Raw genomic sequence first — 108,446 nt, forward strand, 5'->3', positions numbered from 1 at the left:
GGTGTAGCTGGCGTGGGTCGACAACTGCGCCGCTGAAGGCGTGTTGGGATTGGTGTTGTACTCGATCGACAGCTTCGTGGCCGCCGGGTCGAACTTCTTCCACCAGTTCGACGTCGTCTCGGACGTGCCGTCGGACTGCCGGGTCGACAGCGCGAGGGTGTAATTGCTGTCGCCCCGGTAGGCGCTGACGTCGTTCTTGAGATTCGTGCTGACGAATTCCATCGGCAGGTCGGGCTGAGGGTCATTGCTGCATCCCGCGCCACCCGACGGCTTGTGGGCGTGACCGGACCGCTCCTCCAACCACAGGGACAGGTTCGGGCCGTCCCAGGTCTGCTTCCCCGACGTGGCCAGATCCGCCGTGCGGTACAGGTTGACCGGGGTGTTGTTGCAGTCCCACGAGTGGGTCATCTCGGTGAGGAACTTCGCCGACCGGATCGTCTTGCCCGCCAGGCTCGACAGGTTGAACGCGAAGAACGACCGGAAGGTGCCGCCACCGCTCGGATCCGCCCCGACCCGGGCGACCCCGTCATCGCGGGTGGCGTTCAGCGATCCCGCGTAACCCCACCGGAGCTTGTTGATCGTCGTCCACGGGTCGATCACCACCGGGTACGTGGTCCCCGCCCCCCGCAGCAGCGCGAGATCGGGACGGATCACCAGGTCCGAGCCCTGCACGCCGGTGGAGAGTTCGGCCTTGCGCGCCAGATCCGGTGCCGCCCGGACGACGTCGCGCTTCTCCTGCACGGCGAACGCGGAGACGCCCCGGCTCCCGGCCGCCTGCTCCGGCGAGATGGTCCCCGACGAGTCCCACATCAGGGCGCTGCCCGCGGAGAGCACCGGCCGACCGGAGGCGTCCACCACCTCGAAGCCGCCACCGGAACGGGCCCGCTTCGACAACCCGGACGTCTCCAGCTTGAACCGCAACTCACCCAACGCCGGGTTCGCCGCCGCCCGAGCGGACCTCACCACCAACACCCAGGTAAAACCGTCAGTCAACGCCCGCAACCGCAGATCCACCTCCGGCAGCACCGACTCGTAGACCGCCGTGTCACCCTCCACCCGCGGCACCGGCAACACACCCGGCCACGACAGCGACACCTGACCACCACCGACCGGCAACCGCACCGCCGCACCCGAACCACCCGCCGAGAACGACACATCCGCCAACGTCGCCACCGGCGCCACGGACCCGTCGGCGCTGCGGCGCAGGGCGGTGTCGATCTGCCGCCAGGATCCGTCGTGGCCCTTCGTCCACTGCGGCGCGGCGTAGGACTCCAGCACCAGGGAGCCCTGTGGGGTGGCCATCACCCGGGACGACTCCGACCTGAGCCGGGAGACTTCCACCGACCGTCCCGACCGCCGTGCCGCGGCGACCGCCTCCGGCTCCGACAACCCGGCAGTGGGCGTGCCGGCCGAGCCGGTGGTGGTCTGTCGCGCGGCCGCGACCTGTGGGACGGAGGTGACGCCGGCCGCGACGAGGATCGTCGCCGCCAGTGCTCCGCCCAGCCCGCGCCACGGGCGGGCCGGGGTACGTGAAGGTGCCATCGGACTCCTGTCTGATGCTCGGTCAGGGGTGTGTCGTCTCCGGACGCCGGCGCCCGGGAAGTGGTTCGGTTCGTCCGGTCAGCCCGCGCGGAAGGTGTCGGCGCAGCCGGCCTCGTCCGACCCGCCGAGCGGCGGGCAGGAACGATGCGGACGGGTGAAGAGGTCACCGGGTCGCGGTGGCCGGTGAGCTGGGAACGGGGTCAGTCCCCGCCGAGCGTCACCGGCCGCCCGGGATCGGGCCGGGACCAGGTTCAGGCGGTGTGATCAGTGGCGCGGGCCGACGATCGACGTCGGCACCGTCGTACCGGGCGAGGCGTGGCCCGGCAGCACTGCTCGGGAGGACAGCCTCCGAGCGGTGGAAGAACGCGCCCATCTTCGGGCACAACTCATCAGACTACGACGTCGCACGTCGCCCTCCCCCGTGATTGAAAGTGGCATGAAAGTAGGGAAGAAACACGCTCAGTGTCAACGCATCGACCGAGAGTTGCGTTGCGTGACGAGCCGGGAGGGCACCGATCAGCCATAACGCAGTCGTTGACTACTCAACGTCACGACAGGCTTGTCTGTCCACTAGAGAGAGACACGGAACGCGTTTCGATCATGACCAAAGGTGACGAGCGGGCGCACGAGGAATTGTGCCGGCGCGGTGGAGGACGCCTGAGCGCAAACGGTTGGGACATTGCGCCGGAAACCCAAGCGTGGGGACCGGAAACCACAGCCGCATATTGATGTTTACGAATGGCGTACTCGTCCACGGCCGCCCTATCGGCCTTCGAATTCGGCCCTCGACAACACTGTGTGGCGCACAGTAACGTGTGACACATGGTCAGCGAGGAGCTTCTCCGAACCCACCTCCAGGAACTGCGCCGCGGCACCGTGGTCGTGGCCAGCCTGGTGGCCCTCCGCCGGCCCGACTACGGCTACGCGCTGCTGCAGCGCCTCACCGCGCACGGCTTCCCGGTCGACGCGAACACCCTCTATCCGCTGCTGCGCCGACTGGCGGAGCAGGGGCTGCTGACCAGCGAGTGGAACACCGAGGAGAGCCGGCCGCGCAAGTTCTACCGGACCAGTGCCGACGGCGAGCAGGTGCTGCGCCACCTCCTCGACGACCTCGCCGCCGTGCAGACCTCCGTGACCGGACTGATCGAAGGAGCGGACCGATGACCTCGCTGACCGACCGCTATCTCGCCGCGACCCTGCGCACCGTGCCGCCACAGCGGCGCGACGACATCGCCGGCGAGCTGCGCGCCTCCATCCGGGACATGGTCGACGACCGGGTCGGCACCGGGCAGGACCCGGCGACAGCCGAGCGGGCGGTGCTCACCGAGCTGGGGCCGCCCGACCTGCTCGCCGCCCGCTACACCGACCGGGTGCTGCACCTGATCGGTCCCACCTACTACCTGATCTGGTGGAACCTGCTGCGCCGGCTGCTCACCTGGATCCCGGCGACGGTGGGCGTGGTGGCCGGGACGGTCCACGCGGTGACCTCCGACGCGCCCGGAGGCGCGGTCGGCACCGGGATCAGCGCCGCCATCCAGACCGCGGCGCAGATCGGCTTCTGGACGACGCTGGTCTTCGCCGTGCTGGAGCGCACCCACACGCCGCTGGCGCTGCCCGCCTGGACCCCGGACCGGCTCGGTGAGGTGCCGGTCGAGCGGGACGCGCGGCTCCCCGAGACCTGCGCCGCGGTGGTGATGCTCGTGCTGCTCGGCGGGTTCCTGGTGGCGCAGCACTTCCGCTCCTGGGTCGTCGGGCCGGACGGACGGGACACCCCACTGCTCGACCCGGCACTGTGGAGCGCCTGGCTGCCCGCGCTGATCGGTGTGGTGCTGCTCGGTGCCGCCTTCGAGATCGTCAAGTACCGGGTCGGGCGCTGGAGCTGGCCGCTGTTCGGCGCGCGGGTCGCCCTCGACGTGGCCTTCTGGCTGCCGGTGCTGTGGCTGCTGCGCACCGACCGGCTGCTCAACCCGGCACTGATGCGGCAGGTCGAGTGGTTCCGCGACGCCGGCAACGTCGACACCCTGGTCGACATCGTCACCGCCGGGGCGGTCCTGGTGCTGATCTGGGGCATCGCCGCGGCCGGGATCAGGACGTACCTCGCCGACCGCTGATCCGCGACCGGACCGGCGCACCCGGGGGGTGCCGGGCCGCTCAGCCGAGCTGCGCCGCGATGCCGTCGAGGACGATCTCCAGGCCGGCGTCGAACGCCTCGATCGCGTCCAGCTGGCAGCCCGAGGTGAAGAGCCGCTCCAGGGTCGGGTGTCGACCGTCGCCGACCGCCCGGGCCAGGTACCGCAGCCGCTCCGGCGACGGCACGTGCGCCGCCGCGCCGACCGGCACCTGGAGCAGCTCCAGGTGCACCTGCCCGACCAGATAGCCGAGGAAGGTGTTGGCGGCGTGCATCAGCGTCGCCGGCGGCAGGCCGGGCCGGTCCAGGGCGGTGAAGAGCCATTCCGAGTACGCCAGGCCGTGCGGGCCGTCCTGGGCGCGGCTGCCGAGCAGCGGGACGTACCAGGGATGACGGCGGGCCACGGCGACCGTGGCGGCGGCCAGGGCGCGCAGCCGCGCCCGCCAGTCCCCCAGGGCCGGCTCGGGCAGCACGATCTCGCCGCAGACCGCGTCGGCCATCAGGTCGAGCAGGTCGTCCCGGGAGTCGAGGTGCCGGTAGAGCCGCATCGGGAGTACGCCCAGCCGGGTCGCCACGCCGCGCAGGGTGACCGCGTCCAGGCCTCCCGCGTCGGCGAGGGCGCACGCCGCGGCGACGATCGTCGGGCGGTCCAGCGGGGGCTGGTGGCGCCGGATCGGCTCGGGGCGTTCCCAGATGACGCTCATGGGGATACAGTGTATCTCCACCGATACGGCGTATCGATAGCGTCGGCGGGGCTTTTCCAGCAGGGGAACGGGGAGCGGGGATGCGGATCCGGGGCGTCGTCTACGACACCGGCGTCGAGGTGCTGCGGGGCCGACCCTCCCGACCCGACTTCGACCCTGAGGAGGTGCGCACCGACCTCCGGGAGATCGCCACCGGGCTGCACGCCACCGCCGTACGCCTGGTCGGTCAGGACCTCGACCGGCTCGGCCTGGCCGCCCGGGCGGCCGCCGAGGCCGGCCTCGCGGTCTGGCTCTCCCCCGCGCTCGGCGACCCCGGACCGGCCGCCGCGCTGGGCCACCTGGCGGCCTGCGCGGCCGAGGGCGAGCGGCTGCGGGCGGAGGGCGCCGACGTGGTGCTGGTGGCCGGCTGGGAGGCGACGCTGTTCCAGCGCGGCATCGTACGCGGCGCGACCGCCGCCGAGCGGATGGCCACCATGGGCAGCCCGGCCCGGCTGCTGCGCAGCACGCTGCGGCACGGGCCCTTCACCTGGGCGCTCAACCGCCACCTCCGCCGGGCCGCCCGCACCGTCCGGGAGCACTTCCGCGGCCCGGTGACCTATGCGTCGGCCGACTTCGAGGCCGTCGACTGGAGACCGTTCGACCGGGTGGGCGTCGACCACTACCGCAGCGGGGAGCCGCTGGACGAGTGGGCCCGGGCGATCAGCGAACGGCACCGGCACGGGCGCCCGGTGGTGCTGACCGAGCTGGGCTGCGCCACCTACGCCGGGGCCGCACGACGCGGCGCCACGGCGTGGACCGTGGTCGACCGGGGCGTCGACCCGCCCCGGCTGCGCGAGCCGGTGACCCGGGACGAGGCCGCCCAGGCCGGCGAGGTGGGCGCGCTGCTCGACGCGGCGGACGCCGCGGGCGTCGAGGGGGCCTTCGTCTTCACGTACGCGGCGTTCAGCTATCCGCACCACGCGGAGCCGGCGTACGACCTGGACGCCGCCGGCTACGGCCTGGTGGCGGTGCTGCCCGACGGCGGCCGACGCCGCAAGGCGGCCTTCGACGCGGTCGCGCGCCGCTACGCCGCCGGGTGACCGGAACCGATCCGTCGGGGGCCGTCCCGGCACGGGGCAGGGCGGCCCCCGACGGATCGGGACCGGGGAACGACACCGGCCCCCGTACGCCGCGTGCGCGACGTGCGGGGGCCGATGTCGTCGCCGTCGGCCGGATCAGGCGTCGACGGCCGCCATCACCTCGTCGGAGACGTCGAAGTTCGCGTAGACGTTCTGCACGTCGTCGCAGTCCTCCAGGACGTCGATCAGCTTGAAGACCTTGCGGGCGCCGTCGGCGTCCAGCGGCACGTTCATGCTGGGGATGAGGGAGGACTCGGCCGACTCGTACTCGATGCCGGCGTCCTGGAGGGCGGTGCGCACACCGATCAGGTCGGTCGGCTCGGAGACCACCTCGTACGCCTCACCGAGGTCGTTGACCTCCTCGGCACCGGCGTCGAGGACCGCCATCATCACGTCGTCCTCGCTGGTGCCCGCCTTGGGGACGATCACCACGCCCTTGCGGGAGAACATGTACGACACCGAGCCCGCGTCGGCGAGCGAGCCGCCGTTACGGGTCAGCGCGGTACGCACCTCGGTCGCCGCCCGGTTGCGGTTGTCGGTGAGGCACTCGATGAGCATGGCGACGCCGTTCGGGCCGTAACCCTCGTACATGATGGTCTGCCAGTCGGCGCCGCCGGCCTCCAGGCCGGAGCCGCGCTTGACCGCCCGGTCGATGTTGTCGTTCGGGACGGAGTTCTTCTTGGCCTTCTGGATGGCGTCGTAGAGCGTCGGGTTGCCCGCCGGGTCACCACCGCCGGTCCGGGCCGCGACCTCGACGTTCTTGATCAGCTTGGCGAACATCTTGCCGCGCTTGGCGTCGATCACGGCCTTCTTGTGCTTGGTGGTCGCCCACTTTGAGTGGCCGGACATCTCATACCTCCGTCTGTTGACCCACGCCTGCGTCGACTGCCCGCGCCAACTCCACGCCAGGACCGGCGGCCGGTCGGATGGAGGGCTGCGGCGGGCGGTGAGCCCAGCCGAACCGGGGGCAATCCTACCGAGGCGGGATGCAGCGGTGTCACACCCGTCCGCGGTGGGGTGTCGGCGCGGGCGGCGCCGAAGCGTCCCCGCGGGTCAGGACGCGGCCCGCACCAGGTCCACGAAGAGTCGGTGCAGCCGCAGGTCACCGGTGAGTTCCGGGTGGAACGAGGTGGCCAGCAGGTTGCCCTGCCGGACCGCGACGATCCGGTCGGTGGCGGGACCGTCGGTGACCCGGCCCAGCACCTCGACGCCCGGCCCCACCCGCTCGACCCAGGGCGCGCGGATGAAGACGGCGTGGAACGGCTCCCCCTCGACCCCGGTGATCTCCACCGCGGCCTCGAACGAGTCGACCTGCCGGCCGAACGCGTTGCGCCGGACGGTCATCCCGATGCCGGCGAAGCCGCGCTGGTCGGGGCGGCCGTCGAGCACCTCGTCGGCCAGCATGATCATGCCGGCGCAGGAGCCGTAGACCGGCATGCCGCCGGCGATCCGCTTGTCGATCGGCTCCCGCATCTCGAAGATGTCGGCGAGCTTGCTGATCGTGGTGGACTCGCCGCCGGGGATGACCAGGCCGTCGACGGCGTCCAGCTCGACCGGGCGGCGGACCGGGCGGGCGTCCGCGCCGGCGCCGGCCAGGGCGGCCAGGTGCTCCCGGACGTCGCCCTGCAGGGCGAGCACGCCGATGACGGGTGCCGTCACTCTTCGCTCCTTCTCCGGATGTGGTGGGCAGGGGCCGCCGGGCGGCGGCCCCCGCCCCCTGACGTCACCAGCCGCGCTCGGCCAACCGGTGGGGCTGCGGGATCTCGTCGACGTTGATGCCGACCATCGCCTCGCCCAGCCCACGGGAGACCTTGGCCAGCACGTCCGGGTCGTCGTGGAAGGTGGTGGCCTTGACGATCGCGGCGGCCCGCTGGGCCGGATTGCCGGACTTGAAGATGCCGGAGCCGACGAAGACGCCCTCGGCGCCGAGCTGCATCATCATCGCGGCGTCGGCCGGGGTGGCGATGCCACCGGCGGTGAAGAGCACCACGGGCAGCTTGCCGGTCTCGGCGACCTCCTTGACCAGCTCGTACGGCGCCTGGAGTTCCTTCGCGGCGACGAAGAGCTCGTCGGCCGGCAGCGCGGACAGCCGGGCGATCTCCTGCCGGATCCTCCGCATGTGCATCGTGGCGTTGGAGACGTCACCGGTGCCGGCCTCGCCCTTGGAGCGGATCATGGCCGCGCCCTCGGTGATCCGACGCAGCGCCTCGCCCAGGTTGGTCGCGCCGCAGACGAAGGGGACGGTGAACTTCCACTTGTCGATGTGGTTGGCGTAGTCGGCCGGGGTCAACACCTCGGACTCGTCGACGTAGTCCACCCCGAGCGACTGGAGGACCTGCGCCTCGACGAAGTGGCCGATCCGCGCCTTGGCCATCACCGGGATCGAGACGGCCTCGATGATCCCGTCGATCATGTCGGGGTCGCTCATCCGGGACACCCCGCCCTGGGCGCGGATGTCGGCGGGCACCCGCTCCAGCGCCATGACGGCCACGGCGCCGGCGTCCTCGGCGATCTTCGCCTGCTCGGGGGTGACCACGTCCATGATCACGCCGCCCTTGAGCATCTCGGCCATGCCCCGCTTGACGCGGGCGGTGCCGATCACGGGCGTGGCGTCGGAGTTCGGGGAGGTGGATTCGGGCACGGGTCATCGCTCCTTGGACGTGCGCGGGGGGTGGCTGCGAAAAATGCTACGACCTCGGCAACGCCGCTCCGACAGCCAATCAGACCCCGGGTGGCCTGCTCTGTGGCCGGGGTCACGGCAGGTCGGGAGGGTCCCCGCTCAGCCGGTGGTGACGTCGGCCGGCACGACCAGGATCGGGTCGTCGATGTCGAAGTAGCGCGGCCACTCCCGGCCGCGTCCCATCCGCAACACCCGCACCAGCGGTCGGCTGCGCGCCGACCGCGCGTCCCGGACCAGGTCGGTGTGCACCTGTCGGGCCAGGGCGAGCCGCCGACTGGCCGCGATCACCGCCTCGCAGACCGGGTCGGCCGGGTCCAGCGCCACCACCCGCAACTGCCGGGTCAGGTCGTTCTCGGCCGTCTCCCGCTCCTGCGGCCCGGCGTCCAGCGCCATCCGCGCGGCCGCGTACAGCTCGACGCCGAACCGCTGCTCGGCCAGGACCGCGGCGGCCGCCGCGCGGCGCAGCAGGTGCGCGTCGAGCGCCCGCGCCGCCGACTCCGCCCGGTCCTGCAGCCGCCGGACCCGCCCGGCCGTCCAGTTCAGGTACGCCGAGAGCAGCCCCACGACCACGACCGCGCCCACCGTCCACCACATGCCCGGCATCGTAGTGCTGCTCCGTTCCCGCCCGGTCTCCCGCGCGGCAGGTCGCCGACGCGTTCGTCACACCGGCCCCACCGGCCACCCGGCTCAGCCCAGCCCCACCCATTCCTGGTCGATGACCCGGCCGTCGGTGGCCTCGATCGCCGCCGCGTACACCTCCAGGACCCGGCGGGCGACCACGGGCCAGTCGAAATTCGCCACCACCTGGTCCCCGCAGGCGGTCAGCGCCGCCCGCTGGTCGGTGTCGTCGAGCAGCTCCGCCAGGACGGTACCCAGCGCGCCCGCGTCCCCGGTCGGGAAGAGCCGACCGGCCCGACCACCGTCGAGCACCCGGCGGAACGCGTCCAGGTCACTCGCCACCACGGTGGTGCCGGCGGCGAGCGCCTCGGTGAGGATCATCCCGAACGACTCCCCGCCGGTGTTCGGCGCCACGTACAGGTGCACGCTGCGCAGCATGCGCGCCTTGTCCGCCTCGGAGACCAGGCCGAGGAAGGTGACCCGGTCCCGCAGCGGCGCCGGGAACCGGTCGAACAGGTCGTCCCGGTCACCGGGCCCCGCCACCAGCAGCCGCAGCCCCGGCCGGTGCGGGGCGAGCGCGACGAAGGCGTCCCGCAGGATCGGGAAGCCCTTGCGCGGCTCGGTGAACCGGCCCAGGAAGCCGAGCGTGCCGCCGCTGCCCGGGCCGCACTCCCCCGGCCAGCCGGGCAACGGCTCGACCCCGGCGAACTTCGCCACGGTCACCCCGTTCGGGATCTCCACCGCCCCGCCGTCCATGTGCTCGACCTGCACCTTGCGGGCGAGCGCGCTCACCGCGATCCGGGCGGTGATCCGCTCCAGCAGGATCTGCAACAGCCCCTGCGCCGCCGACAGCACCCGGGACCGGGTCATCGCGGTGTGGAAGGTCGCCACCACCGGGCCCCGCGAGCAGAGCACGGCGAGCATCGACAGGCTGGGCGTCAGCGGCTCGTGCACGTGCAGCACGTCGAAGTCGCCCCGGGTGATCCACCGCCGCACCCGGGCCGTGGAGACCGGCCCGAACGCGATCCGGGCCACCGACCCGTTGTACGGCAGCGGCACCGCCCGCCCCGCCGACACCACGTACGGCGGGAGCGTCGACTCCTCGTCGGCGGGGGCGAGGACGCTGACCTCGTGCCCCAGTCCGAGCAGCGCCTCGGCCAGGTCCATGACGTGGTTCTGCACCCCGCCCGGGACGTCGAAGGAGTACGGGCACACGATGCCGATCCGCACGTCAGTACCCCTCGTCCGTGACCGCGGGGCTCCGCTGTGCTGCGCTCCTCGCGCTCACGACGCCCTTCCTCAGATCGTCCCGGTGGTGGCCGGCGGTGTCGCCGGGACACCGCCGTCGGTGGCCGCCCGCTGGTCCAGCCACATCCGCTGCAACATGTGCCAGTCTTCCGGATGCCGGGCGATGCCCGCCGCCAGACCGTCGGCAATCCGCTGGGTCAGCACCCGGACCCGCTGGTCCAGCGGCCCGCTGGCCGGGTCGGGCAGCTCCAGCGGCCCCTCGATGGCGGCGCGGGCGGTCTCCGGCTCGTACCAGAGGGAGGCGACGTAGAGCGGGGCGCCGGTGCGGATCGCCAGCAGGGCCGGCCCGGCCGGCATCCGGGTACGGCCACCGAAGAAGTCCACCTCGATGCCCCGGGCGGAGAGGTCCCGGTCGGCCAGCAGCGGCACCACCGCGCCCGAGCGCAGCCGGTCCACCAGCACGTCGAAGGCCGGCCGGTCACCACCGTGGGTGGGCAGGATCTCCATGCCGAGACCCTGCCGGAAGGCGAGGAACCGCTCGTAGAGGCCCTCCGGCCTGAGCCGCTCGGCGACCGTGGTGATCGGCCAGCCGGTGGCCGCCACCCAGGCGCCCGCGGCGTCCCAGTTGCCGGCGTGCGGCAGCGCCACCACCGCGCCCCGACCCGCCGCCACGTCGGCGGCGAGCAGCTCCGCCCCGTCGAGGCGGAACCCGTCGAGGATCTGCCGGCGGCTCAGCGCGGGCAGCCGGAACGCCTCCAGCCAGTAGCGGGCGTACGAGCGCAGGCCTCGCCTGACCAGCGCGTCCAGCTCGGCCTCGGGCAGCTCCGGGCCGACCACCCGACGCAGGTTGGCGCGCAGGCGGGCCGTACCCCCGCCGGGGCGCCGGGCGGCGCGGTCGGCGCCCGCCCGGAAGGCCGCGGCCACCACGGGCCGGGGCAGCGCGCGGACCAGGCGCCAACCGGCGACGTAGCCGAGCTCGGTGAGGTTCACTCCCGGCCGACCAGCTGGGCCTGCCGGTACACGTGGGCCATCCGCTGCCCGACCGTGAAGATCGAGACGGCGGCCAGCAGCCAGAGCGCGATCTCCAGGGCCAGCGGCACACCGAAGCCGGTGAGCAGACCGCCCACCCCGACGATGAGCAGCCGCTCGGTGCGCTCGGCGATGCCCACGTTGCAGGTCATGCCGAGTCCTTCGGCGCGGGCCTTGACGTAGGAGACCAGCCCGCCGGCGGCCAGGCAGATCAGCGCGGCGGCCGTCCCGGCGTGGTCACCCTGGGTGGCCAGCCAGTACGCGACCGCGCCGAAGACGGCGCTGTCGGCGATCCGGTCCATGCTCGAGTCGAGGAACGCGCCGAACCGCGTCGACCCGCCGCTCATCCGGGCCATCGTCCCGTCGAGCAGGTCGGTCAGCGCGAAGAACGTGACGATCAGCGCTCCGGCGACCAGGTGGCCGCGGGCGCCGAAGCCGAGGGCGCCGACGAGCACGCCGACGGTGCCGGTCACGGTGACCGCGTTGGGGGACACACCCGCGCGGAGCAGTCCGCGCGCGACCGGCTCCACGACGCGGGTCATCCCCGCGCGGGCCGTCACTTGGAAGATCTTCGCCATGGCGGTCCCACGATATCGGCCGGCAGTCCAGGGCGATACGGCCGGTGGTGCCGAGCCGTCCGGCAGGCTTGTGCGTGGTGGGCGACGGGTGTGAGATCGACCGTGGGAGGTGAGCCAGTTCACCGGACCACCCGTCCGCATGCCCGTCGTCCAGGAGAGCACCGGAGGATATCGCCGCGGCACCCCGCCCGGGCCCGCTTCCCCGTCGCGCGCGGCGGTTCCACCACCACCGGCTGAGGGAGGTGCGCCGCCATGGCGCAGAAAAATCAGGAGAAGGGTGTCACCGGCGGAGCGCCGGTGGTGACCGAGCCCGGCAGGGTCCGCAACGTGGTGCTCGTGGGGCACTCCGGCGCCGGCAAGACCACGCTGGTCGAGGCGCTGCTCGCGGCGAGCGGCACGATCGGCCGGGCGGGCACCGTCACCGACGGCACCACGGTCTGCGACCACGATCCGGCGGCGGTCCGCCAGCAGCGCTCGGTGAGCCTGGCCTGCGCCCCGCTGGTGCACGCCGACGTCAAGGTCAACCTCCTGGACACCCCCGGCTACGGCGACTTCGTCGGCGAGCTGCGCGCCGGCCTGCGGGCCGCCGACGCCGCGCTCTTCGTGGTCTCCGCGGTCGACGGGATGGACGCCGCCACCGCCGCCCTCTGGGAGGAGTGCGCCGCCGTCGACATGCCCCGTGCCGTCGCGGTGACCCGGCTCGACCACCCGCGCGCCGACTTCGACGAGTCGGTGGCGCTCTGCCAGCGGGTCTTCGGCGACAACGTGCTGCCGCTGCACCTGCCGATGCTCGGCGACGACGGGGAGTCGGTCGCCGGCCTGCTGGGCCTGATCACCCGGCGGGTCTTCGACTACACCGGCGGGCTGCCGGCCGAGATCCGGGAACCCGACCCGGAGCACCTGCCGGCCATCCAGGAGGCCCGCGACGAGCTGATCGAGGGGATCATCGCCGAGAGCGAGGACGAGACCCTGATGGACCGCTACCTCGGCGGCGAGGAGATCGACACCGAGGTGCTGGTCACCGACCTGGAGAAGGCGGTCGCCCGGGGGCACTTCTATCCGGTGGTGCCGGTCTGCGCGGCGACCGGCGTGGGCCTGGACGTGCTGCTGGACGGCCTGGTGTCGGCCTTCCCCTCCCCGCTGGAGCACGAGCTGCCGGAGATCACCGGGGTGGACGGCTCACCCCGCCCGCCGCTGGAGTGCGACCCGGCCGGCCCGCTGGTGGCCGAGGTGGTCAAGACCACCGTCGACCGGCACGTCGGCCGGGTCTCCCTGGTCCGGGTCTTCTCCGGCACGCTCCGTCCCGACCAGGTCGTCCACGTCTCCGGTCACGGGATGGCCGAGCGCGGGCACCCCGACCACGACGCCGACGAGCGGGTCGGGCACATCTACACGCCGCTCGGCGCGACGCTGCGCGAGGTGACCGCCTGCGTGGCCGGCGACCTGTGCGCGATCACCAAGTCGGGCAGCGCGGAGACCGGTGACACCATCTCCGCCAGGGACGAGCCGCTGCTCATCGCCCCCTGGGAGATGCCCGAGCCGCTGCTGCCGGTGGCGATCGTGGCGAAGAGCCGGGCCGACGAGGACGCGCTCGCCCGGAACCTGGGCCGGTTGGTCGCCGGGGACCCGACGTTGCGGCTGGAGCGCAACCCGGAGACCCACCAGCTGGTGCTCTGGTGCATGGGTGAGGCGCACGCCGACGTGGTGCTCGACCGGCTGCGGGCCGGCGGCGTCGAGCTGGACACCGAGCCGGTACGGGTGGCGCTGCGCGAGACCCTGACCGCCGCCGCCACGGGGCACGGCCGGCACGTCAAGCAGTCCGGCGGCCACGGCCAGTACGCCGTCTGCGACATCGAGGTCGAGCCGCTGCCGCGCGGCGCCGGCTTCGAGTTCGTCGACAAGGTCGTCGGCGGTGCGGTGCCGCACAACTACATCCCGTCGGTGGAGAAGGGCGTCCGGGCGCAGATGGAGCGCGGCCTGGTCGCCGGGTTCCCGGTGGTGGACCTGCGGGTGACCCTCGTCGACGGCAAGGCGCACAGCGTGGACTCCTCCGACGCGGCCTTCCAGACCGCCGGGGCCCTCGCGCTGCGCGACGCCGCCGAGAAGGGGCAGCCGGCCCTGCTGGAGCCGGTCGACGAGGTGACCGTCCGGGTGCCCGACCCTTCGGTCGGCGCGGTGATGGGCGACCTCTCCGGCCGGCGGGGCCGCGTGCTCGGCACCGAACCGGACCCGGACGCGGAGGGCCGCACCCTGGTCCGGGCCGAGGTGCCCGCCACCGAGCTGCTCCGCTACGCCGTCGAGCTGCGCTCGATGACCGCCGGCGCCGGCACCTTCCGCCGCGAGTTCGCCCGCTACGACCCGATGCCCACCCACCTCGCCGACCAGGCCCGCAAGGAACACCCCACCCACCCCTGACCCCCGCACCCGCACCCGCACCCGCACCACCGCACCCGCACCGCCGCCGCCCTGCGCGCAAATTCACGGAAAGAGTGGCTTCCCGAGGCGGAATGACCACGCTTTCCGCGAATCTGCGCGGCCGGAGCGGGTGGAGGGGGGTGGGTGGGTGGGTGGGTCAGGGGCGGGCGGTGGGGACGGGGGGCATGGGCCAGTGGGGGCGGTCGGCGTCGCGGAGGGCGGCGGTGCGGAGCGCGGCGAGTTGGCGTTCCACCTCGGCGAAGTGGTCAGGGGCTAGCGGGCCCCGGGCCAGCGCGGCGGCGTTCTCCTCGACCTGGGCGACCGTACGGGCGCCGGGGATCGGGACGGCGCGGTCGCTGCGCGCCCAGATCCACCCCAGCGCGCCCTGGGCGAGGGTCCGACCGTCGGCGGTGAGCGCACCCCGCACGGCGGCCACCCGACGCAGCCACTCCGGCGCGGGCCGGCCGCTGCGGAACCACTCCAGCCAGGTCGGCGCGGTCCCCCGGATGTCGTCGCGGGGCAACGTGGAGTCGGTGCCGTACTTGCCGGTGAGCAGGCCCATCCCGAGCGGGCCCCGGGCCACACTGGCCAGGTCGTGCTTGTCGCAGACCGCCAGCATGGCCGGCGCGTCCCGCAGCACCGACAGGCCGTGCTGCACGACACTGGCACCGGGGGCGAGCTGACCGAACGCGGCCGCCCGGTCGGCCCGGTCGGTGCTCCAGCCGTACGCCCGGACCAGCCCGTCGGCGACCAGCTCCTCCAGCGTGCCGACCAGCGCCTCGACCCGGGGCACCGGCAGGTCCCCCAGGTGCAGCTGATAGAGGTCGATCCGGTCGGTGCCCAGCCGGCGCAGCGAGTCGGTCACCGCCCGGCGCAGGTACGCCGGGGAGGCGTCCTCGCCGGTCGCCTCCCGGGTGACCTCGTCGAAGGTGTAACCCCACTTGGTGGCGATCACCGCCTCGTCGCGGCGGCCGGCGAGCGCCCGGCCGAGGATCCGCTCGCCGTGCCCCGCCCCGTACGTGTCGGCGGTGTCGAAGAAGTTCACCCCGAGCTCCAGCGCCCGGCGTACCGCGCGGACCGACTCCTCGTCGTCGACCGCGCCCCAGCCGAGCGGCCGGCCGGCCTCCGCCCACGGTCCACCGATCGCCCAGCAGCCCATGCCGAGCGCGCTGACCTCGATACCGCTGCGGCCCAACGTCCGCGTGGTGACTGCCATCGCCGCATCCTGTCACCTCGCCGAGGATGCAGGGCGGGAACGTCACCCCTGGTGCATGATCGACCACATGAGACGGCTCGGGGTGGACGTCGGCGGGGTCATCATCGAACGGACCGCCGGCGACGACGACACCTCCTTCTTCGGACCGGACTACCTGCGTACGCCCCCGCTGGCGGGGGTCTTCGAGGCGTTGGCCGCGCTGGTGCCCCGCTTCGACGAGGCGTACGTGGTGTCGAAGTGCACGGAGCCGACCGAGGAGCGCACCCGGCAGTGGCTGGCCCACCACGACTTCCACACCCGGACCGGGATCGGCCCGGACCGGCTGTACTTCTGCCGTACCCGGCCGGAGAAGGGGCCGATCGCGGCGCGGCTGGGGCTGACCCACTTCGTCGACGACCGGCTGGACGTGCTGACCTGCCTCGACACCGTGCCGCACCGCTATCTGCTGGGCGCACGGGAGGGCGAGGTGACGGGGGTGGAGCAGGCCGGCGTACACCGGGTGGAGAGCTGGCCGGAGCTGGCGGCCACCCTCGCGGCGCAGCTCGCGGCGGACCCGACCGGCGGGTGACCGCCGGTCGCCGGTCAGCGCGGGACGGCGTACGCCAGGGGCGTCGGCGTGGCGCGGCCCGGCCAGGCGCCGGTCAGCGCGGCGACGCCGACCCGCTCCTCCTCGTCGTCCAGGCGACGCCGGACGACCAGTTCGACGGTGTCGGTCAGGATCAGCGCGGGGTCGGCGTCCACCACCCGGCGGGGCGCGCCCACCGCGGGGGCCCCGCCCCCACCGGTGCCGGTGACGGTCATGCTCGGCTCGCGGTAGCGGCGCTCGCCGTCGACCTCGAAGAACTCCGCCGACTGGCCGGTGCCGGCGAGGATGGCCTCCGCCAGCGCCGCCACGTAGACCGGGTCGCCGCAGCCGTCGTAGACCCAGCGCTCACCCAGCACCGAGTGGTGGGTGGTGCCGACCAGCCAGCCGTCGGCCCCCGCCAGCGGCGCCCCGCGATAGGTCAGCGGCACCTGGTGCACCGGCCCGTCCCCGGCGCGGACCAGCATCGTCTCGATCCCGACCTCGCCCGCCGGGTCGTCGAAGCGGAAGGCCGCCACCCGGACCACCTCGGCGCCCGCCGGCCCGTGGAACCAGCGCCGGCCCGGCAGCCACGCCGCCAGGAGTTCGAGCTTGGTGGGGCTGATCTCCGCCCGGTGCAGCAACGCCATGCGCGGAATCGTAGAGCCCGGCGCGAGACCTCGCCGCCCGGCGTACGTTTGGTGGCCGGGCCCGGGAGGCATTACCGCTGCCGGAGGGCGCGATGACCAGCACGTCGGAACAGATCATCCGGGCGACCGAGGTACGGCCGGCGCCCCGCTGGGTGGCGCCCGTGTTCGGGCTGCTGGCGCTGCTCACCCTGCCCTGGATCGGCTATCTGGCGTTCACCCTTCCCCGGCACACGGTCACCGTGCACTACCGGGCCGCGTGGGTGGGGTTCGACCTGGGCCTGGTGGCGATGCTCGCGCTGACCGCCTGGTACGCGTACCGGGGCCACCGGCTGGTGGTGCCCGCCGCCGGTGGCACCGCCACCATGCTGCTGGTGGACGCCTGGTTCGACGTCGTCACCACCCCGGGCGGGCCCGACCTGGCGCTGTCGATCGCGCTGGCCGCGCTGGTGGAGCTGCCGCTCGCCGCGCTCTGCGTCTGGATCGCCCGGCACGGCGACCGGATGGTGGAGCGCCGGCTGCGGCAGCTCGCGGCCCGCGCGGAGCTCGCCGCGACGGTGGCCGCGAGCGGCGTCACCGCCCGCCGCCGGCTGGCCCGCCTCCGCGCGCCGCTGCGCTGACGGGACCGGCCGTCCGGCCACCGGCGAAACGGACGGGTCAGGCCGGCCAGGCCTTGGCGAACAGGTCGCGGGTGTCGGCGAGCAGCTGCGGCAGGACCTTGGTCCGGCCGATGACCGGCATGAAGTTGGCGTCGCCGCCCCAGCGGGGCACCACGTGCTGGTGCAGGTGCGCGGCGATGCCCGCGCCGGCCACGCCGCCCTGGTTCATGCCCAGGTTGAAGCCGTGCGCGTTGGAGACCTGCCGGACGACCCGCATGGCGTCCTTGGTGAAGGCGGCCAGCTCGGTGGTCTCCGGCGCGTCCAGCTCGGTGTAGTCGGCGACGTGCCGGTACGGGCAGACCAGCAGGTGCCCCGGGTTGTACGGATAGAGGTTGAGCACGGCGAAGACGTGCTCACCCCGGGCGACGACCAGGCTGGAGTCCGGCGGCAGCCCGGGGGCCAGGCAGAACGGGCAGCCGGTCGGCTTCTCGTAGCCGCCCTCGGGCCGGTCCTCGCCGGAGATGTAGGTCATCCGGTGCGGTGTCCAGAGCCGTTCCAGCCCGTCCGCGAGCCCGTTGTCCGGGCCCCGGTCGGTGCCGTCGCCGGTGTCGCTGTCGAAGTGCCGATCCGCCCCAGTCACACCGCCGATCCTACGGTCCGACCGGTGCCCGCGCCGATCACGGGCACGCGGCCGGCGGGGCCCCTTCCCGGCGGAAGGGGCCCCGGCTCGCGGCTCAGCTCTCGGCGGAGGGGCCGGCGTTGGTGCGGGAGTTCACCACGTCGAGGATGTGCGCGACCGCCTCGGCCGTCAGTACGCCGTTGCGCTGCGAGCCGTCCCGGTAGCGGAAGGAGACCGTGCCGGCGGCCACGTCGTCGTCGCCGGCGATCACCATGAACGGGATCTTCTGCTGCTGGGCGTTGCGGATCTTCTTCTGCATCCGGTCGTCGCCGAAGTCGACCTCGGCCCGGATCCCCTGCCGGGTCAGCGTGCCGACGAACTCCTGGAGGTAGTCGGCGTGGTCGTCGCGGATCGGGATGCCGACCACCTGCACCGGGGCGAGCCAGGCCGGGAAGGCGCCCGCGTAGTGCTCGGTGAGCACGCCGATGAACCGCTCGATCGACCCGAACTTCGCGCAGTGGATCATGACGGGCTGCTGCCGGGTGCCGTCCGCCGCCTGGTACTCCAGGCCGAAGCCCTTCGGCTGGTTGAAGTCGTACTGGATCGTCGACAACTGCCAGGTCCGGCCGATCGCGTCCTTGGCCTGCACGGAGATCTTCGGGCCGTAGAAGGCCGCGCCGCCCGGGTCGGGCACCAGGTCCAGGCCGGTCTCCCGGGCACACTGCTCCAGCACCGCGGTCGCCGTCGCCCAGTCCTCGTCGGAGCCGACGAACTTGTCCAACTTGTTCTCGTCGCGGGTCGACAGCTCCAGGTAGAAGTCGTCGATGCCGAAGTCCTTCAGCAGGCTCAGCACGAACCCGAGCAGGTGCTTGATCTCGCCCGGCGCCTGCTCCTTGGTGCAGTAGGAGTGCGAGTCGTCCTGCGTCAGGCCGCGCACCCGGGTCAGGCCGTGCACGACGCCGGACTTCTCGTACCGGTAGACCGAGCCGAACTCGAACAGCCGCATCGGCAGCTGCCGGTAGGACCGCCCGCGCGACCGGTAGATCAGGTTGTGCATCGGGCAGTTCATCGCCTTGAGGTAGTAGTCCGCGCCCTCGAGCTCCATGGGCGGGTACATGCCGTCGGCGTAGTAGGGCAGGTGGCCCGAGGTGTGGAAGAGCCCCTCCTTCGAGATGTGCGGGGTCCCGACGTACTGGAAGCCCTCCTCGATGTGGCGGGCGCGGACGTAGTCCTCCATCACCCGCTTGATCACCCCGCCCTTGGGGTGGAAGACCGCCAGGCCGGAGCCGATCTCGTCGGGGAAGCTGAACAGGTCCAGGTCCGCACCGAGCTTGCGGTGGTCGCGCCGGGCGGCCTCCTCCAACAGCTTCAGGTACGCCTTCAGCTCGTCCCGGGTCGGCCAGGCGGTGCCGTAGACCCGCTGGAGCTGCGGGTTCTTCTCCGACCCGCGCCAGTACGCGGCGGCCGAGCGCATCAGCTTGAACGCGCCGATCAGCCGGGTGTTCGGCAGGTGCGGGCCCCGGCACAGGTCCGACCAGCAGACCTTGTCCTCGGTCGCGGCGAGGTTGTCGTAGATGGTCAGCTCGCCGCCGCCCACCTCCATCACCTCGGAGGAGTCCAGCCCCTCCCCCTTGACGTCGATCAGCTCCAGCTTGAACGGCTCGGCGGCCAGCTCGGTCCTGGCCTCGTCGAGGCTGCCGAAGCGCCGCCGCCGGAACCGCTGCCCGGACTTGACGATCTCCTGCATCCGCTTCTCGAGCTTGCCGAGGTCGTCCGGCTGGAACGGCTTCTCGACCGCGAAGTCGTAGTAGAAGCCGTTCTCGATCGGCGGGCCGATGCCGAGCTTGGCCTCGGGGAAGACGTCCTGCACGGCCTGGGCGAGCACGTGCGCGGTCGAGTGCCGCAGCACGTTGAGGCCGTCCGGCGAGTCGAGGGCCACCGGCTCGACGCTGACCTCCTGCGCCGGCGTCCAGTCCAGGTCGCGCAGCTGACCCTGCGGGTCGCGGACCACCACGACGGCCTTCGGGCCGGTCATCGGCAGGCCGGCCGCGGCCACCGCGTCGGCCGCCGTCGTCCCGGCGGCGACGACGACGGGGTCGGCCACGACGGGGATACGGGGTGCGGACACGGTGTGACTCCTGTCGTCGATGGGGATCTTCGAGTGCCGGCTGAGCGGCTCCTGCGATGCTATCGGGCGTCCCCCGCGCCCCGTCGGCCGCGCCGCGCTGTCCCGGTCGGTGGCCCGGACGAGTTCGGCCCCGCGTTGAACCTTTCCGCGTCCCGGGCCGAACTACCGGGTGTGGCCGGCGCCGGAACCGGCCGCGTCGAGACGGATGGGGACGACCATGAGGATGACCCGTCGGGGTCGGCGGTGGGCGGGCACGCTGCTGCTGACCGCCGTGCTGGGGCCGGTGAGCTGGCCCGGTGCCGCACACGCCGCCGAGGTGACGATCTCCACCTCCCCGGCCGAGGTGCACCAGGGCGACGCGGTGGAGGTGGCCGTCGTGCTGCCCGAGGAGCGGACCGCCAGCCGGACCACCCGGATCGAGCTGCGGATGCCGGCGGACGCGCCGATCGGCGAGGTCTATCCGCTGTCGGTGCCGGGCTGGGCGCCCCGGATCACCACCCGCACCCTGGACCGGCCGGTCGCCGGGATCCACGCCCCGGAGCTGGACCAGGTGACCGAGGCGGTGACCTGGATCCGGGTGCCGGACGCGGCGAGCGGCCCCGCCCGGCTCTCGCTCGGCATGGGCCCGATGCCGGCCACCGACCGGTTGACCTTCCAGGTGGTCCAGACGTACGCCGACGGCACGGTGGTGCGGTGGGCGGACCCGCCGGGTGGGGCGCACCCGGCCCCGACGGTCACCCTGCTGCCGGCGCTGCCCGGCGCGGGTGGGCACGGCGGCCACGGCCCGGCCGCCGAGGCACCGGCGGACGCGCCGGCCCGGACGGCGGCCGACACGGACGACGGCCCGAGCGCCGACCTGCTGCTGGGCGGCGGGCTGCTCGTCGGGCTGGCCGGCGGCGCGGCGCTGGGCTGGCTGTTCAGTCGTCGGCGCCGCACCGCGCTGACCCTCCCCGACGCGGCGGCCGACGACGCCGACCCCACGGAGGACGAGCCGCCCCACCGCGGCGACGGTGGCGAGCCGGTCCTCTCGGTGCGCGGCGGCACCCGGGCCGCCGCCCACTGACCTCGCCCCGCCCGCTGGCCCGCCCCGGCACCGGCGGGCTGCCCTGGCGGCGTTCCCGCGCGGCCGACACCGCCACGTCGCCGGCCCGGTGTCGGCCCGCCGGGCCCGGTGCGGGCAGGGCAGGCGGCGGCGGGTCAGGCGCGGGCGGGCAGCCAGTCGGGCAGCGGTTCGCGGGCGGCGAGCCAGCCGTCCGGCACGCCGCCCGGCGTGCCGACCCCGGTGTACGCGGCCACCACCGCGCCCACGATGGCGGCGGTGGTGTCGACGTCCCCGCCCGCCTCGACGCAGACCCGGATCGCCGCCGGGTAGTCGTCCAGGTGGGTGGCGGCCACCCAGAGGGTGAAGGGGACGGTGTCCTGGGCGGTCACCCGGGAACCGTTGCCGAGCGCGGCGGCGGCGTCGTCGGCCGGACGGCCGAGCAGGGCGGCGGCCCGGCGTACCCCGGTGTGCACCTCGCCGGCCGGGTCGAGCGCGGCGGTCACCGCGGCGAGCCAGCGGGCCGGCTCGGGCCGGTCGCCGTCGAGGCGGGCCCGGGCGGCGAGCGCGGCGGCGACGGCCACCGCCACCGCCCCGGCGATCCCCTCCGGATGCGCGTGGGTGACCTCGGCCGCGGCGCGGGCCTGCGCGGCGGCCTGCCGGGTGGAGTCGGCGTACCAGGCGCCGAGCGGGCCCACCCGCATCGCCGCCCCGTTGCCGCAGGAGCCCTGCCCGTCGAAGGCCGACGCGGCGGCCACCGGCCAGGGCGTGCCGGTGCGGATCAGCCGGAGGATCGTCACCGCCCCGGGCCCGTAGCCGCGGTACGGCTCGCAGCGCTCGGCGAAGTCCAACGCCAGCCGGTCCCGGTCGATCCGGCCCGTTCCGGCCAGGGCGGCCACCACCGAGCAGGCCATCTCGGTGTCGTCGGTCCACTGCCACGGTGGCGGCGGCAGCCGCCCGGCGGCGAGGTCGGTCGGCCGACGGCCCGGGACGAAGAACTGCGAGCCGAGCGCGTCACCGACGGAGAGGCCGGCGAGACTGTCGCGGGCCAGGGTCTCGCGGGTGTCGGGGAAGAGGGTGAACGTCATCGTCGTCCCAGCTTGCCCGGTTCCGGGGAGTGCCGCAACGCGATCAACTTGCCACGCCAAGTACGGTGCTGACGTGGCCACCGTGCTCCTGGTCGAAGACGATCACGTCGTACGCGGCGCGATGCTGCGGTCCCTCACCGACCGGGGACACGCCGTGCACGCCGTGGGCACGGCGCTGGACGCGTTGCGCCGGGTCGCCGCCGAGACGCCCGACCTGGTCGTGCTCGACCTCGGCCTGCCCGACCTGGACGGCTCGGACGCGCTGCGGATGCTGCGCGGCATCACCGACGTGCCGATCATCATCGCCACCGCCCGCGACGACGAGCAGTCGGTGGTCCGCCTGCTGCGGGCCGGCGCCGACGACTACATGGTGAAGCCGTTCACCGGCGCCCACCTGGACGCCCGGATCACCACGGTGCTGCGCCGGGCCGGCCGGGCCAGCCGGACGGTGCAGCCGGCCGTGCACACGGTGGGCGGGCTGCGGGTGGACGTGGGTGAGCGCAGCGCGCTGCTGGACGGGGAGCCGCTGGCGCTCACCCGCAAGGAATTCGACCTGCTGGCGTATCTCGCCGCACGTCCCGGCCGGGTAGTGTCCCGGCGGGAACTCTTGGAGGAGGTATGGCGGCAGCCATCGGTCGGCGAGGACCAGACCATCGACGTTCACCTGTACTGGCTGCGCCGCAAAATGGGCGAGTCCGCGGCGAAGCCGCGCTACCTGCGCACCGTGCGGGGGGTCGGCTTCCGGCTGGTGGCGCCGGACTGAGGCCGACGCTGGCCTGGCTGACGGCCGGCATCTGCACGCTGCTCGCGCTCGCCTTCCTCATCCCGCTCGGGCTCAGCCTGCGCGACCAGGCCCGCGAGGAGAAGCTCGCCGACGCGGCCCGGCGGGCCGCGCTGGTCACCGGCGCGCTCGCGGTCAGCACCGACCCGGCGGTCGTGCAGCGGGCCGTGGCGGCCGCCGGCGACGACCCCGCCACCCGACCCGTCGTGCACGGGCTCGGCGGCGACGAGTCGGCCGGCCGCGCCGACGCGGCGGCCCTGGCCCGGGCCACCGCCGAGCGACGGTCGGTGGTCACCGACGTCGACGGGGGCGTGCTCCGGCTGGACCCGGTGGTGCTCGGCGACCGGGTGGCGGTGGTCGAGGTCTTCGTGCCCGACGCGGTGCTCGACGAGGGCGGCGGCGGGCGCTGGCTGCTGCTGCTCACCGTGGCGGTCGCGCTGGTCGGCGCGGCGGTGATCGTGGTCGACCGGGTCGCCGCCCGCGCGGTCGACTCGACCGGGGACCTGGTCCGGGCGGCCCTCGCCGTCGGCGACGGCGACTTCGCGGTCCGGGTGGAGCCGAGCGGCCCGCGCGAGCTGGCCGAGGCCGGGCACGCCTTCAACCGGATGGCCGACCGCCTCGTCGCGCTCCGGACCGACGAGCGGGAACTGGTCGCGGACCTGTCGCACCGGCTGCGTACCCCGCTGACCGTGCTGCGGCTGGACGCCGAGGCACTGGAGTCCGACGACACCAGCATCGGGGCGTTCAGCGAGGCGGAGCTGGACCGGCGGCGCGGCATCCGGCGGATCCGGCAGGCGATCGTCACCCTGGAGGGCGAGGTCGACCAGCTGATCAAGACCACCCGCAAGGCGGTCACCCACGAGACCGGCCCGGCGATGTGCGACGTCAGCGAGGTGGTCCGGGACCGGATGGTGTTCTGGGCGGCCCTCGCCGGTGACCAGAACCGTCCGCACCGGGTCAGCGGCGCCCAGCTGCGCATCCCCGCCCCGGTGCCGCGCGCCGAGCTGGCCGCCGCCCTCGACGCGGTGATCGGCAACGTGTTCCGCTACACCCCGCAGGGCACCGCCTTCGAGGTGGCGGTGAGCCGGCGGGACGGCTACGTGGCGATCCGCATCGACGACGCCGGCCCCGGCATCGCCAACCCGGACCGGGCGCTGCGCCGCGGTGCCAGCGACCAGGGCTCGACCGGGCTCGGGCTGGACATCGCGAAGCGGGTGGCGTTGCAGGCCAACGGCTCGGTGAGCATCGACCGGGCCCGGCTCGGCGGGGCCAGCGTGGTGATGCTGCTGGCCGACCCGGAGGCGACGCCCCGGCAGGTCAACCGCTTCGGTCTGGTCGGCCGGATGGCCCGGGACGCGCGGGAGCCGAAGCCCGGCGGGCGGCGCTGGCCCCGGCCGCGCTGAGCGTGGCTGTGCGCGGGCGCAAGTCTTCCTTAGATCCGGGTTAACGACGCCGGTCCCGCCGGTCCCGGCTGACAGGATCGACGACGAACCCATCAGTTCCGTCGGCCGGAACGCCCCGTAAGACCCTCGGCCGACGGAACCGTGCGCGCGGTGGGGGTCGCGGTCCCCCCACACCCGGCCTCCACCGCGCGCCACTCCCCCGTCGAACCACACCCCGGGCGTGAGGTGACCGTGATGACGCCGACCGTCAGCCGGCTGCTCCGCTGGGCCGCCGTGATCGGACTGGGGATCACCCTCACCCTCGCCGCGTGGCAGGACCCGGTCCTGGCGTACGGGGTGGAGCGGCCGGCGCTCGACGCACCGCTGCCGCGGGTGCTGGTGACCATCGCGCTGGGCGCGACCGTCGGGTTCGGACTCGTGGCGCACCGACGGCACCGGCCGCTGCGGGTGTCCCGGCGGCCGGTGCCGTCCCGCCCGGTCAGCGTGTCGCGGCCGCCAGGTAGGCGTCGATCTCGGCGCTGATCCGCGCCTTCTCGACCGGCTCCAGGAACGAGGCGGTCACCGCGTCACGGGCCAGCCCGGCCAGCCCGTCCGGGCCGAGGCCGAGCAGCCGGGCGGCGACGGCGTACTCGTCGTTGAGGGTGGTGCCGAACATCGGCGGGTCGTCGCTGTTGATGGCGACCAGCACCCCGGCCTCGACGAGCCGGGGCAGCGGGTGCTCGTCGATGGTGGCGACCGCCCGGGTCCGGACGTTGGAGGTGGGGCAGACCTCCAGCGCGATCCGCCGCTCGGCCAGGTACGCCAGCAGCTCCGGGTCCTGCGCGGCGGAGATGCCGTGCCCGATCCGCTCGGCGCCGAGGTCGCGCAGGGCGTCCCAGACGGTCTGCGGGCCGGTGGTCTCCCCGGCGTGCGGTACGGAGCGCAGCCCGGCCGCCCGCGCCTGGTCGAAGTACGGCGCGAACTGCGGCCGGGGCACCCCGATCTCCGGGCCACCCAGACCGAAGCTGATCAGCCCGTCGGGGCGCTCGTCCAGCGCGATCCGCAGGGTCTGCTCGGCGGCGGGCAGCCCGGCCTCGCCGGGGATGTCGAAGCACCAGCGCAGCGCGATGCCGAAGTCGGCCTCGGCGCGCTTGCGGGCGTCCTCGATCGCCTCGCAGAACGCCGGCGCGGGGATGCCCCGGTGCACGTGCGAGTACGGGGTGACGGTGAGTTCCGCGTACCGGACCTGCTGGCGGGCCAGCTCCCGGGCCACCTCGTGGGTGAGGATCCAGACGTCCTCCGGGTCGCGGATCAGGTCGACGACGCTGAGGTAGACCTCGATGAAGTGGGCGAAGTCGCGGAACGCGAAGTAGTCGGCGAGCGCGTCCGGGTCGGCGGGGACGGGGCTGCGCCCCTCGTGCCGGGCGGCCAGCTCGGAGACGATCCGGGGCGAGGCGGAGCCGACGTGGTGCACGTGCAGCTCCACCTTGGGCAGGCCGGCGATGAAGGTGGGCAGATCGGTCACGGGTTCTCCTCTGCGCGGGTGCCGGTGCGGGCCACCACGAAGATCCGGCGGAACGGGAAGTACACCTGACCCTGCCGCACCGGGTACGCCCGCGCGAGGCGTACCCCCAGCTCGGCGCGGAAGTCGGCCCAGCCGGCGGCGTCCAGGGCGGCGCGCACGGGGCGCAGCGCCGTCCCCTCCATCCAGCTCAGCACCGGGTGGTCCGCGTCGGCGGCGGCCGGGAGCAGGTGCACGTAGGTAGTCTCCCAGGCGTCGACCGCGCAGCCGGCACCGACCAGCAGCGCCGCGTAGTCGGCCGGGTCGTCGACGGGGTCGGACCGCAGCAGCGGGGTGAGGGTGGCGCGCCACCGGTCCCGCCCGGCGACCTCGCGCAGCGCCCGGTGCGACGCGGCGGCGAAGTTCCCCGGCACCTGGAACGCCAGCCACGCCCCGGGCGGCAGCTCGCGGGCCCAGCGGGTGAGCAGGTCGCGGTGCTCGGGGACCCACTGCAGGACCGCGTTGGTCACGACCACGTCGACGTCCGGCCCGGGGTGCCAGGCGCGGACGTCGCCGACGGCGAACGCCACGTCGCCGGCCAGGGTCGCGGCCTGGTCGATCATCTCCGGGGAGGAGTCGAGCCCGGCGATCCGGGCCGCCGGCCACCGCCGCGCGAGGGTGACGGTGAGGGTGCCGGGGCCGCAGCCGAGGTCGACCACGGCGCGGGGGCGGTCGGCGGGGATCCGGGCGACCAGGTCGTGGAAGGGGCGGGACCGTTCGTCGTCGTAACGCAGATAGGCGGTGGGGTCCCACATGGCAGCCTCCCAAACCGTACGTCCGTCTTGTTGCGACCCTACGGCCCGCCGAGCGGACCGGCAAGGACCTCACTAGGCTCGGTGGGATGGAACAGCGCAGCTTCGACCGGCTCGGCCGGCACGTCGGCATCGTCGGACTCGGCGCCTGGCAACTCGGCGCCGACTGGGGTCAGGTCAGCGAGGACGCGGCGATGGCGGTCCTGGCCGCCGCCGTGGAGGCCGGGGTCACCTTCCTCGACACCGCCGACGTCTACGGCGACGGCCGCAGCGAGCAGCTGATCGGCCGGTTCCTGCGGGAGCACCCCGGGCACGGGCTGACCGTGGCCACCAAGATGGGCCGCCGGGTCGAGCAGCGACCCGAGGAATACCACCTGGACAACTTCCGGGCCTGGACCGATCGGTCCCGGGCCAACCTCGGCGTCGACACCCTCGACCTGGTCCAGCTGCACTGCCCGCCCACCGCGGTCTTCGCCGACGACCGGGTCTTCGACGCCCTGGACACCCTGGTCGCCGAGAAGCGGATCGCCGGGTACGGGGTCAGCGTGGAGACCTGCGACCAGGCGCTCACCGCCATCGCCCGGCCCGGCGTGGCCAGCGTGCAGATCATCCTCAACGCGGTCCGGCACAAGCCGCTGGAGCGGGTGCTGCCCGCCGCCGCGGCCGCCGGGGTGGGCATCATCGCCCGGGTGCCCCTGGCCAGCGGCCTGCTCTCCGGCCGGTACGACGAGCACACCACCTTCCCCGCCGACGACCACCGCACCTTCAACCGGCACGGCGAGTCCTTCGACGTCGGGGAGACCTTCTCCGGAGTGGACTACGACCTCGGGCTGACCGCCGTGCGCCGGCTCGCCCCGCTGGTCGGCGACGACCGGACGATGGCCCAGTTCGCGCTCCGCTGGATCCTCGACCAGCCCGGCGTCACCGTGGTCATCCCCGGCGCCCGGGACGCCGAGCAGGCCCGACGCAACGCCGCCGCGGCCGGTCTGGCGCCGCTGAGCGACACGGAGCTGGCCGCTGTCCGGGCCACCTACGACGAGCTGATCCGCCCGCAGGTGCACGACCGGTGGTGACGCCGGTCCGGTCCGGTGCGGTGCCCCACCCGGCGCGCGCCGACCGGCATGCTGGAGGCAGTCGTCGGAAGGGAAACGGATGAGGGGCTGGCTTCCGCTCACCCTCGGCCTGCTGGCCGTGGTGGTCGGTGCGGTGTGGACGGTGCAGGGGCTCGGCTATGTCGGCGGCAGCGTGATGACCGACCAGCGGATCTGGGCGGTGCTCGGCCCGCTGCTGGTCCTCGCCGGAATCGGCGCGCTCTGGTACGGCATGCGCGCCCGCCGGCCCCGCCCCTGAGCGCGAAGACGCGGAAAGCCCCGCTTCCCGGTACGGGTTGCGGGGCTTCGCTTCGATCCGGGAAACCGGATCGCACCGGCCGGCGCGGCCGACCGGCACTGCTCAGATGGGGCGGACCTGCTCGGCCTGCGGACCCTTCTGACCCTGGGCGATCTCGAACTCCACCCGCTGGTTCTCCTCCAGCGTGCGGTAGCCGCTGGTCTGGATGGCCGAGAAGTGGACGAACACGTCAGCACCCCCGCCGTCGACGGTGATGAAGCCGAAGCCCTTGTCTGCGTTGAACCACTTCACGGTTCCCTGCGCCATGTGTATCTCCTTCTAAAACTGGCGGCCGAGCACGCCGTGCGGCCGATTGGCCGTTTTCGAGCAGCGGTGCCTGAGGCGGCCCCCGGTGAAGGAGACTTCTCTCAACCCACGCTGTCTCGCAACAGCGTGGAACAGCAAACCACGTAGCGAAAACTCTGCACAGAGTACCGGACGAATTTCTCCGACATGTGACCTGACGGATGCGTGAGATCCACTGGGCGGGCCGGGGGAAGCATGCGAAAGGCCCCTTCCCCACGAGGTGGGAAAGGGGCCCGCGCGACCTGGGATCAGTCGGGCCAGTGGCCGGTCATCCGGCGTACGCCAACGGCCCCGCCCCGGTCCACGGCGGCCCGGACGACCGCGAAGATGGCGCCCTGCAACGCCGCGGCGGCGAGGATCTCGCCCCAGCGACGGTCCTCGTCGGTGGCGCTGGGCGCCTCACCGTCGCCGGCCGTGACCTTCCAGACCTGCCGGAAGATCGCCCCGGCGACCGTGCCGGCGGCCAGGCCGAGCAGCACCCCGACGGGCTTGTAGGCGGCCCTGCCGATTCCCTTGCTCACCTGCGCCTCCCCCGGACGATCAGCAGCACCACCACGGTCGCCAGCGCGCCGGCCGCGACCGTCGCCCACGGCACCGGGTTGCGCCGGACCGCCTCACCCGTCTCGTACGCCTGGACCCGGGCGACCCGGGCCTTCTCGGTGGCCTGCCCGCGGACCTCGACCGCCTTCTGCGCGGCCTGACCGCGCATCCGGGCCACGGTCTGGGCGGCCTGCTCGCGCATCCGCTCCTTCGCCTGCTCGGCGGAGTCCTTCAGCCGCGCCTTGACGTCCGCCTTGGCCGCCAACAACTCCACCGTCTCACCCAGCTCCACCCGGGTACGGCGGATCTCCTCGCGGAGCGCCTCCCGGTCGCCGGTTCCGTTGCCCGTCATGCCCGCCTCCCGTCCTTCACCGCGGCGGTGACGGTGTCCACGTCCGCGCGGACGCTGCGGACCGCCGCCTCCGGCACCGGCGGGACCGCACGGCTGACCTGCTTCTTGCCGACCAGGGCCAGGATCCCGGCGATCACGAAGAGCACCACCGCCACGATCAGGGCGGCCAACCAGGCCGGCATGACCAGGGCCAGCAGCAGGATCACCGTGGCGACCAGGGCGCCGGCGCCGTAGAGGGCCATCACCCCACCGCCGCCGAAGAGACCGATTCCGATCCCGGCGTGCTTGCCCTTCTCGGTCAGCTCCGCCCGGGCCAGCGCCAGCTCGTCCCGCACCAGGCGGGAGACCTGCTCGGTGGCCCGCTGCACCAACTCGGCGGTGGACGGCTCGCTCCCGGTCCGGGACGTGCTGCGACTCGCGACGTCAGCCATGCTGTCCTCCTTTCATCATCACCGCGCTGTATGCCCGGAGTCGCCGCCCGTCAATCCTGCGCGGAGCGGCCGGTCCGCCCGGTCGCGCCCGCCCGGCCTCCGGCGCGGGCCGGAGCCGGGGCGTGCGCAGCAGGTCCCCCGGAACGGGCGGAACAAACACGTCCGGGGCAGATCTCACCCAGCACGGGCGGTCCCGCCCGCGCCGGCACCGTCCGGCAGGTGCAACGGGTACGGTGCCGGCCAGGTCACGCCACCACGACCGACGGAACGCGCGGAACCCCCGGCGCCGTGGGGCGGCCGGGGGTTCCGGGACGGCTCGGGTCAGCGGCGGGAGTCCGCGTGGTCCTCCCGCCCGACGAACGCCTCGCTGCGGGCGTCGCCGTCGTCGCTGCCGCCGAAGACCCGGGCGTCGTCCGGCACGTCGGTGTCGGAGAGCCGCCGGACCGGCCGGCGCGGCTGCACCGCCTGCCAGGGCAGGGTGCCGCTGGCGTCGCCGACCTCGGCGCGCACCCGGGGCATGGCGGTCGGCCGGTGGTCGCGTACCCAGGCCACCAGGTGCTCGCGGACCAGGCAGCGCAGGTCCCAGAGGCTGCCCGCGTCCGCCGCGCTGACCAGCGCCCGCACCTGGATCATGCCGCCGGTCGCGTCGACCACCTGGAGTACGCACACCCGCCCGTCCCACAGGTCGCTGGACTCCACCAGCCGGCGCAGCTCCTCCCGCATCGCCTGCACCGGCAGCGCCCAGTCGACGTCGAACACGGCGGTGCCCAGCACCGCCGCCTCGGTCCGGGTCCAGTTCTCGAACGGCCGGCTGGTGAAGTACGAGGTGGGCAGGATCAGCCGGCGGTCGTCCCAGATCTGCACCACCACGTAGCTGAGGGTCAGCTCCTCGATCCGGCCCCACTCCCCCTCGACCACGACCACGTCGTCGAGGCGTACCGCGTCGCTGAAGGCGAGCTGGAGGCCGGCCAGGACGTTGCCGAGCAGGCTCTGCGCGGCCAGGGCGGCCACCACACCGACCACACCGGCGCTGGTCAGCACCCCGGCCCCGATGCCCCGGACGGCGGGGAAGGTCATCAGCGTCACGCCGACGGCGAGCACCACGATCACCGCGATGGTCAGCCGGCGCAGCAGCACCACCTGGGTGCGGACCCGCCGGGCGTGCCGGTTGTTCGGCACGTCCACCCGGAACCTCGCCAGCGCGGTGTCCTCGATCACCACCAGCAGCGAGGCGACCAGCCAGGCGGCGGCGGCGATCAGCGCGATCACCAGGGCGTGCAGGACGGCCTGCCGCCACGGGCTGCCCACCGCGTACAGGGTGGTGAAGCGGACGACGAGCTGCACGGCGAGCACCGTGCCGGCCAACTGGAACGGGCGGTGCGAGTGCTCGGTGAGCTCGGTCATCAGCAGTGAGCGCCGCCCGAGCCGGCGGGTCACCCGGTGCACCACCTCGACCAGCAACAGCGCGATCGCCGCCGCGGCGAGCGCGGCGACGACCGTCACGAGGTAGCTCTGCACAGGTCCTTCTCCCTCCAGCCGGGCACGTGCGGGCAGTGCCCCATGGTGCCCGGCGGTCCCGGAATCGACCAGGTCAGACCCGGCGGTACCGGGACTGGAGGAAGCAGTAGACCCCGAAGGCGGCGATACCGAGCGCCATCAGCGCCAGGATCACCGGGCCCCAGGGCTGGTCCCGCATGGTGCGCAGGGCGGCGTCCAGACCGCGGGCCTTCTCCGGGTCGTACTTCACCGCCGCCACGATGATCAGGATGCCGGCGACGGCGAAGACGGTGCCCCGGGCCGCGTAGCCGGCCATACCCAGGCGGCGGGCCAGGGTGTGCGTCTTCGGGCTCATCTCACCGGTCTTGAGGTTCTTCTCGAACTTCTTCTTCAGCCCGTAGATCACCATGCCGATGCCGACCAGGGCCAGCACCAGCCCGGCCAGGCCGACCAGCCAGCGGCCCCCGGTGGAGGTCATCAGCTTCTCCGACAGCGCCTGCTGCTGGTCGGCGGCGTTCGAGCTGGCCTCCTGGAAGACCTTGATCGCGGTCCAGCCGAGCCAGAGGAAGACCAGGGTGCGGACCACCGAGGCGACCCGCTCGAACAGCCGGTCCTTGTCGCGCAGCCCGCGGTGCCCGATGGCCGCCTCGAACGCCTGCCAGATGGCCATGGCGAAGAGGCCGACCGCGATGGTGACCAGCAGGACCTTGCCCATCGGCTGGGCGCCCAGGGTGCGCAGCGCACCGTTCTGGTTGCCCTCCTCGCCGGACTTGCCGAAGGCGATCTGCAGCGCGAGCCAGCCGAACAGAAGGTGCACGATCCCGTAGCCGATGAATCCGGCCCGGGTCAACAGTTCGAGCCATCTGCTGTTCGCGGCCTGCGAGGCGGTGGCTCCGGCGTTCCGGGTGAGTGACATGGCGGCAGAATCTCCGGTTGCGAAGATTTCCAAACGTCGGCCGCCGCCGGCCCGGGCCGGTCAGCCGTTGCCGTTGCGCGCCACCCGGATCTGCACCTGCTGGTCGGTGACGCTGTCCAGGCTGACCTGGAGGCCGCCCACCTCGGCGGCCTGCTGCCCCATGGTGAGCGAGAGCTGCTCCCCGGCGACCTCGACGGTCACCTGGTCGTCCTGGGCGCCGATCAGCTTGGCCTCGACGCCGAGGATGCTGGCGCTGGCGTTCACGCCCCGGTCGAAGGTGACCGTGCAGGCGTTCAGGTCGCAGTCGGTGGAGGCGCCCTCCGAGCTGCACCCGGCCAGCAGCGCCGCGCCGAGCGTGAGGCCGGCCAGCAGACCGGCGGCGCGGCGGAGGACGGACGGCGAGGGGGAGACACGTCGGTTCGTCACCCGCCCAAGGGTACGAGACGACGGCCACCCCGCCAGCCGGCCGGACGGCGGGGGCGGGCCGGTCACCCGTACCCGGCGCGGACCGGGGTCCCTCCTTACACTCCCGGGATGGCGTTCGACATCGCCCGCACCCGGGCCGCGTACCCCGCCCTGACCGAGGGCTTCGTCCACTTCGACGGTGCCGGTGGCACCCAGACCGCCCAGCCGGTGATCGAGGCGGTCAGCGACGCGATGCGCGCCGCGATCGGCAACCGCAGCAGTGCCTTCCTGCCCGGCCGGCGGTCGCTGGAGCTGGTGGCCGCCGCCCGGTCGGCGGTGGCGGACCTGCTCGGCGCCCGGCCGGAGGGGGTGGTCCTCGGGCCGAGCGCGACCGCGCTGACGTACACCCTGGCCCGGACGCTCGGCGCGGGCTGGCGGCCGGGCGACGAGGTGGTGGTCTCCCGACTCGACCACGACGCCAACGTCCGGCCCTGGGTGCAGGCCGCCGAGGCGGCCGGCGCGACCGTCCGGTGGGCGGAGTTCGACCCGGCCACCGGTGAGCTGCCCGCCGACCAGTACGCCGACCTGGTCGGCGAGCGCACCCGGCTGGTCGCGGTGACCGCCGGCAGCAACGCCATCGGCACCGCGCCGGACGTGGCGGCGATCGCGAAGACCGCGCACGCGGCCGGGGCGCTGGTCTGCGTCGACGGCGTGCACTCGGTGCCGCACGGCCCCACCGACCTCGCCTCGATCGGGGCGGACTTCCTGGTCACCAGCGCCTACAAGTGGTCCGGCCCGCACCTGGCCGCGATGGTCGCCGACCCGGCCCGCTGGGAGGCGCTGCGCCCGGCGAAGCTGCTCCCCTCCTCCGACGCGGTGCCGGACCGGTTCGAGTACGGCACGCCGAGCTTCCCGCTGCTGGCCGGGGTGGCCGCCGCGGTGGACCACCTGGCCACCCTCGACCCGGACGCGACCGGGAGCCGGGCCGACCGGGTCCGGGCCGGGCTGACCGCCGCGCGGGCCCACGAGGAGCGGGTCTTCGACCGGCTGCTCGCCGGCCTGACCGCGCGCCCCGACGTCACCGTCCTCGGCTCCCCCGCGCGACGCTGCCCCACGGTGTCGTTCCGCCTCGCCGGCCGCTCCCCGGCGGAGACGGCGGCGGCGCTGGGCGCGGCGGGCTTCTGCCTCTCCTGCGGCGACTACTACGCCTACGAGTACTTCCAGGCGATGGGGCTGCGGGAGCGCGGCGGCGCGGTCCGGGCCAGCGTCTACCACTACAACACCACCGACGAGGTGGACCGGTTGCTGGCCGAACTGGACCGGGTGGCCCCCGGTGCGGGGAGAATGGGCCGGTGAGCTTCCTGGTCGAGGAGAACCCCGCCAAGCACCGCTTCGAGATCCTGGTCGACGACGCGCTGGCCGGGTTCACCGCCTACCTGCCGCGCGGTGAGGTGCTGGTCTTCACGCACACCGAGGTCGACGAGCGGTTCCAGGGCATGGGCGTCGGCGCGGCGCTGATCCGGGGCACCCTGGACCAGCTCCGCGAGCGGGGCGGCCGGGTGGTGCCGAAGTGCCCCTTCATGGCGGCCTTCATCGACCGCCACCCCGACTACGCCGACCTGGTCGTCCGCGAGCCCTGACCGTTGCCGGGCCGGCGGGCGCGCCGCCGTGCCGGCTCCGGTCCGCCGCTCAGCGGACGCCGGTGAGCAGTTCGGCGGCGGCGCGGGTGGCGGCCCGGGTCGCGCCGTGGGTGGCCACGTGCACCCCACCGGTGACCAGCTCCGGCACGCCCAGCTCCACCACGACCGCGTCGGGTCGGGCGGCCAGCGCGCGGCGCACCGCGGCCCGCATCCAGTCGTGCCGGTGCAGGTCCCGGACCACCAGCACGACGGGACGCCCGGCCGCGTCGGCGAGCGCGTCGGCGGGGGGCTCGTCGGGGGCGTACCGGGTGGTGGTGGTGCCGGGCAGCAGGGCGGCCAGGGGCGCGGCGAGACCCCACGGGGTCTCCTCGCCGATCGCGATGTTGCGGGGCGGGGCGAACTCCACCACGTGCGCCGGCCCGGTCAGCGGCAGGGTGCCGGCGCCGGCCGGGGCGGTGGCCACCCGTACCGCGCGGCGGGCGGCGGCCAGGCCGATCGTCGAGCCGTCGGCGCCCGGGGTCGGGCCGGCCGGCCGGTCGGCCCGGGCGGCGACGGTCCAGGCGGCGAGCTGACCGACCCGCTTGGCCGCCTCGGCCAGCCGCTCCTCGGGCAGCTCCCCGGCGACGACCGCCGCCACGATGGCGTCGCGCAGCAGCCGGGCGTCCTGCTCGCCGGCCCGCTCGCCGCCGACGCAGATCGCGTCCGCGCCCGCGGCGAGGGCCCGGACCGCCGCGCCGGCGAAGCCGTACCGGTCGGCGACGGCCCGCATCTCCACCGCGTCGGTGACCACCACGCCGCCGAAGCCCAGCTCGTCGCGGAGCAGCCCGCCGAGGATGCGCGCGCTGAGGGTGGCCGGCAGCTCCGGGTCCAGCGCCGGCACCAGCAGGTGGCCGGTCATCACCGCCTGCACACCGGCGGCGACGGCGGCCCGGAACGGGGCCAGCTCGACGGCGTCGAGGCGGGCCCGGTCGCCGCCGATGCGGGGCAGGTCGTGGTGGGAGTCGACGTGGGTGTCGCCGTGGCCGGGGAAGTGCTTGGCGCAGGCGGCGACGCCGCCGGCCTGGAGTCCGCGTACCCAGGCGGCGGTGTGCCGGGCGACCAGGGCGGGGTCGGCGCCGAAGGAGCGGACCCCGATCACCGGGTTGTCCGGGTTGCTGTTGACGTCGGCGTCGGGGGCGTAGTTGAGGGTGACGCCCGCGGCGGCCAGTTCCGCGCCGAGGTCGCGGGCCACCTCCTCGGTCAGCGCCGGGTCGTCGACCGCGCCGAGGGCCAGGTTGCCGGGGCGCGAGCTGCCCCGGGCGGACTCGATCCGGGTGACGTCGCCGGCCTCCTCGTCGATGGCGACGATGACGTCGGGGCGTTCGGCGCGCAGCGTCGCGGTGAGCGCGGCGACCTGCGCCGGGTCGACGACGTTGCGGGCGAAGAGCACCACCGCGCCGAGCCCCTCGCCGAGCCACCGGCAGACCCAGGCCGGTGGGACGGTGCCGACGAAACCGGGCTGGAGCACGGCCGCCGCGAGTCGCGCCAGCTCGTCCGATGCAGTGTTCCGCTCGCTCATGTCGCCGTCGTACCCCCGTCTTCCCCACGGTCCGCCGCCCCGGCGGGTGCTGCCATGGTCACACCGCGTCCCTAAATAGTCAATAAACCTTACTGTTACCGCCTGGCATCGACCGGTCCCTCGTGGGAGAGTTCCCGGATGGACCCCGCGCTGCTCGCCGACGCCACGAGCGCCGCCGACATCCCCGGCGTACGCCTGCTCGGCCTGGTGGTCGGCGGCCTCTTCCTGCTGATCGCCATCCGGGCCATGTTCCGGCGCTGAGACCGGTCGTGGCGGGTTGGCCGGCGGCCCGGCGGGTACCGCTGCGACGGAGAAGGCGCGAACGCGGCGAGGGGGAACGATGAGGATCGGCTACTTTCTGTCCAGCGAGGAGTACACCCCGGCGGAGCTGCTGGCCCAGGCACGCGGCGCCGAGGAGGCCGGCTTCGAGGCACTGTGGATCTCCGACCACTACCACCCGTGGGTCGACGCGCAGGGGCAGAGCCCGTTCGTCTGGTCCACCATCGGCGCGCTCAGCCAGGTCTGCCGGCTGCCGGTGACCACTGCGGTCACCTGCCCCACCGTCCGCATCCACCCGGCGGTGCTGGCCCAGGCGGCGGCGACCAGCGCGGTGCTGCACGAGGGTCGCTTCGTGCTCGGCGTGGGCAGCGGCGAGGCGCTCAACGAGCACATCCTCGGCGACGCCTGGCCGCAGACCGACGTCCGGCTGGAGATGCTGGAGGAGGCGGTCGAGGTGCTGCGCGAGCTGTGGCAGGGCGACTTCGTCAACCACCACGGCAAGCACTACACGGTGGAGCACGCCCGGATCTACACCCTCCCCGAGACGCCCCCGCCGGTCTACGTCTCCGGCTTCGGCCCCAAGGCGATCGACCTCGCCGCGCGGATCGGTGACGGCTACGTCAGCACGATGCCCGACGGCGACATGGTCCGCCGGTTCCGGGAGAACGGCGGCGGCGACAAGCCGTGCCAGGCCGGCTTCAAGGCGGCGTACGCCGACAGCGAGGACGAGGGCGTGCGGATCGCGTACGAGAAGTGGCCGAACGCCGGGGTGCCCGGTGAGCTGTCCCAGGTGCTCCCCTCCCCCCGGCACTTCGAGCAGGCCGCGCAGCTGGTGCGACCGGAGATGATGAAGGAGGCGTTCGTCTGCGGCAACAGCGTCGACGCCCACCTGGAGATGATCGACAAGTACGCCAAGGCCGGCTTCGACGAGGTCTACGTGGCCAACACGGGCCCGAACTGGCCGGGCCTGTTCGACCTCTACCGGCGCGAGGTGCTGCCTCGCCTGCGCTGACCGCCGGTCAGCGGTCGGCCGGGAGGATCCCGCGCAGCAGCGTGCGCACGAGGTCGTCGATCGTCCCGGCCGGCACCTCGTCCGGCGCGGCGGGATTGAGCAGCCGCCCGAGCACCAGGTCGTGGCAGACGCCGACCAGCAGCGTGGCGACCGCGTCCGCGGCCGCGTCGGGCGCGATCCGGCCGAGACCCTGCTCGGCCCGGACGTACCCGGCCACCTCGTCACGGGTGCCCGGGCCGGGCCCGGTCGGGCCGGACAGCTCGGCGAGGCGGGCGAGGAGCCGGGGCTGGTGCAGCAGGCCGGCGAAGGCCGGCAGGATCGCCGCGTGCAGCGCGAGCGCCCGGGTCAGGTGCACCCGCAGGTTCGCCTCGACGGTGGCACTGCCCGGCGTCGGGGGCGGCCCGCCCGCCCCGGCCCAGACCGTGCGGACGTGCGCCTGCAACGCGTACGCCAGCAGCTCCTCCTTGTCGGCGAAGTGGTTGTAGAGCACGCCGTCGGCCACCTGCGCCTCGCGGGCGATGTCGCGTACGGTCAGCCCGGCCGCGCCGCGGCCCGCGATCAGCCGCTCCGCGACGGCGATCAGGTGCTCGCGCAGACTCCGGTCGCCGTCGCGCAGGACGGCCGCTCTCCTGGGTGACATCACCGCCATCCTAGGGTCGGCGGCGGGCGGGCCCGGTGCCCGTCGCCGGGTCAGGTGGTCCGGCGGTGCGCGGTGACCAGCCAGGCGGTGCCGCGCAGCCGTACGCCGTCGGGCCGCTCGTGCCGGCGCAACGCCTGCGCCATCGCCGCGCGTACCCGGGGTCCGGCGTCGGGGTCGGCCCGGTCGAGCTGGTGCCGGATCGGGCCCCAGTCGGCGAGGAAGCCGGCAGCGTCCCCGGCGTCGCGCCCCCAGACCTGCGGCGCCTCGACGGGCGCGCAGTCGACCCCGGCGAAACCGGCCTCGCCGAGCACCCGGTGGACCACGGCCGGGTCGGCCAGCGAGAGCGGCTCGGCCACCGCGGTGCCGACGGTGGGCGGGACGGGCAGGTGGGCGAGCGCGGCGGCGAGCACCCGGCCCAGGTCGCCGCGGCGCACGTCGTCGAGGCAGACGAAGGCGAGCCGGCCGCCGGGCCGCAGCGCCCGCCGGACGTTGTCGAAGGCGGCCACCGGGTCGGCGAAGAACATCACGCCGAACCGGCTGAGCGCCACGTCGAAGGTGTCGGCCGGGAAGGGGTGGACCTGGGCGTCGCCCCGGACGAACTCGACGTTCGGCACGCCCTCGGCGGCGGCGCAGCTCCGGGCCCGGTCGAGCATCGGGGCGGAGAGGTCGACGCCGACGGCGTGCCCGCCGGCGGCGCGGCCGGCCGCGAGCCGGGTGAGCTGCCCGTTGCCGCAGCCCACGTCGAGGACCCGGTCGCCGGGTCGGACGGCGGCCAGCAGCGGCTCGTTGAAGCCGACGTTGACCGCGTCGTAGCGGTCGTGGTGGTCGGCCCAGTGCCGACCCTCGTAGCCGTTCCACGCCTCGGACTGGTGCCGGTTGACCACGGTGGACATGCGCGCCTCCCTCGTTGTGAACGCTTGTTCATGAGCGCGCGTTCATAATGAGGGAGGGATCCACGGCAGTCAACGGTTTCGACATTGATCGGCCCGGGTACCTCCGGCCCTCGATGAAACTGTCCACGCACTCGACGACGTTGCGCCGCGCGGCGCGGAGCCTCTTCGGCTGGACCGCGCTGCGGCCCAACCAACTGGCCGCGATGCGCGCGGTGATGAAGCGCCGCGACGCCCTGGTGGTCCTGCCCACCGGCGCCGGCAAGTCGGCGATCTATCAGATCCCGGCCAGCCTGATCCCCGGACCGACGGTGGTCATCTCTCCCCTGCTGGCCCTCCAGCAGGACCAGATCGCGGCGCTCAACGAGCGGCAACGCCCCGAGCTGCGGGCCGTGCGGATCAGCTCCGACGAGAGCGCCGCCCAGCAGGCGGAGGCGATCGAGGAGATCCGCCAGGGGCGGGCGGAGTTCCTCTTCATCACCCCCGAGGCGCTCAGCAACCCGGACCGGATGGCCGAGGTCAAGTCGCTGAAGCCGGCCCTGGTCGCGATCGACGAGGCGCACTGCATCTCGGCCTGGGGGCACGACTTCCGCCCGGACTACCTGGCGCTCGGCCACCTCATCGACGGCATCGGCCGGCCGCCGGTGGTGGCGCTGACGGCCACCGCCTCCCCGCCGGTGCGCGACGACATCGTCGCCCGGCTGCGGCTGCGCGAGCCGGAGATCGTGGTCTCCGGCCTGGACCGGCCCAACCTCTTCCTCGAGGTGGCGCACTGCCCCACCGAGGACTACCGCTGGCGACGGCTGACCGCGCTGCTGCGCGACGACAAGCGCCCCGGCATCATCTACGTGCCGACCCGGCGGGCCGCCGAGGAGCTGGCCGCCCGGCTCACCGACGCCGGTTGGCCGACGAAGTTCTATCACGGTGGGATGCCGACCAACGCCCGCCACGAACTGCACGAGGCCTTCCTCGCCGACCAGGTGCCGATCATGGTGGCGACCTCGGCGTTCGGCATGGGCATCGACAAGCCCAACATCGCCTGGGTGGTGCACACCGCGCTGCCCGACTCGCCGGACAGCTACTTCCAGGAGATCGGCCGCGCCGGGCGGGACGGGGAACCGGCCCGGGTGCTGCTGCTCTGGCGCGCCGAGGACGTCGGCCTCCAGCGCTACTTCAGCGGCGGCCTGCCCGACGAGACCGAGCTGCGGGACCTGGCCGCGCTGCTGCGCAGGCAGGCCCGCACCCGCAAGGAGCTGCGCGAGGTGACCGGCCTCGGCCCGCGCAAGCTCGGCCAGTACCTCTCCCTGCTGGAGCAGGTGGGCGCCGCCGAGCCCCGGGCCAAGCAGAAGATGGGCGCCCCCCGGTACGCCCCGAAGCCCGCCGAGTCGGGCCGGGCCGCCCTCGCCGAGGCGGAACGCCAGCAGACCGTCACCCGGTCGCGTACCGACATGATGCGGGCGTTCGCCGAGACCACCGGGTGCCGGGGGCAGGCGCTGCTGGCGTACTTCGGTGAGCAGATGAGCGAGGTCTGCGGGCACTGCGACAACTGCCACGCGGGCACCAGCGTCGCCGGCGACGGGGCGAGCGGTCCCTTCCCGGTGCACAGCCAGGTCCGGCACCCGGAATGGGGTCCCGGTCTGGTCCTCAGCTACGAGGAGGACCGGATGACGGTGCTCTTCGACGAGGTGGGGTACAAGACCCTGTCGGTCCGCGTGGTGTCCGAACAGGGCCTGTTGACGCTGGACTAGCCTGACCCGGGCACCGCACCGGTGCCGGGCGACAACGACGACCAGGGCGAGAGGGGCTTGATCGTGATCGAGCAGCCGGCGTACACCGGGTTCGGTTTCACCGACGAGGAGTGGGGGCTGCTGGTCGGCCTCCCGCAGTCGGTGCTGACCGCGGCGAGCGCGGCGGAGTCCGACGGCACCAGGCGGACCATGGCCGAGAACGCCGCCGGGCTGGAGACGATCGGCGCCGGCCGCCAGTCGGCCAGCCCGCTGGTGGCCGCGGTCGCCGGGGAGATCGTCTCCCGGGTGGGCGACCCGGAGGCCGGCGAGGAGCTGCCGGTGATCGCGCCGGCCGACCCGCAGGCGATGATCGACGACGTGCTGGTCCGGGCCGGCCAGGCCGCGGCCCTGCTCGCCGCGAAGGTCGACGAGGGCGAGTCGGGGGCCTACCGGCACTGGCTGGTGGAGATCGCCGAGCAGGTGGTCACCGCCGCGTCCAGCGGTGGGATCCTCGGCCTCGGCGGCGACGTGGTCAGCGACTCGGAGCGCCGCTTCCGGGACCGGCTCTCCCACGTGCTCAACGACTGACGCCGCCCGGCCACAGCCGGCGGGGCCGGCACCGGCATGACGGATACTCGACGCCCCACGGATGTCGCCCGACGACACCGTGGGGCGTCCTCGATTCCGGAGGGCGACGGACAAGGGGGTCGCTGATGGACGGCACACTGCACCGGCAGGTCCTCGACACCGGGCTGGTCCCGCCGAAGGACCGGTTCGGCATGTGGCTGGACATGATCGCCGACTCGCCGGCGCCGCTGCGGATCCGCAGCGACCACGCGGACGACTTCGTCGCCCGGGCCGAGTTCATCGACCTCGGCCCGATCCGCCTGATCAACTACCGGTACCCGTCGCTGGAGTGCGTCCGCACCCGCAAGCTGGTGCAGCGCTCCGACCCGGACTACTACCTGCTCGCCCTGACCACCTCCGGCCGGGGGCTGACCGCGCAGGACGGGCAGCGCAGCGCGCTGGGCGCGCACGAGTTCACCTTCTACGACTGCTCCCGGCCGCACGAGGTGAACCACTACGGCGACGACCACGGCCGGGAGGCGGCCAGCTCCGTCGTCGCCTTCATCCCGTACGACGCGCTGCCGTTGCCACCGGGGCGGCTCGCCCCGCTCTTCGCCGGCCGGATGTCCGGCACCGAGGGGATCGGCGCGCTGGCGGCGCAGTACCTGCTGCAGATCACCGCCCGACCCGAGCAGTACCACGCGGCGGACGCCGGTCGGCTGGCCGGCGTCGGGCTCGACCTGATCTCCACGATGCTCGGGCGGCACCTGGTCTCCGAGGAGACCGTGCCCACCGAGGTACGGCGTCGCGCCCTGCTCACCCAGGTCCGCTCCTACATCCACCAGCACCTGGGCGAGACGACGCTGACCCCGCGGCAGGTCGCCGACGCGCACCACGTCTCGGTCCGGTCACTGCACCGGCTCTTCGAGGCGGAGGAGACGACCGTCGCCGCGTACATCCGGGACCAACGGCTGGAACGGTGCCGGCGCGACCTCGCCGACCCGGCCCTGCGGGACCGGCCGGTCCAGCTGATCGCCGCCCGCTGGGGGTTCCGGGACAAGGCGCACTTCAGCCGGGCGTTCCGCGCGGCGCACGAGCTGACCCCGCAGGCGTACCGGGTGCGGGAGCGGGAACAGGCACGGATCGTCAACACCGCGGCATCCCTGGTCAACTCCGAGCCGACATACTGATTGCGGGCCGGTCGCCGGGACACCGGGTCGGCCCACTGGTAACGGGGGGCCGTGGCGAGGCGCCCGCGACAGTCCCGTCGCGGGCGGCCGCCCGGTTGTCAGGCCTCCTCGAGCAGCGTCAGGACCGCCTTCTCCACGGCCTCCCGGGGCATCTGCGGCTCCACCGGCGCCAGCGACCCGTCGTGATAGAGATCCACCACGCGGGGATCCACATACGACGTACGGGCCACCGTCGGGGTGTTCCCGAGCAGCTCGGAGACACTGCGCATCACCGCGGCGACCGCCCGTTTGCGGGCCGTCGCCGACCGCTGCGGGCCGAGCGTGGCCAGTTCGGTCGCCGCCAGCACCGTCGCGTGCCAGGTACGGAAGTCCTTGGCCGTCATCTCCCCGCCACTGGCGTCGCGCAGGTAGTCGTTGACCTCGTCGCTGCGTACGTCCCGCCAGCTCCGGCCGTCCCAGTAGCCGAAGAGCCGCTCGGCGGCGCGCCGACGGCGGCGCAGGTTCGTCAGCACCTGGCACAGCTCCCGGTCCTCGATCCGGCGGACCTGGTCGATGCCGCCCTTGGCCGGGAACTCGAAGACCACGCAGCCGCCGCGGGAGCGCGCGTGCTCGGGACGGAGCGTGGCGACGCCGAAGGTGGGATCCTCCCCCACGGCGTACTGGTCGCTGCCGACCCGGAACATGCCCATGTCGAGCAGCCGGGTCACCGTCGCCAGCACCCGGTCGCGGTTGAGCCCCCGACCGGTCAGGTCGTGGTCCACCCGCTCGCGCAGCGACGGCAGGCGGCGGGCCACCTCCAGGACGTGGTCGAACTTCGCCTCGTCCCGCTTCTCGCGCCACGTCGGGTGGTAGAGGTACTGCTTGCGGCCGGCCGCGTCGACGCCGGTGGCCTGGATGTGCCCGTTCGGGTACGGCGAGATCCAGACGTCCTGCCAGGCCGGTGGGATGACCAGGTCCCGCAACCGCGCCAGCACCTCCGGGTCGCGGACCGGCTCGCCGGCCGGATCCAGGAAGAGCCACCCCTTGCCGCGCCGGCGCCGGCCGTATCCCGGCCGACCCGGATCACTACGCCGTAACCGCATCGGAACCCCGCCCCGATCGCTCGACCTCGCCCACGGCGGCCAGCACCTCGTCCACCGGGACGGCCACCACCGTCGGACGATCTCCTACCCCGCCGTCGCCGGCCCAACCGTCGACTTCGGACCGACCGGACGCGTCCAGCACCCGGTGCCACGGCCGGTCCGGGGGCGGCCCCCAGCGGGCCGGGGAGACCGGACCGAAGAGCACCACCGAGGCGGTGCCGTACCCGGTGGCCAGGTGGGCCACGCCGGTGTCGCCGCTGACCACCACCCGGGCGTCGGCGACCAGCGCGGCCAGCTCCACCAGGTCGGTGCGGCCGGCGCGGACCGACTCCGGCGGCAGTCCGGCCGCGCGGGCGATCCCGGCGGCCAGCCCGCGTTCGTCCGCCGAGCCGGTCAGCACCACCCGGTGACCCCGGTCGGTGAGCGCGCGGGCGAGCGCGGCGAAACGCTCCGCCGGCCAGCGCTTGGCGGGCACCTTGCTGCCGGGATGCAGGACGGTGGCGCCGGCCGGCACCCCGGCCCGGGGCGGACGCCGCAGCGCCAGGTCGGTCGGGTCGGCGGGCAGGCCGTACCAGTGCAGCAGCCGGCACCAGCGACGGACCTCGTGCTCGTCGTCGTCCCAGCGTGGCCCGTCGGTCCAGCCGGCGGCCGGGTTCGCGAAGGCCAGCAGGCGACCGGGGCGGGCCGCGGCGAGCATCCGGTGCGACTGCGGCCCCTGCCCGTGCAGGTTCACCGCCACCTCGGGCGGCGGGCCGGGCCAGGCCGGGCGGTCGGCCAACCCGGCGGTGGGCAGCACCCGGTCGATCCCGCCGACCAGCGCGGCCAGCGGCGCCAGCCACTGCGGTGCGGCCAGCACCAGCTCCCGGCCGGGGAGACCGGCCCGCAGCCCGCGCAGCGCGGGGACGGCCACCGCGAGGTCGCCGACCCCGAGCGCGCGCAGGGCCAGGATCACGGGTACGACGACTCCCGCTCGGCGCAGACGACGAGTTCCCGTACCGCGCACCCGGGCGGCTGGGAGAGGGCGAACATGACCGCGGCGGCGGTGTCGGCGGGCTCGTTGAGCGCGGCGTCCGGTCCCGGCCGGTACTGCGCGTCCCGCTCGTCGAAGAACGCCGTGCGCATGCCGCCCGGGACGAGCAGGGTGACCCCGACCGCGCCGGCCAGCTCGGCGGCCAGCGCCCGGGTGAAGCCGACCACCCCGAACTTGGCCGCGCAGTAGGCGGTGGCGTCGCTGACCGCCTTCACCCCGAGCGTGGAGGCGACGGTGACGATGCTCCCCCGGGACGCCTCCAGGTAGGGCAGCGCCGCGCGGATCACCGCCGCGGTGGCGAGCAGGTCCACCGCGACGATCCGTTCCCAGGTCTCCCCCGGCACGTCGGCGAGCTTGCCGGGCACGTCCATGCCGGCGGCGGTCACCACCGCGTCGAGGCCACCGGAGCGCTCGGCCAGCTCCCGGGTGGCCGACTCGGCGGCCCGGGTGTCGGCCAGGTCGCACTCGACCCACGGCACCCCGTCGGCGGGGCGCTGCCGGTCGAGCACCAGCGGCCGGCCGCCGGCCCGGGCCACCGCGGTGACCACGGCCGCGCCGAGCCCGCTCGACCCACCGGTGACCAGGACGGTCGGCCCGCCCCCCGGTGGTGGTCCGGTGCGTTCGCTCATCGTGCCCCCTCCACGGTCGACGGGGTGACCGTCGACCCGCCCGCCGGCTGCGTCACGGTCGCCGCCGGCCACTCGCCGGAGCCCCGGCCCGCCCGCGCCGCCGCGATCATGTCGGTGGTGGACCGCCCGTCCAGGTACGGCACCACCACGGTGTTGCCGCCCCAGCGGCGCAGGATCTCCGCCTCGGGCAACGATTCGTCGCCGCCGTAGTCACCGCCCTTGACCCAGATGTCCGGCCGAAGCCAGGACAACGCCGCGTGCGGGGTCGGCTCGTCGAAGATCAGCACCGCGTCGACGCAGCTCAGTGCGGCGAGCAGCCGACCCCGGTCGCCCTGCGGCACGACCGGCCGGTCGGCCCCCTTCAGCCCCGCCACACTGGCGTCGGAGTTGAGGCAGACGACCAGGCAGTCGCCGAGCTGGCGGGCGGCCTGGAGGGTCGCCACGTGTCCGGCGTGCAGCAGGTCGAAGCAGCCGCCGGTGGCCACCACCGTGCCGCCCGCCGCGCGCACCTCGGCGACCACCGCACCGGCGGCGGCCGCCCCGATCCGCTCCCCGCCCCCGGTCGCCACCACCGGGGCCACCGTCGGCACCGGGCGCGGCAGGGCCGTCGCCACTCCCCCGCCGGCCACGTACGCGGACGCCTCCGCGACCGCCGCCTGCACGGCCTCGGAGACCAGCGCGCCCCGGGCCAGCGCCACGGCGGCGGTCGCCGCGAACCGGTCCCCCGCCCCGCAGGTGTCCCCCTCGGCGGTGGCCGGGGCGGGCACCATCAGCGGGGTCGACCCGGCGTGGCAGAGCAGCGCCCCCTCACCGCCCAGGGTCACCGCGACCGCGCCGGCCCGCCACCGCCGGCGCAGCCCCTGGGCCCCCCGCGCCGCGCTGACCAACCGGGACGTGCCGGGGGTCGGCTTGACCAGCTCCCGCGCCTCCGACTCGTTCGGGGTGACCAGGTGGGTGCCGGGCACCGCCGAGGGGCCGCGCGGATGCGGGTCCCAGACCACCGGGGCCCGGGTGGCGGCGAGCGCCGCGCGCAGCGCCGGCTGCCGGGCCACGCCCCGGCCGTAGTCGCTGACCAGCACGGCGGAGGCCCGGGCGATCAGGCGCAGCACCGCCTCCGCCGGTTCACCCGGCACACCGGGCGGGCCGCCCCGGTCGTGGCGCAGCAGCACCCGACCCCGGGCCCGCAGCCGGATCTTCTCCGGGGTGGCGCCGGCCAGCGGCAGCGCGTACACCTGCACCCCGGCGGCGGTGAGCAGGGCGGTCAGCCGGGCCCCGCCGGCGTCGTCCGCGAGCGCGGTCACCAGGGCCACCTCGGCGCCCTGGTCGGCGGCGAACACCGCGGCCAGGCCCGCACCGCCGGGGCGGTCGACGTACGTGGTCTCGTCGAGCACCGGCACCGGGCTGTCCGGACAGAGCCGGTTCACCAGCCCCTCGACGTCCCGGTCCAACAGGGTGTCACCGATCACCACGACGGGTCCCGTCACGCTCGACCTCCTCATCGGGTCTCCACCTCCCGGGCCGTGCCGTCGCCGAGCACCACCTCGACGCCGGTACGCACGGGTCCGGTCCCGGAGTGTCCGGTCGGCACCCGGCCGGCGAGCGCCGCCGGCAGGGCCCGGTCGACGTGCTCGCAGAGCACGTGGGTGGCGACCAGGTGCAGCTCCTGCACCACCTGGGTGTCCACCGAGTCGATCGCGAGAGTCTCGTGGCAGGCGTCGGCGAGGGGGTTGGGGGTGGGGCCGGTGAAGGCCCAGCAGCGCAGTCCGGTGTCGTGTCCGGCCTGGGCGGCGGTGAGGAGGTTGGTGCTGGTGCCGCTGGTGGACAGGAGCAGGAGGATGTCGTGGGGTCGGCCGTGGGCGCGGACCTGGCGGGCGAAGACCTCGTCGTAGCCGTAGTCGTTGCCGATGGCGGTCATGGCGGAGGTTTCGGCGTGCAGGGCGATGGCGGAGAGGGGTTCGCGGTCGTCGCGGAGTTTCCCGACGAGTTCGGCGGTGAGGTGTTGGGCTTCGGCGGCGCTGCCGCCGTTGCCGGCCACCAGCAACCGGCCCCCCTCGGCCAGCCGCTGCGCCAGCTCGTCGCCCCAGCGTTCCAGCAGCTGCGCCGAGCGACGGAACGGCAGCAGGGCCGCGGCCAGGTTGGCCAGGTGCACGTCGAGCACGCCGCCGTCGACCCCGCCCGTGCCGACCCCCGCCGTCATCAGGCGACCACCCGGGTCGGCCGGCGCACGGCGGCGACCGCGCCGTACACCTCCGCCAGCCGGTCCGCCGTGGTCGACCAGGAATAGCAGCGGCGGGCGCGTTCCAGGGCCGCCGTGGCGTACGCGAAGCGCCGGATCCGGTCGCCCAGCAGGCGGCGGATCGCGGCCCCGAGCGCCTGCGGGTCCCGGGCCGGCACGAGGTCGCCGGTCCGCCCGTCGACCACGGTGTCGATGAGCCCACCGACGGCGCTGGCGATCACCGGTACGCCGCAGGCCATCGCCTCCAGCGGGGTGAGCCCGAACGGCTCGTACCAGGGGGCGGCGACCAGCACGTCGGCGGAGCGGTACCAGCGGCCCATCTCCTCGCGGGGCACCGCGCCGACCAGCCTGACCCGGTCGGCGATGCCGAGGGACTCGGCGAGGGCCCGCAGCCGCAGCGCGTACGGGTCGGTCTCCAGCAGCCCGGCGGGCGGCCCGCCGACCACCACGCACTCCGCCTCGGGGACCTCGGCCATCGCCCGGATCACATCCTGGAAGCCCTTGCGTTCCACCAGCCGGCCGACGGTGAGGATCCGGGGCCGGTCGCCGTCGCGGTCGGCGGCGGGGCCCAGCGGGGCGAAGGTGCCCAGGTTCACCCCGGAGGGGACCACCGTGATCCGGGTCCGCGGCACCCCCATCCGGACCAGCTCGGCGACCTCGTCCTGGCACTGCGCGACCACCCGGTCGACCGAGCGGCCAAGCTCCCGCTCGCGGTCGAGCCGGCCCGGCGGGCTGGTGTCCAGCGCGCCCTGGTGGCGACGCTTCACGGTGCCGAGCGCGTGGTAGGTCTGCACCACCGGCACCCCGGTGGGCCGGGCGGCGGCGAGCGCGGCCAGTCCGCTCATCCAGAAGTGCGCGTGCACCACCTCGGGCTGCCAGTCGCCGGTGCGCCACCGCTCCGCCAGCCACCCCCCGAACTCCGGCATGTACGGCAGCAGGTCGTCCTTGGCGACCGGCTCGGCCGGGCCGGCGGGCACGTGCACCACGTCGAAGCCGCCGGGCGCGCGGACGGTCACCGGCAGGTCCACCGCGTCCCGGCGGGTGTGGACCCGCACGTCGTGACCGGCGGCGGCGAGCGCGGCGGAGAGCTCCGCGACATGCGTGTTCTGGCCACCGGCGTCCTCGCCGCCGAGGACGGCGAGCGGGCTGGCGTGCTCCGAGATCATCGCGATGCGCATGTTTCCTCCTCCAGCAGCCGGTCCCAGTCGGCGAGGAATCGGTCCAGGCCGTAGCGGTCCCGGGCGGCCGCCCGGGCCGCCGCGCCCGCCCGGCGGGCCGCGTCCTGGTCGTCCAGGAATCCCCGGGCCGCGTCGAGCAGCACGTCGACGCGGGTGGAGAGGGCACCCGCAGCCGGTGGCACCGCCTCCACGGCCTCGGTGGTGGCGAGCGCGACCACCGGCATCCCCATGGTCATCGCCTCGACCAGGCTGAGCCCGAGCGACGTCCACCGGCACAGGTGCAGGTACGCCCGCCGCCGCGCCAGTTCCGCGTGCATCACGTGCTGCGGGACGTCGTCGTGACTGGTGATCCGGTCGGCGGGCAGGCCGAGCCGGTCGGCCAGCCCGGTCACGCCCATGCCGAAGACGTCCAGCGGGGCGAGTTCGGCGAACCGGGGCAGCAGGTCGGTGCCGGTGACCCGCCAGCGGCGGACCGGCTCGTTGATGACGACCGCCAGCCGGTCCAGCTCGCCGGTCCACTCGACCGGCGGGGCCACCACGCCGTGTTCGACGACGGCGGTGCGGGTGCCGCCGTTGTCCCAGAACAGCTCGTTGAAGTGCGTGACGTGGGTGAGCAGCAGGTCGTCCCGGTCGGCCATCGGGTGGCGGGTGTTCGACACGTCGCCCTTGGGGGTGTTGTGCTCGACATAGATCGCCGGCACGTCCCGGCCGACCCGCCGGCCCAGCCAGTCGCAGGCCAGGTCGAACTCCTCGGGGCGCTGGAGCAGGACGAGGTCCACGTCGGCGCGGCGCAGTTCCTGCGGGGTCACCTCGACGGCGCTGTCGGGCCACGGATAGGTCCGGGCCCGACCCAGCCCGTACGCGCCCCGGTCGGGGGTGACCGGCACCAGGTAGCGGTGCTTGCCGTGCACGAAGGAGGTGGTCCACGACCCGTGCACGTGCCAGACGAGGATGTTCATCGTGGGCTCCGGCCGGTGACCGGCAGCGGCGGGCCCGCCGACCGGGCGGCGACCACCGCCTCCGGGCGCGGCGACGCGTCGGGGGGCACGCCGAGCAGGCGCAGCGCCTCCAGGACGCGTCCGGGTTCGACGGCGGAGAGGCAGGGGTGCCCGGGCACCGGGCAGCGGGTGGCGCGGGTGTCCCGGCAGGGGGCCGCGGCGTCGCCGAGGCGGACCGCGGGGACCCGGTAAGGGCCCCACTGTCCGTACGGGACGGTCGGGGCGAAGAGGCTGACCACGGGCACCCCGAGCGCGGCGGCCAGGTGTGCCGGCCCGGTGTTCCCCACCACCAGCGCGCCGGCCCCGGCGATCACGGTGGCCAGCTCGGCGAGCCCGGTACGCCCACCCAGGTCGACCCCGCCGGCCGCGGCCACCCGGGCGGTCAGGTCCCGCTCACCGTCGCCGCCGGTGACCAGCACCCGGTAGCCGGCGGCACTGAGCACCCGGACGATCCGGGTGGCCAGCTCGGGCGGGCAGGCCCGGGTAGACACCGACGAGCCGGGGTGCAGCACGACGTAGCCGGGCTCGACCGGGGCCGGCGGCAGCGCGTCGACGCGCAGCCGGAGTCCCGGTTCGTCCCCGGCGGGCAGCGTGAACCCGGCGGCGGCGGCCAGCGACAGCGCCCGTTCGGGTTCGGGTACGCCGACGGGGACGCGGTGGCGGACGTCGAGGAGGCTGCCGGGGTAGTCGTCGCTGATGGCGCTGATCCGGGGCACTCCGGCCAGGCGCAGGAGCAGGGCCAGGGGTAGTGGGGACTGGTGGTAGCTGGTGAAGACGACGGCTTCGTCGGCGGCGATCTCGGCGAGCCGGTCGGTGAGGTGGCGGATGTCGGTCGGGTCGACGGGTGCGGGGTCGCCGTCGATCCAGGGCAGCGGCCATTCGATGATCTGGTCGATGCCGGGGAGGAGTTCGGCGGCGGCGCGTCCGCGGGGGCCGCAGAGCAGCACGACGCGGTCGGCTCCGGCGGCGACGGCGCGGATGCCGGGGCCGGTGACCAGCACATCCCCGGCCGCGTCGCTGCGGACCACCAGCACCCGGCCCCGCCGACGGGTCGGTGCGGGGCCGGCGACCAGTGCCATCCGGTCGAGGATCTCGGTGACCGCGGCGGGCAGGTCGGCCACCACCCGGGGCGCGGCGGCCACCTCGGCCGGGCGGGTTGCCGGGGTGGGCACCATGACGGCGGCGGCGCCCGCCGCGCCGGCAGCGATCATGTCGGCGCCGATGTCGCCGACCAGCACGCAGCGCCGGGGCGTGGTGCCGAGCGCTGCGGCGGCGGCGTGCACCAGGCCGGGTGCCGGCTTGCGGCAGGCACAGCCGTCCGGCTCGCCGTGCGGGCAGATCTGCCAGCTGTCGAACGGACCGAGCAGCTCCTCCACCCGGGCGTTGACCCGGCGCAGCTGGTCGGCGGTGAAGAAGCCCCGGGCCAGTCCGGACTGGTTGGTCACCACGGCCAGCCGCAGCCCCGCCGCCCGCAACCGGTCCAGGGCCTCCCGGGCGCCGGGCAGCGGGCGGACCTTCTCCGGGTCACCGTTGTAGGGCACGTCCTCGACCAGCGTGCCGTCCCGGTCGAGCAGCACCGCGTCGAAGAGACGGGGACCGGGCGGGAACCGGTCAGCACCCGGGTCAACCCGGGCTGACCTGCACTGATCCCGCTCGTGGTCCCGTCGCACGGCGGGCGGGTTCCCGACGCCCCGAGGAGTAAACATCATCTTCGGCGGCCCGGTCGGTGCCGTCCCCGCCCGGCCGGTGCTGCCGCCGGCCCGGTCCGGCGTTACCCGCCGCCCCGGAGAAGCTAACCCGGCGGGCCCGTTACGGGCCGACCGGGCGAGGGTATGGGATGGCGGTGGCGATCGTGGAGAAAGTGATCGAGGCTCCCCCGCAGCAGGTCTTCGACGTGCTGGCCGACGGGTGGACCTACAGCGACTGGGTCGTCGGCACCGCGCACGTGCGGGACGTGGACGACGCCTGGCCCCGGGTGGGCAGCCAGCTGCACCACCGGGCCGGGCCGTGGCCGTTCTCGTTGCAGGACTCCTCGACCGTGCTGGTCTGTGAGCCGCCGAGCAAGATGGTCATCAAGGCGGGGCTCTGGCCGGCCGGCGAGGCGATCGTGGTCTTCACCCTGGAACCGGTGGGCGACCACGCCACCCGGGTCCGCATCGGCGAGGACTTCGCCGCCGGGCCGCTGCGCTGGGTGCGCAACAAGCTCAACGACCTGGTGCTGCACCAGCGCAACAAGGAGACGTTGAACCGGCTCTCCGACATCGCCACCCGGCAGAAGGCGGACCGCTGACCCTCGGGCGCGGGGGCACTCGTTACCCTCTTCGTGAACCCTGTCGGCAAACCGAGGATGTCCGTGATGATCGAACCCGTTCAGTTGCCCTCTCCCTGGCGGGACGCGCGCCTGACCGTCGTCGTTCCCACCTACAACGAGGCGGGCAACCTCCCGGTGCTGGTCGAGCGGCTCCTCGCGCTCCCGCTGCCGGGGCTCAAGGTGCTCGTCGCGGACGACAACTCCCCCGACGGCACCGGCGAGGTCGCCGACAAGCTGGCCATCGAGCACCCTGAGCGGATCCAGGTGGTGCACCGGGCCGGCAAGGAGGGCCTCGGGCGGGCGTACGTGGACGGCATCAGCCGGGCGCTCGACGGCGGCGCGGACTACGTGGCCCAGATGGACGCGGACCTGTCGCACCCGCCGGAGGCCCTGCCCGGCATGCTCGGCGCGCTCCTGTCGACGCAGGCCGGCGTGGTGATCGGTTCCCGCTACGTGCCGGGTGGACAGCTCGACGAGAACTGGCCGCTCTACCGGCGCGCGCTCAGCGGCTGGGCCAACCTCTACGTGCACACCCTGCTGCGGGTGCGGATCCGCGACCTCACCGCGGGCTTCAAGATCTGGCGGGCCGACGCGCTGCGCGACATCGGGCTGGAGCGGGTGCAGTCCAACGGCTACAGCTTCCAGGTGGAGATGCACTACCTCGCCACGAAGCTCGGGCACACCATCCTGGAGGTGCCGATCCGCTTCGAGGAGCGCCGCGAGGGGGCCTCGAAGATGACCACCGCCACCAAGGTCGAGAGCGCGCTGATGCCGTTCAAGCTCCGCTCCCGGCACCGCAACATCGAGGGCTGACCGGGGCACTGCACCCTCACCCGGCCCGCAGCGCGTCGCCGGAGCCGTACACCGCGAGCCAGCCGGTGACGGTCGGCAACCAGCACGCTCCGTGATGCCGGCCGTTCCATCAGCCCGCCCTCGCGGGCCCCTTTGCTCTGCAGCCATCAACGCAACACCACCCTGACCTGCGGTAGAGCGCCACGCTTCGGTGTGTCGCTGCCCTCGCTTGGTGACGCAGGGTGGCTGCTGCCTGGGTGGCTGCAGAGCAAAGGCGGCAAACCCCGGCCGTCGCACCACCGGAGCCACCACAGCGCGTCACCGACGCAACAGCGCTCAGCGCACGCGCGCCACCGCGCCACGCGGGCCGCAGCGCGGCGCTTCGGAGCCGCGCGCGGTCAGCGGTAGATCGCGCGGTGGGCGGCGCCGATCGCCCCGGCGTACAGGCCGCCGGTGAGCGCGCGGTCGCGGGCCAGGGCCGCCCGGGCGGCGTTCGCCCCCGGCGCGCCGTGCACCCCACCGCCGGGATGCGCCGACGAACTGGCCAGGAAGAGCCGGTCCACCGGGGTGTCCGCGCGGCCCAGGCCGGGAATCGGCCGCAGGAAGAGCTGCTGGTACGCCGCGGCGGTGCCGCCGCCGAGCGCCCCGCCGACCAGGCTCGGGTCGCCCTTCTCCAGGTCGGCCGGACCGGCCACGTGCCGGCCCACGATCAGCGACCGGAACCCGGGTGCGGCCTCCTCCAGCACCTCCTCCATGCGCGTCACGTGCTCCGCGATCTGCTCGGCCCGCCACTCCCGCCGGAACGGCAGGTGGGTGTACGACCAGAGCGACTCCGTGCCGGGCGGCGAGTGGCTCGGGTCCGCCACCGACATCTGTCCGACCAGCAGGAACGGGTCCCGCGGCACCTCGCCCCGGGCCAGCTCGGCGGAGTAGGTGGTCAGCCCGTCGAGGTCCGCGCCGAGGTGCACCGTGCCGGCGGTGGCCAGCGACCGGTTCTTCCACGGCACCGGCGCGGAGAGCGCCCAGTCGACCTTGAGGGTGGAGCCGTCCCACTTGAAGTGGGCCAGGTCCTCCACCATCCGGGGCGGCAGCGCCGCGGCGCCGACGAGATCCAGGAAGAGCGCCGGCGCGGGCACGTCGGCGAGCACCGCCCGGCGGGCCCGCCAGGTCGCCCCACCGACCGTCCGTACGCCCATCGCGCGCCCCCGGGCGGTGAGCACCCGGTCGACGTGCGCGCCGTAGCTGATCCGGCCGCCCCGCTCGGTCAGCCGGGACACCAGCGCGTCGGTGATCTTCTGGGCCCCGCCGACGGGCACCGGCCAGCCGACCTGCTGGCCGAGCATGGCGAGCAGCCAGCCGTACACCCCGGAGCCGGCCTCCTCGGGGGACAGGTCGGTGTGCAGGGCGCAGCCGGCCAGCAGCGCCGGCCCGCCGGCCCCCTGGAAGAGCTCGTCGCCGAGCTTGCGGACCGGCACGACGAGGCGGCGGGCCAGGCGCAGTGACCCGGAGACGCGCAGCCGGCGCAGCAGGCCCAGCCCGCCGCGGACCGGCGGGAAGGGCGTGGTGATGGTGTCGAGCATCGGCCCGGCCACCTCCAGCCAGTCCGTGTACGCGTTGAGCCAGCGGTCCCCGTCGCCGGGCGCGAACGCCTCCAGCGACGTGGCGGTGACGTCGGGGTCCCGGTTGACCACCGCGGCCCGCCCGTCGGGCAGCAGGTGTGCCAGCACGTCGGGGGCGTGCGTCCAGGTCAGTCCGTGCCGGTCCAGGTCGAGGCCGCGCAGCACGGGCGAGGCGTACCCGAGGGGGTAGAAGGAGCTGTAGAGATCGCTGAGGTAGCCGGGGGCGGTGACCTCGGCGGAGCGGACCGCGCCGCCGGGGGCCTGGGTCGCCTCCAGCACGAGGACGTCCCAGCCCGCGTCGGCCAGCAGGTTGGCGGCGACCAGTCCGTTGTGCCCGGCGCCGATGACGACGGCGTCCGCGGTCTCCGGGCCGGTCGACATGCCGTTCGACATCATCCGATCCGCCTACCCGGCCGGTTACCGGGCGAAACGCGTTTGCCTCGACGGGACCGGGGCATCCACTGCCGCATGTACACGGTTGCGCAGCTCATAGGTGGAGTGTGGGGCGCGGGTGGCGCGGGAGGGGAGCTGGTCGTACACGATCCGGCGGACGGCTCCCCGGTGACCACCGTGCCGGTGGCGACGGCGGACGAGGTGGCCAAGGCCGTCGAGGCCGCGCGCGGCGCGGCGGCGGAGTGGGCGGCGACCGCCCCGGCGGAGCGGGCCGCGGCGCTGCACCGCGCCGCGGACGCGGTGGAGGCCGCCGCCGAGGACCTGGCGCGGGCCACCACGGCGGAGATGGGCAAGCCGCTGGACGACGCCCGCGGCGGTGTCGCGGCCGGCGTCGGCACCCTGCGGCAGTACGCGGAGCTGGGTCCCGTCCGCGGCGGCCGGACGCTGCACGGCGGCACTGACGCCATCGACTTCATGGCCCCCGGACCGCGGGGCGTGGTCGCCGCGATCACCCCCTGGAACGACCCGGTGGCGGTCTCCTGCGGGCTGCTCGGCGCCGCGCTGGTCACCGGCAACGTGGTGCTGTACAAGCCGAGCGAGCGGACCCCCGGGACCGGCTGGCTGCTGGCGAAGGCCCTCGACTCGGCGCTGCCGGCCGGGGTGCTCTCGCTGCTCACCGGCGGCCCCGAGGTGGGCGCGGCACTGGCCGGCCAGGAGGTCGACGTGGTGGCCCACGTCGGCTCCACCGCCACCGGCCGCGCCATCGCCGCCGCCGGGGCGCGCACCGGCGCGAAGGTGCTGCTGGAGAACGGCGGCAGCGACCCGCTGGTGGTGGACGCCGACGTCGACCCGGTCTGGGCGGCCGAGCAGGCGGCGCTGGGGTGCTTCGCCAACGCCGGGCAGATCTGCGTGGCGGTGGAACGGATCTATGTGCACCGGGACGTCGCGGAGGACTTCGTGGCCGCGCTGGTGCAGCGGGCCGAGGCGCTCACCCTGGGCGCCGGCCGGGACCCGGAGACGCAGCTCGGGCCGCTGGTGGACCGGCGGCACCGGGACCACGTGCACGGTCAGGTCACCGCCGCGGTGGCCGAGGGGGCGCGGGTGCGGACCGGCGGGACGGTGCCGGACGGCCCCGGGGCCTTCTATCCGGCCACCGTGGTGACCGACTGCCGGCACGAGATGACGCTGGTCCGCGAGGAGACGTTCGGGCCGGTCGCCCCGGTGATCGTGGTCGACTCGTTCAGCGAGGGGCTGCGCTGCGCCGCCGACTCGCCGTACGGGCTGGCGGCCACGGTGCTCACCGGGTCGATGAGTCACGCCCAGCGGGCCTGGCGGGAACTGCCGGTCGGCACCGTCAAGATCAACGCGGTCTTCGGCGGCGCGCCGGGCGGTGCCGCGCAGCCGCGCCAGGGCAGCGGCCAGGGCTTCGGGTACGGCCCCGAGCTGCTGGACGAGTTCAGCACGGTCAAGGCGGTGCACATCGAGGCGCCCGGGGGCGGCCACTGGTGACCCGTCGACCGACGACGGGAGCCCGGGACCGGCTGGTCCCGGGCTCCCGTGTGTCGTACGTCAGCGGCCGCCGCGCGCCTTGCGGGTCGCGTTGGTGTTGGCCTTCTCGATGGCCTTGACCAGTTCCGGCTTGGTCATCCGGGACCGGCCCGGCACGTCCAGCTTCTTCGCCACCTCCATCAGGTGGTCCTTGGTGGCGTTGGCGTCCACGCCGCCGGCGGTGGGTGCCCGCCGGGCCGGTCCGCCGCCCTCGGCCTGCCGGTCGCTCGGGCCCTTGCGGCCCTTCGGCTCCCAGTGGTCGCCGACCTTCTCGAACTCGTGCTTCACGGCGGCGAACGCGGTGCGGTGGGCCCGCTCTCCCTCGCCGTACGTCTCCACCGCCGAGTCGTGCGTCTTCTCCCATGTGCGCTGGGCCTTCTCCGGGGAGCGCCGCAGCGTGCTGGGCAGTACCTCGCGCCCGGGCATCTCGTCCTCCTCCGCGTCAACGGGTCACCTCCTGAGGTTCCCGCCCGGGACCGGGACAAACCGGCACCCCGTTTGTCGATTTTTCGCCCGGGGTACCGGCTCTGGCACGCGGCGGGGGTGCGCCCGGGCGCGGGACACAGGGAGCGGTCATGGCAGCGACGAGTCAGCCGGTGGTCACCGACCGGCAGCAGGCCCGGATCCCCCGCCGGATGCGCCAGCTGAGCTGGGCGACCTGGCGCGGGGTGCTGGTCCGCAGCGGGCGGAACTTCGTCAAGGACAACTGCGCGGACTGGGCCGCCGCGCTCACCTACTACGGGGTGCTGGCGCTCTTCCCCTCCACCATCGTGGTGGTCGCGCTGGTCGGTCTCGTCTCCGACGGGGAACGGACCGTGGACACCCTGATCGGGCTGGCCCGGGACGTGGGCGCCGGCTCGGTGGTCGGCAACGAGGGCTTCGTCGACGTGATCCGCGGCGTGGTCGACCAGCAGAGCTCGGCGCGGGTGCTGCTGAGTTTCGGTCTGCTCGGCGCCCTGTGGTCGGCGTCCGGCTTCATCGGGGCGTTCACCCGCGCCTCCAACGCCATCTACGGCGTCGAGGAGGGGCGGCCCTTCTACCGGCTGCGGCCGTTGCAGATCGGGCTGGCCGGGTTGTCGCTGCTGCTGCTGGCGGTGGTGGCCGTCGCGCTGATCGTCAGTGGTCCGGTGACCGACGCGGTCGGCGACCTGGTGCACGCCGGCGGGTTGGCCCGTACGGTGTGGAGCGTGGCGAAGTGGCCGGTGCTCGCCCTGCTGATGATGACCCTGCTGTCGCTGCTGTTCTGGATCGCCCCGAACGTGCGGCAGCCCCGGTTCCGCTGGCTCACCCCGGGTGGCGGCCTCGCCCTGCTCGCCTGGGTGCTCGCCTCCTTCGGCTTCGGCCTCTACGTGTCGAACTTCGCCTCGTACGACGTGACCTACGGCAGCCTGGGCGCGGTCATCGCCTTCCTGGTCTGGCTCTATCTGTCGAACTGCGCGTTGATGCTCGGTGTCCAGGTCAACGCCGAGCTGCAGCGCGGCCGGGTGCTCCAGTCCGGCGCCGGTGACCCGGGCGAGCCGGTGCTGCCGCCCAAGGCCCCGGCCGATTCGTGACCGGATGACCGGCTTCACGGTCCGGCCCCGGTTTACCGGCCGCCCGCTCGGGCATCCCAGACGGCATGGAACGTGGCAGCAGCAAGCACTCACCCAGGGTCGACGAGCAGATGAGCCAGGAGGTCGCCGGGCTCGTCCAGGGTCCGGGGACCGGCGGCTCCCGGGTGGACGAGTTCCGTCAGCCGGAGCCGGCGGGCGAGGACCAGCCGGAGGCGACCACCGCCCCGGCCGGCGAGCTGCGCACCGGTGCCCCGCAGGGGATGAGCTCGCAGGACGTGGAGGCGCGCAGCCGCCTCGGCCGGTTCATCACCATGACCGCCCTGCCCGGTGACCGGGAGGCGCTGGTCGCCAACGCCCGCGAGAACGAGGCCCCGGCCGACATCGTCGCGGCGTTGGAGCGACTGCCGGAGGGCACCCGTTACCAGACGATTTCCGAGGTGTGGGCCGCCCTCGGGCACAAGAACGAGACGACGCGCTGGTGACCGGATCGGCCCACGATCCGGAGCGTCACCGGCGGCAGAGGAGGAAATCCTGATGAGCGGCGTAATGGAGCACGTGGACGTCTCCGTCCCGATCCGGACCGCGTACGACCAGTGGACCCAGTTCGAGGAGTTCCCCCACTTCATGGAGGGGGTCCAGGAGGTCCGGCAGCTCTCCGACACGATGACCCACTGGACGGTGGAGATCGCCGGGGTCAAGCGCGAGTTCGACGCCGAGATCACCGAGCAGCTGCCCGACGAGCGGGTCGCCTGGAAGTCCACGGGCGGCACCCAGCACGCCGGTGTGGTGACCTTCCACCGGTTGGACGAGAACGACACCCGGGTCACCCTCCAGCTGGAGTTCGAGCCGCACGGTGTGGTCGAGAAGGCGGGCGACAAGCTGGGCGTCGTCGACCGCCGGGCCAAGGGCGACCTGGAGCGGTTCAAGCAGTTCATCGAGCGGCGCGGCCAGGAGACCGGTGCCTGGCGCGGCTCGGTGGACCGACCCACCCCGTGATCTGCTGATCCCCCGCACACGACACGTCCGACGGCGGTGGCCCCCCGGCGGCCGTTTGCGATCACCGGCCCCGGGTACCGCAACGGAATGACCGACAACGACAGCCACGTCTGGCGCGACGAGGACCGCACCCCCCTGCACGAGCTGGACCGGGCGATCGCCCGGTCGACCCTCGACGGGCAGGCCGACGACGTCACCGGCAACGACGCGGGTGAGGAGGCCGCCTTCGGGCACGGGCCGGAGGCGGTGGACCGGGGCGCCGGACCGGAGGCCGAGCGGCGGGAGATGACCGACGCCGACCGCGCCTACCGGCCCTCGACGACGGGACGGACCGGCCCGGACAGCATGTGAGCCGGCCGCCGGGCGCCACCGGGCGCCCGACCCGGCACGCCCGCCTCGGCCCGGCGGCACGCGGGGCCGAGGCGGCGCGGCTCAGCCCGGCGGCGCGGCTCAGCCCGGCGGCGCGGCTCAGCCCGGCGGCGCGGCTCAGCCCGGCGGCGCGGCTCAGCCCGGCGGCGCGGCTCAGCCCGGCGGCGCGGCTCAGCCCGGCGGCGCGGTTCAGCCCGCCGTGGCGGCGGACCCCGCGACCCGCTCCCCCGGCCCGCCGGGGGCGACCGGGGCGACGGGGGCGCCGACCGGGACGCCCGGCGTCATCGCCGGCACGACCCGGGCCGCCGCGACGGGAACCGGGGCCCGACCCCGCCAGGCGCGCACGCTGAGCGCGAACGCGGTCGCGAGGGCGAGCTGGGCCGCCGCGACGATCCCGTGCCCCCGCCGCCAACTCAGGCCGGCCCCGAACGGCCCGGTCATGATCAGCGGGCCGATCGCCGCCGATCCCGCCGTATCAGGTCAGATCGGCGGACGGCTCCGATTGGATCCCCCGAATCGGTAAAAAATGCGGTCCAGACGGTTGAGGAAACGGACAGCCCATCCAGAATCGGCCGAACGGGTGACGGCAGAGCGGGGGCTTCGCGCAAGACTTTCGGGATGCAACAGGGCTCCGGCATTCTCACCCCACGTCAGCGTCGCCTGGCCTGGCTGGGCTTCCTGCTCGCCGCCGTTCAGGCACCCGTCGCCGCGAAATTCGTGGCGGACAGCTCCTGGCTGTTCAGCCTCTGCGTCGCGCTGATGGTGGCGACCGTGATCATCGCGGACGACGCCTCCCGGCGGCAGCCGGCGCAGGCCCGCTCCTCCGACTAGGCGTCCCCGCCGGGGCGCGCCTCGTGCCCCGGCCTCCCGTGGGTGCGGCGGCGCTCCTTCATCTCCGCCTCGTACAGGTGGCGTCGGCCGTCGACCAGCTCGTCACGGGCCTGGCGGTCCAGCTCGCGGAAGAGCGCGTAGTAGCCGTCGTCGAAGTCCTCGACGATCTGGAACGTCCAGCGTCCGGCGATCACGTTGCGCCCCAGCAGGTCCCGGCCGATCCGTTCGGCGATCCCGTCGTGCCCGGCCTTGCGGAAGAGCTCCACCGCGTCGTCGAGCATCAGGTCGGCGTGACCCACGAGCTGGTGCAGCGAATAGAGGTGGCCGCGTACCCGCTCCACGGTCTCCAGGGCCTCGCTCAGCTTGCCGAGCGCCTCGACCGTGTCGTCGCTCACGCCGGCAGGTCGCCGGTGCGCCTCGTCGGGTCCGTCGACGTGTCCCATTCCGGTCCTCCCCGGGTCGGCTGCGCGGGTTCGCGTGGTTTCCCTTCTGCCCCCTCCCGGCCGGGTCAATCCCGTCGGGGGACGCCGGACGACCGGCGGCGGACCCCGCCATCGGCCGGTCGGCCGAGGTCGCGCCGGTCGCGCGACGATTAGCCTCGGTCACCATGCGTGTGCCGTACAACCGGGTCGTGACCCGTTCCGCCGCGGGCTCCGCGCGGTCCGCCCTCGCCGTGCTCACCGCCTCCGTCGGCACGGCGGGCCTCGCCGCGGCCGCCGCCCGCCCCGGCCTGCTGGCCATGGTCGACCAGCACGCGGCCGCCGTCCGGGACAGCCTCGGCGGCGACCGCCGGCCCCTGACGGTGGCCGCGCTCGCCGGGTACGCCGAAGGCGTCCGCTCGGCCGCCCTGGAGCACGGCTGGCAGCCCCCGGCCGACCTGGACTGGTCGGAGCCGGACTGGCTGCGGCTGCGCCTGCTGGCGGTCTGCGCGCTGGCCCGGTCGCTGGACCCGCGGCACCTGGCCTGAACACGGCGGAGGGCGCCCGCGATCACCCCGCGGACACCCTCCCTCGCAACCCCCCGGATCAGCCGTTCGGCCGCCGGAACTGCTGGGTCTGGTCGCCCATCGGACGGGCACCGGTCATCGAGGACTCCGGCATCACCTGGGTCCGCTGACCACCCCGGTCGGCCATGTGGCGCTCGTAGTCGCTGCGCCCGGCGCCCTGCGCCTGACGGTTCTCCCGGATCGCCCGGGACTCCTCGGCGGCCCGGTCGAGCCAGCCGTCCCAGCGGCTCTGCATCGGCTTCACCAGACCACCGCCGACGCCGACGATCAGGATGCCGGCCACCGTGGCGAGCACCGCGATCAGCACCGGCGTGGTGACGGTGGTGGCGATGCCCACCTGGTTGAGCGCGGCGATCACACCGAGCGCCAGGATGAAGACCGCTACCAGGTCACCGAGGATCTTGCCGTAGGAGAGCCCACCCAGCGCGCCGGTGACCAGGTCCCGGACGGCGTTGGCGATGGCGGCGGCGACGACCACGATGACGATCGCCACGAACGCCCGCGGCAGCCAGGAGATCACTCCCCGGATCAGGTCACTGATCGCGTTGGGTCCCCACACCCCGAAGGCGAACTGCAGGGTGAACAGCAGCACCGCGTAGTAGGCCAGTTTGGCCAGGATGTCGCTGGCGTCGTACTTCGTTCTCTCGAGTGCGCGTTTGATGCCACCACGTTCGACCGCGCGGTCGAACCCCACCCGTTCCAGTGCGGCGTCCACGATCTTGAGGACGGCTCGGGCGATGAGCCACCCCACCACGAGGATCACGATGAACGCGATGGCCCTCGGGATGAAGAGCAGCACCGACCTCCAGAAATCGGTCAGGGCGGCACCGATGTCGGCCTGCCCGACCGCGACGGTCCTAGGCATGGGTGTCCCTTCCTGTCGCGTGAATTGCGACGCCCGCATACCCGGTCGTCCCGGTGGCACGCCGCACCGGCCACCAGCAATTTCCCGACAGCGCCGCCGAAACCGGCCCTGACCTGCCGTTCTGCCCATGTTCCGCGACCGGGACGGCCGGTCACCGGGCATGATCGGAACGTCCCCGGGACGCTCCGGTTAGGCTGCGTTCATGCCAGGCACGGTCGGGCGCGTCCCCACACCATCGGCTCCCGCTCCGGGAGCAGCAGCGGACTGGGACGTCACCGGCTCCGCCTCCGCCGCCGTGCTGGCCCACCCGTGGGCCGACACCCCGCTCGGCGCGCCCGAGGGGTGGGACCCGGCCCTGCGGGCGGTGGTCGACCTGATCCTCGCCTCGCCGGTGCCGATGGCCCTGCTCTACGGCGACGACCTCGTGATGCTCTACAACGACGGCTACGCCGAACTGATCGGTGCCCGGCACCCGGAGGCGCTGGGGCATCCCGCGGCCGAGGTCTTCGCGGACCTCTGGGACGATCCCGGCACCGGAGACGTGCTGCGGCGGGCGTACCGGCACGGGGAGTCCTTCCTCGCCCGGGAGGCCGTGCTCCCCATCCACCGGCACCTGCCCGAGGGGACGGGCGAACCGGTCTTCACCCGCGGCCACTCCCCGGTCCGGGACAGCGCCGGGCGGATCGTCGGGGTGCTCACCGTCGCCGCCCAGACCACCCAGCTCACCGACCAGCTGCAGAGCCTGAGCGACTTCGCCGCCGCGCTCTCCGGCACGCTCACCCTGGACGACGTCGCCCGGGTGACCCTGCGCTACTGCCTCGACGCCTTCGACGCGGACCGGGTCTCGCTCGCCGTCGACGAGGGCTCGGCCTGGCGGATGGTCCGGCGGCTGCGGGGGGAGCTGCTGGACGAGGCGGACGAGCGACTGCCGCCGCTGTGGCGCCGGATGACCGCCGAGTCCCCCTTCCCGGTGGTGACCACCGCCCGCAGCGGGGTGCCGTACTTCGCCACCGACGGGCAGCCGCTGCGGGAGCACGCGGCGGACCGGCACGACGAGAAGGTCCGGGCGATCGCCGCGCTGCCGCTGCGCTCCTCGGTGATCCGGGGTGCCCTGACGGTCGGCTACCAGGTGGCGCACACCTGGTCGGCGGCGGAGCGGGCGCTGCTGGCCGCCTCGGCGGAGCTGATCGGCCAGGCCGCCGAGCGGGCCCGCCGGTTCGAGACCCAGCACGGCACCGCCCAGCTCCTGCAACGCAGCATGCTGCCGGACCAGTTGCCGGACCTGCCCCGGCTGCGGATCGCCGCCCGCTACGAGCCGGGCGTGGACGGCAACGCGGCGGGTGGCGACTTCTACGACGCGTTCGTGCTGCCCTCCGGGGCGCTGGCCGTCGTGCTCGGCGACGTGGCCGGCCACGACCTGCGGGCCGCCGCGCGGATGGGCCAGGTCCGCGCCGCGCTGCGGGCGCTCGCCCTGTCCGACCCGCGACCGGACGCGGTCCTCGCCGGCCTGGACCGGCTGGTCGCGAGCCTGGGCGTCGAGTCGGGTACGCACGAACTCTTCGTCACGGTGGTGTTCGGCGTGATCGAGGTGGACCGCCGGACGGTCACGCTGGCCAGCGCCGGGCACCCCGCGCCGCTGATCCGCCGCTGCCCGCCGGAGGGCCCGCCGGTCGCCGAGTACGTCGACGTGCCGCCCGGCGCTCCGCTGGGGCTGGGCAGCCGGCCCCCTACCGTCACGGTGCCCTTCGCGCCGGGCGACACCCTGCTGCTCTACAGCGACGGGGTGGTCGAGCGCCGGTGGCAGGGGCTCGCCGACGGCCTCGGCGGGCTGGCTGCGGCGCTGAGCGGGGCGAACAGCGGTGACCCCCGGGCGCTCTGCGCGGTGGCGACCGCCGCGGTGCCCGGCGCCACCGAGGACGACGTGGCCGTGCTGGCGGTGGAGCACGCGGTCAAGCCGAGCCGCTCGGCGGGCATGGAGGTCCCGGCGGAGCCGACCGCGCCGAGCCGGGTGCGGCACTGGCTGACCGCCCAGCTCACCGAGTGGCGGGTGCCGGAGAGCGTGATCGGCGCGGCGGTGCTCTGCACCAGCGAGCTGACCACCAACGCCCTCCTGCACGCGGGCACCGCCGCCCGGGTGGAGATCGACCTGAGCGCCGAACGGCTGCTGGTCTCGGTGGCCGACTCGGGCACCCGGGGCACGGTGACCCGGGCCCAGACGGACACGCTGAGCAGCCGGGGACGCGGCCTCGGGTTGATCGAGGAGCTCAGCGACGCGTGGGGCACCGACCCGACGGTGCGCGGTTCGACCGTCTGGTTCGAGATCCTCATCCCCGCCTCGTGAGTCGACGCGTCGGCACGGAGCCGGCGGGGTAGGAGAACGGGCATGCCTTCCGACAACCGCAGCGGCGTCCTCCTCGACGTGGACGGAACCCTGGTCGACACCACGTACCTGCACACGGTGAGCTGGTGGGAGGCGCTTCGGCAGGCCGACCACCTGGTCCCGATGGCGCTCATCCACCGCTCCATCGGGATGGGCTCGGACAAGCTCCTCGACCACCTGCTGGGCCCGGAGCGCGACCGGGACGGCGACGAGAAGCTGCGCGACGCGCACGACAGCCTCTACGCCGAGTACTGGCAGCGGTTGGCGCCGCTGCCCGGCGCGGTGGAGCTGCTGCGGGCCTGCGCGGCGCGGGGGCTGCGGGTGGTGCTGGCGACCTCGGCGGCCGAGCACGAGGCGGCGGCGTTGCGCCGGGTCCTCGACGCCGACGACGTCATCGACACGGTCACCTCCTCGGCCGACGCGCAGGAGAGCAAGCCGGCGCCGGACATCCTGGTGGCGGCGCTGGAGCAGTCGGGACTCCGAGCGGAGCGGGTGGTCTTCGTCGGCGACTCGGTGTGGGACGTCGCGGCGGCCGGCAAGCTGGACATCCCCTGCATCGGGCTGACCTGCGGCGGCACCAGCCGGGCCGAACTGGCCGGCGCGGGCGCCGTGGCCGTCTACGACGACCCGGCCGCCCTGCTGGCCGGCCTCGGCGAGAGCGCCGTCGCGGACCTCCCCTGACCCACGGCGGCGTCCCGGGGGCGTGACCGGACGCACCCGGGACAAGCCGGACACCCAGGCATAGCCGACTGCGGCACGGGGCACTGGTGACCACCTGCCCGCGCCGCGGGCGGCGGGAAGGGTGGTGCCGTGGAACCGGTGGATGTCGCGTTCGCGCTGGTGGGTGTCGGTGCCCTGCTGGCAGGAATCCTGCCGCGGCTGCTGGAGCGCCGCCCGCTGTCCATGCCGATCGCCTTCCTCGGCCTGGGAATGCTGGTCTTCCTGCTCCCCACCGGCCTGCCCACGCCCGACCCGCTGCGCTGGCCGGAGATCACCACCCACCTCACCGAGGTCGGCGTGATCGTCGCCCTGATGGGTGCCGGCCTCAAGATCGACCGTCCGTTGAGCTGGTCGCGCTGGTCGTCGACGTGGCGGCTGCTGGCCATCGCCATGCCGCTCTGCATCGCGGCGGTGGCCCTGCTGGGCTGGTGGTGGGCCGGGCTGGTGCCGGCCGCGGCGCTGCTGCTCGGTGCCGCGCTCGCCCCCACCGACCCGGTGCTCGCCGCGGACGTGCAGGTGGGCGAGCCGACCGACGCGGAGGACTCCGAGGACGAGGTGCGGTTCGCACTGACCTCCGAGGCGGGGCTCAACGACGGTCTGGCCTTCCCCTTCGTGTACGCCGCCATCGCGATCGCCACCACCAGCCTGGCTCCCCGCGACTGGATGGCCCACTGGTTCACCGTCGACGTGGTCTGGAAGCTGGCCGTCGGGGTCGGCGGCGGGCTGCTCATCGGCTGGCTGCTCGGCAAGCTCTTCTTCCGGGCACCGAGCGAGTTGCGGCTGGCCCGGCACGCCGAGGGCTTCCTCGCGCTGGCCGCCACCTTCCTGGCGTACGGGCTGGTCGAGGTGGTCGGCGGGTACGGCTTCCTGGCCGTCTTCGTCGCCGCCCGGGCGATCCGGGCCGCCGAGCGGACCCACGAGTTCCACTCGGTGCTGCACGACTTCGCCGAGCAGATCGAACGGCTGCTCACCGTGCTGTTGCTGCTGCTCTTCGGTGGTGCGGTGATCGGCGGCCTGCTCGCCCCGCTGACCTGGCGGGCGGCGCTGATCGGGCTGGCGCTGGTCTTCGTGATCCGGCCGCTGACCGGCTGGCTGGCGCTGCGCGGGGCACCGGGCCGCGCGTCCGAGCAGTGGGTGATCGCCCTGTTCGGCATCCGGGGCGTCGGCTCGTTCTACTACCTCGCGTACGCCACCAGCAAGACGGACTTCCCCCAGGCCGACCTGATCTGGGCGACGGTGGGCCTGGTGGTGATCGTCTCGGTGGTGGTGCACGGCGTCGCGGCCACGCCGGTGATGCAGTTGCTCGACCGGTCGGGCAACCGGACGCAGGACCCGTCAGAGCGCGAGAGCGCACCCGCCCTGGGCGGCGCCCGGAGCTGACGCCGGGGCGGCCGGGGGCAGTTCCAGGTGCAGCCGCACGGTGGTCGTACCGTCCGCCGCGCGGATGTCGACCAGGTCGCAGAGCTGCTGGACCAGGAGCAGGCCGCGCCCCCGTACGCTGTCGGCCGGCGGTGGCACCCGCCCGGCGAGCGGGTCGCGCAGTTCGCCGCGGCTGGTCACCTCGCAGAGCAGTTCCCCCGCCGCCACCCAGCACCGCACGACGGCGGGGGGCGCGGCGTGGGTGAGGGCGTTCGACGCCAGTTCGGTGACTGCGATCCGCAGGTCGTCGAGGCGCTCGCCGGTGAGGCCGGCGGCGGTGGCCACGGCGGCGACCGCGGCGCGCAGCGCACCGAGATCGGCCGACTCGACCGGCCGGGTCACCGCGTACGGCGGGGGTGCCGGGAGCGGGGCGGCGAGCCGGGTCAGCACGTCGTGGGGAGACAGGTGGTCCGGGCTGAGCCGGGCCACTCCCCCGGCGACCAGCCAGCGGTGGGTACGCCGGATGTCGGCGAGCGCGTCGGCCGGCAGTCGGGTGCGGTCGAAGAGGCACCGGGTGGCCAGCTGCTGCCCGGCGAAGACCAGGTCGAGCGCGGCCTCGTGCCCCACGCAGTGCCGGAACGCCGCCGGGCGGCGGTCCGGCCACAGCCATTCCCCGATGATCCGCGTCCGCCGGCCGGGGAAGCGGTGCAGCGTGCCGGGGATGATCGCGGCGGGGTTGCGCCCGAGCACCGCCAGGTCGGCGAACTCGATCCCGTCGAGCCCGGTGAGGGCCGCCCGGACCGATGCGAGCCGGTGGGTGGGGACGGCGACCAGGACGGGCTCGCCGGCGGCCCGCCCCTCCGCCGCGAAGGCGCGGATCGCGTCCAGGTAGTCGCGGTCGTCGGCGTAGAGCAGCGCGTCGTGCCGGAGCCCGTCCGGCGGAGACGCCGACGGGCCGTCGTCGGTCACCACGTCCCCCGCCGACCGCCGACTCCGTTCACGTCCCGCCCACCTCCCCCGCCCGTACGATAACTCGCCGGTGACCCATGATGCCTCGCGCAGCGGGGTCGGTCAGCGACGGTCCGCGATTAACCGGTCCACCAGCGCCCGACCCAGGTCCCGGCCGGAGCGCCAGGCGCTCTGCACCCGGGGCTTGCCGAAGGCGTCCCCGGCGATGCCAATGCCGTCGGCGTCCAGGTGGTACGTGCCGTCCCCGCCCGCCGCCGGCTTCGCGTACGTCCAGCGGTGCACGTGGGTCAGCTCGGCCGGCTCGGGCAGACCGAGCAGGTCGCGGACGGCCTGCTCGACGGCCGGGCCGGCGGCGGAGGGCTGGAGCAGGTGGCCGGCGGCGAACTCGGCCGTGGTGTGCGCGACCAGCACCGGCGCGCCGTCGCCCCGCCGGTCGCCGTCGTCGCAGACCAGGCTCAGCACCGGGTGGTCGTTGACGAACGCGCCGCGGAAGTCCGCCCAGCGCCGGGTCGGGAAGCGCAGCACCCCGGTCAGCGCGGGTGACCACTGCTGACCGGCCACCGCGCGGGTGGCCGCGGCGAGCGCCGGGTCGAGCAGCAGGGCCGCCTGCGGGCCGGGCATGGCGAGCACCACCGCCTCGCACGGCCGGCCGTCCACCGCCGGCCCCGGCTCGACGCCGAGGACCAGCCGGTCCACCAGCACGGGCAGGTCCCGGGCCAGGTGTTCGACGAGCGAGCGCAGGCCTCGCGGGGCGGCCCAGCGGGTCGGCCCGGGCACCTCCCGGCGGCCCTCCGGCCCGTACGCGACGAAGGTGTCGGTCCATTCGCGGGCCAGCCCGGCGGCCCGCCAGTCCTGCGCGACAGCGGCGAAGTCGGGGTCGCTGACGGTGAAGTAGGCCGCGCCGAGGTCGGCCGGGCGGCCGTCGAAGCGTTTGCTTGCCATCCGCCCGCCGGCGACCCGGGCCCGTTCCCGGATCTCCACCGGGATGCCGGCCGCGGCCAGTTCGGCGGCGCACGCCACCCCGGCGATCCCCGCGCCGACCACCACCACACCCGCTCGTCCCGCCGTCACCGGATGATCGTATGCGGCGGTGGCGGTGCGACCGGCATGAAGGGGCGACACCCGGGGTACTGGTACACCTGTTCGAGGAGAGGTGATCATCATGGCTGACCGCAACAGCAGCACGGACGGCGCGAACCCGCAGGCCGCCATCAAGGACCCCGACGAGTGGGTCACCGGCGAGGAGCCGCCGACCGCCGCTCAGGAGTCGTACCTGCACACCCTGGCCCGGGAGGCCGGCACGGAGGTGCCGGACGACCTGACCAAGGCGGAGGCGTCCCGGCGGATCGACGAACTCCAGGAGGAGACCGGGCGCGGGCAGTGACTCAGCGCGGGGGCAGGCGGTGCAGCTCGACCTCGTCGAGCCGCCCCGCCGCCACCCGCGCGGTCAGCCAGGTGAAGCAGGGCTGGGCCCGCCGGTCGGTCGGCGAGCCCGGGTTGAGCAGCCGCAGGCCACCCGGCGCGACGCTGTCCCACGGGATGTGCGAGTGACCGAAGACCAGCAGGTCGCAGTCGGGGAAGCGGGCGGCGCAGCGCTCCTCGCGCCGCTCCTTCGGGCCGGTCTCGTGCACCACCGCCACCCGTAGGCCCGCCAGCTCGACCCGGGCCACCTCGGGCAGCCGGGCACGCAGCGCCGGCCCGTCGTTGTTGCCGTACACGCCGACCAGCCGCCGGGCCCGGGCCTCGACCGCGTCGAGCAGGTGGACGTCGACCCAGTCCCCGGCGTGCAGCACCACGTCGGCGGCGTCGATCGCGGCCCACAGCGGTGTCGGCAGGTCGCGCGCCCGCTTCGGTACGTGCGTGTCGGCCGTGATCACCAGCTGCATCCCTCGATCCTGCCAGGGCAGCCGGCTCGTCGCCTCAGGCGCCCTGACCCTGGTTCTGCATGAGGCCGCCGTCCATGAAGTACGTCGACCCGGTCACGTAGTCGGCGTCGTCGCTGGCCAGGAAGACGGCGAGCTTGGCGATCTCCGCCGGCTCCGCGGCCCGCTTCCAGGGGATGCTCTGCACCTGCTCCTCCAGATAGGCCGGGTCGTCGATGGCCCGCTGGTTGAACGGGGTGAGCACCATGCCGGGCCCGATGTTGTTGACGTTCATGTGCATCGGGGCGACCTCCAGGGCGAGGCTCTTGGCGAATTCGAGCATCGCGCCCTTGCTGGAGTCGTAGTCGGCGCCCCCGGCCCGGGCCACCTCCTGGTGGATCGAGGTGATGTTGATGATCTTTCCGTGTCCGCCCTGGTCACGGCGGTGCCGGACGAACCGGCGCGAGCAGAAGAACGTGCCGTACACGTTGGTGCGGATGGCCCGGTCCCAGGTCTCGGTGTCCAGGTCGACGACCGGGATGCCGGAGGCGTCCACCCCGGCGTCGTTCATCAGGATGTCGAGGGTGCCGAACTCCGCGAGGGCCTCGTCGAACATCGCCTCGACCTGGTGCTCGACGCTGATGTCGCCCTGCACCACGACGGCCCGCCGGCCGGTCTTCTCGATCTCCGCCCTGGTGTGGTTCGCCCCGGCGTGGTCCTCCAGGTAGTGCACCACCACGTCGGCCCCCTCCCGACCGAACTCGATCGCGGTGGCCTGTCCGATGCCCGAGTCGGAACCGGTGATGATGGCGGTCCGGCCGGTGAGTCGTCCGGTCATCTGCGTGCTCCCTCCGTGGCGGGCGCGGTGGTCGCGCCCATTCGCCCGGCGGCCTCGGTGAGCCGTCCGGCGGCGTTGATCAGGCCGATGTGCGAGAAGGCCTGGGGAAAGTTGCCGAGTTGCTCGCCGGTGGCCTGGTCGATCTGCTCGGCATAGAGCCCGAGGTCGTTCACCCGGGCGGCGAGCTGGTCCAACAGCCGCCCGGCCCGGTCCAGCTCGCCGGCCTCGGCGAGGCAGCCGACCAGCCAGAACGAGCAGATGACGAAGCCGGCGGGGTCGCCGTCCCAGCGCCGCAGCAGGCCGTCGTGGGACAGCTCCCGTTCCACCACGTCCACCGTGGCACGCATCCGGGGGTCGTCCGCCGGGAGGAAGCCGACCAGCGGCATGATCAGCACCGAGGCGTCCAGCTCGTCGGAGTCGAAGGCCCCGGTGTACGCGCCCAGCCGGTCGTTCCAGCCCCGGGTCAGCACCGCCGCGCGTACCTCGTCCCGGGCGGCCGCCCAGCGCGCCACGTCGGCCGGCTCGCCGATCCGTGGCCCGAAGCGGACCGCCCGGTCCAGCGCGGTCCAGCACTGCACCTTCGACGACAGGTAGTGCCGTTCGGCGTCCCGCGCCTCCCACATCCCGGCGTCCGGGCGGTGCCAGTCGAGCACCGCCTGGTCGGCCAGGGCGTGCAGCAGGTGGCGCACCTCGGGCGACATCGGGTCCAGGTAGTGCCGCATCAACCAGGCGGCGTCGAGGATGTCGCCGAGCACGTCGGTCTGCCGCTGCCGCCACGCGTCGTTGCCGACGAGGACCGGTCGACTGTGGGCGTAGCCGGCGAGGTGGTCGAGGGAGTGTTCGGTGAGGTCCCGTTCCCCCTCGACGCCGTACATGATGGGCACCGGCGCGTCGTCGATCCGGCCCATCGCGCGGGCCACCCAGGCGAACTGGCGGTTGGCCTCGTCGGGGCAGGCGGCCCGCCAGAGCGCCTGGAGGGTGAGGCTGAAGTCGCGGACCCAGACGTAGCGGTAGTCGTAGTTGCGGTCGCCGCCCAGCTCCTCGGGGAGCGAGGTGGTCGCCGCCGCGACGATCGCGCCGCTGGGCTGGTAGGTCATCCCCTGCACCACCATCGCGCTGCGCCGGACCTGGTCGCGGTGCAGGCCGCGGTAGTCGTGCAGGCCGGCCCAGGACCGCCAGCCGGCGACGGCGTCGGCGACCACCCGGTCGGCGTCGGGCAGGGTGGGTTCCCCGCCGTCGTAGGTCGGGGCGTACCCCAGGGTGAAGCCGTGCACGGAGCCGGCGCGGGCGGTGAACTCCCCGGTGGCGCCGCCCTCGGCGCAGCGCAGCGGGGGGTCGGCGCGCAGGTCGAGCCGGGTCGCGCCGGCGGTCGCCCCGATCACCCCGCCGGTGTCGGTGAGATAGCCACGGACCCGGCCGTACTCGAAGCGGGGTTGGTAGTCGACCCGCATCGGCACCTCACCGGTGAGCCCCTCGACGAGCCGGGCGAGGACCCGGGGCGAGCGCAGACCGATCTCGTGGCCCCGCGCGCCGGGCTCCAGCGCGAGGGCGTCGGTCACCGCGACCGCACCGGTAGCGGTGGTGAAGACCGTCCGCAGCACCAGCGAGTCGTCCAGATAGGACCGGGTGGTGGTGTACGCGTCGACCGGCCGGATGCTCCAGTGCCCGGCCCGGTCGTCGAGCAACCGCCCGAAGACCGACGGCCCGTCGAAGCGGGCGGGGCACCACCAGTTCACCGCGCCGTCCCGGTCCACCAGCACCGCGCTGCGACCGTCGGCGAGAAACCCGTGCGCGCTGATCCATCCCCGATCCACGACGGTGCCTACCCGGCCCGCCGGGGCGGCATGCGCCGCCCGGGGTGGGCAATCCGGCCGCCCGATGGCGCGTTACCGCCCGGCGACGGTGGGAAGGCGGCACGTTGACGAAGGAGGATGCTCATGACCAGACCCTCGACTCCGACCGCGGCCTGGCAACCCGGGATGCCGGGCAGCGACAACCTCCCGTCCGGTCCGGCCGGCCGGCCGGCCGCGCCCAGCGGGGACGGCCACGGACCACAGGCGGGTCAACCGACCGTGACGATCGGGTCGTACCCGGACTATCCGTCCGCGCAGCGGGTGGTGGACTATCTCGCCGACAACCGGTTCCCGGTGGAGCGAACCTCCATCGTCGGCACCAACCTGACCCTGGTGGAGACCGTGATGGGTCGGATGACCAACGGCCGGGCGGCGATGATCGGCGCCGGCACGGGCGCCTGGTTCGGCCTCTTCATCGGGCTGTTGTTCGGCATCTTCACCGCCGGCAACTGGGTGGCGGTGATCCTGGTCGGGCTGGTGATCGGCGCGATCTGGGGCGCGGTGTTCGGCGCGGTGGCGCACGCCATGACCGGGGGTCAGCGCGACTTCACCTCGGCCAGTTCGCTGCGCGCCGGCCAGTACGCGGTGACCGTGGACGCCGGCCTGGCCGACCAGGCGCGGCAGTTGCTGGGTCGGATGCACCTCACCCCGACCGGCGCGACCGCCCGCTGACCGCTCAGCCCCTCCCGACGCCCCGGCGCAGTCCGCGCCGGGGCGTCGGCGCACCTCAGTCGTGGTACGTCAGCTCCCCGGCCCGGATCGGCGTGGCCACCCGGTTCTCCGCGGGGGCGAGCGGGCAGGCCCACCGGTCGTCGTACGCGCAGCTCGGGTTGTAGAGGTAGTTGGCGTCGAGCCGGACCCGCCCGCCGGGCAGCACGGTCAGCCCCCGCCCGAAGGTGCCCTTGACGGTGTCGGTGAGATAACGCCCCCCGCCGTACGTCTCCCGTCCGCTGGTGCCGTCGCGCACCGGCACGAAGAGTCCACCCCCGTACGCCTCGATCCACCACAGGGTCAGCGGCCCCCAGGGGGTGTCGGCGACCGCCACCCGGCGGTAGTGGACCACCCCGTCGGGGCCGCCGGTGTCGATGCGCTCGGCGCCGGAGGCGGGACGCAGCGGCGCCTCGACCACGGCGGCCGGGTCCGGCGGGAACCAGCGCAGGCCGGTGAACCCGGGCCGGTCGGCCGCCGGCACGGGGCTGGCCGGATGGGTACCGAACAGCTCGTCGCGGGCCGCGCGGAAGCCGGTCAGGTCGAGGTCGGACAGGTGCAGCCGGGCCACCCGTTCCCGCCAGTCGAGCACATCGAGATCGTCCACCTCCCGACCCTACCGGTCGGCGCTCGTTCAAATTCTGATATCGCCTTCGTCAACCACCACCGACGCCTTGACCAGCGCCCTCAGGGGGGACTTGTTGAAATTTGAAATAAGAGCTACTGTCTCCCCGTGACCGAGAGCCTGAGCCCCGAGCGGATGGCCGCCTGGCGCGCCTACATCGAGTCGAGCCAGCGGTTGTTCACCCAGCTCGAGGAGGACCTGCGCGCGGCCGGCGAGCTGAGCTTCGCCGACTACCACGTGCTGGTGCTGCTCTCCGAGGCGCCGGGGCAGCGACTGCGGATGGGCGAGCTGGCCGGCCGACTGGTCTTCTCGCCCAGTCGGCTGACGTACCAGATCTCCTCGATGCAGAAGCGCGGCCTGGTCGCCCGGCAGGCCTGCCCGGACGACCGCCGGGGCAGCGAGGCGGTGCTGACCGCCGCCGGGCTGCTCGCCCTCCGGGACGCCGCGCCGCAGCACCTGGCGTCGGTGCGCACCCACCTCATGGACGACCTCGACGACGCCGAGGTCGCCTGCCTCACCCGGGTCTTCGAACGGATCGGCCGGCGCCTGCGCGCCGCCCGCGACGCGTCGTCCACCCCGGCCGACCACCAAGGAGCCCTCTGATGCCCGCCATCACCGTCGACGACGTCCTCGTCCTGCCCCGCCTCCCCCGGCTCGACGAGTCCACCACCTTCCGGCCGGTCCGCCGGCTGACCACCGCGCCCAGCGGTTACGAGGGCGAGGGCTTCCCGGTCCGCCGGGCCTTCGCCGGCGTGCCGCTGACCGAGCTGGACCCGTTCATCCACCTCGACCAGATGGGCGAGGTCGACTACGCGCCGGGCGAGCCGAAGGGCACCCCCTGGCACCCGCACCGCGGCTTCGAGACGGTGACCTACATGATCGACGGGATCATGGACCACCAGGACTCGCTGGGCGGCGGCGGCACCATCACCGACGGCGACACCCAGTGGATGACGGCCGCCAGCGGGCTGCTGCACATCGAGGCGCCGCCGGAGCACCTGGTGGCCAGCGGTGGCCTCTTCCACGGCCTCCAGCTCTGGGTCAACCTGCCCCGGGCCGCCAAGATGAACCCGCCGCGCTACCAGGACATCCGCGGCAGGGAGTCGGCGCTGCTGACCACCCCCGACGGGGGCGCGCTGATCCGGGTGATCGCCGGTGAGGTCGCCGGGCACCGTGGCCCGGGTTCCACCCACACCCCGATCACCATCACGCACGTGACGCTCCAGCCCGGCGCCGAGCTGAGCCTGCCCTGGCGGCCCGACTTCAACGCGCTGGTCTATGTGCTGGCCGGCCGGGGCACCGTCGGCACCGACCGCCGCCCGATCCACCTGGGTCAGCTCGCGGTGCACGGCCCGGGCGACGCCCTGCGGGTGACCGCCGACGCGCAGCAGGACGGCAACACCCCCGCCCTGGAGCTCTACATCATGGGCGGGCTGCCGATCCGGGAGCCGGTGGCGCACTACGGCCCGTTCGTGATGAACACCCGGGACGAGCTGGTCCAGGCGTTCGAGGACTTCAAGGCCGGCAAGCTCGGCGTGGTCCCGGCGCAGCGGCTGCCGCACACCGGCGGCGAGGACGCCCGTCCCTGACCGTCACGGGCGTCCCGGTGGCACCGGGGCGCCCGTCGGCGACTCCGGCACGGCGTCGGACGCGCCGCGCCGGAGCGATCGGTGCTCAGGAGACGGCGAAGATGCCCGCCACCCCGAGGATCACCATCAGCAGCACCGCCAACAGCGCGCCGCGTTCGCCCTCGACCGCCTGGTCGCGGTACTCGGTCACGGCGTTCGTCGTCTCGGCGGGCATGGTGTTTCCTCCTTGAGTTCTCGCGTCTGAGGGGTCCGGTCGGGTGCCACGGCGGCGCACGTCGTGCGGAGCCGTCGCGGTGGCCCTACCGTGAGGACGTTGTCGACCTCGGGAGGGGAGGTACGTGACGATGCAGGACTGGTTCCTCACCGCAGCGGAACGCGCCAACCCGGCATCAGAGTTACCCGTCTGGACGACGGGAAACCTCGCCGAGCCGCTCATTCACGGCGCGGCGTACTTCGACCGCCTGGTCAGCGAGGTCGAGGCGCTGGAGGCCGGCGACCATCTCTTCTTCACCGACTGGCGGGGCGACCCCGACCAGCGGATGCGGCCGGACGGGCCGACGGTGACCCAGCTCTTCGCCCAGGCCGCTCAGCGCGGGGTGGTGGTGAAGGGCCTGATCTGGCGCTCCCACCTCGACGCGCTCTCCTACAGCGAGGCGGAGAACCGCGACCTCAGCGAGGCGATCTGCGCCGCCGGTGGCGAGGTGCTGCTCGACCAGCGGGTCCGGCGCGGCGGCTCGCACCACCAGAAGCTGGTGGTGCTGCGCCACCCCGACGCCCCGGAGCGCGACATCGCCTTCGCCGGCGGGATCGACCTGTGCCACAGCCGGCGCGACGACGCCGACCACGCGGGCGACCGCCAGGCCGTCGCCATGTCGCCACGGTACGGCCCGCACCCGCCCTGGCACGACGTGCAGCTCGCGGTCCGCGGCCCGGTGGTCGGGGCGCTGGACACCACCTTCCGGGAGCGGTGGACCGACCCGATGCCGCTGGACTCGGAGAACCCGCTGGCCTACCTGCGGGACCGGCTGCGCGGCGCGGACCTGACCCCTGACCCGCTGCCCGACCAGCCGGCCGACCCGCCGCCCTGCGGCCCGCACCGGATCCAGGTGCTGCGCACCTACCCGGCGGTCCGCCCCCGGTACTCCTTCGCCCCCGACGGCGAGCGGACCGTGGCGCGGGGCTACACCAAGGCGGTCCGGCGGGCCCGAAAGCTGATCTATCTGGAGGACCAGTACCTCTGGTCCAGCGAGGTGGCCGAACTCTTCGCCCAGGCCCTGCGGGAGCACCCGGAGCTGCACCTGGTGGCCGTGGTGCCGCGCCACCCGGACGTGGACGGCCGACTCGCCCTGCCGCCGAACATGGTGGGTCGGGAGCAGGCGCTCTCGCTCTGCCAGCGGGCCGCCCCGGACCGGGTGCACGTCTTCGACGTGGAGAACCACGAGGGCACCCCGGTCTATGTGCACGCCAAGGTGTGCGTGATCGACGACGTCTGGTCGAGCGTGGGCAGCGACAACCTCAACCGCCGGTCCTGGACGCACGACAGCGAGCTGTCCTGCGCGGTGCTGGACGACACCCGCGACGATCGGGCCCCCGCCGACCCGGCCGGACTGGGCGACGGGGCCCGGGTCTTCGCCCGGGACCTGCGGCTACGGCTGTGGCGCGAGCACCTGGACCGGGACCCGGACGGCGCCGAGGACCACGACCTGCTCGACCCGGAGACCGCCGTCAAGGCGATCACCGGCGCGGCCGAGGCGTTGCAGCGCTGGCACGACGGGGGTCGGGTCGGGCCCCGCCCGCCGGGGCGGCTCCGCCCGCACCACCCGGAACGGCTGTCCTGGCGCACCCGGGTCTGGGCGTTGCCCGCGTACCGGCTGGTCTACGACCCGGACGGCAGGCCACTGCGGGCCCGCCGGGCGGGGACGTGGTGAGCCGGCACCGGCTCGGTCGGCGCCCCGTCGAGCACCCTCTGGGCGGGGTACGCGAAGGACATCCGGGGGGAATAGAAGCCCCTGGCGATGGTGAGCGGATTCCCCGGCCGCAGCGGATAGGCGGAGTGCTCCGGCGCGAGGAACTCCACCGACTCGATCTCGAACGGCGACACCGGCTCCGCCACGTACGGGTAGTCGGCGACGAGCAGCTCGCCGTTCCGGGCGGTGAGATAACGGTGGTGCCCGCTGTGGCTGACGTGGGTGGTCTGTCCCGCCCGCCCCCGTACCCGGATCAACGGCGTGCCGTCGGCGGTCCGGGTCTCCGTGCTCAGCTCGCCCCGGCGGACGTCGACGCCGGTCCACCCGGCGACGGCGGGGGCGCCCCGGGCGGCGGCGTAGTCCCGGACCAGCGGGCTGGAGGCCAGGTAGTGGGTCCACCAGCCGCTCGGCGTGTCCGCGCCGGGCAGGTCCAGGTCGGCCAGGGAGACCCCCAGGTAGGTGAGCGAGTACGCCCCGAAACCGGAGGTCTGGCTCTCGTCGTCCACCTCGTACTGGCAGAGGAAGACCTGCCGGTCGGGGTGCGGTCGCAGGCCGGCGGGGACGAACGCCGCGACCGCGTCGGGGTCCGCCGGCAGCCAGCTCAACAGCAGGACACGGGCGTTGACGACGAGTTGCGGGGCGGCGGGATCCAGCACGGTGCCTCCGTAGACGTGTACCCGCGACGCTACGGGCGGTCCCGCGGACGGGACAACGACGGAAAGCCGACACTCGTGCCCGACTGTCGGATTTCACGTTGACCGGTCGACGCCCGTGGGCGGGCCGGACGGACACGACGAATCGTCGTCCGGATGCGGGATTACCGTCGTCCGTACCGGTAACAGAGATCGCAAACCCTCGTCACCGTGTCCGTTTCTTGCGCTTCCTGCCTGAAAATCACTTAAGTACATCATACTTTCGGCTAGATTTCGTCAGGCCGATCAGGCTAAGGTGGGTCCCGAACGGACTACCTGAAGCTAAACCAGAGCGTCACGTCTTTTTTCCGCGGACGAGGTGCAGGGAGGACCACCCATGACCGCGCAAACCGTCACCGAGCAGGCGGCCACCACGCCGTCCACCACGGAGAAGCTCGACCCCCGGGCCCTCACCGACAGCGCCGCCGACCTGCTCAACGCGATGGCCGCGCTGCCCGCGAACCACCCGTCGCGCGCCGCGATGCGCGACAAGGCGATCGAGGCGTGGCTGCCGCTCGCCAACCACCTCGCCCACCGCTACAGCGGCCGGGGCGAGCCCACCGACGACCTGGCGCAGACCGCCGCCGTCGGCCTGATCAAGGCGATCGACAAGTTCGACCCCACCCGCGGCGTCGACTTCGCCGGCTACGCCATCCCGACCATCATCGGCGAGCTCAAGCGGCACTTCCGCGACCGCACCTGGGACATCCGGGTGCCGCGTCGCCTCCAGGAGCTGCGGCTGGCCATCTCCGACGCCAACAGCACGCTGCTGCAGAGCCTCGGCCGCTCGCCGACGGTCGCCGACATCGCCGCCCACCTCAAGCTCACCGAGGAAGAGGTGCTGGAGGGCCTGGAGGGCGCCCGCGCCTACAACGCGGTCTCGCTCTCCACGCCGACCGGTGACGGCGAGCGGGCGACCGAGCTGGGCGACATGCTCGGCGGCGAGGACAGCGAGTTCGAGCTGGCCGAGCTGCGGGTCGCGCTGGGCCCGGCGCTCGCCACCCTCGACGAGCGCGAGCAGAAGATCCTCACCCTGCGCTTCTACGGCAACCTGACCCAGTCGCAGATCGCCGAGCAGATCGGCGTCTCGCAGATGCACGTGTCCCGGCTGCTCGCCCGGGCGCTGACGAAGCTGCGGGGGCAGCTCGACGGAACGTACTAGGGGGTGGAGACGGTGGCCGGGTCGGCGGGCCCGGTCACCGTCACGTCCACACGGCCCGGTCGGCGGTTCGCCGACCGGGCCGTTCCGTGTCCCCCGCCCGACGCCGGTCGGGGAGAGTGCCGCTGACGGTGGCGTCGCGTGCCCGCCGAGCGGCGGGTGCGAGAGTGGGGACGTGCTCTCCGACGTACCCCTCGACCTGCCGGTCCGCCCGGTGCTGCCGGCGCTGGTCGCGGCGCTGCGGGACGCGGGCAGCGCCGTCCTGGTGGCGCCGCCCGGCACCGGCAAGACCACCCTCGCCCCGCTCGCCGTCGCCGACGAGGTCACCGGCCGGGTGCTGGTCGCGCAGCCCCGCCGGGTCGCCGCCCGCGCCGCCGCCCGCCGGATGGCGGACCTGCTCGGCGAGCGGGTCGGCCACCGCATCGGGTACGCCGTCCGCGGCGAGCGCCGGGTCGGCCCGGACACCCGCGTCGAGGTGGTCACCACCGGTCTGCTGCTGCGGCGGCTGCACCACGACCCGGAGCTGCCCGGGGTCGGCGCGGTGCTGCTCGACGAGTGCCACGAACGGCAGCTCGACGCCGACCTGGCCCTCGCCTTCACGGTGGAGGCCCGGGGCACACTCCGCCCCGACCTGTGGCTGCTGGCCATGTCGGCCACCCCGCAGGCGGACCGGTTCGCCGCGCTGCTCGGCGACACCGGGCGACCCGCGCCGGTGATCCGGGCGGAGGCGGCGCTGCATCCGGTGACCCGGATCTGGACGCCGCCACCCCGGCCGGTCGGCGCGCCCGGCGCGGGACGGGTGGACCGGGCGCTGCTCGACCACGTGGCCGCCACGGTCCGGCGGGCGCTCGCCGAACGCGACGGTGACCTGCTCGTCTTCCTCCCCGGCGCCGGGGAGATCGCCGCCGTCACGGGTCGGCTGGCCGACCTGCGGGACCGGGTCGACGTGCTGCCGCTGCACGGCCGGCTTCCCGGCGCGGCGCAGGACGCGGCCCTGCGACCCCCACCGTCCCGGCCGGACGCCGGACCCGACGCGGGCGGGACCGACCGCCGTCGGGTGGTGCTGGCCACCGCGGTGGCGGAGAGCAGCCTGACCGTGCCCGGCGTACGGGTCGTGGTGGACGCCGGGTTGAGCCGGGTGGCCCGGACGGACCTGGCGCGGGGGTTGGGCGCGCTGGTCACCGTCCCGGTCTCCCGGGCGGCGGCCACCCAGCGGGCCGGCCGGGCCGGCCGGGAGGCGCCCGGACACGTCTACCGGTGTTGGTCGGAGGCCACCCACGCGCGGCTCGCCCCGCAGCCGGAGCCGGAGATCGCCACCGCCGACCTGACCGGCTTCGCGCTGGAGCTGGCCGCCTGGGGCAGCCCGGACGGCACCGGCCTGGCGCTGCCCGATCCGCCGCCGCCGGCCGCGATGACGGTGGCCCGGGAGACGTTGCGCACCCTCGGCGCGATCGACGCGCAGGGCCGGATCACCCGACGGGGGCGGGCGATCGCCGGGGCGGGTGCCCATCCCCGGTTGGCCCGGGCGCTGCTCGACGGTGCGCAGCGGGTGGGCGCGGAGCGGGCCGCCGAGGTGGTCGCGCTGCTGGCCGAGGAGTCGGTCGCGGGCCCGGGCGACGACCTGGCCGCGGCGTGGCGTCGGCTGCGCGCCGGCACCGACGCGCCCGCCACCGCCCGCTGGCGCGCCGAGGTACGCCGCCTGCGCTCCGCCCTCCCCGCCCGGGACCTGATCGGGGACGCCGAGCCCGCCGCGGACACGCAGCCAGCCGGGGCAGGCGCCCGGGAGCCCCGCGCGAACCGGGGTGCCGAGGAGACCCGGGCCGACCGGGGCGCTGGCGGGACCCGGGCCGGCGGCGGCGACCGGGCCGCCGGGGGTCGCCTCACCGACGACCTGGCCGCGGGGCTGCTGGTGGGGTTGGCGTACCCGGAACGGCTGGCCCGGGCCCGGCGGGCCGGTGGCACGTCGTACCTGATGGCGGGCGGGACCGCGGCGGAGCTGGCGGCGGGGTCGGGGCTGGCCGGGTCGGTGTGGCTGGCCGTCGCGGTGGCCGACCGCTCCCCCGGCGCGCCGACCGCCCGGGTCCGGCTCGCCACGCCGGTGGACGAGGCGACCGCGCGGGAGGCCGGCGGTCCGTTGCTGCGCACGGAGCGGGAGGTCGGCTGGTCCGGCGCGGACGTGGTGGCCCGCGAGGTGGTCCGGCTCGGCGCGATCGAGCTGGTCGACCGGCCGCTGGCCGCCCCGCCGCCGGAGCTGGTCGCCGAGGCGGTGCTGACCGGGCTGCGCCAGGGCGGCCTGGGGCTGCTGACCTGGACGCCCGCCGCCACGGCGCTGCGGCAGCGGCTGGCGTTCTGCCGGCACGCGCTCGGCGACGGCTGGCCGGAGGTGAGCGACGAGGCGCTGCTGGCCGACGCGCCGCGCTGGCTCGGCCCGGAACTGGCCCGGGCCCGCCGCCGGGCCGACCTCGCCCGGATCGACGTGACCGGCGCGCTGCGCCGGCTGCTGGACTGGTCGCAGGCGGCCCGCCTGGACGCGCTGGCCCCGGAGCGGCTCGACGTGCCGAGCGGCTCGCGGATCCGGGTCGACTACGCCGATCCGGCCGCGCCGGTGCTCGCGGTGAAGCTCCAGGAGACCTTCGGCTGGCGGGACGCGCCGCGGGTGGCCGACGGCCGGGTGCCGGTGCTGCTGCACCTGCTCTCCCCCGCCGGCCGACCGGTGGCGGTCACCGCCGACCTGGCCTCGTTCTGGCGGGTCGGCTATCCACAGGTCCGCGCGGAGTTGCGCGGACGCTATCCGCGCCACCCCTGGCCGGAGGACCCGACCACCGCCGCGCCGACCCGGCACGCCACCCCCCGGCGGCGTTGACCGCGACTACTCGTCGACGATGTCGGCGATCACCACGGTGACGTTGTCCGGGCCGCCGGCGTGCAGGGCCAGGTCGATCAACTTGCGGGCGCACGCCTCCCGGTCGGGATAGCCGGCCAGCACCTCGGCGAGGGTGTCGGCGCGGACCACGTTGGAGAGGCCGTCGCTGCACAGCAGCCAGCGGTCCCCGGCCCAGGGCACCATCGTCGCGTACGACGGGGAGACCTGTTCGCCCTGCAACGCCTGCGTCACCACGGCCCGGCGGGGGTGGCTGGCGGCCTGGTCGGGGGTGATCAGGCCCTGCTCGACGAGCATCTGCACGAAGGTGTCGTCCCGGGTGACCTGCTTGAGCACGCCCTCCCGGAACAGATAGGCCCGGGAGTCGCCGACGTGGGCCAGGGCCAGGCAGCTGCCGGTGCGGGAGAAGAGCAGCGCGGTCAGCGTGGTGCCCATGCCCTGGCGTTCCGGGTCCTCGACGACGGCCTGGTGGATCCGCGCGGTGGCCAGCTCTATCCCGCTCTGCAGGGCGGCGACCAGCGCGTCCTCGGGGGTCTCCAGGTCGAGCGGCCCGACCGCGTCGATGGCGATCCGGCTGGCCAGGTCACCGGCCGCCATGCCGCCCATGCCGTCGGCGACGGCGACGAGCCACCGGCCGGCATGGAGGGCGTCCTGGTTGCCGCTGCGGATCAGCCCACGGTCGCTCGCCCCGACGGAACGAAGCTTCAGGGTCATGGCACGCAGCCTGCCAGGCGAAGCCCTCGGTTGTCTCTAGGAGATCGGGACGATGCCGCGTGGCGCGGCGAATCTCACTGCCGACCGGCGTGTCCCCGGACGGGTCAGGTCATCGGGTCGGATCGATTGACAGACCGGTGACGTGCTGGAAACATCTGGCTGATATTGGGAGCGCTCCCAGCTCTCTCCCCCGTACCACCCCACACCCGCACGGAAGGAACCTCCGTGACCTCATCCCGACGTCGCCGCACGGCGCTCGCCGCGGCCACCACCCTGGTCCTCACCGGCGCCACGGCCGGCGTGGCCCACGCCGAGGTGCCCCCGGACGCCCCGGAGCAGCTCCAGAACGGCGACTTCAGCGCCGGCGTGGCGCCCTGGTTCTCGTACGGCACCGGGCCGCTCGCGGTCACCGACGGCCGGCTCTGCACCACCGTCGCCGGTGGTCTGGCGAACCCGTGGGACGCCGGCATCGGCGAGGACGCCGTCCCGCTGACCGCGGGCGCCGAATACCAGCTCTCCTTCGACGTCTCCGCCACCCCGGGGGCGGCCGTCAAGGCCGTGCTGCAACAGGGCAGCGCCCCCTACACCTCGTACGCCGCCGTCGACGCCACCGCCACGGGCACCGCCACGCACGTCACCAGGACGTTCACCGCGCCGGCCGACAACGCCGGCGCCCAGCTCGTCTTCCAGCTCGGCGGCAACGCGCAGGCGCAGACCTTCTGCCTCGACAACGTCTCGCTGCGCGGCGGCCAGGCGGCCCCGCCGTACGAGCCGGACACCGGGCCGCGGGTCCGGGTCAACCAGGTCGGCTACCTGCCCGGCGGCCCGAAGAACGCCACCGTCGTCACCACCGCCACCGACCCGCTCGACTGGCAGCTCACCTCCGCCGCCGGCGCGGTGGTGGCCAGCGGCCGGAGCACCCCGCGCGGCGTCGACGCCGCGTCGGACCAGAACGTGCAGACCGTCGACTTCTCCGCGTTCCGCACCCCCGGCACCGGCTACCGACTGGTCGTCGACGGCGAGACCAGCCACCCGTTCGACATCTCCGGCACCCTCTACGACCGGCTGCGCGCCGACTCGCTCCAGTTCTTCTACGCCCAGCGCAGCGGCACCCCGATCGACGGCGACCTGATCGGCGCCGCGTACGCCCGCCCGGCCGGTCACCTCGGCGTGGCACCCAACCAGGGCGACACCGACGTGCCGTGCCAGCCCGGCGTCTGCGACTACCGCCTCGACGTGCGCGGCGGCTGGTACGACGCCGGCGACCACGGCAAGTACGTGGTCAACGGCGGCATCGCCACCTACCAGCTGCTCAACGCCTTCGAGCGGACCAAGACCGCGGAGAGCGCGGCGGGCGGCGACGGACTGGGTGACTCGACGCTGCGGGTCCCCGAGCGCGGCAACAAGGTCCCCGACGTGCTCGACGAGGCCCGCTGGGAGCTGGAGTTCCTGCTGCGCATGCAGGTGCCGGCCGGCAAGCCGCTCGCCGGGATGGTGCACCACAAGATCCACGACAGGGCGTGGACCGGCCTGCCGCTCGCCCCGCAGGACGACCCGCAGCCCCGTGAGCTGCACCCGCCGTCCACCGCGGCCACCCTCAACCTGGCCGCCGTCGCCGCCCAGTGCGCCCGGCTGTTCGCCCCGTACGACGCGGCGTTCGCGGCCCGCTGCGGCAGCGCCGCGAAGACCGCGTACGCGGCGGCCAAGGCGCACCCGGCGATCTACGCCAGCGCGGCCGACGGCACCGGCGGCGGCGCGTACGAGGACGACAAGGTGGCCGACGAGTTCTACTGGGCGGCGGTCGAGCTGTGGCTGACCACCGGCGAGAAGGCCTACCTGACCGACCTGACCGCGTCCCCGCTGCACACCGCCGACGTCTTCGACCCGGCCGGCGCGTTCGGCTGGCAGAGCGTCGCCGGGCTGGGCCGGCTCGACCTGGCCACCGTGCCGAACGGGCTGCCGGCCGCCGAGAAGACCCGGATCCGCGCCTCGGTGACCGCCGCCGCCGACCGCTACCTGGCCGCGCTGCGCGCCCAGGCGTACGGGCTGCCGCTGCCCGGTGACGCGGCCAGCTATGTCTGGGGCAGCAACAGCAACGTGGTCAACAACGCGGTGGTGCTCGGCACCGCCTTCGACCTGACCCGGGACGCGAAGTACCGGGACGGGGCGGTGCAGACCGCCGACTACCTGCTCGGCCGCAACGCGCTGAACATGTCCTACGTGACCGGTTGGGGCGAGCAGAACTCGCACCACCAGCACAGCCGGATCTTCGCCCACCAGCTGAACCCGGACCTGCCGAACCCGCCGGCCGGCTCGCTGGCCGGTGGCCCGAACGCCGGTCTCCAGGACCCGTACGCGGCGAACCTGCTGGCCGGCTGCAAGCCGCAGCTGTGCTATGTGGACGACATCAACTCGTACTCGACGAACGAGGTGGCGATCAACTGGAACTCGGCGCTGGCCTGGCTCGCGTCGTTCCTCGCCGACCAGGGTGACGCCCGGGCGGTGCCCGCCGCCACCTGCGCGGTCACCTACACCACCCACGGCAGCTGGCCGGACGGCTTCACCACCCAGGTCACCGTGCGCAACACCGGCACGGCGGCGATCGACGGGTGGAGCCTGCGCTGGGCGTTCACCGGCGACCAGAAGGTGAGCAGCTACTGGTCGGCGCAGGTCGCGCAGTCCGGGGCCACGGTCACCGCGAAGAACCTCTCCTGGAACGCGAAGATCGCCCCCGGCGCCGAGATCACCTTCGGCCTCAACGGCGCCACCGCCGGCGGCCCCAACCCCAACCCCACCCTGATCACCCTCAACAACACCGCCTGCACCCTCTCCTGACCCCCCCCTCTCTCCCCCCAAGATCCGCGCAATTTCACGGAAAGAGTGGCCTCCGAGCTTCCGGAGGCCACTCTTTCCGTGAAAGTGGGGCCACCCCGACCGGGGTGGCCCCACCAGGTGGAGGCGCGGGCGGCTCAGCTCCGGCCGCCGGGGCTGGGCGTCAGCGGCACCAGGCGAACAGCTCCGGGTTGGTGTGGTGCAGCTTCACGACCTGGCCCAGCGACAGGTACGAGCCGGTCGGCAGGTCGGCGAAGATCGGGCCGGCCGTCGGGTCGGCCAGCGTCGAGTAGTCGATCTTCTGCTGGGCCGCGGCCTGGAGCAGGCCGAGGCTCTTCAGCGTGCCGATTCCCGCCTGCGCGCAGGCCGCACCCTCGTTCGCCGGGGCCGCCGAGGCCGGTGCGGCCATCACCAGGCCGGCCACGAAGGCCGCCGCCACGCCACCGAGGACAGTCGTCTTCCTCATGATGTCTCTCCTTCCGTTCGGACGATCTCTGGTCGTGCAGAGGAGGCTTCGTCCGCACCCCCCTCCGTGGATGCAGCATCCCGGCCCCGGGCGCGGGCCCAGCCAAGAAAGCGGTCCGTCAGACCGTCGGGGCGCGCCTGGCCGTTGAGCTGGGCGAGCTGGTCGCCGGCCTCCTGCATCAGCGTGCCGAGGTAGACCAGGAGCGCCGTCCGATCCGCGCGGTACTCCACGAGCAGCGCCAGCCGCGCCGGTTGGCACGGCCACTCCGCGCCGCACGCCCGGCACCGCCACAGCGGCCGCATGGGTACGTGGGGACGCGCCGGCCGGCTCACCGGACGGTCCCGGGTGACGGCGGACGGGAACGACGGATCGGATGCGGCACGGATGGACCTCCCGGTTGGTCGGTGGAGGGGCCGCCCGGACGCCGTTGGCCGGGCGGCCCGCGGTTCCGCCGTCGGCTCGGGCCAGGGCAGCGGTTCCGCTGACCGGGAGCCTTGCGCGCGTCGCGAGATGGTCACACCGCGTGGCGGTAGGGTCGGCGGACGTCCGGGACGTCCCTCGTGGAGGACGATGTGAACGACGCGCTGCGGGTCGCGATGGCCGAGGCGGGCGAGACGGCGGAGTCCCTGGCCTACCGGGTCGGCGTGGACCCCAAGACGGCGGCCCGCTGGGTGACCCCGGGCCGGGTGCCGCATCCCCGGCACCGCGCCGCCGTCTCCGCCGCGCTCGGCCGGGCGGTCGGCGAGCTGTGGCCGGACGTGGTGCGCCGCCGCGAGCCGGTCTGGTTCCTGCCGTGGGCCGAGGTGGAACGCCGCGCGGACACCCTCCGCTCCTTTCAGCCGTCGGTGCTGCCCGGCCTGCTCCAGACCGAGGCGTACGCGCACGCGGTGTTGAGCTGCGGCCCGCTCGCCGACGATGCGGTGGAGGGTTACGTGGCGTCCCGGGTCGCTCGGCAGGCGGCCGTCTTCGACCGGCCGCGCCCGCCGCTGACCGTCTTCGTGGTGGACGAGGCGGCGCTGCGCCGGGGCGAGCCGGAGATCATGCAGCCGCAGCTCGACCACCTGGTGGCCATGGCGCAGCGCCCCCGGCTGCTGCTGCACGTGCTGCCGCTGCGGGCCGGTTTCCACCCCGGCCAGGCCGGCCCGTTCGTCATCGCGAGCACCGACGACGGCGAGGACGTGGCCTACCTGGACGACCAGGCCGCCGGGCGGACCACGACGGACGTTGCCGCCCTCTGGCAGGTCTGGGACACTCTCAGGTCGGTGGCGCTGCCGCGCGACCAGACCGTCCAGCTCCTGAAGGCGCGACCATGGCTGACCTGACCGGCGCCCACTGGCGCACCAGCACCCGCAGCAGCTCCAACGGCGGCGACTGCGTCGAGGTCGCCGACAACCTGCCCGGCGTCGTCGCCGTCCGCGACTCCAAGGACCGCACCGGCGGCACGCTCACCTTCCCGCCCGCCGCGTGGCAGGCGTTCGTCGGCATCCTCCGGGAGTCGCGCCGCGACTGACCCGCGCCCCCGGTACGGTCCGCAGATGGCGTACCTCTTCCTGATCGGCGCGATCGCCGCCGAGGTGATCGGCACGAGCCTGCTCAAGGCCACCGACGGTTTCACCCGGCTCTGGCCCACCCTCGGGGTGGCGGTCGCCTACCTGTCGTCCTTCGGGCTGCTCTCCCTGACGGTCAAGGACATCCCGGTCGGCGTCGCGTACGCGATCTGGTCGGGGCTGGGCACGGCGGCCATCATGGGGATCGGCGCGGTCTTCCTCGGCGAGCCGCTGAGCGTGGTCAAGGTGATCGGGGCGGGACTGGTCATCGCCGGGGTGGTGGTGCTCAACCTCGGCGGCGCGCACTGAGCCGAAACCGGGTGGACGGGCCACGGGGCGTACGCGATGGTGGCGGTCATGGACGCGAGCGTGCCGCCCGGCGCCGGACCGCCTGGCCGGGAGGGCGGACGGATGAGCGGCCTGGTGGTGCAGCGGATCCGCTGGCGCTGGACCAGTCGCGACGCCGCCGCGGCCACCCTCCGCGGCCGGCTCGATCGGACATTTCCGCTGCCGCCCCTGCCGACCGACCGGGTGGCCGTGCACGAGGTGCTGCTGGACGAGGCGACTGACTACCGGCCGGCGGAACAGGTTCGGGACGGCGAGTCGGCGGTTCGCGACGCGGGGCTCTGGGTGGCCTGGCAGGACGGCACGGCGGTGGTCGACCGGCTGCCGAGCCGGGCGTCGTTCCCGGTCCGCCGGGTCGGCACCCGCCTGTTCGCCCTCGGCGCGGGCGAGTCGGCCCGCTGGCGGGCCAACTTCCGGTTCACCGGCTGCCAGTGCGCCGCCCGCTGGTGGTACGAGGAGTGGACCGTCTCGGTGGCCCACGCCCCACCCCGACCCGACCTGTTCCGGGCGACCCGGTGGACCCGGGACCGGGACGACCGGGTGCACCTGTACGGCGGCCCGCGTCCCGGTCGCCGCTGAGGCTCGACCGACGGCCGTCCGGTCGCCCGGCAACCGGGCCGGCGGATCTCCGGGCCGGCGACGTACCCTGCACCGATGGCCCTGATCCTGCCGCCCGGCGACTTCCGCGCGTACCTCTTCGACTGCGACGGCACCATCGTCGACTCGATGCCGGTGCACCACCGCGCCTGGTGCGCGGCGCTGGACGAGTGGGGCTGCCCGTTCCCCGAGGACCTCTTCTACGCCTGGGGCGGCCGGCCGGTCGCCGACATCGTGGTCGACCTCAATGCGCGGCACGGGCTGGCCATGCCGGTCGACGTGGTGGCCCACCGCCGCGAGGAGCACTACCAGCGTTTCCTGCCCGAGCTGACCGCCGTGCCGGAGGTGCTGGCGCACCTCGACCAGGCGTACGGGCGGGTGCCGTTCGCGGTCGTCTCGGGCAGCACCCGCGAGTCGGTCACCGCCTCGCTGACCGCGCTCGGGCTGCTCGACCGGTTCGAGACGCTGGTCTGCGCCGGGGACTACGCCCGCGCCAAGCCCGACCCGGAGTGTTTCCTGCTGGCCGCGCGGCACCTCGGCGTACCGCCCGAGCACTGCCTGGTCTTCGAGGACACCGACCTCGGCGTGCGGGCCGCCACGGCGGCGGGCATGGCGTCGGTCCGCGTACCGCACCCGTCGGAGCGGGCGGCGGGGGCACGTCCGAGGTGACCGGCGTCGCGTGGTTCGGGACCATCGGCGGGCCGGTGGTCTTCCCGGGCTCGACGGCGGGTGACTCCCCGACCGGCAGGTGATCGCCCACCGGCGGCGGTGTAGCAGCATGAGCCGGATGGAGGACCGCCTCACCATCCGGGCCGGCGGGCCGGCGGACGCCGGCCACGTGCTGCGGCTCTTCGACGTCGCCATCGCCTGGCTGGCCGCGCGCGGCCGGACCGGCCAGTGGGGCAGCGCGCCGGCCTCGACCGACCCGGCCCGGATCGCCCAGGCGCAGGCGTGGGCCGGCGGTGGCGGCCTGCACCTGGCGCTGCGCGACGACACCGTGGTGGGCGCGCTGGTGGTGGGCACGGCGACGGCGTACGTGCCACCGGCCACCGAGCCGGAGCTGTACGTGAACCTGCTGCTCACCGACCGCGCGCACGCCGGCCTGGGGATCGGCGCGCGGCTGCTGGCGTACGCCGGGGAGCTGGCCCGCGACCGTGGCCTGGTGCTGCTGCGGGTGGACTGTTACCGGGGCGACGACCGGGCCCTGGTGCGCTTCTACGAGCGGTGCGGCTTCACCGCCACCGACCCGTTCACCGTCGAGCGGCCGGGCCGCGCACCGTGGCCGGGCCAGGTGCTCGCCCGACGGCTGGACTGAGCGCCGCTCAGCCGATCTCCTCGTCGACGTAGCACCAGCGCCAGGACTCCCCCGGCTGGATGGACCGGATCACCGGGTGCCCGCTCGACTCGAAGTGCTTCGTCGCGTGCTGGTAGGGCGAGGAGTCGCAGCAGCCGACGTGCCCGCAGCTCAGGCAGGCGCGCAGGTGCACCCAGTCGTCGTTGCCGACGGCCACGCAGTCCGGGCACTCGTCGGGGGTCTTCGGCTCGGCCAGGCCCGGCTCGGCCAGATGCGGACAGCTCATCGGTCATCCTCCCGCTCGCGTCGGCGGCTCACTCGTCGGTCACCTGGCGCAGCAACGACTCCTCCAGGTCCAGGTCACGGTAGGCCCGGACCAGCGCCTCCTCGGGGATCCGGCCCGAGTCGCGGGCGGCCCGGAACACCTCCCGCTCGGCGTCGATCATCTCCTGCCGCAGCCGACCGTACGCCTGGGACGGGGTCTCCCGGTCGGTGCCCCCCAACCGCTCCCAGGCCAGGTTGGTGCGGTTCTGCACGAGCCCGCGCAGCCGCTCCACGACGGCCGGGGGCGCCCCCTCGGCGAGCGCGTCGAGGCGTTCCCGGGCGGCCCGGCTGGCCTGCTGCTGCACCGCGGCGGCCGACAGCGCGTCCTGCACCGGGTCGTCGGCCGGGATCCTGAGCCGCCGGGCGACGGCGGGCAGGGTGGCGCCCTGCCCGACCAGCGTCACCACGATCACCGCGAAGGCGAGCCAGATGAACAGCTGCCGCTGGTAGGGGCGGTCGGCGGCCAGGGTGAGCGGCAGGGCGAGCGCGGCGGCGAGGGTGACCACGCCGCGCATGCCGGCCCAGCCGATGACGATCGGCACCTGCACCGGCGGGGCCGGGTCCCGGTGGCGGACCCGGGGCACGAGCCGCGCCAGGTAGGTGGCGGGGAAGAGCCAGACGAACCGGGCCAGGAAGACCGCCGCGACCACCGCGGCCGTGATGCCGGCCAGGAAGCCGAACGGCTCGTTCAGGTCGCGGACCACCTCGCGCAGTTGCAGGCCGACCAGCAGGAAGACCAGCCCTTCCAGCAGGAAGCGGGTGAGCCGCCAGAACGCGCCGATCTGGAGCCGGGACTCGGCGGACATCAGCAGCGGCATCTTGTGGCCGATGCCCAGCCCGGTCACCACCACGGCGACCACCCCGGAGGCGTGGATCTCCTCGGCGGCGAAGACCACCGCGAAGGGCACGATCAGCGACAGCGCGTTGTCCAGCACCGGGTCGGTGATCCGCTTGTGCAGGAACCCGAAGACGACCACGCCGAGCAGGCCGACCAGGATGCCGCCGCCGGTGGCGACCAGCACCTCGCGGCCCACCTCGCCGACGCTCACCCCGCCGCCGGTGGCGGTGGCCGCGACGATCGCGACCCGCAGCAGCACCAGCGCGGTCGCGTCGTTGACCAGGCTCTCCCCCTCCAGGATGGTGACGATCCGGCGGGGCAGCCCGACCCGCCGGGCCACCGCGGTGGCGGCGACCGCGTCGGGCGGCGCGACCACCGCGCCGAGGGCCAGGCAGATGGCGTACGGCAGGTCGGGCAGGAACAGGTGCAGCACGGTGCCCACCACGAAGGCGGTGAAGATCACCAGCCCGACGGCGAGCAGCAGGATCGGGCGCAGGTTGAGCTTGAACGCCGGCACCGACGTCTCCAGGGCCGCCACATAGAGCAGCGGCGGCAGGATGCCCACCAGCACCAGGTCGGGGTCGAGGCGGATCTGCGGGAAGCCGGGGACGAAGGAGAGGGCGAGGCCGAGGACGACCAGCAGGATCGGCGCGAGCAGGCCCAGCCGTCGGGCCAGCGCCGCACCGAACGTCGCGATCGCCAGGACGACCACGACCTCGAAGAGAGCTTCCATGGGGTACGAGCCTAGGCCGGACGGGTTTCCGGCCCGGTCAGCCGGTCGTCCGCAGTTTCGGCAGCACCTCGGTGCCGAAGGTGTCGATGAACGCCCGCTGCTCCTGCCCGACGTGGTGCAGGGCGATCTGGTCGAAGCCCAGTTCCAGGTACTCCTCCAGCCAGCCGACGTGCCGGCCCGGGTCGGCGGAGACGTTGACCGTGGAGGTGACCTTTTCCAGCGGCACGTCCTCGCTGACGGTGTCGAAGTGCTCGGCGGTGTCCAGGTCCCAGCAGACCGGCGGGGCGAAGACGTTGCTGCGCCACTGGTCGTACGCGATCGCCTCGGCCTCGGCCTGGTCGGGCGCCCAGCTGACGTGCACCTGGAGGTGCAGCGGCCCCCGGCCACCGGCGTCCCGGTACGCGTCGATCATCTGCCGCAGGTGGTCCACGGGCGCGTTGACGGTGATCAGGCCGTCGGCCCACTCGGCGCACCAGCGGGCGGTGGCGACGCTGACCGCCGCGCCGATCAGCGCCGGCGGCTGCTCGGGGCGGGTCCAGAGCTTCGCCCGGTCCACGGTGACCAGCCCGTCGTGGCTGACCTCCTCGCCGGCCAGCAGGGCCCGGATGACGTCGACGCACTCGCGCAGCCGGGCGTTGCGCAGCTCCTTGCGCGGCCAGCCGTCGCCGGTGATGTGCTCGTTGCTCGCCTCGCCGGTGCCCAGCGCCGCCCAGAACCGGCCCGGGTACATGGCGCCGAGGGTGCCGATGGCCTGCGCGATGATCGCCGGGTGGTAGCGCTGACCGGGCGCGTTGACCACGCCGAACGGCAGGTTGGTGGCCTGGAGCGCGGCACCGAGCCAGGACCAGGCGAACCCGGACTGGCCCTGCCGGGCGCTCCACGGCGAGAAGTGGTCCGAGGACATGGCGGCGTCGAAGCCGGCCCGCTCGGCGTGGACCACCGCCTTCAGCAGCTCGGCCGGATGGATCTGCTCGTGCGAGGCGTGGAAACCGAACACCGTCATGGGCGCACTCCCTACCCATGACGGTGTTCGGTCAACCGCGACTACTCGGAGTGCGCGCCGGCGCCCGCGCCGGCCTCACCCTCGCCGATCCAGACGGTCTTGGTGTTGCAGAACTCCCGCATGCCGACGGCCGACAGCTCGCGGCCGTAGCCGGAGTTCTTCACGCCGCCGAACGGCAGTTCCGGATAGGACGTGGTCATGCCGTTGATGAAGACGTTCCCGGCGTCGAGGTCGGTGGCGAAGCGCTCCTGCTCGGCGGGGTCGGTGGTCCAGGCGTTGGAGCCCAGCCCGAAGCTGGTGCCGTTGGCGATCTCGATCGCCTCCTCGTACGACGACGCTCGGTAGAGGCCGGCGACCGGGCCGAAGACCTCCTCGGACCACATCCGCATCTCCGGCCGCAGGTCGGTGACGACGGTCGGCGGGTAGTACCAGCCCTCGCCGTCGGGCTTCTCGCCGCCGCAGAGGATGGTCGCGCCGTTGTCCACCGCGTCCTGCACCTGGGCGTGGATCTCGTCCCGGCCGCGTTCGCTGGCCAGCGGCCCGACGTCGGTGTCGGCGTCCATCGGGTCACCGACGCGCAGCGCCGACATCCGGGCGGCGAACTTCTCGGCGAAGGCGTCGAAGACGTCGGTGTGCACGATGAACCGCTTCGCGGCGATGCAGGACTGTCCGTTGTTCTGGCAGCGGGCGGTGGTGGCCACCTCGGCGGCCTTGTCCAGGTCGGCCGAGGGCATCACCACGAACGGGTCGCTGCCGCCCAGTTCCAGCACGGTCTTCTTCAACTCACGGCCGGCGATCTGGGCGATCGAGCGGCCGGCCCCCTCGCTGCCGGTGAGCGTGGCGGCCCGGACCCGGGGGTCGCTGAGGATGCGGTCCACCGCGTCGGAGCCGACCAGCAGGGTGCTGAAGGCGCCCTCCGGGAAGCCGGCCCGGCGGAACACGTCCTCCAGATAGAGCGCCGTCTGCGGCACGTTGGAGGCGTGCTTGAGCAGCCCGGTGTTGCCGGCCATCAGGGCCGGCGCGGCGAAGCGCATGACCTGCCAGAGCGGGAAGTTCCACGGCATCACCGCGAGGACCGGTCCGATCGGCTGGTAGCGGACGAACGCCCGCCGCGCCTTGACCGCCCCGGCGTCGGCGGGCTCGTCGGCGAGCATCCGCTCGGCGTGGGCGGCATAGAAGCGGCAGGCGGTGGCGCACTTGGTCACCTCCGCCTTCGCCGCCGCGTACGTCTTGCCCATCTCGGTGGTCATCAGCCGGGCGGTCTCGTCGCACTCGGCGTCGAGCAGGTCGGCCGCGGCGGTGAGCCACTGCCCCCGCTGGGCGACGGAGGTGCCGTGCAGCTGGCGGAAGGCCTGGTCGGCCCGGGCGATGGCGGCGTCGATCTGCTCGTCCGACATCGGGTCGTACGACTTCAGCACCTGTCCGGTGGCGGGGTTGGTGGTGGCGATGGACATCTCGTACTCCTGTCACTCGAAGAGCGAGTGGTGCGCGCCCGGCTCCTCGCGACGGCGGGCGACCCGACGGCGCTGGACGACGACCAGGTCGACCACGGCCACGACGGCGAACAGGGCGCAGAGCACGCCGAGCCACGCCACGTGGACCCGGAACGCCCACACCGCGAAGACGGTCATGGTGACCAGGCCGAACGCCGCCAGCGCCAGCCGGAGGTTCAGGGCGCTGTACGCGTGGCCGACCGTGCCGCGGGCACGCCGGGGCTGCGATCTCGTCATCCTCGAGGGCTACCCCCGCAGCGGCGGCGCTAACCGGTCGGCGACCGATGCGGGGCGCCCGGTGATCCCGGCCACGGAGCGGGTATCCGGCGGATGCGCGGGCCGGTGCGTTGCGTTACACCCCAGCGCCAGGACCGGGCCCACACCGGCGACGGCGGGGAGGATGCACGCATGACCACGACCCACGCGGTACCGGTGACCGTCGCCATCGCCCGGCGCGCGGATCCCGCCCGCGCCCACGAGATGGTGGCCTGGATGCGGGCCGGCACCGGGCTGGCCGAGACCTTTCCCGGTTTCCTCGGCGCCGGCTGGGTGCAGAACGCGCCCGGCTCGCCGGAGTGGCACATGCTCTACCGCTTCGCCGACCACGAGACGCTGAGCCGGTGGGAGGAGTCCCCGCAGCGGCACTGGTGGCTCACCTCGGCGCAGGGCATCGTCGAGCACACCCGGGTGGAGCGCCGCACCGGCATCGAGGGCTGGTTCGACCCGCCGGCCGACCACGTGGTGGAGGTGCTGCCCGCCGGGGACGCCGAGCCGGCCGTGCCGGTCACCCCGCCCCGGTGGAAGCAGGCGGTGACGATCTGGCTGGCGTTCTTTCCGTTGAGCCTGACCGCGACGCTGCTCACCGCCCGTTTCATCGCCGACGTCCCACTGGCGCTGCGGACCCTGCTGATGACGCTCTGCCTGACCCCGCTGATGACCTACCTGGTGCTGCCCCGGATCACCCGGGCGCTGCACTGGTGGTTGCACGGGCAGCCGGCGCCGTGGCGTGCCCGGCGCGCATAGCACGTCAACTTTAACGATGGTGGTCGATGCCGGATAGGCGACACGAGCGCACCGCCGGACCCCGGTGGACGCGTAGGGTCGATCTTCCGTAGCTCCGCGCGGGACGGGGAGATCACCATGCCTCGACGTTGGGTCGCCGCCGTCGCCTGCCTCGCGGCCCTGGTGGCGCTCGCCTGCGACGGGGGCGGGACCGCCTCCCCCCGCCCGTCGGACGGCACGCCACGCCCCGGCGGCCCCGCGGTGATGGCCGCGCTCGGCGACTCGATCACCACCGGCTTCGGCTCCTGCCTGGTGCTGATCGCCTGCCTGCGCAACTCCTGGTCCACCGGGAACGGCTCCCGGGTGGAGAGCCACTACCAGCGGCTGCACGACCAGAATCCGCAGCTGCGGGCCGACAACCACGCCGAGCCGGGGGCCCGGGCGGCCGAGCTGACCGGGCAGGCCGAGGCGGCGGTCCGGGACCGGGCCGACTACGTGACCGTGCTGATCGGCGCGAACGACGCCTGTCGCGGTGAGGTGGACTCGATGACCCCGGTGGCGACCTTCCGGACCCGGGTCGACCAGGGGCTGCGCGTGCTGCGTAAGGGCCGCCCGAAGGCGCGGGTGCTGGTGGTGAGCATCCCCGACCTCTACCGGCTCTGGGAGGTCGGGCACACCGAGCCCCGCGCCGTCCGCGCCTGGTCGCACGGCGTCTGCCCGGCGCTGCTGGCCGACCCCACCTCGACGGCACCCGCGGCGGTGGCCCGGCGCGCCTCGTTCCGCCAGCGCATCGACGACTACAACGCCCAGCTCCGCGCCGCCTGCCGGGCGTACGGCAGCCGCTGCCGCTATGACAACGGCGCCGTGCACCGGCTCCGCTTCGGCCTCGACCTGGTCAACACCCTCGACTGGTTCCACCCGAACGCCACCGGCCAGGACCGCCTCGCCGAGGTGAGCTGGCCGGCCGCCGGCTGGTCCCACTAGCCCGGTTCCGCCGGGCGGCGGTCGGGTCAGGGGCGGCGCTGCTGCGGGAGGTGTTCCGGGCCGCCCCGGTAGAGGGCGCGGGCCCGGTCGGCGAGGTCCTTGGTGGCCGACGAGTTGGCCCAGGTGCCGAGGACGATCGCCGCCCCGGGCACCACCTTGGCGACGATCCGCTTGGCGGCCCGGACCCCGGCCATCTGCGCCAGCCGGACGCCGAGCTGGAGCATCACCCGCCCCAGCGGGCGCTCACCGGCCAGCCCGAAGAGCGCCCCGGCGCGTTCCCGCCCGGCGGCCACCCCGAGGGCCAGCCGCGCGCTCTCGGCGACCTTGTGCACCTTCTGCAGCACCAGCAGGTCGGTCGCCCGGTCCTGGTGCGTCGGGTCGACGCCGTACGCGGCGGCGACGTGCAGCACCAGCCGGGCCTGGGTCCAGGCCAGCACGCCGATGTCGATGACCGCGCCGGGCAGCCCCGCCGCACCGGAGACCGCACCGGAGAGCCGGGCCCGGTTGACGAACCGACGGACCGCCTGGTCGGCCAGTTCGTCGGCGGCCACACCGGGCCGGGCCGCGCGTTCCCGGGCGACCCACTGGGCGGCCTCCGGCCCGAGCCGGCGGACCGCCTCCAGGGCCAGGTGTTCCGGGGCGTACTGCGGGTCGTCCCGCATCCGGTCCCAGAGGGTGGCCGGCGGCGCCTCGGGGGCGTCCTGCGGCGCGGCCGGCGGGGTGGGAACGGTCGGGTCGACGGGTACGGGGTCGGTCACCTGGGCTCCCGGAGGGGTCGTACGGAATTCAGGAGGGACGACGGCTGGAGAGCCGGCCGGCCAGCTGCTTCAGCTTGCGCTGGTTCTCCGGCTTGGCCAGCTGGCGCCGACCCTGGTCGACCAGCTGCTGACCGCGCGGTGACCGCAGGAACGTGCTGATCCGCTGCACCAGTGACATGTCGTCCTCCTGTCGTGGTCCCTCATCATGTGTACCCGGGACCGGCAACCCTGTGTACCCGGGGCGGCCGGTCGGTAAGCGTCCACAGTGGTGAGCGACCCCGCCCGGTCAGCCCAGGATGGCGTCGACCACCTCTTCGGCCCGCCACTCGTGCTGGGCGTACGCGTCGGGGAAGGCGGAGACCTGCACCAGCTGGGCGGCCACGGTCAGCGGCAGGTCCTGCCAGCCGGGGACCTCCTCCAGCGCGCTGAGGAACTGCCGGGTGGCGTACGCGGGCTGCATCAGGTCGGCCACCGAACCCCAGCCGCTGCTGGGCCGCTGCTGGAACAGCCCGACGGAGTCGTTGTCCCAGCCGATGGCCTGGTGCGGGTAGTTCTGCGACTCCGGCAGCACCCCGCTGGCGTAGTTGTAGAGGTTGCTCTCCTGCATCGCGGTGGCGACGGCGATGACCAGGCCGCGGCGCGGCACGCCCATCTCCCGGCCGGCCCGCACGATCGCCGTGGCGTTGTCCATCTGGGCCCGGTCGAGCCCGGCGACGGGAGCGATCCGCTTCGGCCGGTGCTTGACCTTCGGCTTCGGCTTGACCTTCGGCCTGGGCTTCGTCGTCGCCGACGGCGAGACGTCCGGGTTGACCGGCGAGGCGGTCGGGGTCACCGGGGCGGTGGAGGGGCGCTGCTCGCCACGGGAGGCGACCTGGGGCTCGGCCCGCTGGGCGATCTCGGCCCGCTGGTCGGGGACGGGGGAATCCCCGGCGTCGGCCCGGACCTGGGCGAAGCCCATCAGTCCGAGGCAGCAGACCAGGCCGGTGGCGGCGGCCATCCGGGTGCGCCCGGGCCGGGCGGCGAAGGGGTTAGAGAGGTCGCCGAGGCGGGTACGCAGGGATCCGAGGTCGAGGAGCCGGGAAGCGGTGGCGGGCTGTTCGGTGGAGTGGGTATCGTCCGAACGGTCAGCCGAACCGCCGAGGCCGTGCTGGTCGTCGAGGGTGCCGTCGTCACGCATTCGACGAGGCTAGGCATGCGGAACGCTGATCACCCAGCGTGATTGAGTGGCGCTGGTCACATTCCCACGCCTCCCAACCGGACGCTGCTGACCAGGGCGGGAAGGCCAGGGACGCACCTCTTGGACCTCACATACCTCCGTCTCACCCCCGGCAGGGTGACGGAGGGTAGGTAGCACGCGGCCGGGACCGGAGTCGGGCATGATCGACCGACTCCACCGTTCGGGGGATGGCCGCCTCCTCCGTACGCCGGACACCGGGTGCGCGTCGGACCGATCGGTCCGGTTCGTTCACCGGGGTGACCCAATTGTGATCATGCTGCCGCCGACGGACCGGCCTCCGCCGGAATGCGAGAGGATGGCGGGTACGTTCCCCCGAACGGGGCGTCGTCCGCGTACGGCGCCCGGACGCGCGTTCCCAGGGAGGTCCGACCGGTGCTCGACCCACATGAGCTCTACGAACTCAGCGACGAGCTGTCCGACCTCGGTCAGCCGGTGCTGATCCAGGCCCTCACGGGCTTCGTCGACGCGGGCAGTGCGACCCGGCTGGCCCGGGAGCAGCTGCTCACCTCCCTCGAGGGCCGTCCGATCGCCCGGTTCGACGTCGACCAGCTCTTCGACTACCGCTCCCGGCGGCCCGTGATGACCTTCGTCGAGGACCACTGGGCGGACTACGACGCCCCGCAGCTGGAGCTGCACCTGCTGCACGACGACGACGAGACGCCCTTCCTGCTGCTCACCGGCCCCGAGCCGGACCTGCAGTGGGAGCGGTTCGTGGCCGCCGTCGGCGCCCTCGCCGCCCGGCTGGACGTCCGGCTCACCGTCGGGCTGAACTCGATCCCGATGGCGGTGCCGCACACCCGCCCGGCCGGGGTGACCGCACACGCCACCCGGCGGGAGCTGATCTCCGGCTACGAGCCCTGGCTGCAACGGGTGCAGGTCCCCGCCGGCGTCGGCCACCTGCTCGAATACCGCTTCGGTGAGCAGGGCCGGGACGCTCTCGGGTTTGCCGCCCACGTGCCGCACTACGTGGCCCAGGCCGAATACCCGGCCGCCGCCGAGGCGCTGCTCGCCGCCGTCTCCCGCAGCTCCGGGCTGCTGCTGCCGCGCGACGGGCTGCGCAGCGCCGCCGAGGTGGTCCGGGTGGAGATCGACCGGCAGGTCGCCCAGACCGACGAGGCGGCCACCCTGGTCCAGGCCCTGGAGGAGCAGTACGACGCCTTCGCCCGGGGCCGCGGCGAGAAGAACCTGCTGGCCGCCGAGACGGGCCCGCTGCCCACCGCCGACGAACTCGGCGCCGAGCTGGAACGCTTCCTGGCCGAGCAGACCCACCCGGGCGACACCCCGGGCACCTGACCGGCCCGACACCGCTCGGCGTCCCACCGCGACACCCCGGGCCACCGCGCGGCGGGGCGGGGCCGGATGCGGCAGGCTGGAGTCATGCGCCTGGCGACCTGGAACGTCAACTCGGTGAAGTCCCGCCTGCCCCGGCTGCTCGACTGGCTGGCCAGCACGGAGCCCGACGTCGTCTGCCTGCAGGAGACCAAGTGCCCCGACGGGGCGTTCCCGGTCGCCGAGGTGGGCGAGCTGGGCTACGAGGTGGCCAGCCACAGCGACGGCCGGTGGAACGGGGTGGCCGTGCTGTCCCGGGTGGGGCTGGCCGACGTGGCCGTCGGCTTCCCCGACGAGCCCGGCTTCCCCGAGCCCGAGGCCCGGGCCATCTCGGCCACCTGCGGCGGGGTACGCGTCTGGTCGATCTACGTCCCCAACGGCCGCTCCCCCGACGACCCGCACTACGTCTACAAGCTGGCCTGGTTCGCCGCCCTGCGGGACGCGCTGGAGCCGGAGCTGGCCGGCGCGCTGCCGCTCGCGGTCTGCGGGGACTTCAACGTCGCCCCGACCGATGCCGACGTCTGGGACCCGGCGGTCTTCGTCACCTCCACCCACGTCACCCCCGCCGAGCGGGCCGCCCTCGCGGCGCTGCGCGACCTGGGCCTCAGTGACGTGGTGCCCACCCCGATGAAGGGCCCGCACCCCTACACCTACTGGGACTACCGGGCCGGCATGTTCCACCAGAACAAGGGCATGCGGATCGACCTGGTCTACGCCTCCGCCCCGTTCGCCCGCGCGGTCCGCTCCGCGTACGTGGACCGGGAGGCGCGCAAGGGCAAGGGCCCGTCGGACCACGCCCCGATCGTGGTCGACGCGGAGCTGGTGCCGGCCGTCGAGTCGTTCTGAGCACGCGCACCGGCGGGCCGACCCGTCGGGCGCGGTTAGGGTGGAGCCATGGCAGTCGTGAAGATCAACGCGATCGACGTCCCGCCGGGTGCCGGCGAGGAGTTGGAGAAGCGGTTCGCCGCCCGGGCCGGCGCGGTGGAGAACTCCCCCGGTTTCCTCGGCTTCGAGCTGCTCCGCCCGGTCGCCGGGGAGAACCGCTACTTCGTCTACACCCGCTGGGAGACCGAGGAGGCCTACCAGGCGTGGGCCGCGGGGCCGTCCCGGGCCGCGCACGCGGGCGGCGAGAGCGGCGAGCAGCGCCGGCCGGTCGCCTCCGGCGCCTCGCTGCTGGAGTTCGAGGTGGTCCAGCAGGTCACCGGCAAGAGCTGACCCCGGCGACACGGGGCAGGTCAGGGGCGGCGGGTGCCGACCAGCGAGGCGAAGGCGATCACGTTGTCCGCGTAGCCGGTCCGCCCGCCGACCCACTCGCCGCCGCAGGTGATCAGGCGCAGCTCGGCCGGGCCGTCGTCGCCGTACACCCGGTCGGCGGGGAGGTTCGACTTGTCGAAGTGCTCCACGCTCTGCACCGCGAAGGTCACCACGCTGCGGTCGGAGCGGGTCACCTCGATCCGGTCCCCCGGCTTCAGCTCGTGCAGGTGATAGAAGACCGACGGGCCGCTCTTGGTGTCCACGTGCCCGACGATGATCGCCCGGCCCGGCTCGCCGGGGGTCGGGCCGCGGTCGTACCAGCCGGTCTCCTGGTGCCGGCTCAGCGGCGGGACGTCGACCGAACCGTCGGCGGCCTGACCGACCGGGGTCACCGGGGCGGCCACCTCGATCGACGGCACCGCCAGGCGTACCGGGCGGCTGGCCGGCAGCCGGACCGGCTCGGCGGCGGCGGCGCTCCGGGTCGGTCGCGCCGCCCCGGCCACCTGGTCGAACGGCCCGACGGTCCGGCCCAGTCCTGCCCCGGTGGCGAAGACGCCGAGCAGCACCAGCACCACCGCGAGCGGCGCCGACCAGGGACTGCGCCCCTGCCGCCGGTCCCGCCCGACCGGCCGGGCGGCCGGCTGCGGAGCGGGATGGGTGCCCACGACGCGGCTCACCGTCGGGCGGCGCCCCGGGCCGCGCCGGGCCGGCGTACGGTCACCAGCCCGACCACCGCGCCGGCCAGGGTCAGCGCGAGGCCGCCCGGCACCAGCAGTTCACCGAGACCCGGCCCGCGGGCGGTGCCGCCGAAGCCGGTCGCCGGCCCGTGACTGGGCGGTACGCGGGTGGGTGGGGCGTGGGTGGGCGTCGGCGGGACCCGCTTGACGACCTGGAGCATCGTCGAGGCGGTCTGCCCGCCCGGGCACTCCAGCTTGACCCGGTAGTTACCGGGGCGGGTGCGCTCCCGCACCATCGGGGACGCGGTCAGCAGGCCCCGCTGCGGCTGCACCTGGACCCGGCCGAAGGCGTCCGACACCACGGTCGCCGGGATCGAGTTGTCCCGGCAACTGGCCCGGATGCCGACCAGGTAGCCCGGCTGCACCGTGCTCGGGGTGACCTCGACGAAGATCAGGTCACCGGGCGGCGGCTGCCCCTGGTCGGGTTGCTCGGCGCCCGGCCCACCGGGGGCCGGCTCGGCGGCCAGGGCGGGAACCGCCCCGAGGAGGGGGGCGGCGAACGCGACGCAGGCGAGCACCCGCGCGGCGCGGCGCGTGACTGACACCATGACCCCTCCCGGCGCCGTTGGGCGGTCCCGGGCGACGGAACGCCCGTCCTGCGTACGGGATGAATCCTCTCACTCCCGGTCGCACCGCACATCCGATCCACCGGAACCGTCGCGTACGCTCGGGTCGCTGTGACCTCCACCGACCCGAATTCCGCCGCCGCGCACGTCGCCCGGATCCGCACCTTCCACCCCCGACGCGGGCGGATGAGCGACCGGCAACGCGACGCGCTGACCCGGCTCTGGCCGGCGTACGGCCTGGACATCGACGACCTCGACGGGGCGTTCGACCCGACGGCGCTCTTCGGGCGGCGGGCCCCGCTGGTGCTGGAGATCGGCTCCGGCATGGGTGACGCCACCGCGACCATGGCGGCGGCCGACCCGGACCGGGACTATCTGGCCGTCGAGGTGCACACACCCGGCATCGCCCACCTGCTGGAGCTGACCGAACGGGCCGGGCTGGGCAACGTCCGGGTCGCCCGGGGTGACGCGCTGGACCTGGTCCGGGCCATGCCGGAGGCGTCGCTGGACGCGGTGCACGTCTTCTTCCCCGACCCGTGGCCCAAGGCCCGGCACCACAAGCGGCGGATCATCCAGCCCGAGCACGTCGCCCTGCTGCGCTCCCGGCTGGTCCCCGGCGGGACGCTGCACTGCGCCACCGACTGGGCCGAGTACGCCGAGGCGATGCGGGAGACGCTGACCGGCGACCCGGAGCTGGTCGACGAGCACGACGGCTTCGCCCCCCGTCCCGCGCACCGGCCGGTCACCAAGTTCGAGCGCCGGGCGCTGACCGCCGGGCGACCGATCTTCGACCTGGTCCACCGCCGCGTCGCCCGGGACTGACCCGCCGGCGTACCGCCGGGGTGGCGCGCGGGACGGGACGCGCGGGACGGGCGGTGCGTCCGGTGGGCGTCGCGGCCGACCCGGTTGGCGCCGGAGGCCATGATCCGGGCACGATGGGGGGCGCTATGACGCTCACCGCCGCGCTCCCGAGAAGCGCCGACCCCGACACCCTCTACGACGCGTTCGCCGGCTGGGCGAAGGAGCGCGGCCTCGACCTCTATCCGCACCAGGAGGAGGCGGTCATCGAGATCGTCTCCGGCGCCAACGTGATCATGAATACGCCGACCGGCTCGGGCAAGAGCCTGGTGGCGATCGCCGCCCACTTCGCCGCTCTTGCCGACGACCGGACCAGCTTCTACACGGCGCCGATCAAGGCGCTGGTGTCGGAGAAGTTCTTCGCGCTCTGCGAGGTCTTCGGCGCGGAGAACGTCGGCATGCTCACCGGGGACGCCAGCGTCAACGCCGACGCCCCGATCATCTGCTGCACCGCCGAGATCCTGGCCAACCTCGCCCTGCGCGAGGGCACCCGGGCCGACGTCGGCCAGGTGATCATGGACGAGTTCCACTTCTACGCCGAGCCGGACCGGGGCTGGGCCTGGCAGGTGCCGATCATCGAGCTGCCGCAGGCGCAGTTCGTCCTGATGTCCGCCACCCTCGGCGACACCACCCGGTTCGTCGACGACCTGACCCGGCGCACCGGGCGGCCGACCGCCGTCGTCCGCTCGGTCGAGCGGCCGGTCCCGCTCCTCTTCTCGTACGCGATGACGCCGCTGCACGAGACCCTGGAGGAGCTGCTGGAGACCAAGCAGGCCCCGGTCTACGTCGTGCACTTCACCCAGGCCGCCGCCCTGGAACGCGCCCAGGCGCTGATGAGCGTCAACGTCTGCACCCGCGCCGAGAAGGACATGATCGCCGCCGCGATCGGTGGGTTCCGGTTCACCTCCGGCTTCGGCAAGACGCTGTCGAGGCTGGTCCGGCACGGCATCGGCGTGCACCACGCCGGCATGCTGCCCAAGTACCGCCGCCTGGTGGAGACCCTGGCCCAAGCAGGCCTGCTCAAGGTCATCTGCGGCACCGACACCCTCGGCGTCGGCATCAACGTGCCGATCCGCACCGTGCTCTTCACCGGCCTGTCGAAGTACGACGGGGTGCGCACCCGGCTGCTCAAGGCCCGCGAGTTCCACCAGATCGCCGGCCGGGCCGGGCGGGCCGGCTTCGACACCCTCGGCCGGGTCGTCGTGCAGGCCCCCGACCACGTCATCGAGAACACCAAGGCGCTCGCCAAGGCCGGCGACGACCCGAAGAAGCGCCGCAAGGTGGTCAAGAAGAAGCCGCCGGAGGGCTCCATCGGCTGGGGCGAGCCGACCTTCCAGCGCCTCGTGGAGGCCGAGCCCGAGCCGCTCACCTCCAGCTTCCAGGTCAGCCACTCGATGCTGCTCAACGTCATCGGCCGCCCCGGCGACGCGTTCGCCTCGATGCGGCACCTGCTCACGGACAACCACGAGGACCCGGCCGCGCAGCGCCGGCACATCCGCCGCGCCATCGCCATCTACCGGGCGCTCAAGGCCGGCGGGGTGGTCGAGCAGCTCGACGAGCCCGACGAGCAGGGCCGACGGGTCCGCCTCACCGTCGACCTCCAGCTCGACTTCGCCCTCAACCAGCCGCTCTCCCCGCTCGCCCTGGCCGCCATCGAACTGCTCGACACCGAGTCCCCGTCGTACGCCCTGGACGTGCTCTCGGTGATCGAGTCGATCCTCGACGACCCGCGCCAGGTGCTCTCCGCGCAGCAGTTCAAGGCCCGCGGCGAGGCGGTCGCCGCGATGAAGGCCGAGGGCATCGAGTACGAGGCGCGCCTGGAACTGCTCGACGAGGTGACCTGGCCCAAGCCCCTCGCCGAACTGCTCGACGGCGCGTACGAGATGTACCGGCAGGGCCACCCGTGGGTCGCCGACCACCAGCTCTCCCCCAAGTCCGTCGTCCGGGACATGTACGAGCGGGCGATGACCTTCACCGAGTACGTCCAGTTCTACTCCCTCACCCGCTCCGAGGGCCTGGTGCTGCGCTACCTCGCCGACGCGTACAAGACGCTGCGGCAGACCGTGCCCGAGGACGCCAAGACCGAGGAGCTGGTCGACCTCATCGAGTGGCTGGGCGAGCTGGTCCGCCAGGTCGACTCCAGCCTGATCGACGAGTGGGAGCGGCTGCGCAACCCGTCCGACGTGGCGGAGGTGGCCCAGGCGCACGCCGCCCTGGACGACCGGCCGCCGGCGGTCACCCGCAACGCGCGGGCGTTCCGGGTGCTGGTGCGCAACGCGCTCTTCCGTCGGGTCGAGCTGGCCGCCCTGCGCCGCTGGTGGGACCTCGGCGAGCTGGACTCCGCCTCGGGCTGGGACGCCGACGCCTGGGCGGACGCGCTGGAGCCGTACTTCGAGTCGTACGACTCGATCGGGGTGGGGCCGGACGCGCGCGGGCCGGCGCTGCTGATGATCGAGCAGGGCCCCTCGACGTGGCGGGTACGCCAGATCCTGGACGACCCGGAGGGCGACCACGACTGGGGCATCAGCGCGGAGGTGGACCTCGCCGCCTCCGACGAGGTGGGCGCGGCGGTGGTCCGGATCGTCTCCGTGGGCCAGCTCTAGGAACTTCTTCCAAGGGGCCGTCCGGTGCGTCCGGACGGCCCCTTTTGCACCCTGGGCGATGTCAGGCCCGTCGATTAGAATGTATGTACTAATCGAGTTCCTGACCTGGGAGGATGCTCGTGACCGCGCCCATCTCCGCCCCCCTCACGCCGTACGCCACCCTCCTCGGTTTCACCCGGTACGTCGACCGCACCGGGCCCACCAAGGCCACCTTCGTCGGGGGCCTGCGCAAGCAGCGGGCCAGCCGGCACGGCTTCAACCCGCACGGCCAGTTCGTCAAGGCGCTCAAGGCCGACGTCGCCTTCCACACCGGCGGCACCCACCTGGCCCAGGTCGCCGACCTGGTCAAGCCCCGCTGGCGCCCGCTCTACGAGGCGCTGGTGCCGGGCGCGACCCGGTGGCTCCAGTCGCTGGGCGAGCCGACCGGGGTCGACCTGACCCAGACCCGCGACGCCCTGGCCATGCTCGGCGACCTCCCCGTCAAGATCAACCCCCACTTCGGCATCCGGTACGCCGACGGCCGCGCCGAGGCCGTCCGGCTGCACTTCGACGAGACCCCGCCGAGTGAGGAGGCGGTGCTGGCGACGCTGCACCTGATGGCCCGCCACATGGACGCCGTCCTCCCGCACGCCGAGCCCGTCCTCGTGGACGTCCGGCGCGGCGAGACCCACCGCATGCCCGACGCGGTCAAGCCCGACCACGTCGAACAGTGGCTGGCCGGCGAAGCCGCCGCCTTCCGCGCCATCTGGTCCACCGCCGCCTGACCCTCCACCCCCGCGCGCCTCGCGCGCCCACGCTCGCGAGCCGTCGACTAATTCACGGAAAGAGTGGCTATTCCTCGTCGGATAGCCACTCTTTCCGTGAAAGTGCGGCGCTGGGCGGGGCGTTGTCCACAGGGGCTTTCGGTGGGGTGGGTGGGGGGTGAGGGTGGGAGGGTGGCTCGTCATCCTCGTCGTCCGGCTGAACTGGCCGGGAAGGTGTTCTTCGCGCGGGACGTGATTCAGCGCGGTCTGCTGACCCGCAACGAACTGCGGAGCAGCGCGTGGCGGCAGGTGTTCCACAATGTCTACGCCGACGCACGTCTGCCGATCTCCCACGGCACCCGCTGCCGGGCGGCCGCGTCGTGGCTCTTTCCGCCCGGGTGTGTGGTGGCAGGACGATCGGCTGTCGCCCTGCTGGGTGGTCCGACGCCGGGGCCGGACGAACCCGTCGAGGTGCTGGTGGACCCGGCGTCCCGATTCGGGCCGCTGGCGGGTCTGCTCATCCACGTCTGCCGGTGGTCCGAGGATGACGTGCAGCGGATCGAGCAGATCCCCGTGACCAGCGCCGTCCGTACGTGCTGGGACCTGGCCTGCTGGTTGGACGTCGTGGAGGCGGTGGCACTGGTCGATGCACTGGTCCATGCCGGGCTGGTCCGGCTGCCGCAGTTGACGGCATATCTGACCCGACGCCGGGGAACGCGAGGAGTCCGCAGGTTCGCCGAGGTCCTGAGCCTGGTCGACGGAGGCGCGGAGTCACTTCCCGAGTCCCGGCTCCGGGTGCGACTCGTTCAGGCCGGGCTTCCCCGACCCGTGACCCAGCACGTCATCGAACGCGGCAACCGCTTCGTGGCCCGGGTCGACCTCGCCTGGCCCGAACTCAAGGTGGCCGTCGAATACGACGGCCTGTGGCACCGCGATCCGGACCAGTTCCACCGCGACCGGCAGCGCCTGAACAAGTTGCTCGGCAACGACTGGATCGTCCTCCACGTCACCAGCAAACGCATGAAGGAGGACTTCCCCGCCGTCCTCGCCGAGATCCGCGCCGCCCTGACCGCCCGCCGTGCCGCCCGCACGGCCTGAACGTTCACGGAATGAGTGGCCATTACCAGCGGGATGGCCACTCATTCCGTGAATTTGGCGCGCGCACAGGCGCGCGCACAGGCGCGCGCAGGCGGACGGGGGGTGGGGTCAGGTGGGGAGGTGGGTTTCGAGGTCGTCGAGGATCTTGTGGGCGGCGGTGACGCCGATGCCGGTCATCCAGGTCTCGTCGGAGACGACGTGGGCGTTGCCGGCCCTGACCGCGCCGAGGCTCTTCCACAGGGTGCCGGCGGTGAGCCTCGCCTGCTCGGCGGCGGCCTTGTCGCCGTACGCGGTCACGAAGATGACGTCGCCGTCGACCTCGTTGACCCGCTCGGGGCTGACCAGGTCGAAGCGCTTGTCCTCCTTGCCGTCGAGGCGCTGCCGGGCGGGGCGGCCCAGCCCGGTGTCGCCGACGACGATGCCGGAGAAGGAGTCCGGGCCGTACACCCGGATGTTGCCCGGGATGAAGCGGACGATGGAGATCTCCCGCGAGGCGGCGTCGCCGAGCTTGGCGCCGAGGTCCTTCGCCCGCTTCTCGTACGCCGCCAGCAGGTCACGGGCCTGCTGCTCGCGCCCCAGGGCCCGACCGTCGAGGAGGAAGTTCTCCTTCCAGGTGATGCCGACCTTCTCGGTGAAGACGGTCGGCGCGATGGCGGTCAGCTCGTCATAGAACTTCTCCTGGCGGAACCGGCTGCCGAGGATCAGGTCGGGCTTGAGCGCGGTGATCGCCTCCAGGTCGGGCTCGGTCAGCACGCCGACCTCGGTGATGCCGGCGAGCTTCTCCGCCCCGAAGTAGGTGGGCCAGCTCTTCGCCTCGCCCGCGGTGGCCGCGCCGACCGGCGTGACCCCCAGCGAGAGCGCCGTGTCGATCTTGTCGGTGTCGAGGACGACCACCCGCTTCGGCTCGGCCGGCACCCGGGTGGTGCCCATCGCGTGGGTGATCTCCCGGGTCTGCCCGCCGGCGGTGCCGGCGACCGGGTCGCTCTCTCCGCAGGCGGTGAGGCCCACGCCGAGGGTGAGGGCCGCGGTGAGAGCGGCGGCGAGACGACGCATCAGTGTCCTTTCGAGGGGTACGGATCGGCGGGCGGACGGGCCGCCCCGCCGGTGACGGAACCGGCCGGAGCCGGGACGACGGCGGCGGCGGACGGGGCCGGGACGACGGCGGCGGACGGGGCCGGGACGACGGCGGCGGACGGGGCCGCCGGGGCGCGCAGCGAACCGGGACGGCCGGGGACCACCAGCGGCGCGCCGGTGACCGGGCAGGGCACCACCACGCAGTCGAGGCCGAAGACGTCCCGGACCAGCTCGGCGGTGAGGATGTCGCGGGGCGGCCCGGCGGCGACCACCGTGCCGGCGCGCATGGCGATCAGGTGGTCGGCGTACCGGGCGGCCTGGTTGAGGTCGTGCAGCACCGCGACGACGGTGCGGCCCCGCTCGGCGCGCAGCCGGTGCAACAGGTCCAGCACCTCCACCTGGTGGGCCAGGTCGAGGAAGGTGGTGGGCTCGTCCAGCAGCAGCGCCTCGGTGTCCTGGGCGAGGGTCATCGCGATCCAGACCCGCTGCCGCTGGCCGCCGGAGAGGCTGTCCACCGGGCGGTCGGCGAGCGCGTCGACGTCGGCGCGGAGCATCGCCTGCCGTACGGCCTCGGCGTCCTGCGCCGACCACTGCCGCCACCAGCGCTGGTAGGGCTGCCGGCCCCGGCCGACCAGGTCGGCGACGGTCACCCCCTCCGGCACCAGCGGGCTCTGCGGCAGCACGCCGAGCCGCCGGGCCACCTCGCGGGTGGGCAGGTCCCGGATGGCCGTACCGTCGAGCAGCACGCCGCCCCGGCGCGGGGTGAGCAGCCGGGCCATGGTGCGCAGCAGGGTGGACTTGCCGCAGGCGTTCGGCCCGACGATGACGGTGAAGGCGTCGGTGGGCAGGTCCACGTCGAGGCCGTCCAGGACGGTCCGCTCGTCGTAGCCGACGACCAGGTCACGGGTGGCGAGCAAGGGGGCCTCCTCGGCACGGGTCGGCGGCCATCAGGACCGCCGCCGGGCGCGCAGCAGCAGGAACATCAGGTACGGGCCGCCGATCGCGGCGGTGAGCACCCCGGCCGGCAGTTGGGTGGGGGCGAACAGCCGCCGGCCGGCGAGGTCGGCCAGGACCAGCAGCAGTGCCCCGAGCAGGGCGGCGCAGAGCAGCGGCGGGCGTTCCGCGCGGACCAGCCGGCGGGCCACCTGCGGGGCGACCAGGGCGACGAAGTCGACCGCGCCGACCTGGGCGGTGACGCTGGCGGCG

The 108,446-nt window shown here is 74.1% G+C and carries 116 protein-coding genes (2 of these 116 cut by a window edge); 54 read left to right on the forward strand and 62 right to left on the reverse strand.

Annotation, left to right across the window (positions count from 1 at the left end; genetic code table 11):
- Window positions 1–1,542, reverse strand: the 5' end (the start) of a protein-coding gene (locus tag ABUL08_RS13300; RefSeq protein WP_350937934.1) for a LamG domain-containing protein. The gene continues 1,959 nt to the left of window position 1, outside the view; 1,542 of the gene's 3,501 nt are visible here — the first part of the coding sequence; the start codon lies at window positions 1,540–1,542; the stop codon falls past the left edge of the window.
- An 822-nt stretch (window positions 1,543–2,364) separates the two neighbouring features.
- Between ABUL08_RS13300 and ABUL08_RS13305 the strand changes: the two genes are divergently transcribed.
- Window positions 2,365–2,706 carry a PadR family transcriptional regulator gene (locus ABUL08_RS13305; protein ID WP_350937936.1) on the forward strand — a complete coding sequence of 114 codons (342 nt, stop codon included), beginning with the start codon at window positions 2,365–2,367 and terminating at the stop codon, window positions 2,704–2,706.
- A complete protein-coding gene (locus tag ABUL08_RS13310) occupies window positions 2,703–3,653 on the forward strand; it encodes a permease prefix domain 1-containing protein (protein ID WP_350937938.1) in 951 nt (316 codons plus the stop codon). Before ABUL08_RS13305 ends, ABUL08_RS13310 begins: the two co-directional genes overlap by 4 nt.
- Before the next feature lie 40 nt (window positions 3,654–3,693).
- Here the strand turns inward: ABUL08_RS13310 and ABUL08_RS13315 are convergent, their stop codons facing one another.
- Complete coding sequence (locus ABUL08_RS13315; RefSeq protein ID WP_350937941.1) at window positions 3,694–4,374, reverse strand: TetR/AcrR family transcriptional regulator C-terminal domain-containing protein; 681 nt, start codon at window positions 4,372–4,374, stop codon at window positions 3,694–3,696.
- Window positions 4,375–4,454: 80 nt separating this feature from the next.
- On the opposite strand from ABUL08_RS13315, the gene ABUL08_RS13320 reads away from it, so the two are divergent.
- Window positions 4,455–5,453: a hypothetical protein gene (locus tag ABUL08_RS13320; RefSeq protein WP_350937942.1), complete on the forward strand. Its 999-nt coding sequence runs from the start codon at window positions 4,455–4,457 to the stop codon at window positions 5,451–5,453.
- 135 nt (window positions 5,454–5,588) lie between these two features.
- Here ABUL08_RS13320 and ABUL08_RS13325 read toward each other — a convergent pair whose 3' ends face one another.
- From ABUL08_RS13325 to pgsA, 7 genes are all read right to left on the reverse strand, one after another.
- Window positions 5,589–6,341 carry a YebC/PmpR family DNA-binding transcriptional regulator gene (locus tag ABUL08_RS13325; protein ID WP_350937944.1) on the reverse strand — a complete coding sequence of 251 codons (753 nt, stop codon included), beginning with the start codon at window positions 6,339–6,341 and terminating at the stop codon, window positions 5,589–5,591.
- A gap of 204 nt (window positions 6,342–6,545) precedes the next feature.
- The gene (pdxT, locus tag ABUL08_RS13330) at window positions 6,546–7,151 is read right to left on the reverse strand and encodes a pyridoxal 5'-phosphate synthase glutaminase subunit PdxT (RefSeq protein WP_350937946.1); all 606 of its coding nucleotides are present in this window, start codon (window positions 7,149–7,151) and stop codon (window positions 6,546–6,548) included.
- Between the two features lie 64 nt (window positions 7,152–7,215).
- Window positions 7,216–8,133, reverse strand: coding sequence for a pyridoxal 5'-phosphate synthase lyase subunit PdxS (pdxS, locus tag ABUL08_RS13335; RefSeq protein WP_350937947.1), 918 nt, complete (start codon window positions 8,131–8,133; stop codon window positions 7,216–7,218).
- Window positions 8,134–8,271: 138 nt separating this feature from the next.
- Entirely contained in the window at window positions 8,272–8,775 is a 504-nt protein-coding gene (locus ABUL08_RS13340) for a hypothetical protein (RefSeq protein WP_350937949.1), read from the reverse strand.
- 84 nt (window positions 8,776–8,859) lie between these two features.
- The gene (locus tag ABUL08_RS13345) at window positions 8,860–10,020 is read right to left on the reverse strand and encodes a glycosyltransferase family 4 protein (RefSeq protein WP_350937951.1); all 1,161 of its coding nucleotides are present in this window, start codon (window positions 10,018–10,020) and stop codon (window positions 8,860–8,862) included.
- 69 nt (window positions 10,021–10,089) lie between these two features.
- On the reverse strand, window positions 10,090–11,028 hold the full coding sequence (locus ABUL08_RS13350; protein ID WP_350937954.1) for a phosphatidylinositol mannoside acyltransferase: 939 nt from the start codon (window positions 11,026–11,028) through the stop codon (window positions 10,090–10,092).
- Window positions 11,025–11,645 carry a phosphatidylinositol phosphate synthase gene (gene pgsA, locus ABUL08_RS13355; protein ID WP_350937956.1) on the reverse strand — a complete coding sequence of 207 codons (621 nt, stop codon included), beginning with the start codon at window positions 11,643–11,645 and terminating at the stop codon, window positions 11,025–11,027. The genes ABUL08_RS13350 and pgsA overlap by 4 nt, the downstream gene beginning before the upstream one ends.
- A 252-nt stretch (window positions 11,646–11,897) precedes the next feature.
- Here pgsA and ABUL08_RS13360 point away from each other — a divergent pair, with 252 nt between their 5' ends.
- Window positions 11,898–14,060, forward strand: a complete 2,163-nt coding sequence (locus tag ABUL08_RS13360; protein ID WP_350937958.1) for an elongation factor G-like protein EF-G2 — start codon at window positions 11,898–11,900, stop codon at window positions 14,058–14,060.
- Between the two features lie 157 nt (window positions 14,061–14,217).
- On the opposite strand, the gene ABUL08_RS13365 is transcribed toward ABUL08_RS13360, so the two are convergent.
- The gene (locus tag ABUL08_RS13365; protein WP_350937959.1) at window positions 14,218–15,276 is read right to left on the reverse strand and encodes an aldo/keto reductase; all 1,059 of its coding nucleotides are present in this window, start codon (window positions 15,274–15,276) and stop codon (window positions 14,218–14,220) included.
- A 67-nt stretch (window positions 15,277–15,343) separates the two neighbouring features.
- Here ABUL08_RS13365 and ABUL08_RS13370 point away from each other — a divergent pair, with 67 nt between their 5' ends.
- The gene (locus ABUL08_RS13370) at window positions 15,344–15,844 is read left to right on the forward strand and encodes a hypothetical protein (protein WP_350937961.1); all 501 of its coding nucleotides are present in this window, start codon (window positions 15,344–15,346) and stop codon (window positions 15,842–15,844) included.
- A 14-nt stretch (window positions 15,845–15,858) separates the two neighbouring features.
- On the opposite strand, the gene ABUL08_RS13375 is transcribed toward ABUL08_RS13370, so the two are convergent.
- Window positions 15,859–16,488, reverse strand: a complete 630-nt coding sequence (locus tag ABUL08_RS13375) for a CG0192-related protein (protein ID WP_350937962.1) — start codon at window positions 16,486–16,488, stop codon at window positions 15,859–15,861.
- Window positions 16,489–16,580: 92 nt separating this feature from the next.
- Between ABUL08_RS13375 and ABUL08_RS13380 the strand changes: the two genes are divergently transcribed.
- Window positions 16,581–17,105 carry a hypothetical protein gene (locus tag ABUL08_RS13380; protein WP_350937964.1) on the forward strand — a complete coding sequence of 175 codons (525 nt, stop codon included), beginning with the start codon at window positions 16,581–16,583 and terminating at the stop codon, window positions 17,103–17,105.
- Between the two features lie 37 nt (window positions 17,106–17,142).
- Here the strand turns inward: ABUL08_RS13380 and ABUL08_RS13385 are convergent, their stop codons facing one another.
- Together ABUL08_RS13385 and thrS are read right to left on the reverse strand one after the other, a co-directional pair.
- The gene (locus ABUL08_RS13385) at window positions 17,143–17,724 is read right to left on the reverse strand and encodes an HIT family protein (protein WP_377522015.1); all 582 of its coding nucleotides are present in this window, start codon (window positions 17,722–17,724) and stop codon (window positions 17,143–17,145) included.
- Between the two features lie 94 nt (window positions 17,725–17,818).
- Complete coding sequence (gene thrS, locus ABUL08_RS13390; protein ID WP_350937966.1) at window positions 17,819–19,831, reverse strand: threonine--tRNA ligase; 2,013 nt, start codon at window positions 19,829–19,831, stop codon at window positions 17,819–17,821.
- Window positions 19,832–20,048: 217 nt separating this feature from the next.
- Between thrS and ABUL08_RS13395 the strand changes: the two genes are divergently transcribed.
- A complete protein-coding gene (locus ABUL08_RS13395; RefSeq protein ID WP_350937968.1) occupies window positions 20,049–20,894 on the forward strand; it encodes a DUF1775 domain-containing protein in 846 nt (281 codons plus the stop codon).
- Between the two features lie 134 nt (window positions 20,895–21,028).
- Here the strand turns inward: ABUL08_RS13395 and ABUL08_RS13400 are convergent, their stop codons facing one another.
- Window positions 21,029–21,958 carry an ADP-ribosylglycohydrolase family protein gene (locus tag ABUL08_RS13400; protein WP_350937970.1) on the reverse strand — a complete coding sequence of 310 codons (930 nt, stop codon included), beginning with the start codon at window positions 21,956–21,958 and terminating at the stop codon, window positions 21,029–21,031.
- 73 nt (window positions 21,959–22,031) lie between these two features.
- On the opposite strand from ABUL08_RS13400, the gene ABUL08_RS13405 reads away from it, so the two are divergent.
- From ABUL08_RS13405 to ABUL08_RS13415, 3 genes are all read left to right on the forward strand, one after another.
- Window positions 22,032–22,721 carry a response regulator transcription factor gene (locus tag ABUL08_RS13405; protein WP_109800074.1) on the forward strand — a complete coding sequence of 230 codons (690 nt, stop codon included), beginning with the start codon at window positions 22,032–22,034 and terminating at the stop codon, window positions 22,719–22,721.
- A 29-nt stretch (window positions 22,722–22,750) separates the two neighbouring features.
- Window positions 22,751–24,142 carry a HAMP domain-containing sensor histidine kinase gene (locus ABUL08_RS13410; RefSeq protein WP_350938615.1) on the forward strand — a complete coding sequence of 464 codons (1,392 nt, stop codon included), beginning with the start codon at window positions 22,751–22,753 and terminating at the stop codon, window positions 24,140–24,142.
- A gap of 234 nt (window positions 24,143–24,376) precedes the next feature.
- Complete coding sequence (locus ABUL08_RS13415; protein WP_350937972.1) at window positions 24,377–24,664, forward strand: hypothetical protein; 288 nt, start codon at window positions 24,377–24,379, stop codon at window positions 24,662–24,664.
- On the opposite strand, the gene ABUL08_RS13420 is transcribed toward ABUL08_RS13415, so the two are convergent.
- Window positions 24,621–25,646 carry an adenosine deaminase gene (locus tag ABUL08_RS13420; RefSeq protein WP_350937974.1) on the reverse strand — a complete coding sequence of 342 codons (1,026 nt, stop codon included), beginning with the start codon at window positions 25,644–25,646 and terminating at the stop codon, window positions 24,621–24,623. The two genes, ABUL08_RS13415 and ABUL08_RS13420, sit on opposite strands and share 44 nt — an antisense overlap.
- The gene (locus tag ABUL08_RS13425) at window positions 25,643–26,437 is read right to left on the reverse strand and encodes a trans-aconitate 2-methyltransferase (protein ID WP_350937976.1); all 795 of its coding nucleotides are present in this window, start codon (window positions 26,435–26,437) and stop codon (window positions 25,643–25,645) included. Before ABUL08_RS13425 ends, ABUL08_RS13420 begins: the two co-directional genes overlap by 4 nt.
- 86 nt (window positions 26,438–26,523) lie before the next feature.
- Between ABUL08_RS13425 and ABUL08_RS13430 the strand changes: the two genes are divergently transcribed.
- Together ABUL08_RS13430 and ABUL08_RS13435 are read left to right on the forward strand one after the other, a co-directional pair.
- Window positions 26,524–27,507, forward strand: a complete 984-nt coding sequence (locus ABUL08_RS13430; protein ID WP_350937977.1) for an aldo/keto reductase — start codon at window positions 26,524–26,526, stop codon at window positions 27,505–27,507.
- Between the two features lie 79 nt (window positions 27,508–27,586).
- The gene (locus ABUL08_RS13435; RefSeq protein WP_350937979.1) at window positions 27,587–27,784 is read left to right on the forward strand and encodes a hypothetical protein; all 198 of its coding nucleotides are present in this window, start codon (window positions 27,587–27,589) and stop codon (window positions 27,782–27,784) included.
- A 102-nt stretch (window positions 27,785–27,886) separates the two neighbouring features.
- Here the strand turns inward: ABUL08_RS13435 and ABUL08_RS13440 are convergent, their stop codons facing one another.
- The 7 genes from ABUL08_RS13440 to ABUL08_RS13470 form a co-directional block, all read right to left on the reverse strand.
- Complete coding sequence (locus tag ABUL08_RS13440) at window positions 27,887–28,090, reverse strand: cold-shock protein (protein WP_007075740.1); 204 nt, start codon at window positions 28,088–28,090, stop codon at window positions 27,887–27,889.
- A 287-nt stretch (window positions 28,091–28,377) separates the two neighbouring features.
- Window positions 28,378–28,650 (reverse strand): DUF4235 domain-containing protein, encoded by a 273-nt coding sequence (locus ABUL08_RS13445; protein WP_350937981.1) that lies wholly within the window; start codon window positions 28,648–28,650, stop codon window positions 28,378–28,380.
- Complete coding sequence (locus ABUL08_RS13450) at window positions 28,647–29,021, reverse strand: DUF3618 domain-containing protein (RefSeq protein ID WP_350937983.1); 375 nt, start codon at window positions 29,019–29,021, stop codon at window positions 28,647–28,649. The genes ABUL08_RS13445 and ABUL08_RS13450 overlap by 4 nt, the downstream gene beginning before the upstream one ends.
- Window positions 29,018–29,452 carry a phage holin family protein gene (locus ABUL08_RS13455; protein ID WP_350937985.1) on the reverse strand — a complete coding sequence of 145 codons (435 nt, stop codon included), beginning with the start codon at window positions 29,450–29,452 and terminating at the stop codon, window positions 29,018–29,020. Before ABUL08_RS13455 ends, ABUL08_RS13450 begins: the two co-directional genes overlap by 4 nt.
- 321 nt (window positions 29,453–29,773) lie before the next feature.
- Window positions 29,774–30,970 (reverse strand): mechanosensitive ion channel family protein, encoded by a 1,197-nt coding sequence (locus ABUL08_RS13460; protein WP_350937987.1) that lies wholly within the window; start codon window positions 30,968–30,970, stop codon window positions 29,774–29,776.
- A 73-nt stretch (window positions 30,971–31,043) separates the two neighbouring features.
- On the reverse strand, window positions 31,044–31,865 hold the full coding sequence (locus ABUL08_RS13465; RefSeq protein WP_350937989.1) for a DUF1206 domain-containing protein: 822 nt from the start codon (window positions 31,863–31,865) through the stop codon (window positions 31,044–31,046).
- 60 nt (window positions 31,866–31,925) lie between these two features.
- Complete coding sequence (locus ABUL08_RS13470; protein WP_350937991.1) at window positions 31,926–32,291, reverse strand: hypothetical protein; 366 nt, start codon at window positions 32,289–32,291, stop codon at window positions 31,926–31,928.
- Window positions 32,292–32,399: 108 nt separating this feature from the next.
- On the opposite strand from ABUL08_RS13470, the gene ABUL08_RS13475 reads away from it, so the two are divergent.
- Window positions 32,400–33,626 (forward strand): cysteine desulfurase-like protein, encoded by a 1,227-nt coding sequence (locus ABUL08_RS13475; protein WP_350937993.1) that lies wholly within the window; start codon window positions 32,400–32,402, stop codon window positions 33,624–33,626.
- Window positions 33,623–33,910, forward strand: coding sequence for a GNAT family N-acetyltransferase (locus tag ABUL08_RS13480; RefSeq protein ID WP_350937995.1), 288 nt, complete (start codon window positions 33,623–33,625; stop codon window positions 33,908–33,910). The genes ABUL08_RS13475 and ABUL08_RS13480 overlap by 4 nt, the downstream gene beginning before the upstream one ends.
- A 49-nt stretch (window positions 33,911–33,959) precedes the next feature.
- Here ABUL08_RS13480 and ABUL08_RS13485 read toward each other — a convergent pair whose 3' ends face one another.
- Entirely contained in the window at window positions 33,960–35,468 is a 1,509-nt protein-coding gene (locus ABUL08_RS13485; protein ID WP_350937997.1) for a glycoside hydrolase family 3 protein, read from the reverse strand.
- Between the two features lie 138 nt (window positions 35,469–35,606).
- Here ABUL08_RS13485 and ABUL08_RS13490 point away from each other — a divergent pair, with 138 nt between their 5' ends.
- The gene (locus ABUL08_RS13490; RefSeq protein ID WP_278187586.1) at window positions 35,607–35,729 is read left to right on the forward strand and encodes a hypothetical protein; all 123 of its coding nucleotides are present in this window, start codon (window positions 35,607–35,609) and stop codon (window positions 35,727–35,729) included.
- Between the two features lie 79 nt (window positions 35,730–35,808).
- Window positions 35,809–36,759, forward strand: a complete 951-nt coding sequence (locus ABUL08_RS13495) for a TIGR03557 family F420-dependent LLM class oxidoreductase (RefSeq protein ID WP_350937999.1) — start codon at window positions 35,809–35,811, stop codon at window positions 36,757–36,759.
- A 7-nt stretch (window positions 36,760–36,766) separates the two neighbouring features.
- Here the strand turns inward: ABUL08_RS13495 and ABUL08_RS13500 are convergent, their stop codons facing one another.
- Complete coding sequence (locus ABUL08_RS13500; protein WP_350938002.1) at window positions 36,767–37,399, reverse strand: TetR/AcrR family transcriptional regulator; 633 nt, start codon at window positions 37,397–37,399, stop codon at window positions 36,767–36,769.
- A 50-nt stretch (window positions 37,400–37,449) separates the two neighbouring features.
- A complete protein-coding gene (locus tag ABUL08_RS13505; RefSeq protein WP_350938004.1) occupies window positions 37,450–38,292 on the reverse strand; it encodes a class I SAM-dependent methyltransferase in 843 nt (280 codons plus the stop codon).
- Between the two features lie 113 nt (window positions 38,293–38,405).
- Here ABUL08_RS13505 and ABUL08_RS13510 point away from each other — a divergent pair, with 113 nt between their 5' ends.
- The 3 genes from ABUL08_RS13510 to ABUL08_RS13520 all read left to right on the forward strand — a co-directional run bounded on the left by ABUL08_RS13510 (window position 38,406) and on the right by ABUL08_RS13520 (window position 41,773).
- Window positions 38,406–40,037 (forward strand): RecQ family ATP-dependent DNA helicase, encoded by a 1,632-nt coding sequence (locus ABUL08_RS13510; RefSeq protein WP_350938006.1) that lies wholly within the window; start codon window positions 38,406–38,408, stop codon window positions 40,035–40,037.
- Between the two features lie 63 nt (window positions 40,038–40,100).
- Complete coding sequence (locus ABUL08_RS13515; protein WP_350938008.1) at window positions 40,101–40,604, forward strand: hypothetical protein; 504 nt, start codon at window positions 40,101–40,103, stop codon at window positions 40,602–40,604.
- 125 nt (window positions 40,605–40,729) lie between these two features.
- Window positions 40,730–41,773 carry an AraC-like ligand-binding domain-containing protein gene (locus tag ABUL08_RS13520; protein WP_350938009.1) on the forward strand — a complete coding sequence of 348 codons (1,044 nt, stop codon included), beginning with the start codon at window positions 40,730–40,732 and terminating at the stop codon, window positions 41,771–41,773.
- A gap of 98 nt (window positions 41,774–41,871) precedes the next feature.
- On the opposite strand, the gene ABUL08_RS13525 is transcribed toward ABUL08_RS13520, so the two are convergent.
- From ABUL08_RS13525 to ABUL08_RS13560, 8 genes are read right to left on the reverse strand one after another with little or no spacing between them, the layout of a single operon-like run.
- The gene (locus tag ABUL08_RS13525) at window positions 41,872–42,855 is read right to left on the reverse strand and encodes a DNA topoisomerase IB (protein ID WP_350938011.1); all 984 of its coding nucleotides are present in this window, start codon (window positions 42,853–42,855) and stop codon (window positions 41,872–41,874) included.
- On the reverse strand, window positions 42,839–43,807 hold the full coding sequence (locus ABUL08_RS13530; RefSeq protein ID WP_350938014.1) for a glycosyltransferase family 9 protein: 969 nt from the start codon (window positions 43,805–43,807) through the stop codon (window positions 42,839–42,841). The genes ABUL08_RS13525 and ABUL08_RS13530 overlap by 17 nt, the downstream gene beginning before the upstream one ends.
- Window positions 43,804–44,514 carry an SDR family oxidoreductase gene (locus ABUL08_RS13535; RefSeq protein WP_350938016.1) on the reverse strand — a complete coding sequence of 237 codons (711 nt, stop codon included), beginning with the start codon at window positions 44,512–44,514 and terminating at the stop codon, window positions 43,804–43,806. Before ABUL08_RS13535 ends, ABUL08_RS13530 begins: the two co-directional genes overlap by 4 nt.
- Window positions 44,511–45,998 carry a PfkB family carbohydrate kinase gene (locus tag ABUL08_RS13540; protein WP_377522006.1) on the reverse strand — a complete coding sequence of 496 codons (1,488 nt, stop codon included), beginning with the start codon at window positions 45,996–45,998 and terminating at the stop codon, window positions 44,511–44,513. Before ABUL08_RS13540 ends, ABUL08_RS13535 begins: the two co-directional genes overlap by 4 nt.
- A gap of 11 nt (window positions 45,999–46,009) precedes the next feature.
- Complete coding sequence (locus tag ABUL08_RS13545) at window positions 46,010–46,711, reverse strand: D-sedoheptulose-7-phosphate isomerase (protein WP_350938021.1); 702 nt, start codon at window positions 46,709–46,711, stop codon at window positions 46,010–46,012.
- Complete coding sequence (locus ABUL08_RS13550) at window positions 46,711–47,928, reverse strand: glycosyltransferase (protein ID WP_350938023.1); 1,218 nt, start codon at window positions 47,926–47,928, stop codon at window positions 46,711–46,713. Before ABUL08_RS13550 ends, ABUL08_RS13545 begins: the two co-directional genes overlap by 1 nt.
- Complete coding sequence (locus ABUL08_RS13555; RefSeq protein WP_350938025.1) at window positions 47,913–48,887, reverse strand: glycosyltransferase; 975 nt, start codon at window positions 48,885–48,887, stop codon at window positions 47,913–47,915. Before ABUL08_RS13555 ends, ABUL08_RS13550 begins: the two co-directional genes overlap by 16 nt.
- A complete protein-coding gene (locus ABUL08_RS13560) occupies window positions 48,884–50,632 on the reverse strand; it encodes an HAD-IIIA family hydrolase (RefSeq protein WP_350938617.1) in 1,749 nt (582 codons plus the stop codon). The genes ABUL08_RS13555 and ABUL08_RS13560 overlap by 4 nt, the downstream gene beginning before the upstream one ends.
- A gap of 131 nt (window positions 50,633–50,763) precedes the next feature.
- Here ABUL08_RS13560 and ABUL08_RS13565 point away from each other — a divergent pair, with 131 nt between their 5' ends.
- Together ABUL08_RS13565 and ABUL08_RS13570 are read left to right on the forward strand one after the other, a co-directional pair.
- Entirely contained in the window at window positions 50,764–51,216 is a 453-nt protein-coding gene (locus tag ABUL08_RS13565; RefSeq protein WP_350938027.1) for an SRPBCC family protein, read from the forward strand.
- A gap of 66 nt (window positions 51,217–51,282) precedes the next feature.
- Window positions 51,283–52,050: a polyprenol monophosphomannose synthase gene (locus tag ABUL08_RS13570; RefSeq protein WP_350938028.1), complete on the forward strand. Its 768-nt coding sequence runs from the start codon at window positions 51,283–51,285 to the stop codon at window positions 52,048–52,050.
- A 377-nt stretch (window positions 52,051–52,427) separates the two neighbouring features.
- On the opposite strand, the gene ABUL08_RS13575 is transcribed toward ABUL08_RS13570, so the two are convergent.
- Window positions 52,428–54,029, reverse strand: a complete 1,602-nt coding sequence (locus ABUL08_RS13575) for a phytoene desaturase family protein (protein WP_350938618.1) — start codon at window positions 54,027–54,029, stop codon at window positions 52,428–52,430.
- An 87-nt stretch (window positions 54,030–54,116) separates the two neighbouring features.
- On the opposite strand from ABUL08_RS13575, the gene ABUL08_RS13580 reads away from it, so the two are divergent.
- Window positions 54,117–55,550: an aldehyde dehydrogenase family protein gene (locus ABUL08_RS13580; protein ID WP_350938031.1), complete on the forward strand. Its 1,434-nt coding sequence runs from the start codon at window positions 54,117–54,119 to the stop codon at window positions 55,548–55,550.
- 60 nt (window positions 55,551–55,610) lie between these two features.
- Here ABUL08_RS13580 and ABUL08_RS13585 read toward each other — a convergent pair whose 3' ends face one another.
- On the reverse strand, window positions 55,611–56,015 hold the full coding sequence (locus ABUL08_RS13585) for a ChaB family protein (RefSeq protein ID WP_350938033.1): 405 nt from the start codon (window positions 56,013–56,015) through the stop codon (window positions 55,611–55,613).
- 149 nt (window positions 56,016–56,164) lie between these two features.
- Between ABUL08_RS13585 and ABUL08_RS13590 the strand changes: the two genes are divergently transcribed.
- The 4 genes from ABUL08_RS13590 to ABUL08_RS13605 all read left to right on the forward strand — a co-directional run bounded on the left by ABUL08_RS13590 (window position 56,165) and on the right by ABUL08_RS13605 (window position 58,489).
- Complete coding sequence (locus ABUL08_RS13590; RefSeq protein WP_350938035.1) at window positions 56,165–57,142, forward strand: YihY/virulence factor BrkB family protein; 978 nt, start codon at window positions 56,165–56,167, stop codon at window positions 57,140–57,142.
- Window positions 57,143–57,207: 65 nt separating this feature from the next.
- Complete coding sequence (locus ABUL08_RS13595; RefSeq protein WP_350938037.1) at window positions 57,208–57,624, forward strand: DUF2795 domain-containing protein; 417 nt, start codon at window positions 57,208–57,210, stop codon at window positions 57,622–57,624.
- A gap of 52 nt (window positions 57,625–57,676) precedes the next feature.
- Entirely contained in the window at window positions 57,677–58,138 is a 462-nt protein-coding gene (locus ABUL08_RS13600) for an SRPBCC family protein (RefSeq protein WP_242798722.1), read from the forward strand.
- Window positions 58,139–58,225: 87 nt separating this feature from the next.
- Window positions 58,226–58,489 (forward strand): hypothetical protein, encoded by a 264-nt coding sequence (locus ABUL08_RS13605; RefSeq protein WP_091067527.1) that lies wholly within the window; start codon window positions 58,226–58,228, stop codon window positions 58,487–58,489.
- Window positions 58,490–58,696: 207 nt separating this feature from the next.
- Here the strand turns inward: ABUL08_RS13605 and ABUL08_RS13610 are convergent, their stop codons facing one another.
- Window positions 58,697–58,948: a hypothetical protein gene (locus ABUL08_RS13610; RefSeq protein WP_350938038.1), complete on the reverse strand. Its 252-nt coding sequence runs from the start codon at window positions 58,946–58,948 to the stop codon at window positions 58,697–58,699.
- A gap of 177 nt (window positions 58,949–59,125) precedes the next feature.
- Between ABUL08_RS13610 and ABUL08_RS13615 the strand changes: the two genes are divergently transcribed.
- On the forward strand, window positions 59,126–59,338 hold the full coding sequence (locus tag ABUL08_RS13615) for a hypothetical protein (protein ID WP_350938039.1): 213 nt from the start codon (window positions 59,126–59,128) through the stop codon (window positions 59,336–59,338).
- Here ABUL08_RS13615 and ABUL08_RS13620 read toward each other — a convergent pair.
- Window positions 59,335–59,781, reverse strand: coding sequence for a hypothetical protein (locus ABUL08_RS13620; RefSeq protein ID WP_350938041.1), 447 nt, complete (start codon window positions 59,779–59,781; stop codon window positions 59,335–59,337). The two genes, ABUL08_RS13615 and ABUL08_RS13620, sit on opposite strands and share 4 nt — an antisense overlap.
- A gap of 164 nt (window positions 59,782–59,945) precedes the next feature.
- On the opposite strand from ABUL08_RS13620, the gene ABUL08_RS13625 reads away from it, so the two are divergent.
- Entirely contained in the window at window positions 59,946–60,305 is a 360-nt protein-coding gene (locus tag ABUL08_RS13625; protein ID WP_350938044.1) for a DUF6401 family natural product biosynthesis protein, read from the forward strand.
- Window positions 60,306–60,363: 58 nt separating this feature from the next.
- Here ABUL08_RS13625 and ABUL08_RS13630 read toward each other — a convergent pair whose 3' ends face one another.
- Entirely contained in the window at window positions 60,364–61,209 is an 846-nt protein-coding gene (locus tag ABUL08_RS13630) for a mechanosensitive ion channel family protein (protein ID WP_350938046.1), read from the reverse strand.
- Window positions 61,210–61,411: 202 nt separating this feature from the next.
- Here ABUL08_RS13630 and ABUL08_RS13635 point away from each other — a divergent pair, with 202 nt between their 5' ends.
- From ABUL08_RS13635 to ABUL08_RS13645, 3 genes are all read left to right on the forward strand, one after another.
- Window positions 61,412–63,550, forward strand: coding sequence for an ATP-binding SpoIIE family protein phosphatase (locus ABUL08_RS13635; protein ID WP_350938048.1), 2,139 nt, complete (start codon window positions 61,412–61,414; stop codon window positions 63,548–63,550).
- A 42-nt stretch (window positions 63,551–63,592) separates the two neighbouring features.
- On the forward strand, window positions 63,593–64,270 hold the full coding sequence (locus ABUL08_RS13640; protein ID WP_350938050.1) for an HAD family hydrolase: 678 nt from the start codon (window positions 63,593–63,595) through the stop codon (window positions 64,268–64,270).
- 129 nt (window positions 64,271–64,399) lie between these two features.
- Window positions 64,400–65,689, forward strand: a complete 1,290-nt coding sequence (locus ABUL08_RS13645) for a cation:proton antiporter (protein ID WP_350938052.1) — start codon at window positions 64,400–64,402, stop codon at window positions 65,687–65,689.
- On the opposite strand, the gene ABUL08_RS13650 is transcribed toward ABUL08_RS13645, so the two are convergent.
- Both ABUL08_RS13650 and ABUL08_RS13655 read right to left on the reverse strand, forming a co-directional pair.
- The gene (locus tag ABUL08_RS13650; RefSeq protein ID WP_350938054.1) at window positions 65,645–66,637 is read right to left on the reverse strand and encodes an anti-sigma factor RsbA family regulatory protein; all 993 of its coding nucleotides are present in this window, start codon (window positions 66,635–66,637) and stop codon (window positions 65,645–65,647) included. The two genes, ABUL08_RS13645 and ABUL08_RS13650, sit on opposite strands and share 45 nt — an antisense overlap.
- 102 nt (window positions 66,638–66,739) lie before the next feature.
- The gene (locus ABUL08_RS13655) at window positions 66,740–67,687 is read right to left on the reverse strand and encodes an NAD(P)/FAD-dependent oxidoreductase (RefSeq protein ID WP_350938620.1); all 948 of its coding nucleotides are present in this window, start codon (window positions 67,685–67,687) and stop codon (window positions 66,740–66,742) included.
- Window positions 67,688–67,799: 112 nt separating this feature from the next.
- On the opposite strand from ABUL08_RS13655, the gene ABUL08_RS13660 reads away from it, so the two are divergent.
- A complete protein-coding gene (locus tag ABUL08_RS13660) occupies window positions 67,800–68,021 on the forward strand; it encodes a DUF3072 domain-containing protein (RefSeq protein WP_350938056.1) in 222 nt (73 codons plus the stop codon).
- 1 nt (window position 68,022) lies between these two features.
- On the opposite strand, the gene ABUL08_RS13665 is transcribed toward ABUL08_RS13660, so the two are convergent.
- From ABUL08_RS13665 to ABUL08_RS13675, 3 genes are read right to left on the reverse strand one after another with little or no spacing between them, the layout of a single operon-like run.
- On the reverse strand, window positions 68,023–68,523 hold the full coding sequence (locus ABUL08_RS13665; RefSeq protein WP_350938058.1) for a metallophosphoesterase family protein: 501 nt from the start codon (window positions 68,521–68,523) through the stop codon (window positions 68,023–68,025).
- Window positions 68,524–68,557: 34 nt separating this feature from the next.
- Entirely contained in the window at window positions 68,558–69,337 is a 780-nt protein-coding gene (locus tag ABUL08_RS13670) for a glucose 1-dehydrogenase (RefSeq protein ID WP_350938060.1), read from the reverse strand.
- A complete protein-coding gene (locus ABUL08_RS13675; protein WP_350938061.1) occupies window positions 69,334–71,151 on the reverse strand; it encodes a glycoside hydrolase family 15 protein in 1,818 nt (605 codons plus the stop codon). The genes ABUL08_RS13670 and ABUL08_RS13675 overlap by 4 nt, the downstream gene beginning before the upstream one ends.
- Before the next feature lie 123 nt (window positions 71,152–71,274).
- Between ABUL08_RS13675 and ABUL08_RS13680 the strand changes: the two genes are divergently transcribed.
- Window positions 71,275–71,862: a general stress protein gene (locus ABUL08_RS13680; protein WP_350938062.1), complete on the forward strand. Its 588-nt coding sequence runs from the start codon at window positions 71,275–71,277 to the stop codon at window positions 71,860–71,862.
- 55 nt (window positions 71,863–71,917) lie between these two features.
- Here the strand turns inward: ABUL08_RS13680 and ABUL08_RS13685 are convergent, their stop codons facing one another.
- On the reverse strand, window positions 71,918–72,505 hold the full coding sequence (locus ABUL08_RS13685; RefSeq protein ID WP_350938064.1) for a DUF1684 domain-containing protein: 588 nt from the start codon (window positions 72,503–72,505) through the stop codon (window positions 71,918–71,920).
- Window positions 72,506–72,631: 126 nt separating this feature from the next.
- Between ABUL08_RS13685 and ABUL08_RS13690 the strand changes: the two genes are divergently transcribed.
- Both ABUL08_RS13690 and ABUL08_RS13695 read left to right on the forward strand, forming a co-directional pair.
- The gene (locus ABUL08_RS13690) at window positions 72,632–73,126 is read left to right on the forward strand and encodes a MarR family winged helix-turn-helix transcriptional regulator (RefSeq protein ID WP_350938066.1); all 495 of its coding nucleotides are present in this window, start codon (window positions 72,632–72,634) and stop codon (window positions 73,124–73,126) included.
- Window positions 73,126–74,112, forward strand: a complete 987-nt coding sequence (locus ABUL08_RS13695) for a pirin family protein (protein WP_350938067.1) — start codon at window positions 73,126–73,128, stop codon at window positions 74,110–74,112. The genes ABUL08_RS13690 and ABUL08_RS13695 overlap by 1 nt, the downstream gene beginning before the upstream one ends.
- 85 nt (window positions 74,113–74,197) lie before the next feature.
- On the opposite strand, the gene ABUL08_RS13700 is transcribed toward ABUL08_RS13695, so the two are convergent.
- Entirely contained in the window at window positions 74,198–74,326 is a 129-nt protein-coding gene (locus tag ABUL08_RS13700; RefSeq protein ID WP_350938069.1) for a hypothetical protein, read from the reverse strand.
- 124 nt (window positions 74,327–74,450) lie between these two features.
- Between ABUL08_RS13700 and ABUL08_RS13705 the strand changes: the two genes are divergently transcribed.
- Window positions 74,451–76,040 carry a phospholipase D family protein gene (locus ABUL08_RS13705; protein ID WP_350938071.1) on the forward strand — a complete coding sequence of 530 codons (1,590 nt, stop codon included), beginning with the start codon at window positions 74,451–74,453 and terminating at the stop codon, window positions 76,038–76,040.
- On the opposite strand, the gene ABUL08_RS13710 is transcribed toward ABUL08_RS13705, so the two are convergent.
- Entirely contained in the window at window positions 75,989–76,735 is a 747-nt protein-coding gene (locus ABUL08_RS13710; RefSeq protein WP_350938074.1) for a hypothetical protein, read from the reverse strand. The two genes, ABUL08_RS13705 and ABUL08_RS13710, sit on opposite strands and share 52 nt — an antisense overlap.
- A 373-nt stretch (window positions 76,736–77,108) precedes the next feature.
- On the opposite strand from ABUL08_RS13710, the gene ABUL08_RS13715 reads away from it, so the two are divergent.
- On the forward strand, window positions 77,109–77,933 hold the full coding sequence (locus tag ABUL08_RS13715) for a SigB/SigF/SigG family RNA polymerase sigma factor (RefSeq protein ID WP_350938076.1): 825 nt from the start codon (window positions 77,109–77,111) through the stop codon (window positions 77,931–77,933).
- A gap of 172 nt (window positions 77,934–78,105) precedes the next feature.
- A complete protein-coding gene (locus tag ABUL08_RS13720; protein ID WP_350938077.1) occupies window positions 78,106–80,793 on the forward strand; it encodes an ATP-dependent RNA helicase in 2,688 nt (895 codons plus the stop codon).
- A 6-nt stretch (window positions 80,794–80,799) separates the two neighbouring features.
- Here ABUL08_RS13720 and ABUL08_RS13725 read toward each other — a convergent pair whose 3' ends face one another.
- Complete coding sequence (locus tag ABUL08_RS13725; RefSeq protein WP_350938079.1) at window positions 80,800–81,525, reverse strand: PP2C family protein-serine/threonine phosphatase; 726 nt, start codon at window positions 81,523–81,525, stop codon at window positions 80,800–80,802.
- A gap of 225 nt (window positions 81,526–81,750) precedes the next feature.
- On the opposite strand from ABUL08_RS13725, the gene ABUL08_RS13730 reads away from it, so the two are divergent.
- Entirely contained in the window at window positions 81,751–84,360 is a 2,610-nt protein-coding gene (locus ABUL08_RS13730; RefSeq protein WP_350938082.1) for a glycoside hydrolase family 9 protein, read from the forward strand.
- A 160-nt stretch (window positions 84,361–84,520) separates the two neighbouring features.
- Here the strand turns inward: ABUL08_RS13730 and ABUL08_RS13735 are convergent, their stop codons facing one another.
- Entirely contained in the window at window positions 84,521–84,823 is a 303-nt protein-coding gene (locus ABUL08_RS13735; protein WP_350938084.1) for a hypothetical protein, read from the reverse strand.
- A 596-nt stretch (window positions 84,824–85,419) separates the two neighbouring features.
- On the opposite strand from ABUL08_RS13735, the gene ABUL08_RS13745 reads away from it, so the two are divergent.
- From ABUL08_RS13745 to ABUL08_RS13770, 6 genes are all read left to right on the forward strand, one after another.
- Window positions 85,420–86,145, forward strand: coding sequence for a DUF5753 domain-containing protein (locus ABUL08_RS13745; protein WP_377521775.1), 726 nt, complete (start codon window positions 85,420–85,422; stop codon window positions 86,143–86,145).
- A complete protein-coding gene (locus ABUL08_RS13750) occupies window positions 86,133–86,333 on the forward strand; it encodes a DUF397 domain-containing protein (protein WP_350938086.1) in 201 nt (66 codons plus the stop codon). Before ABUL08_RS13745 ends, ABUL08_RS13750 begins: the two co-directional genes overlap by 13 nt.
- A gap of 25 nt (window positions 86,334–86,358) precedes the next feature.
- Window positions 86,359–86,679, forward strand: a complete 321-nt coding sequence (locus tag ABUL08_RS13755; protein WP_350938087.1) for a DMT family transporter — start codon at window positions 86,359–86,361, stop codon at window positions 86,677–86,679.
- A 48-nt stretch (window positions 86,680–86,727) separates the two neighbouring features.
- Complete coding sequence (locus ABUL08_RS13760; RefSeq protein ID WP_350938089.1) at window positions 86,728–87,294, forward strand: hypothetical protein; 567 nt, start codon at window positions 86,728–86,730, stop codon at window positions 87,292–87,294.
- Between the two features lie 75 nt (window positions 87,295–87,369).
- Window positions 87,370–87,981: an HAD family hydrolase gene (locus ABUL08_RS13765; RefSeq protein ID WP_350938090.1), complete on the forward strand. Its 612-nt coding sequence runs from the start codon at window positions 87,370–87,372 to the stop codon at window positions 87,979–87,981.
- A 118-nt stretch (window positions 87,982–88,099) separates the two neighbouring features.
- A complete protein-coding gene (locus tag ABUL08_RS13770) occupies window positions 88,100–88,627 on the forward strand; it encodes a GNAT family N-acetyltransferase (protein ID WP_350938092.1) in 528 nt (175 codons plus the stop codon).
- A 7-nt stretch (window positions 88,628–88,634) separates the two neighbouring features.
- Here the strand turns inward: ABUL08_RS13770 and ABUL08_RS13775 are convergent, their stop codons facing one another.
- From ABUL08_RS13775 to ABUL08_RS13795, 5 genes are read right to left on the reverse strand one after another with little or no spacing between them, the layout of a single operon-like run.
- Entirely contained in the window at window positions 88,635–88,892 is a 258-nt protein-coding gene (locus ABUL08_RS13775) for a UBP-type zinc finger domain-containing protein (protein WP_350938094.1), read from the reverse strand.
- A 28-nt stretch (window positions 88,893–88,920) separates the two neighbouring features.
- Window positions 88,921–90,501, reverse strand: a complete 1,581-nt coding sequence (locus ABUL08_RS13780; protein ID WP_350938096.1) for a Na+/H+ antiporter — start codon at window positions 90,499–90,501, stop codon at window positions 88,921–88,923.
- 37 nt (window positions 90,502–90,538) lie between these two features.
- On the reverse strand, window positions 90,539–91,504 hold the full coding sequence (locus ABUL08_RS13785; RefSeq protein ID WP_350938097.1) for a TIGR03885 family FMN-dependent LLM class oxidoreductase: 966 nt from the start codon (window positions 91,502–91,504) through the stop codon (window positions 90,539–90,541).
- Window positions 91,505–91,545: 41 nt separating this feature from the next.
- Window positions 91,546–92,958: an NADP-dependent succinic semialdehyde dehydrogenase gene (locus ABUL08_RS13790; protein ID WP_350938099.1), complete on the reverse strand. Its 1,413-nt coding sequence runs from the start codon at window positions 92,956–92,958 to the stop codon at window positions 91,546–91,548.
- Window positions 92,959–92,970: 12 nt separating this feature from the next.
- Window positions 92,971–93,234, reverse strand: a complete 264-nt coding sequence (locus ABUL08_RS13795) for a DUF6343 family protein (RefSeq protein ID WP_350938101.1) — start codon at window positions 93,232–93,234, stop codon at window positions 92,971–92,973.
- A gap of 171 nt (window positions 93,235–93,405) precedes the next feature.
- On the opposite strand from ABUL08_RS13795, the gene ABUL08_RS13800 reads away from it, so the two are divergent.
- Both ABUL08_RS13800 and ABUL08_RS13805 read left to right on the forward strand, forming a co-directional pair.
- Window positions 93,406–94,020, forward strand: a complete 615-nt coding sequence (locus tag ABUL08_RS13800) for an antibiotic biosynthesis monooxygenase (RefSeq protein ID WP_350938104.1) — start codon at window positions 93,406–93,408, stop codon at window positions 94,018–94,020.
- A 117-nt stretch (window positions 94,021–94,137) separates the two neighbouring features.
- Window positions 94,138–94,983: an SGNH/GDSL hydrolase family protein gene (locus ABUL08_RS13805; RefSeq protein ID WP_350938106.1), complete on the forward strand. Its 846-nt coding sequence runs from the start codon at window positions 94,138–94,140 to the stop codon at window positions 94,981–94,983.
- Window positions 94,984–95,009: 26 nt separating this feature from the next.
- On the opposite strand, the gene ABUL08_RS13810 is transcribed toward ABUL08_RS13805, so the two are convergent.
- From ABUL08_RS13810 to ABUL08_RS13820, 3 genes are all read right to left on the reverse strand, one after another.
- A complete protein-coding gene (locus tag ABUL08_RS13810; protein ID WP_350938108.1) occupies window positions 95,010–95,741 on the reverse strand; it encodes an EcsC family protein in 732 nt (243 codons plus the stop codon).
- Between the two features lie 28 nt (window positions 95,742–95,769).
- The gene (locus tag ABUL08_RS13815) at window positions 95,770–95,919 is read right to left on the reverse strand and encodes a hypothetical protein (RefSeq protein ID WP_242798637.1); all 150 of its coding nucleotides are present in this window, start codon (window positions 95,917–95,919) and stop codon (window positions 95,770–95,772) included.
- A 108-nt stretch (window positions 95,920–96,027) separates the two neighbouring features.
- Window positions 96,028–96,918, reverse strand: a complete 891-nt coding sequence (locus ABUL08_RS13820) for a peptidase M23 (RefSeq protein ID WP_350938110.1) — start codon at window positions 96,916–96,918, stop codon at window positions 96,028–96,030.
- Window positions 96,919–97,350: 432 nt separating this feature from the next.
- Between ABUL08_RS13820 and ABUL08_RS13825 the strand changes: the two genes are divergently transcribed.
- The 3 genes from ABUL08_RS13825 to ABUL08_RS13835 all read left to right on the forward strand — a co-directional run bounded on the left by ABUL08_RS13825 (window position 97,351) and on the right by ABUL08_RS13835 (window position 99,522).
- Window positions 97,351–98,271, forward strand: a complete 921-nt coding sequence (locus ABUL08_RS13825) for a proteasome assembly chaperone family protein (RefSeq protein WP_350938112.1) — start codon at window positions 97,351–97,353, stop codon at window positions 98,269–98,271.
- An 84-nt stretch (window positions 98,272–98,355) separates the two neighbouring features.
- Window positions 98,356–99,153, forward strand: coding sequence for an exodeoxyribonuclease III (locus ABUL08_RS13830; RefSeq protein ID WP_350938113.1), 798 nt, complete (start codon window positions 98,356–98,358; stop codon window positions 99,151–99,153).
- A 48-nt stretch (window positions 99,154–99,201) separates the two neighbouring features.
- Window positions 99,202–99,522 carry an antibiotic biosynthesis monooxygenase family protein gene (locus ABUL08_RS13835; protein WP_350938115.1) on the forward strand — a complete coding sequence of 107 codons (321 nt, stop codon included), beginning with the start codon at window positions 99,202–99,204 and terminating at the stop codon, window positions 99,520–99,522.
- Window positions 99,523–99,542: 20 nt separating this feature from the next.
- Here ABUL08_RS13835 and ABUL08_RS13840 read toward each other — a convergent pair whose 3' ends face one another.
- Together ABUL08_RS13840 and ABUL08_RS13845 are read right to left on the reverse strand one after the other, a co-directional pair.
- A complete protein-coding gene (locus tag ABUL08_RS13840; protein ID WP_458329394.1) occupies window positions 99,543–100,238 on the reverse strand; it encodes a class F sortase in 696 nt (231 codons plus the stop codon).
- Complete coding sequence (locus ABUL08_RS13845) at window positions 100,235–100,846, reverse strand: hypothetical protein (RefSeq protein ID WP_350938118.1); 612 nt, start codon at window positions 100,844–100,846, stop codon at window positions 100,235–100,237. Before ABUL08_RS13845 ends, ABUL08_RS13840 begins: the two co-directional genes overlap by 4 nt.
- Window positions 100,847–101,050: 204 nt before the next feature.
- On the opposite strand from ABUL08_RS13845, the gene trmB reads away from it, so the two are divergent.
- The 4 genes from trmB to ABUL08_RS13865 all read left to right on the forward strand — a co-directional run bounded on the left by trmB (window position 101,051) and on the right by ABUL08_RS13865 (window position 106,166).
- Window positions 101,051–101,686, forward strand: coding sequence for a tRNA (guanosine(46)-N7)-methyltransferase TrmB (gene trmB / locus ABUL08_RS13850; protein WP_350938623.1), 636 nt, complete (start codon window positions 101,051–101,053; stop codon window positions 101,684–101,686).
- A 125-nt stretch (window positions 101,687–101,811) separates the two neighbouring features.
- Entirely contained in the window at window positions 101,812–104,325 is a 2,514-nt protein-coding gene (locus tag ABUL08_RS13855) for a DEAD/DEAH box helicase (RefSeq protein ID WP_350938120.1), read from the forward strand.
- Window positions 104,326–104,444: 119 nt separating this feature from the next.
- Window positions 104,445–105,089, forward strand: a complete 645-nt coding sequence (locus ABUL08_RS13860; RefSeq protein WP_350938122.1) for a hypothetical protein — start codon at window positions 104,445–104,447, stop codon at window positions 105,087–105,089.
- A 171-nt stretch (window positions 105,090–105,260) separates the two neighbouring features.
- Window positions 105,261–106,166 carry an endonuclease domain-containing protein gene (locus ABUL08_RS13865; protein ID WP_350938124.1) on the forward strand — a complete coding sequence of 302 codons (906 nt, stop codon included), beginning with the start codon at window positions 105,261–105,263 and terminating at the stop codon, window positions 106,164–106,166.
- Window positions 106,167–106,274: 108 nt separating this feature from the next.
- On the opposite strand, the gene ABUL08_RS13870 is transcribed toward ABUL08_RS13865, so the two are convergent.
- The 3 genes in view from ABUL08_RS13870 to ABUL08_RS13880 are tightly spaced (at most 30 nt apart) and all read right to left on the reverse strand, a layout consistent with a single transcriptional unit that may run on beyond the window.
- Window positions 106,275–107,219, reverse strand: coding sequence for an ABC transporter substrate-binding protein (locus ABUL08_RS13870; protein ID WP_350938126.1), 945 nt, complete (start codon window positions 107,217–107,219; stop codon window positions 106,275–106,277).
- Window positions 107,219–108,157 (reverse strand): ABC transporter ATP-binding protein, encoded by a 939-nt coding sequence (locus tag ABUL08_RS13875; RefSeq protein ID WP_350938128.1) that lies wholly within the window; start codon window positions 108,155–108,157, stop codon window positions 107,219–107,221. Before ABUL08_RS13875 ends, ABUL08_RS13870 begins: the two co-directional genes overlap by 1 nt.
- A gap of 30 nt (window positions 108,158–108,187) precedes the next feature.
- A protein-coding gene (locus ABUL08_RS13880) for a FecCD family ABC transporter permease (RefSeq protein WP_350938130.1) crosses the window boundary here: on the reverse strand, window positions 108,188–108,446 show its 3' portion. Its footprint extends 809 nt past the window's final position; the window shows 259 of its 1,068 coding nt (coding positions 810–1,068); the start codon falls outside the window, past its right edge — the gene reads right to left on this strand; its stop codon occupies window positions 108,188–108,190.

Source organism: Micromonospora sp. CCTCC AA 2012012 (assembly GCF_040499845.1).
GTDB classification, from domain to species: Bacteria; Actinomycetota; Actinomycetes; order Mycobacteriales; family Micromonosporaceae; genus Micromonospora; species Micromonospora mangrovi.

Excerpts from the sequence above, each read along its gene's own strand:
- ABUL08_RS13535 (WP_350938016.1), bottom strand. The coding sequence starts at position 44,514 with ATGAGCGAACGCACCGGACCACCACCGGGGGGCGGGCCGACCGTCCTG.
- ABUL08_RS13430 (WP_350937977.1), top strand. The coding sequence starts at position 26,524 with ATGGAACAGCGCAGCTTCGACCGGCTCGGCCGGCACGTCGGCATCGTC.
- ABUL08_RS13830 (WP_350938113.1), top strand. The coding sequence starts at position 98,356 with ATGCGCCTGGCGACCTGGAACGTCAACTCGGTGAAGTCCCGCCTGCCC.
- ABUL08_RS13770 (WP_350938092.1), top strand. The coding sequence starts at position 88,100 with ATGGAGGACCGCCTCACCATCCGGGCCGGCGGGCCGGCGGACGCCGGC.
- ABUL08_RS13370 (WP_350937961.1), top strand. The coding sequence starts at position 15,344 with ATGAGACGGCTCGGGGTGGACGTCGGCGGGGTCATCATCGAACGGACC.
- ABUL08_RS13605 (WP_091067527.1), top strand. The coding sequence starts at position 58,226 with ATGACCGACAACGACAGCCACGTCTGGCGCGACGAGGACCGCACCCCC.
- ABUL08_RS13575 (WP_350938618.1), bottom strand. The coding sequence starts at position 54,029 with ATGTCGACCGGCCCGGAGACCGCGGACGCCGTCGTCATCGGCGCCGGG.
- ABUL08_RS13760 (WP_350938089.1), top strand. The coding sequence starts at position 86,728 with ATGGACGCGAGCGTGCCGCCCGGCGCCGGACCGCCTGGCCGGGAGGGC.
- ABUL08_RS13755 (WP_350938087.1), top strand. The coding sequence starts at position 86,359 with ATGGCGTACCTCTTCCTGATCGGCGCGATCGCCGCCGAGGTGATCGGC.
- ABUL08_RS13805 (WP_350938106.1), top strand. The coding sequence starts at position 94,138 with ATGCCTCGACGTTGGGTCGCCGCCGTCGCCTGCCTCGCGGCCCTGGTG.
- ABUL08_RS13595 (WP_350938037.1), top strand. The coding sequence starts at position 57,208 with ATGGAACGTGGCAGCAGCAAGCACTCACCCAGGGTCGACGAGCAGATG.
- ABUL08_RS13465 (WP_350937989.1), bottom strand. The coding sequence starts at position 31,865 with ATGTCACTCACCCGGAACGCCGGAGCCACCGCCTCGCAGGCCGCGAAC.
- ABUL08_RS13750 (WP_350938086.1), top strand. The coding sequence starts at position 86,133 with ATGGCTGACCTGACCGGCGCCCACTGGCGCACCAGCACCCGCAGCAGC.
- ABUL08_RS13555 (WP_350938025.1), bottom strand. The coding sequence starts at position 48,887 with ATGAACATCCTCGTCTGGCACGTGCACGGGTCGTGGACCACCTCCTTC.
- ABUL08_RS13625 (WP_350938044.1), top strand. The coding sequence starts at position 59,946 with ATGCGTGTGCCGTACAACCGGGTCGTGACCCGTTCCGCCGCGGGCTCC.
- ABUL08_RS13585 (WP_350938033.1), bottom strand. The coding sequence starts at position 56,015 with ATGCCCGGGCGCGAGGTACTGCCCAGCACGCTGCGGCGCTCCCCGGAG.
- ABUL08_RS13475 (WP_350937993.1), top strand. The coding sequence starts at position 32,400 with ATGGCGTTCGACATCGCCCGCACCCGGGCCGCGTACCCCGCCCTGACC.
- ABUL08_RS13855 (WP_350938120.1), top strand. The coding sequence starts at position 101,812 with ATGACGCTCACCGCCGCGCTCCCGAGAAGCGCCGACCCCGACACCCTC.
- ABUL08_RS13670 (WP_350938060.1), bottom strand. The coding sequence starts at position 69,337 with ATGACCGGACGACTCACCGGCCGGACCGCCATCATCACCGGTTCCGAC.
- ABUL08_RS13835 (WP_350938115.1), top strand. The coding sequence starts at position 99,202 with ATGGCAGTCGTGAAGATCAACGCGATCGACGTCCCGCCGGGTGCCGGC.
- ABUL08_RS13435 (WP_350937979.1), top strand. The coding sequence starts at position 27,587 with ATGAGGGGCTGGCTTCCGCTCACCCTCGGCCTGCTGGCCGTGGTGGTC.
- ABUL08_RS13440 (WP_007075740.1), bottom strand. The coding sequence starts at position 28,090 with ATGGCGCAGGGAACCGTGAAGTGGTTCAACGCAGACAAGGGCTTCGGC.
- ABUL08_RS13820 (WP_350938110.1), bottom strand. The coding sequence starts at position 96,918 with ATGCGTGACGACGGCACCCTCGACGACCAGCACGGCCTCGGCGGTTCG.
- ABUL08_RS13665 (WP_350938058.1), bottom strand. The coding sequence starts at position 68,523 with ATGCAGCTGGTGATCACGGCCGACACGCACGTACCGAAGCGGGCGCGC.
- ABUL08_RS13790 (WP_350938099.1), bottom strand. The coding sequence starts at position 92,958 with ATGTCCATCGCCACCACCAACCCCGCCACCGGACAGGTGCTGAAGTCG.
- ABUL08_RS13700 (WP_350938069.1), bottom strand. The coding sequence starts at position 74,326 with ATGCCCGCCGAGACGACGAACGCCGTGACCGAGTACCGCGACCAGGCG.
- ABUL08_RS13545 (WP_350938021.1), bottom strand. The coding sequence starts at position 46,711 with ATGACGGCGGGGGTCGGCACGGGCGGGGTCGACGGCGGCGTGCTCGAC.
- ABUL08_RS13365 (WP_350937959.1), bottom strand. The coding sequence starts at position 15,276 with ATGGCAGTCACCACGCGGACGTTGGGCCGCAGCGGTATCGAGGTCAGC.
- pgsA (WP_350937956.1), bottom strand. The coding sequence starts at position 11,645 with ATGGCGAAGATCTTCCAAGTGACGGCCCGCGCGGGGATGACCCGCGTC.
- ABUL08_RS13450 (WP_350937983.1), bottom strand. The coding sequence starts at position 29,021 with ATGACGGGCAACGGAACCGGCGACCGGGAGGCGCTCCGCGAGGAGATC.
- ABUL08_RS13630 (WP_350938046.1), bottom strand. The coding sequence starts at position 61,209 with ATGCCTAGGACCGTCGCGGTCGGGCAGGCCGACATCGGTGCCGCCCTG.
- ABUL08_RS13795 (WP_350938101.1), bottom strand. The coding sequence starts at position 93,234 with ATGACGAGATCGCAGCCCCGGCGTGCCCGCGGCACGGTCGGCCACGCG.
- ABUL08_RS13425 (WP_350937976.1), bottom strand. The coding sequence starts at position 26,437 with ATGTGGGACCCCACCGCCTATCTGCGTTACGACGACGAACGGTCCCGC.
- ABUL08_RS13560 (WP_350938617.1), bottom strand. The coding sequence starts at position 50,632 with ATGTTTACTCCTCGGGGCGTCGGGAACCCGCCCGCCGTGCGACGGGAC.
- ABUL08_RS13320 (WP_350937942.1), top strand. The coding sequence starts at position 4,455 with ATGCGGATCCGGGGCGTCGTCTACGACACCGGCGTCGAGGTGCTGCGG.
- ABUL08_RS13570 (WP_350938028.1), top strand. The coding sequence starts at position 51,283 with ATGATCGAACCCGTTCAGTTGCCCTCTCCCTGGCGGGACGCGCGCCTG.
- ABUL08_RS13565 (WP_350938027.1), top strand. The coding sequence starts at position 50,764 with ATGGCGGTGGCGATCGTGGAGAAAGTGATCGAGGCTCCCCCGCAGCAG.
- ABUL08_RS13590 (WP_350938035.1), top strand. The coding sequence starts at position 56,165 with ATGGCAGCGACGAGTCAGCCGGTGGTCACCGACCGGCAGCAGGCCCGG.
- ABUL08_RS13360 (WP_350937958.1), top strand. The coding sequence starts at position 11,898 with ATGGCGCAGAAAAATCAGGAGAAGGGTGTCACCGGCGGAGCGCCGGTG.
- ABUL08_RS13640 (WP_350938050.1), top strand. The coding sequence starts at position 63,593 with ATGCCTTCCGACAACCGCAGCGGCGTCCTCCTCGACGTGGACGGAACC.
- ABUL08_RS13485 (WP_350937997.1), bottom strand. The coding sequence starts at position 35,468 with ATGAGCGAGCGGAACACTGCATCGGACGAGCTGGCGCGACTCGCGGCG.
- ABUL08_RS13815 (WP_242798637.1), bottom strand. The coding sequence starts at position 95,919 with ATGTCACTGGTGCAGCGGATCAGCACGTTCCTGCGGTCACCGCGCGGT.
- ABUL08_RS13725 (WP_350938079.1), bottom strand. The coding sequence starts at position 81,525 with ATGACCCTGAAGCTTCGTTCCGTCGGGGCGAGCGACCGTGGGCTGATC.
- ABUL08_RS13520 (WP_350938009.1), top strand. The coding sequence starts at position 40,730 with ATGGACGGCACACTGCACCGGCAGGTCCTCGACACCGGGCTGGTCCCG.
- ABUL08_RS13620 (WP_350938041.1), bottom strand. The coding sequence starts at position 59,781 with ATGGGACACGTCGACGGACCCGACGAGGCGCACCGGCGACCTGCCGGC.
- ABUL08_RS13680 (WP_350938062.1), top strand. The coding sequence starts at position 71,275 with ATGACCAGACCCTCGACTCCGACCGCGGCCTGGCAACCCGGGATGCCG.
- ABUL08_RS13315 (WP_350937941.1), bottom strand. The coding sequence starts at position 4,374 with ATGAGCGTCATCTGGGAACGCCCCGAGCCGATCCGGCGCCACCAGCCC.
- ABUL08_RS13660 (WP_350938056.1), top strand. The coding sequence starts at position 67,800 with ATGGCTGACCGCAACAGCAGCACGGACGGCGCGAACCCGCAGGCCGCC.
- ABUL08_RS13800 (WP_350938104.1), top strand. The coding sequence starts at position 93,406 with ATGACCACGACCCACGCGGTACCGGTGACCGTCGCCATCGCCCGGCGC.
- ABUL08_RS13490 (WP_278187586.1), top strand. The coding sequence starts at position 35,607 with ATGGACCCCGCGCTGCTCGCCGACGCCACGAGCGCCGCCGACATCCCC.
- ABUL08_RS13775 (WP_350938094.1), bottom strand. The coding sequence starts at position 88,892 with ATGAGCTGTCCGCATCTGGCCGAGCCGGGCCTGGCCGAGCCGAAGACC.
- ABUL08_RS13695 (WP_350938067.1), top strand. The coding sequence starts at position 73,126 with ATGCCCGCCATCACCGTCGACGACGTCCTCGTCCTGCCCCGCCTCCCC.
- ABUL08_RS13305 (WP_350937936.1), top strand. The coding sequence starts at position 2,365 with ATGGTCAGCGAGGAGCTTCTCCGAACCCACCTCCAGGAACTGCGCCGC.
- ABUL08_RS13765 (WP_350938090.1), top strand. The coding sequence starts at position 87,370 with ATGGCCCTGATCCTGCCGCCCGGCGACTTCCGCGCGTACCTCTTCGAC.
- ABUL08_RS13500 (WP_350938002.1), bottom strand. The coding sequence starts at position 37,399 with ATGTCACCCAGGAGAGCGGCCGTCCTGCGCGACGGCGACCGGAGTCTG.
- ABUL08_RS13635 (WP_350938048.1), top strand. The coding sequence starts at position 61,412 with ATGCCAGGCACGGTCGGGCGCGTCCCCACACCATCGGCTCCCGCTCCG.
- ABUL08_RS13340 (WP_350937949.1), bottom strand. The coding sequence starts at position 8,775 with ATGCCGGGCATGTGGTGGACGGTGGGCGCGGTCGTGGTCGTGGGGCTG.
- ABUL08_RS13550 (WP_350938023.1), bottom strand. The coding sequence starts at position 47,928 with ATGCGCATCGCGATGATCTCGGAGCACGCCAGCCCGCTCGCCGTCCTC.
- ABUL08_RS13400 (WP_350937970.1), bottom strand. The coding sequence starts at position 21,958 with ATGACGTTCACCCTCTTCCCCGACACCCGCGAGACCCTGGCCCGCGAC.
- ABUL08_RS13715 (WP_350938076.1), top strand. The coding sequence starts at position 77,109 with ATGACCGCGCAAACCGTCACCGAGCAGGCGGCCACCACGCCGTCCACC.
- ABUL08_RS13415 (WP_350937972.1), top strand. The coding sequence starts at position 24,377 with ATGACGCCGACCGTCAGCCGGCTGCTCCGCTGGGCCGCCGTGATCGGA.
- ABUL08_RS13780 (WP_350938096.1), bottom strand. The coding sequence starts at position 90,501 with ATGGAAGCTCTCTTCGAGGTCGTGGTCGTCCTGGCGATCGCGACGTTC.
- ABUL08_RS13600 (WP_242798722.1), top strand. The coding sequence starts at position 57,677 with ATGAGCGGCGTAATGGAGCACGTGGACGTCTCCGTCCCGATCCGGACC.
- trmB (WP_350938623.1), top strand. The coding sequence starts at position 101,051 with ATGAGCGACCGGCAACGCGACGCGCTGACCCGGCTCTGGCCGGCGTAC.
- ABUL08_RS13615 (WP_350938039.1), top strand. The coding sequence starts at position 59,126 with ATGCAACAGGGCTCCGGCATTCTCACCCCACGTCAGCGTCGCCTGGCC.
- ABUL08_RS13395 (WP_350937968.1), top strand. The coding sequence starts at position 20,049 with ATGAGGATGACCCGTCGGGGTCGGCGGTGGGCGGGCACGCTGCTGCTG.
- ABUL08_RS13380 (WP_350937964.1), top strand. The coding sequence starts at position 16,581 with ATGACCAGCACGTCGGAACAGATCATCCGGGCGACCGAGGTACGGCCG.
- ABUL08_RS13505 (WP_350938004.1), bottom strand. The coding sequence starts at position 38,292 with ATGTCCACCGTGGTCAACCGGCACCAGTCCGAGGCGTGGAACGGCTAC.
- ABUL08_RS13455 (WP_350937985.1), bottom strand. The coding sequence starts at position 29,452 with ATGGCTGACGTCGCGAGTCGCAGCACGTCCCGGACCGGGAGCGAGCCG.
- ABUL08_RS13375 (WP_350937962.1), bottom strand. The coding sequence starts at position 16,488 with ATGGCGTTGCTGCACCGGGCGGAGATCAGCCCCACCAAGCTCGAACTC.
- ABUL08_RS13325 (WP_350937944.1), bottom strand. The coding sequence starts at position 6,341 with ATGTCCGGCCACTCAAAGTGGGCGACCACCAAGCACAAGAAGGCCGTG.
- ABUL08_RS13845 (WP_350938118.1), bottom strand. The coding sequence starts at position 100,846 with ATGGTGTCAGTCACGCGCCGCGCCGCGCGGGTGCTCGCCTGCGTCGCG.
- ABUL08_RS13495 (WP_350937999.1), top strand. The coding sequence starts at position 35,809 with ATGAGGATCGGCTACTTTCTGTCCAGCGAGGAGTACACCCCGGCGGAG.
- ABUL08_RS13510 (WP_350938006.1), top strand. The coding sequence starts at position 38,406 with ATGAAACTGTCCACGCACTCGACGACGTTGCGCCGCGCGGCGCGGAGC.
- ABUL08_RS13785 (WP_350938097.1), bottom strand. The coding sequence starts at position 91,504 with ATGACGGTGTTCGGTTTCCACGCCTCGCACGAGCAGATCCATCCGGCC.
- ABUL08_RS13735 (WP_350938084.1), bottom strand. The coding sequence starts at position 84,823 with ATGAGGAAGACGACTGTCCTCGGTGGCGTGGCGGCGGCCTTCGTGGCC.
- ABUL08_RS13310 (WP_350937938.1), top strand. The coding sequence starts at position 2,703 with ATGACCTCGCTGACCGACCGCTATCTCGCCGCGACCCTGCGCACCGTG.
- ABUL08_RS13610 (WP_350938038.1), bottom strand. The coding sequence starts at position 58,948 with ATGACCGGGCCGTTCGGGGCCGGCCTGAGTTGGCGGCGGGGGCACGGG.
- ABUL08_RS13525 (WP_350938011.1), bottom strand. The coding sequence starts at position 42,855 with ATGCGGTTACGGCGTAGTGATCCGGGTCGGCCGGGATACGGCCGGCGC.
- ABUL08_RS13580 (WP_350938031.1), top strand. The coding sequence starts at position 54,117 with ATGTACACGGTTGCGCAGCTCATAGGTGGAGTGTGGGGCGCGGGTGGC.
- ABUL08_RS13870 (WP_350938126.1), bottom strand. The coding sequence starts at position 107,219 with ATGCGTCGTCTCGCCGCCGCTCTCACCGCGGCCCTCACCCTCGGCGTG.
- ABUL08_RS13745 (WP_377521775.1), top strand. The coding sequence starts at position 85,420 with ATGGCCGAGGCGGGCGAGACGGCGGAGTCCCTGGCCTACCGGGTCGGC.